This is a genomic window from Streptomyces sp. SS8, assembly GCF_054072955.1.
This window is the reverse complement of the sequence record NZ_JBSVCZ010000009.1, coordinates 1-115077: the sequence shown is the minus strand read 5'-3', so window position 1 is coordinate 115077 and position 115077 is coordinate 1. Positions and strand designations below refer to the sequence as shown.

General features: G+C 72.7%; 98 protein-coding genes and 3 pseudogenes (1 of these 101 only partly in view). 63 read left to right on the top strand and 38 right to left on the bottom strand.

The features are described from left to right. On the bottom strand, positions 1–87 hold the beginning of the coding sequence (locus ACW69E_RS11500) for an ATP-binding protein (RefSeq protein ID WP_457498076.1). 1497 nt of this gene lie to the left of the window's left edge; the window shows 87 of its 1584 coding nt (coding positions 1–87); it begins with the start codon at positions 85–87; its stop codon lies off the left edge, out of view. 563 nt (positions 88–650) lie between these two features. On the opposite strand from ACW69E_RS11500, the gene ACW69E_RS11495 reads away from it, so the two are divergent. Continuing rightward, on the top strand, positions 651–1202 hold the full coding sequence (locus tag ACW69E_RS11495; RefSeq protein ID WP_457498075.1) for a hypothetical protein: 552 nt from the start codon (positions 651–653) through the stop codon (positions 1200–1202). Between the two features lie 7 nt (positions 1203–1209). Here ACW69E_RS11495 and ACW69E_RS11490 read toward each other — a convergent pair whose 3' ends face one another. Further along, positions 1210–2118 (bottom strand): Gfo/Idh/MocA family protein, encoded by a 909-nt coding sequence (locus tag ACW69E_RS11490; RefSeq protein ID WP_457498074.1) that lies wholly within the window; start codon positions 2116–2118, stop codon positions 1210–1212. 233 nt (positions 2119–2351) lie between these two features. Here ACW69E_RS11490 and ACW69E_RS11485 point away from each other — a divergent pair, with 233 nt between their 5' ends. The 8 genes from ACW69E_RS11485 to ACW69E_RS11450 all read left to right on the top strand — a co-directional run bounded on the left by ACW69E_RS11485 (position 2352) and on the right by ACW69E_RS11450 (position 12696). After that, the gene (locus ACW69E_RS11485; RefSeq protein WP_457498073.1) at positions 2352–2819 is read left to right on the top strand and encodes an SRPBCC family protein; all 468 of its coding nucleotides are present in this window, start codon (positions 2352–2354) and stop codon (positions 2817–2819) included. Beyond that, on the top strand, positions 2816–3346 hold the full coding sequence (locus ACW69E_RS11480; protein ID WP_457498072.1) for a hypothetical protein: 531 nt from the start codon (positions 2816–2818) through the stop codon (positions 3344–3346). The genes ACW69E_RS11485 and ACW69E_RS11480 overlap by 4 nt, the downstream gene beginning before the upstream one ends. Before the next feature lie 65 nt (positions 3347–3411). Further along, positions 3412–5055 carry a phytoene desaturase family protein gene (locus tag ACW69E_RS11475; RefSeq protein WP_457498071.1) on the top strand — a complete coding sequence of 548 codons (1644 nt, stop codon included), beginning with the start codon at positions 3412–3414 and terminating at the stop codon, positions 5053–5055. 177 nt (positions 5056–5232) lie between these two features. Further along, the gene (locus ACW69E_RS11470) at positions 5233–6381 is read left to right on the top strand and encodes an alkaline phosphatase PhoX (protein ID WP_457498070.1); all 1149 of its coding nucleotides are present in this window, start codon (positions 5233–5235) and stop codon (positions 6379–6381) included. Between the two features lie 155 nt (positions 6382–6536). Further along, the gene (locus ACW69E_RS11465) at positions 6537–7580 is read left to right on the top strand and encodes a phosphatidylinositol-specific phospholipase C domain-containing protein (protein WP_457498069.1); all 1044 of its coding nucleotides are present in this window, start codon (positions 6537–6539) and stop codon (positions 7578–7580) included. A 227-nt stretch (positions 7581–7807) separates the two neighbouring features. Then, complete coding sequence (locus ACW69E_RS11460; protein WP_457498068.1) at positions 7808–10993, top strand: alpha-N-acetylglucosaminidase; 3186 nt, start codon at positions 7808–7810, stop codon at positions 10991–10993. Positions 10994–11126: 133 nt separating this feature from the next. After that, positions 11127–11822 (top strand): TetR/AcrR family transcriptional regulator, encoded by a 696-nt coding sequence (locus tag ACW69E_RS11455; RefSeq protein ID WP_457498067.1) that lies wholly within the window; start codon positions 11127–11129, stop codon positions 11820–11822. A 10-nt stretch (positions 11823–11832) separates the two neighbouring features. Continuing rightward, on the top strand, positions 11833–12696 hold the full coding sequence (locus tag ACW69E_RS11450; RefSeq protein ID WP_457498066.1) for a DUF4253 domain-containing protein: 864 nt from the start codon (positions 11833–11835) through the stop codon (positions 12694–12696). Between the two features lie 111 nt (positions 12697–12807). Here ACW69E_RS11450 and pulA read toward each other — a convergent pair whose 3' ends face one another. The 7 genes and pseudogenes from pulA to ACW69E_RS11415 all read right to left on the bottom strand — a co-directional run bounded on the left by pulA (position 12808) and on the right by ACW69E_RS11415 (position 26318). Next, positions 12808–18201 carry a pullulanase-type alpha-1,6-glucosidase gene (pulA, locus tag ACW69E_RS11445; protein WP_457498065.1) on the bottom strand — a complete coding sequence of 1798 codons (5394 nt, stop codon included), beginning with the start codon at positions 18199–18201 and terminating at the stop codon, positions 12808–12810. A gap of 207 nt (positions 18202–18408) precedes the next feature. Next, positions 18409–19782: pseudogene (locus tag ACW69E_RS11440) on the bottom strand (alpha-amylase); the annotation flags it as partial. A 448-nt stretch (positions 19783–20230) separates the two neighbouring features. Then, entirely contained in the window at positions 20231–21337 is a 1107-nt protein-coding gene (locus tag ACW69E_RS11435) for a LacI family DNA-binding transcriptional regulator (protein WP_457498064.1), read from the bottom strand. Continuing rightward, a complete protein-coding gene (locus tag ACW69E_RS11430; protein ID WP_457498063.1) occupies positions 21334–22989 on the bottom strand; it encodes a glycoside hydrolase family 13 protein in 1656 nt (551 codons plus the stop codon). Before ACW69E_RS11430 ends, ACW69E_RS11435 begins: the two co-directional genes overlap by 4 nt. 58 nt (positions 22990–23047) lie before the next feature. Continuing rightward, on the bottom strand, positions 23048–23974 hold the full coding sequence (locus tag ACW69E_RS11425; protein WP_457498062.1) for a sugar ABC transporter permease: 927 nt from the start codon (positions 23972–23974) through the stop codon (positions 23048–23050). Between the two features lie 5 nt (positions 23975–23979). Continuing rightward, positions 23980–24999 (bottom strand): carbohydrate ABC transporter permease, encoded by a 1020-nt coding sequence (locus ACW69E_RS11420; protein WP_457498061.1) that lies wholly within the window; start codon positions 24997–24999, stop codon positions 23980–23982. Between the two features lie 38 nt (positions 25000–25037). Further along, positions 25038–26318: an extracellular solute-binding protein gene (locus ACW69E_RS11415; protein WP_457498060.1), complete on the bottom strand. Its 1281-nt coding sequence runs from the start codon at positions 26316–26318 to the stop codon at positions 25038–25040. A 239-nt stretch (positions 26319–26557) separates the two neighbouring features. Between ACW69E_RS11415 and ACW69E_RS11410 the strand changes: the two genes are divergently transcribed. The 3 genes from ACW69E_RS11410 to ACW69E_RS11400 all read left to right on the top strand — a co-directional run bounded on the left by ACW69E_RS11410 (position 26558) and on the right by ACW69E_RS11400 (position 29953). Continuing rightward, positions 26558–27895: an extracellular solute-binding protein gene (locus ACW69E_RS11410; RefSeq protein ID WP_457498059.1), complete on the top strand. Its 1338-nt coding sequence runs from the start codon at positions 26558–26560 to the stop codon at positions 27893–27895. Between the two features lie 105 nt (positions 27896–28000). Then, positions 28001–29071 (top strand): LacI family DNA-binding transcriptional regulator, encoded by a 1071-nt coding sequence (locus tag ACW69E_RS11405; protein WP_457498058.1) that lies wholly within the window; start codon positions 28001–28003, stop codon positions 29069–29071. A gap of 36 nt (positions 29072–29107) precedes the next feature. Then, a complete protein-coding gene (locus ACW69E_RS11400; protein ID WP_457498057.1) occupies positions 29108–29953 on the top strand; it encodes a phosphatase PAP2 family protein in 846 nt (281 codons plus the stop codon). Positions 29954–30288: 335 nt separating this feature from the next. Here ACW69E_RS11400 and ACW69E_RS11395 read toward each other — a convergent pair whose 3' ends face one another. Further along, positions 30289–33390 (bottom strand): bifunctional [glutamine synthetase] adenylyltransferase/[glutamine synthetase]-adenylyl-L-tyrosine phosphorylase, encoded by a 3102-nt coding sequence (locus tag ACW69E_RS11395; RefSeq protein ID WP_457498056.1) that lies wholly within the window; start codon positions 33388–33390, stop codon positions 30289–30291. 53 nt (positions 33391–33443) lie between these two features. Then, positions 33444–33530 (bottom strand): annotated as a pseudogene (locus ACW69E_RS11390) (glutamine synthetase); the annotation flags it as partial. A gap of 657 nt (positions 33531–34187) precedes the next feature. Between ACW69E_RS11390 and ACW69E_RS11385 the strand changes: the two are divergent. The 17 genes from ACW69E_RS11385 (at position 34188) to ACW69E_RS11305 (ending at position 48034) form a co-directional block, all read left to right on the top strand. Beyond that, positions 34188–35129: a restriction endonuclease gene (locus ACW69E_RS11385; protein WP_457498055.1), complete on the top strand. Its 942-nt coding sequence runs from the start codon at positions 34188–34190 to the stop codon at positions 35127–35129. A gap of 284 nt (positions 35130–35413) precedes the next feature. Next, positions 35414–36733, top strand: a complete 1320-nt coding sequence (locus ACW69E_RS11380) for a DUF6602 domain-containing protein (protein ID WP_457498054.1) — start codon at positions 35414–35416, stop codon at positions 36731–36733. Between the two features lie 469 nt (positions 36734–37202). Beyond that, complete coding sequence (locus ACW69E_RS11375; RefSeq protein ID WP_457498053.1) at positions 37203–37940, top strand: GntR family transcriptional regulator; 738 nt, start codon at positions 37203–37205, stop codon at positions 37938–37940. 688 nt (positions 37941–38628) lie between these two features. Beyond that, positions 38629–38892: a DUF6284 family protein gene (locus tag ACW69E_RS11370; RefSeq protein WP_457498052.1), complete on the top strand. Its 264-nt coding sequence runs from the start codon at positions 38629–38631 to the stop codon at positions 38890–38892. Continuing rightward, positions 38889–39158: a hypothetical protein gene (locus ACW69E_RS11365; RefSeq protein WP_457498051.1), complete on the top strand. Its 270-nt coding sequence runs from the start codon at positions 38889–38891 to the stop codon at positions 39156–39158. Before ACW69E_RS11370 ends, ACW69E_RS11365 begins: the two co-directional genes overlap by 4 nt. Then, positions 39155–40174 carry a hypothetical protein gene (locus ACW69E_RS11360; RefSeq protein ID WP_457498050.1) on the top strand — a complete coding sequence of 340 codons (1020 nt, stop codon included), beginning with the start codon at positions 39155–39157 and terminating at the stop codon, positions 40172–40174. The genes ACW69E_RS11365 and ACW69E_RS11360 overlap by 4 nt, the downstream gene beginning before the upstream one ends. Then, complete coding sequence (locus tag ACW69E_RS11355; protein WP_457498049.1) at positions 40171–40494, top strand: hypothetical protein; 324 nt, start codon at positions 40171–40173, stop codon at positions 40492–40494. Before ACW69E_RS11360 ends, ACW69E_RS11355 begins: the two co-directional genes overlap by 4 nt. Before the next feature lie 81 nt (positions 40495–40575). Then, positions 40576–40785 (top strand): hypothetical protein, encoded by a 210-nt coding sequence (locus ACW69E_RS11350; protein WP_457498048.1) that lies wholly within the window; start codon positions 40576–40578, stop codon positions 40783–40785. Positions 40786–40825: 40 nt separating this feature from the next. Then, positions 40826–41029: a hypothetical protein gene (locus ACW69E_RS11345; protein ID WP_457498047.1), complete on the top strand. Its 204-nt coding sequence runs from the start codon at positions 40826–40828 to the stop codon at positions 41027–41029. A 17-nt stretch (positions 41030–41046) separates the two neighbouring features. Further along, the gene (locus ACW69E_RS11340; RefSeq protein WP_457498046.1) at positions 41047–41370 is read left to right on the top strand and encodes a hypothetical protein; all 324 of its coding nucleotides are present in this window, start codon (positions 41047–41049) and stop codon (positions 41368–41370) included. A gap of 85 nt (positions 41371–41455) precedes the next feature. After that, entirely contained in the window at positions 41456–43582 is a 2127-nt protein-coding gene (locus ACW69E_RS11335) for a cell division protein FtsK (protein WP_457498045.1), read from the top strand. A 133-nt stretch (positions 43583–43715) separates the two neighbouring features. Next, positions 43716–43865, top strand: a complete 150-nt coding sequence (locus ACW69E_RS11330) for a hypothetical protein (RefSeq protein WP_457498044.1) — start codon at positions 43716–43718, stop codon at positions 43863–43865. A gap of 93 nt (positions 43866–43958) precedes the next feature. Next, the gene (locus ACW69E_RS11325; protein ID WP_457498043.1) at positions 43959–44888 is read left to right on the top strand and encodes a bifunctional DNA primase/polymerase; all 930 of its coding nucleotides are present in this window, start codon (positions 43959–43961) and stop codon (positions 44886–44888) included. Beyond that, entirely contained in the window at positions 44885–45079 is a 195-nt protein-coding gene (locus ACW69E_RS11320; protein ID WP_457498042.1) for a hypothetical protein, read from the top strand. The genes ACW69E_RS11325 and ACW69E_RS11320 overlap by 4 nt, the downstream gene beginning before the upstream one ends. After that, complete coding sequence (locus ACW69E_RS11315; RefSeq protein WP_457498041.1) at positions 45076–46320, top strand: DUF3631 domain-containing protein; 1245 nt, start codon at positions 45076–45078, stop codon at positions 46318–46320. The genes ACW69E_RS11320 and ACW69E_RS11315 overlap by 4 nt, the downstream gene beginning before the upstream one ends. Positions 46321–46460: 140 nt before the next feature. Next, complete coding sequence (locus ACW69E_RS11310; protein ID WP_237878960.1) at positions 46461–46682, top strand: helix-turn-helix domain-containing protein; 222 nt, start codon at positions 46461–46463, stop codon at positions 46680–46682. Positions 46683–46768: 86 nt separating this feature from the next. Beyond that, positions 46769–48034, top strand: coding sequence for a tyrosine-type recombinase/integrase (locus ACW69E_RS11305; RefSeq protein ID WP_457498040.1), 1266 nt, complete (start codon positions 46769–46771; stop codon positions 48032–48034). A 75-nt stretch (positions 48035–48109) separates the two neighbouring features. Here the strand turns inward: ACW69E_RS11305 and glnA are convergent, their stop codons facing one another. After that, positions 48110–49471 (bottom strand): type I glutamate--ammonia ligase, encoded by a 1362-nt coding sequence (gene glnA, locus ACW69E_RS11300; RefSeq protein ID WP_457498038.1) that lies wholly within the window; start codon positions 49469–49471, stop codon positions 48110–48112. Positions 49472–49567: 96 nt separating this feature from the next. Next, on the bottom strand, positions 49568–50200 hold the full coding sequence (locus tag ACW69E_RS11295; RefSeq protein WP_457498037.1) for a GNAT family N-acetyltransferase: 633 nt from the start codon (positions 50198–50200) through the stop codon (positions 49568–49570). A 178-nt stretch (positions 50201–50378) separates the two neighbouring features. Here ACW69E_RS11295 and ACW69E_RS11290 point away from each other — a divergent pair, with 178 nt between their 5' ends. Then, positions 50379–52133 (top strand): NAD+ synthase, encoded by a 1755-nt coding sequence (locus ACW69E_RS11290; RefSeq protein WP_457498036.1) that lies wholly within the window; start codon positions 50379–50381, stop codon positions 52131–52133. Positions 52134–52525: 392 nt separating this feature from the next. On the opposite strand, the gene ACW69E_RS11285 is transcribed toward ACW69E_RS11290, so the two are convergent. The 3 genes from ACW69E_RS11285 to ACW69E_RS11275 all read right to left on the bottom strand — a co-directional run bounded on the left by ACW69E_RS11285 (position 52526) and on the right by ACW69E_RS11275 (position 57172). Next, on the bottom strand, positions 52526–53860 hold the full coding sequence (locus ACW69E_RS11285; RefSeq protein WP_457498035.1) for an MFS transporter: 1335 nt from the start codon (positions 53858–53860) through the stop codon (positions 52526–52528). Between the two features lie 282 nt (positions 53861–54142). Further along, a complete protein-coding gene (locus tag ACW69E_RS11280; protein ID WP_457498034.1) occupies positions 54143–55189 on the bottom strand; it encodes an endonuclease/exonuclease/phosphatase family protein in 1047 nt (348 codons plus the stop codon). A 312-nt stretch (positions 55190–55501) separates the two neighbouring features. After that, positions 55502–57172 (bottom strand): MFS transporter, encoded by a 1671-nt coding sequence (locus ACW69E_RS11275; protein WP_457498033.1) that lies wholly within the window; start codon positions 57170–57172, stop codon positions 55502–55504. A gap of 173 nt (positions 57173–57345) precedes the next feature. On the opposite strand from ACW69E_RS11275, the gene panB reads away from it, so the two are divergent. The 3 genes from panB (at position 57346) to ACW69E_RS11260 (ending at position 59654) form a co-directional block, all read left to right on the top strand. Continuing rightward, complete coding sequence (panB, locus tag ACW69E_RS11270; protein ID WP_457498032.1) at positions 57346–58203, top strand: 3-methyl-2-oxobutanoate hydroxymethyltransferase; 858 nt, start codon at positions 57346–57348, stop codon at positions 58201–58203. Positions 58204–58368: 165 nt separating this feature from the next. After that, entirely contained in the window at positions 58369–58815 is a 447-nt protein-coding gene (locus ACW69E_RS11265) for an Hsp20/alpha crystallin family protein (protein ID WP_457498145.1), read from the top strand. Positions 58816–58877: 62 nt separating this feature from the next. Further along, positions 58878–59654, top strand: a complete 777-nt coding sequence (locus ACW69E_RS11260) for a site-2 protease family protein (protein WP_457498031.1) — start codon at positions 58878–58880, stop codon at positions 59652–59654. Here ACW69E_RS11260 and ACW69E_RS11255 read toward each other — a convergent pair. Beyond that, entirely contained in the window at positions 59641–59862 is a 222-nt protein-coding gene (locus ACW69E_RS11255; protein ID WP_457498030.1) for a hypothetical protein, read from the bottom strand. The two genes, ACW69E_RS11260 and ACW69E_RS11255, sit on opposite strands and share 14 nt — an antisense overlap. A gap of 548 nt (positions 59863–60410) precedes the next feature. Between ACW69E_RS11255 and npdG the strand changes: the two genes are divergently transcribed. Beyond that, the gene (npdG, locus tag ACW69E_RS11250; RefSeq protein ID WP_457498029.1) at positions 60411–61127 is read left to right on the top strand and encodes an NADPH-dependent F420 reductase; all 717 of its coding nucleotides are present in this window, start codon (positions 60411–60413) and stop codon (positions 61125–61127) included. Between the two features lie 313 nt (positions 61128–61440). Here npdG and ACW69E_RS11245 read toward each other — a convergent pair whose 3' ends face one another. Next, entirely contained in the window at positions 61441–61668 is a 228-nt protein-coding gene (locus tag ACW69E_RS11245; RefSeq protein WP_457498028.1) for a hypothetical protein, read from the bottom strand. Between the two features lie 53 nt (positions 61669–61721). On the opposite strand from ACW69E_RS11245, the gene map reads away from it, so the two are divergent. The 4 genes from map (at position 61722) to ACW69E_RS11225 (ending at position 66341) form a co-directional block, all read left to right on the top strand. After that, positions 61722–62579, top strand: coding sequence for a type I methionyl aminopeptidase (map, locus tag ACW69E_RS11240; RefSeq protein WP_457498027.1), 858 nt, complete (start codon positions 61722–61724; stop codon positions 62577–62579). A gap of 123 nt (positions 62580–62702) precedes the next feature. Beyond that, positions 62703–63368: a biliverdin-producing heme oxygenase gene (locus ACW69E_RS11235; RefSeq protein ID WP_457498026.1), complete on the top strand. Its 666-nt coding sequence runs from the start codon at positions 62703–62705 to the stop codon at positions 63366–63368. Between the two features lie 146 nt (positions 63369–63514). Further along, a complete protein-coding gene (locus tag ACW69E_RS11230) occupies positions 63515–65176 on the top strand; it encodes a cellulase family glycosylhydrolase (protein WP_457498025.1) in 1662 nt (553 codons plus the stop codon). A gap of 178 nt (positions 65177–65354) precedes the next feature. After that, complete coding sequence (locus ACW69E_RS11225; protein WP_457498024.1) at positions 65355–66341, top strand: hypothetical protein; 987 nt, start codon at positions 65355–65357, stop codon at positions 66339–66341. An 81-nt stretch (positions 66342–66422) separates the two neighbouring features. On the opposite strand, the gene ACW69E_RS11220 is transcribed toward ACW69E_RS11225, so the two are convergent. Next, positions 66423–67160 (bottom strand): bifunctional DNA primase/polymerase, encoded by a 738-nt coding sequence (locus ACW69E_RS11220; RefSeq protein ID WP_457498023.1) that lies wholly within the window; start codon positions 67158–67160, stop codon positions 66423–66425. Positions 67161–67648: 488 nt separating this feature from the next. Here ACW69E_RS11220 and ddaH point away from each other — a divergent pair, with 488 nt between their 5' ends. After that, positions 67649–68458 carry a dimethylargininase gene (ddaH, locus tag ACW69E_RS11215; RefSeq protein ID WP_457498022.1) on the top strand — a complete coding sequence of 270 codons (810 nt, stop codon included), beginning with the start codon at positions 67649–67651 and terminating at the stop codon, positions 68456–68458. 57 nt (positions 68459–68515) lie between these two features. Here the strand turns inward: ddaH and ACW69E_RS11210 are convergent, their stop codons facing one another. Continuing rightward, positions 68516–69649, bottom strand: coding sequence for a small ribosomal subunit Rsm22 family protein (locus ACW69E_RS11210; RefSeq protein WP_457498021.1), 1134 nt, complete (start codon positions 69647–69649; stop codon positions 68516–68518). 316 nt (positions 69650–69965) lie between these two features. Between ACW69E_RS11210 and ACW69E_RS11205 the strand changes: the two genes are divergently transcribed. After that, the gene (locus ACW69E_RS11205) at positions 69966–70340 is read left to right on the top strand and encodes an ATP-binding protein (RefSeq protein ID WP_457498020.1); all 375 of its coding nucleotides are present in this window, start codon (positions 69966–69968) and stop codon (positions 70338–70340) included. A gap of 311 nt (positions 70341–70651) precedes the next feature. On the opposite strand, the gene ACW69E_RS11200 is transcribed toward ACW69E_RS11205, so the two are convergent. Then, positions 70652–71017 (bottom strand): type II toxin-antitoxin system VapC family toxin, encoded by a 366-nt coding sequence (locus ACW69E_RS11200; protein WP_457498144.1) that lies wholly within the window; start codon positions 71015–71017, stop codon positions 70652–70654. Positions 71018–71025: 8 nt separating this feature from the next. Further along, positions 71026–71268, bottom strand: coding sequence for a type II toxin-antitoxin system Phd/YefM family antitoxin (locus ACW69E_RS11195; protein WP_457498019.1), 243 nt, complete (start codon positions 71266–71268; stop codon positions 71026–71028). Between the two features lie 231 nt (positions 71269–71499). Between ACW69E_RS11195 and ACW69E_RS11190 the strand changes: the two genes are divergently transcribed. The 4 genes from ACW69E_RS11190 to pglX all read left to right on the top strand — a co-directional run bounded on the left by ACW69E_RS11190 (position 71500) and on the right by pglX (position 80611). After that, complete coding sequence (locus ACW69E_RS11190) at positions 71500–73545, top strand: NACHT domain-containing protein (protein WP_457498018.1); 2046 nt, start codon at positions 71500–71502, stop codon at positions 73543–73545. A 127-nt stretch (positions 73546–73672) separates the two neighbouring features. After that, complete coding sequence (locus tag ACW69E_RS11185; protein ID WP_457498017.1) at positions 73673–74197, top strand: hypothetical protein; 525 nt, start codon at positions 73673–73675, stop codon at positions 74195–74197. 158 nt (positions 74198–74355) lie between these two features. Beyond that, positions 74356–76653, top strand: a complete 2298-nt coding sequence (locus tag ACW69E_RS11180) for a tetratricopeptide repeat protein (protein WP_457498016.1) — start codon at positions 74356–74358, stop codon at positions 76651–76653. Positions 76654–76858: 205 nt separating this feature from the next. Next, a complete protein-coding gene (pglX, locus tag ACW69E_RS11175) occupies positions 76859–80611 on the top strand; it encodes a BREX-2 system adenine-specific DNA-methyltransferase PglX (RefSeq protein WP_457498015.1) in 3753 nt (1250 codons plus the stop codon). A 55-nt stretch (positions 80612–80666) separates the two neighbouring features. Here pglX and ACW69E_RS11170 read toward each other — a convergent pair whose 3' ends face one another. From ACW69E_RS11170 to ACW69E_RS11160, 3 genes are all read right to left on the bottom strand, one after another. Continuing rightward, positions 80667–81254, bottom strand: coding sequence for a DUF4276 family protein (locus ACW69E_RS11170; protein ID WP_457498014.1), 588 nt, complete (start codon positions 81252–81254; stop codon positions 80667–80669). Beyond that, the gene (locus tag ACW69E_RS11165) at positions 81244–82443 is read right to left on the bottom strand and encodes an AAA family ATPase (protein ID WP_457498013.1); all 1200 of its coding nucleotides are present in this window, start codon (positions 82441–82443) and stop codon (positions 81244–81246) included. The genes ACW69E_RS11170 and ACW69E_RS11165 overlap by 11 nt, the downstream gene beginning before the upstream one ends. A 125-nt stretch (positions 82444–82568) precedes the next feature. Then, complete coding sequence (locus ACW69E_RS11160; protein ID WP_457498012.1) at positions 82569–83309, bottom strand: ATP-binding protein; 741 nt, start codon at positions 83307–83309, stop codon at positions 82569–82571. A 187-nt stretch (positions 83310–83496) separates the two neighbouring features. Here ACW69E_RS11160 and ACW69E_RS11155 point away from each other — a divergent pair, with 187 nt between their 5' ends. Together ACW69E_RS11155 and ACW69E_RS11150 are read left to right on the top strand one after the other, a co-directional pair. Next, the gene (locus ACW69E_RS11155) at positions 83497–84369 is read left to right on the top strand and encodes a helix-turn-helix domain-containing protein (protein ID WP_237879896.1); all 873 of its coding nucleotides are present in this window, start codon (positions 83497–83499) and stop codon (positions 84367–84369) included. After that, the gene (locus tag ACW69E_RS11150) at positions 84366–84569 is read left to right on the top strand and encodes a DUF397 domain-containing protein (protein ID WP_457498011.1); all 204 of its coding nucleotides are present in this window, start codon (positions 84366–84368) and stop codon (positions 84567–84569) included. Before ACW69E_RS11155 ends, ACW69E_RS11150 begins: the two co-directional genes overlap by 4 nt. Positions 84570–84825: 256 nt before the next feature. On the opposite strand, the gene ACW69E_RS11145 is transcribed toward ACW69E_RS11150, so the two are convergent. Beyond that, positions 84826–85824: a pentapeptide repeat-containing protein gene (locus ACW69E_RS11145; protein WP_457498010.1), complete on the bottom strand. Its 999-nt coding sequence runs from the start codon at positions 85822–85824 to the stop codon at positions 84826–84828. 203 nt (positions 85825–86027) lie between these two features. Between ACW69E_RS11145 and ACW69E_RS11140 the strand changes: the two genes are divergently transcribed. After that, on the top strand, positions 86028–86465 hold the full coding sequence (locus ACW69E_RS11140; protein ID WP_457498143.1) for a DUF4259 domain-containing protein: 438 nt from the start codon (positions 86028–86030) through the stop codon (positions 86463–86465). Positions 86466–86669: 204 nt separating this feature from the next. On the opposite strand, the gene ACW69E_RS11135 is transcribed toward ACW69E_RS11140, so the two are convergent. The 4 genes from ACW69E_RS11135 to ACW69E_RS11120 all read right to left on the bottom strand — a co-directional run bounded on the left by ACW69E_RS11135 (position 86670) and on the right by ACW69E_RS11120 (position 91159). Continuing rightward, positions 86670–89330, bottom strand: a complete 2661-nt coding sequence (locus ACW69E_RS11135) for an ATP/GTP-binding protein (protein ID WP_457498009.1) — start codon at positions 89328–89330, stop codon at positions 86670–86672. A 119-nt stretch (positions 89331–89449) separates the two neighbouring features. Beyond that, positions 89450–89977: a beta-class carbonic anhydrase gene (locus ACW69E_RS11130; protein WP_457498008.1), complete on the bottom strand. Its 528-nt coding sequence runs from the start codon at positions 89975–89977 to the stop codon at positions 89450–89452. After that, positions 89974–90624, bottom strand: a complete 651-nt coding sequence (locus tag ACW69E_RS11125; protein WP_457498007.1) for a pyridoxamine 5'-phosphate oxidase family protein — start codon at positions 90622–90624, stop codon at positions 89974–89976. The genes ACW69E_RS11130 and ACW69E_RS11125 overlap by 4 nt, the downstream gene beginning before the upstream one ends. Positions 90625–90673: 49 nt before the next feature. After that, complete coding sequence (locus ACW69E_RS11120; protein WP_457498142.1) at positions 90674–91159, bottom strand: HPP family protein; 486 nt, start codon at positions 91157–91159, stop codon at positions 90674–90676. A 218-nt stretch (positions 91160–91377) separates the two neighbouring features. Between ACW69E_RS11120 and ACW69E_RS11115 the strand changes: the two genes are divergently transcribed. Then, entirely contained in the window at positions 91378–92007 is a 630-nt protein-coding gene (locus ACW69E_RS11115) for a CGNR zinc finger domain-containing protein (protein WP_457498006.1), read from the top strand. Between the two features lie 78 nt (positions 92008–92085). On the opposite strand, the gene ACW69E_RS11110 is transcribed toward ACW69E_RS11115, so the two are convergent. Then, the gene (locus ACW69E_RS11110; RefSeq protein ID WP_457498005.1) at positions 92086–93441 is read right to left on the bottom strand and encodes a vanadium-dependent haloperoxidase; all 1356 of its coding nucleotides are present in this window, start codon (positions 93439–93441) and stop codon (positions 92086–92088) included. A gap of 272 nt (positions 93442–93713) precedes the next feature. Then, positions 93714–94319 (bottom strand): CGNR zinc finger domain-containing protein, encoded by a 606-nt coding sequence (locus ACW69E_RS11105; protein WP_457498004.1) that lies wholly within the window; start codon positions 94317–94319, stop codon positions 93714–93716. A 26-nt stretch (positions 94320–94345) separates the two neighbouring features. Between ACW69E_RS11105 and ACW69E_RS11100 the strand changes: the two are divergent. The 8 genes and pseudogenes from ACW69E_RS11100 to ACW69E_RS11065 form a co-directional block, all read left to right on the top strand. Then, a pseudogene (locus ACW69E_RS11100) lies at positions 94346–94762 on the top strand (helix-turn-helix domain-containing protein); the annotation flags it as partial. 48 nt (positions 94763–94810) lie between these two features. Then, the gene (locus ACW69E_RS11095; RefSeq protein WP_457498141.1) at positions 94811–95515 is read left to right on the top strand and encodes a LysR substrate-binding domain-containing protein; all 705 of its coding nucleotides are present in this window, start codon (positions 94811–94813) and stop codon (positions 95513–95515) included. Between the two features lie 323 nt (positions 95516–95838). Continuing rightward, entirely contained in the window at positions 95839–96273 is a 435-nt protein-coding gene (locus ACW69E_RS11090) for a cupin domain-containing protein (RefSeq protein WP_457498003.1), read from the top strand. Positions 96274–96424: 151 nt separating this feature from the next. Then, complete coding sequence (locus tag ACW69E_RS11085; RefSeq protein ID WP_457498002.1) at positions 96425–96925, top strand: cobalamin B12-binding domain-containing protein; 501 nt, start codon at positions 96425–96427, stop codon at positions 96923–96925. Next, the gene (locus ACW69E_RS11080; RefSeq protein ID WP_457498001.1) at positions 96922–98253 is read left to right on the top strand and encodes a methylaspartate mutase; all 1332 of its coding nucleotides are present in this window, start codon (positions 96922–96924) and stop codon (positions 98251–98253) included. The genes ACW69E_RS11085 and ACW69E_RS11080 overlap by 4 nt, the downstream gene beginning before the upstream one ends. Further along, positions 98250–100277: an FAD/NAD(P)-binding protein gene (locus ACW69E_RS11075; RefSeq protein WP_457498000.1), complete on the top strand. Its 2028-nt coding sequence runs from the start codon at positions 98250–98252 to the stop codon at positions 100275–100277. Before ACW69E_RS11080 ends, ACW69E_RS11075 begins: the two co-directional genes overlap by 4 nt. Further along, positions 100274–101965, top strand: coding sequence for an AMP-binding protein (locus tag ACW69E_RS11070; RefSeq protein ID WP_457497999.1), 1692 nt, complete (start codon positions 100274–100276; stop codon positions 101963–101965). The genes ACW69E_RS11075 and ACW69E_RS11070 overlap by 4 nt, the downstream gene beginning before the upstream one ends. Positions 101966–102116: 151 nt before the next feature. Further along, positions 102117–102845, top strand: a complete 729-nt coding sequence (locus tag ACW69E_RS11065) for a maleylpyruvate isomerase family mycothiol-dependent enzyme (protein ID WP_457497998.1) — start codon at positions 102117–102119, stop codon at positions 102843–102845. A gap of 70 nt (positions 102846–102915) precedes the next feature. On the opposite strand, the gene ACW69E_RS11060 is transcribed toward ACW69E_RS11065, so the two are convergent. Beyond that, positions 102916–103506 (bottom strand): CGNR zinc finger domain-containing protein, encoded by a 591-nt coding sequence (locus ACW69E_RS11060; RefSeq protein WP_457497997.1) that lies wholly within the window; start codon positions 103504–103506, stop codon positions 102916–102918. A 145-nt stretch (positions 103507–103651) separates the two neighbouring features. Here ACW69E_RS11060 and ACW69E_RS11055 point away from each other — a divergent pair, with 145 nt between their 5' ends. The 4 genes from ACW69E_RS11055 to ACW69E_RS11040 all read left to right on the top strand — a co-directional run bounded on the left by ACW69E_RS11055 (position 103652) and on the right by ACW69E_RS11040 (position 106742). Next, the gene (locus ACW69E_RS11055) at positions 103652–104116 is read left to right on the top strand and encodes a VOC family protein (protein WP_457497996.1); all 465 of its coding nucleotides are present in this window, start codon (positions 103652–103654) and stop codon (positions 104114–104116) included. Between the two features lie 109 nt (positions 104117–104225). Then, entirely contained in the window at positions 104226–105185 is a 960-nt protein-coding gene (locus tag ACW69E_RS11050; RefSeq protein WP_457497995.1) for a pyridoxamine 5'-phosphate oxidase family protein, read from the top strand. 118 nt (positions 105186–105303) lie between these two features. Next, positions 105304–105513: a ferredoxin gene (locus ACW69E_RS11045; RefSeq protein ID WP_457497994.1), complete on the top strand. Its 210-nt coding sequence runs from the start codon at positions 105304–105306 to the stop codon at positions 105511–105513. After that, positions 105510–106742 carry an NAD(P)/FAD-dependent oxidoreductase gene (locus ACW69E_RS11040; RefSeq protein ID WP_457497993.1) on the top strand — a complete coding sequence of 411 codons (1233 nt, stop codon included), beginning with the start codon at positions 105510–105512 and terminating at the stop codon, positions 106740–106742. The genes ACW69E_RS11045 and ACW69E_RS11040 overlap by 4 nt, the downstream gene beginning before the upstream one ends. 104 nt (positions 106743–106846) lie before the next feature. On the opposite strand, the gene ACW69E_RS11035 is transcribed toward ACW69E_RS11040, so the two are convergent. Both ACW69E_RS11035 and ACW69E_RS11030 read right to left on the bottom strand, forming a co-directional pair. Next, positions 106847–108268: a multidrug effflux MFS transporter gene (locus ACW69E_RS11035; RefSeq protein WP_457497992.1), complete on the bottom strand. Its 1422-nt coding sequence runs from the start codon at positions 108266–108268 to the stop codon at positions 106847–106849. A gap of 126 nt (positions 108269–108394) precedes the next feature. Then, positions 108395–110032, bottom strand: a complete 1638-nt coding sequence (locus tag ACW69E_RS11030; RefSeq protein WP_457497991.1) for an alkaline phosphatase D family protein — start codon at positions 110030–110032, stop codon at positions 108395–108397. A 157-nt stretch (positions 110033–110189) separates the two neighbouring features. Here ACW69E_RS11030 and ACW69E_RS11025 point away from each other — a divergent pair, with 157 nt between their 5' ends. Both ACW69E_RS11025 and ACW69E_RS11020 read left to right on the top strand, forming a co-directional pair. Next, a complete protein-coding gene (locus tag ACW69E_RS11025) occupies positions 110190–111113 on the top strand; it encodes a PhzF family phenazine biosynthesis protein (RefSeq protein ID WP_457497990.1) in 924 nt (307 codons plus the stop codon). A gap of 32 nt (positions 111114–111145) precedes the next feature. Next, positions 111146–112378, top strand: coding sequence for a lactate 2-monooxygenase (locus tag ACW69E_RS11020; RefSeq protein ID WP_457497989.1), 1233 nt, complete (start codon positions 111146–111148; stop codon positions 112376–112378). A gap of 34 nt (positions 112379–112412) precedes the next feature. Here the strand turns inward: ACW69E_RS11020 and ACW69E_RS11015 are convergent, their stop codons facing one another. The 3 genes from ACW69E_RS11015 to ACW69E_RS11005 all read right to left on the bottom strand — a co-directional run bounded on the left by ACW69E_RS11015 (position 112413) and on the right by ACW69E_RS11005 (position 114450). Then, a complete protein-coding gene (locus ACW69E_RS11015; RefSeq protein WP_457497988.1) occupies positions 112413–113177 on the bottom strand; it encodes an HAD family hydrolase in 765 nt (254 codons plus the stop codon). A 103-nt stretch (positions 113178–113280) separates the two neighbouring features. Continuing rightward, complete coding sequence (locus ACW69E_RS11010) at positions 113281–113739, bottom strand: cupin domain-containing protein (RefSeq protein WP_237881184.1); 459 nt, start codon at positions 113737–113739, stop codon at positions 113281–113283. Positions 113740–113859: 120 nt separating this feature from the next. Beyond that, on the bottom strand, positions 113860–114450 hold the full coding sequence (locus ACW69E_RS11005) for a Uma2 family endonuclease (protein WP_240958568.1): 591 nt from the start codon (positions 114448–114450) through the stop codon (positions 113860–113862). Between the two features lie 239 nt (positions 114451–114689). On the opposite strand from ACW69E_RS11005, the gene ACW69E_RS11000 reads away from it, so the two are divergent. Next, positions 114690–115077: ALF repeat-containing protein (locus ACW69E_RS11000; protein ID WP_457497987.1), on the top strand; the 388-nt coding region annotated here is incomplete at its 3' end.

Below are 115077 nucleotides of genomic sequence, written 5' to 3'. Positions count from 1 at the left end.
GCAGGCGGCCACCAGTACGGGGGAGGCGAGCCACAGGCCCCCGGGAGAGGGGCGTCGGCCTCCCGTCAACGAGCCGGCGGGCTCCATGGGCATCCTCTGGGACGTTGGGGTGGGCGGTGGGACGGGCGGTGGGCGGTGCTTCGGGACGGGCGGTGCTGTGCGGCGGCGCGGAGGGCGTGCCCGGGGCACGTACCCGCGGCATACGCCACTCGCCGGGAGGGGGAGTTCCGGCCCCGCCGGCCCCCCGGCCGCCCCGCTTCGGGGCATGGCGGCGCCGGGGCACCGCACGCGGCGGCGACTCGCCGTGACGGAGGCACCCCGCTGCGTGACAGGGAGCATAGGGGCATCCGCCGAGCCGTCGCAGAGACTTGACAAACACCGTGTGAATATGCGGCGACACAGCGGGTGATCATGTGGGCGTTGCGGCCCGAGCCTGCGTGTTCGTTCCCCTTTGGGCGGGTGTACACCCCGCCACCCCTTGGCCGGGACCGGATATCCGTTCCATCACCCGCCGGAGTGACGGCCGCGCGGTCCGCGGCCTTCCGGGAGAGCTCGGGAAAACACGGGAAAGTACGGAAAGCGGCCCCGCCGGAGGTGTCGGATGGTGCAGTGTGCGGTCATCCTCTCCGTGGGACGACAGGGGGGCGAGGATGAGCAGTTTCGGTACGCACCGGGCCCGTGTGCACGACGCGGCGCGGCCCGCGCACCGCCGGCTGAGCGATCTGCGGACGTGTCTGCAGCACTTCGCTCCGTACGGCTTCCGGGCGACCTACCACCATCTGCGCGGGAGCGCGGGCATACCGGGCAGGCCCGAGCGGGATCCGGATTCGCTGGTGCGGGCCGTGGAGGAGCTCCACGCGGCCCGGCAGGTGTGGCTGGCCGCCGAGGCCGCGTACGCCGGGCGCCGGGTGCGCGAGAAGCGCGCGGGCAGGCGGCAGCCCGGCCGCGCCGAGGCCTGGCAGACGCAGCGGCGCCGGTGGCACGGCCTGGCCTACTGCCCCGATCCCCGGCGCCATCCCGCCGAGCCGCTGCCGGTGGTGGTGCGCCGTGTGCTGGGCGCGCGGCCGCCCGTCCACCCGGAGCCGGGGGGCACGCCGGTGTGCTGGGTGTGCGCGGAGCCGGCCGGCACCGAGCTGTGGCGCGACGGATACTGGACCTACACGCTGTGCGCGGGCTGCGGTGTGAGTCTGCGCCGGGACTGACGCGCCCTCAGACCGCCCGGGCCCCGTCGAGCCGGGCCTGCGCCGCCGCGAGGATCTCCGTCACCCGCGCCCCGAACCGTATGTCGCACGGGTGCGGCTCACCGGTGCGGGCCGAGGTGATCAGGGCGTCCACGGCGTGCCCGAGGGCGGCGACCGCGTCCGTCTCCCCGTCCGGCAGCTCCACCGCGCCCGCGGTGCCGCGCAGTTCCACCCGGGTCACGGACGCCGCGGGCGCGACGGCGAGGCCGAGCGCGCAGGTGCTGGAGGCCCCCGAGGTGTGGCTCAGGGCGAGCTGGACGGTCTGCCCGGCGCCGCGGACGGCGGCCACCGCCCCGTCGAGGCCGGCCACGTCGCCGAGCACCGGCAGCAGCATCGACAGGGCGTGCGGGCCGACGTCCCACAGCCCGCCCTTCTCCCGCCGCCAGGGCGAGTCGGCGAACGGGCTGGGCTCGGCGCCCTCGGCGAAGATGCCGCCGAGCCAGTCGGCGCGGCCCAGCTGCCAGCCGCCCGTCCGCCTCTGCTCCTCCAGCCATGCCGCCGTCTCGGGACGAAAGCGCAGGGTGAAGAAGACGACCGAGGCCACCTTGGCCGCCTCGGCCGCGCGGGCGATGTCGCGGGCGGCGGGGACGGTGGTGGCCACCGGCTTGTCCAGCAGCAGATGGCGGCCGGCCTCGGCGGCCCGTACGGCCAGGGGCGCCTGTATGTCCGGGGGGAGCGCCACGGCGACCGCGTCGCAGTCCTCCAGCAGCGCGTCCACGTCGTCGTAGGGCCGGCCGCCGAACCGTTCGGCGATCTGCGCCGCCGCCTCGGGCCTGCGGCCCCACACCCCCGCCAGCTCGGCGTCGGGGTGGGCGAGCAGTGCGGGGCCGTAGGCGAGACGGGCCCAGGGGCCGGTGCCGAGCAGGCCGAATCTCATGTCGCGGGGTCTCCTTGGCTGTGCGGGTGGCCGTACCGGCCGCTGTACCGGTAAAGGCGGGTGGGGGCGCCGCCAACCATGCCAGACGGCGGCCGGTGCCCGGCACCCCGCCCGGGCCGGGGGCGGCGGTGCGCGGGCGGGGGCGGCACCCGGGCGGGCGGCGGGCTCGTCCGTAAGGGGCCGGCCGCCCCGCCCCGGCGGTGCTTCGCGCGAAATCGGGTACCCGGCCCCGCATGGCAGTGCGACATGTGTGGGTGAACAGGAAACCCGAGAGGGTGTGGAGCGTCCTCGGCGACGCCGAGCAGTACCAGAGGTGGGTCGTGGGCACCCGGGAGACCCATGAGGCCGAGGGCCACTGGCCCGAGGTGGGCACGGCCCTGCGCTACACGATCGGCGTGGGGCCGCTGACCGAGCGCGGCCACACGATCGTGCGCGTCTGCGAGCCGCCCGGGCAGCTGGAGCTGGAGGCGTCGGCGGGACGGCTGGGCACGGCCCGCATCGCCATCTCGGTGAAGCCGTGGGGCGAGGGCTCGCTGATCACCATGGACGAGCACCCCCTGCGCGGCGCGGTGGCCCAGCTGCACACCGCGCCCCTGGACGCGGCGCTCCAGCTGCGGCACCGGCTGATGCTGTCCCGGCTGCGGAAAGTGGTGGAGTCCGGCCGGAACGAGACCGACCGGGAAGCGGGGAGGCACGCGTGACGGACGAACGCACCGGGGACCGCGCCACCGGCCGGCCCGGGGAGGAGCCCGACGACCGGCCCGACCGGGCGCACCGCCGCCCGCCGGGCGTGGACGACGCCACGGTCGAGGCCGTCGGCAAGGTCACCGAGGCGCTGGAGGCGACCGAGCGGGCACGCGGCCACCTGTACTCCTTCCACCAGATGACCGGCCGCTCCGACCTGCTGCTGGGCGAGGCGGTGGAGCTGCTGCGCGAGGCCGGGCACACCGGGGAGGCGGAGCTGCTGGAGACCGAGGTGCTGGGCCGCAACGTGATCCCGGGCCACTGGACGTTCCAGATCGTCGAGGGCTACGACTCGCACTACTACAAACCGTTCGCGCGCCTGGAGGAGTTGGTGCGCGACCGGCTGACGGGCGGCCTGAAGCACCTGTACGAGGCGGAGATGAAGGAGGCCCGGCGCACCCACGGCCACCCCGCCCACACCGCGCGCCCCGGCACCCGGCCCCCCGGTGCGGCGCGCCCCGGCACCGCCCCGCCCGGGGACTGACCGCCGCACCGGCCCGCTGCCGTGCTCCCGCAACCCCCGCCCTCGCAACAGGAGGCTGTCCGCAGATGTCCGAGGCGTACGACGCCGTCGTGGTGGGATCCGGCCCCAACGGACTGGTGGCCGCGAACCTGCTGGCCGACGCGGGCTGGCGGGTGCTGGTCCTGGAGTCCCAGTCCGAGCCCGGCGGCGCGGTGCGCAGCGACCGCGGCGTCCACCCCGACTACGTCAGCGACCTGTTCAGCTCCTTCCACCCGCTGGCCGCCGCCTCGCCCGTCATCCGCTCCCTGGAGCTGGAGCGCTGGGGCCTGAGGTGGAGCCACGCGCCGTCCGTCCTGGCCCATCCGCTGCCCGACGGGCGCTGCCCCGTGCTGCACCGGGACCGGGAGGAGACAGCCGCGAGCCTGGAGGCCTTCGCGCCCGGCGACGGGGAGGCGTATCTGCGGCTGACGCGCCTGTGGGACGGGCTCGGCCCGGATCTGCTGGACGCGCTCCTCAACCCCTTCCCGCCGGTGCGCCCCGCGCTGTCGCTGCTGGCCCGGCTGCGTGCGGCCGGGGGGCTGCGCCTGCTGCGCACCCTGCTGCTGCCGGTGCGGCGGCTGGGCGAGGAGGAGTTCGGCGGCCGGGGCGGGCCGATGCTGCTGGCGGGATGCGCACTGCACACCGACCTCTTCCCGGAGTCCACCGCCGGAGCGGTCTACGGCTGGCTGCTGGCGATGCTGGGCCAGCAGTACGGCTGGCCGGTGCCCGCCGGCGGCGCCGGCTCCCTGACCTCGGCCCTGGTGGGCCGGCTGGAGTCGCGGGGCGGGACGGTGCGCTGCGACGCCCGGGTGGTGCGGGTGGTGGTCCAAGGCGGACGCGCGCTCGGCGTGCGGACCGCCGGCGGCGACGCCGTACGGGCGCGGCGGGCGGTCCTGGCCGACGTCCCCGCCCCGGCCCTGTACGGCGGGCTGGTCGACTGGGAGCACCTGCCCCTGCGGCTCCAGGACGACATCCGCCGCTTCCAGTGGGACACCTCGACGTTCAAGGTGGACTGGGCGCTGTCGGGGCCCATCCCCTGGTCCTCCCCCGGCGCCGCGGGCGCGGGGACCGTCCACCTGGCCGACGACATGGACCACCTCACCCGCCACAGCGCCCAGCTGGCCACCGGCCTGGTGCCGGACCGGCCGTTCTGCCTGCTGGGCCAGATGACCACCGCCGACCCCACCCGCTCCCCCAGGGGCACCGAGTCGGCCTGGGCCTACACCCACCTGCCCCAGCGGGTGCGCGGCGACGCGGGCGGCGACGGCATCACGGGCCGCTGGGGGCCGGGCGAGCGGGAGGCCATGGCCGACCGGATGGAGGAGGAGGTGGAGCGCCGCGCCCCGGGCTTCCGCGAACTGGTCAAGGAACGCCGTGTCATGGCCCCGCCGGACCTCCAGGCGCGCGACGAGAGCCTGGTCGGCGGGGCGCTGAACGGCGGCACCGCGGCCGTCCACCAGCAGCTCCTCTTCCGGCCCGTGCCCGGCACCGGCCGTCCCGCCACCCCGGTGCGCGGCCTCTACCTGGCCTCCGCCTCCGCCCATCCGGGCGGCGGCGTCCACGGCGCCTGCGGCTCCAACGCGGCCCGCGCGGCCCTGGCCGCCGCCCGCCCCCTGGCCCACTACGTCACGGGCCCTGCCCAGGCGGCCGCCCAGCGCGCGGCCATGCGGACGCGGGGCCGCCTGGGCTGACACCGGGCCGCGCCCCGACCACGGCCCCCGGACGCCCGGCCGCGTCCGGGGGCCGGCGGCCGTGTGAACGGCTGTTCACCGGATCTTCTCCCCCGGCTCCCTTCGCCCGGCGCCGACGGCGCGCGATGGTGACGTGTACACGCTCCTGACACGTTCCCTCACACGCCTGGAGTCCGCATGCAGCGACGCACCTTCCTGAGGACCGCCTCCGCCGGCGCGGGGGCCGTAGCCTTCTCCGGCGCCCTGTGGCAGGGCGCCGCCACCGCGGCCGGCGCCTCCGCCGCGGCGTCCGGCCCGTACGGACCGCTGCGGGCGCCGGACGCCAACGGGGTGGCGCTGCCGGAGGGTTTCCGCAGCCGGATCGTGGCCCGCTCCAGCCTGCCGGTCGGCGGGATCCTGTGGCACCCGGCGCCCGACGGCGGCGCCTGCTACCCGGACGAAGGGGGAGGCTGGATCTACGTCTCCAACTCCGAGGTCCCCCTGGTGGGCGGCGCCTCGGCGATCCGCTTCCGCGCCGACGGCTCGGTCGACCGGGCCTACCGCGTCCTGGAGGGGACCAGCCTCAACTGCGCCGGTGGGGCGACCCCCTGGCGGACCTGGCTGTCGTGCGAGGAGACCTGGCGCGGCCGGGTCTTCGAGACCGACCCCTACGGGCGGCGCGAGGCGGTCGTGCACAAGGCGATGGGCCGCTTCAAGCACGAGGCGGCGGCCTGCGACCCGGACCGGCGGGTGGTCTACCTGACCGAGGACGAGCCGGACGGCTGCTTCTACCGCTACACCCCCGAGGTCTGGGGCGACCTGTCGCGCGGCCGGCTGGACGTGCTGTGCGAGTCGGCCGGCGGCGGTGTGGAGTGGCGCGAGGTACCCGATCCGTCGGCGCCGCTGTTCGGGAGGCAGACGCGCCACCAGGTGGGTTCCGCCCGCCACTTCGACGGCGGCGAGGGCTGTCACTACGCGGGCGGGACCTGCTGGTTCACCACCAAGGGCGACAACCGGGTGTGGGCCTACGACGCCGAGCGGGGCGAGCTGTCGGTGGTCTACGACGCGGACTCCCCGCTGAACGGGGTCGACAACATCACCGGCACCTCCGGCGGCGACCTGTACGTGGCGGAGGACGGCGGCAACATGGAGATCAACGTGATCACGCCCGAGGGCGCGGTGGCCCCGGTGATCCGGCTCGACGGCCACGGCGACTCCGAGATCACCGGTCCGGCCTTCTCCCCGGACGGCTCCCGCCTGTACTTCTCCTCCCAGCGCGGCGCCCTGGGCGATCCGGCCGGGCTGGGCGGCATGACGTTCGAGGTCTCCGGCCCCTTCCGGCGCTGACGGGCCCGTCCCGCGCCCCGCCGGACGGCGGGGCGTGCCGGTGCCGTACGCCCGCCGTTCGTCCGCGCGCCATCCGCGCCCCCTCCCCCGTTCGATGCAACTCCCCTACTGTGAGCGCGATTTGACCCTCCCCCCACACACGGAAGGCGGCGCAGATGGCTCAGCGGCGAAGAGGTCGGGCGGCGACAGCGGTGGCGGCGGCCGGGATCGTCACGGTGCTCGTGGCGGCCGCGCCGGCCGGGGCGGCGGAAGGCGGCACGCTGCCCTACTCCGGCACCACCTCCGTAGGGGTGCACAACGCCTACGAGAAGGACAAGTACACCTACTTCGCGGACGCGTTGGACTCCGGCGCCTCCCTGCTGGAGCTGGACGTGTGGGCCAAGTACTCGGGCGGCTGGCGCGTGGCCCACGACGGCCCGCTGGTCAACGACAACAACTGCGAGAACGCCTCCTCCCCCGCCGAGCTGCGCTCCAGGCCCCGCAACCAGAGCCTGGCCGGCTGCCTGGCCGACATGCGGGCCTGGCACGACGCCAACCCCGGGCACCGGCCGGTGCTGATCAAGATCGAGATGAAGGACGGTTTCGCCGGCGACCGCGGCCGCGGGCCCGCGCAGTTCGACGCCCTGGTCTCCCGGACGCTGGGCGACGCGCTCTACCGGCCCGGCGACCTCGCCGCCGGGCACGCCACCCTCGACGACGCCGTACGCGGCGGGGGCTGGCCCACCCGCGACGCGCTGGCGGGGAAGTTCCTGATCCACCTCATCCCCGGCACCGTCGAGGAGTCCAACCCCTTCGACACCCTGTGGACCGACCGCGAGTACGCCGCCCACCTGCGCGACCTCGCCGCCGCCGGGCGGCTGGGCGAGGCCACCGCCTTCCCCGCCGTGCACCGCGCCGCGTCCGGGGACCCGCGCACCCGCTACGCGGACGCCTCGCTGCGCCCCTGGTTCGTGGTCTTCGACGGCGACGCCTCGGCGTACGTCTCCGGCGGCATCGACACCGCCTGGTACGCCCGGCACAGCTATCTGCTGGTCATGACCGACGCCCACGCCGTGGCCCCCGCCATCAGCTCCACCGTTCCGACGGAGGGTCAGGCGCGCGACCGGGTGGCGCTGCTGGCGGCCGAAGGGGCGAGCGTGGTCACCTCCGACTGGACCCGGCTGCCGTCCGTGCTGTCCACCGTGCTGCCGCGCGGCTGACGGGGGTCGGCGGCCGCCCCGGGGGCGGCCCGGGGCGGCCATGGCGCGCCGCCCGGACGGCGGAAGGCGGCAGCCGTGCGTGTCGTCCTCGCCGGGAAGCCGTTTCCGCCGCGCGGCGGCCTGGTACGGCTGCCCCAGGCGTACGGCCCCGGCGGGCTCCCGGAGGGTCCCGGGGCTCCGGCGGGCCGCGGCGGCGAGGGCGGATTCCCTTCTCCGAAAGGTGTTCCATGGAACTGCTGGATCAGGGACGGCCGGAAGCGGCCGAGGCCGCGCAGGCGGTGGAGGGCACGGGCGGCGCGGGGCTCACCCGGCGCGCGGTGCTGGGCGCCGGGACGGCGGCTGCGTCCCTCGTCGCCGCGGTCGGCCCGGGTCTGACGGTGGGCGGTGGCGGCGCGGCGGCGGCCGCGCCGCCCTTCTCCACCGAGCCCGCCGCCGCGGCGCTGCGCCGGCTGCTGCCGGAGCACGCCGCGCAGTTCCGCCTGGCCGCGCTGGACGCGCCGGACGGCGCCGAGCGGTTCCGGGTCGCGGGCGCGGCCGGGCGGGTGGAGGTGTCCGGCACCAGCCCGGCCGTGCTGCTCACCGGGGTGCACTGGTACCTCAAGGAGGTCTGCTCGGCGCACATCTCCTGGGCCGGGCGCAACCTGGAGCTGCCCGCCACCCTGCCCGCGCCCGGGCGCCCCCTGGAGCGCTCCACCACGCTGCCCAACCGCTTCGCGCTCAACGACACCAACGACGGCTACACCCACCCCTACGCCGACTGGCCCTACTGGGAGCGGCTGATCGACGTGCTCGCCCTGCACGGCTGCAATCAGGTGATGGTCATCGCCGGGCAGGAGGCCGTCTACCACCGGCTGCTGAAGGACTTCGGCTACTCCGACGCCGAGGCCCGCCGCTGGCTGCCCGCCCCCTCCCACCAGCCCTGGTGGCACCTGCAGAACCTCAGCGGCTACGGCGGCCCGATGAGCCCGGAGCTGATCGGGCGGCGCGTGGAGCTGGGCCGGCGCATCACCGCCCGGCTGCGGGAGCTGGGCATGCACCCGGTGCTGCCCGGCTACTACGGCTCGGTGCCGAGGGACTTCGCCGGGCGCGTCCCCGGCGCCCGCACCGTCGCGCAGGGCACCTGGCACGGCTTCGCCCGGCCCGACTGGCTCGACCCGCGCACCTCCGTCTTCGCCGACGTGGCCGCCGCCTTCTACCGGCACCAGCGGGAGCTGTTCGGCAGCGCCTCGCACTTCAAGATGGACCTGCTGCACGAGGGCGGGAACGCGGGGGACGTGCCGGTGGCCGACGCCGCGCGCGGGGTGGAGAGAGCGCTGCGCAGGGCCCACCCGGAGGCGGTGTGGGTGATCCTGGGCTGGCAGAACAACCCGCGGCGCGAGCTGGTGGACGCCGTGGACAGGGGCCGGATGCTCATCGTCGACGGCATCTCCGAGCGCACCGAGACCGTCCACGACCGCGAGGCCGACTGGAACGGGACCCCCTACTGCTTCGGCGCGATCCCCAACTTCGGCGGACGCACCACGCTGGGGGCGAAGACCCATGTGTGGAACGAGCGCTTCCACGCCTGGCGCGGCAAGCCCGGCAGCGCCCTGGCCGGCACCGCGTACCTGCCGGAGGCCGCCGACCGCGACCCGGCCGCCTTCGACTTCTTCTCCGAACTGGCCTGGCGCGACGCCCCGGTGGACCTGCCCGGCTGGTTCGCCCGGTACGCCGGGTACCGCTACGGCGGAGCCGACCCGCAGGCGCGGGAGGCCTGGCGGGCGCTGCACGACACCGCCTACCGGCACCAAGCGAAGCTCTACGGCTTCGCCCACGACAGCCTCTTCGCCGCCCGCCCCGACCTCGCCGCCACCCGGGCCGGGCAGTACGGCCCCACCGAGCTGACCTACGACCCGGCGCGCTTCGACGCCGCCCTGGACGGGCTGCTGGAGGCCGCCCCCGCCCTGCGCGGCGGCGACGCCTACCGCCACGATCTGGTGGACGTCGCCCGGCAGGCCCTGGCCAACCGCAGCCGGGTGCTGCTGCCCCAGCTGCGCGCCGCCTACGAGGGCGGTGACCTGGGGACCTTCCGGGAGCTGTCGGCGCTGTGGCTGCGGCTGATGACGCTCACCGACGAACTGGCCGGAACCCACCGGATGTTCCTGCTGGGCCCGTGGACGGACGCCGCCCGCCGCATGGCGGCCTCTCCCGGGGAGGCGGCGGAGCTGGAGCGCACCGCCCGGGTCCTGCTGACGGTGTGGGGCGAGCGGGCCACCGCCGACGCCGGAAAGCTGCACGACTACGCCAACCGCGACTGGCAGGGGCTGACGGGCGACTTCCACCTGCCGCGCTGGCGGCTGCTGCTGGACGAGCTGGACGCCGCTCTGGCCTCGGGCCGCCCGCCCGCGCCGATCGACTGGTACGCGGTCGAGGAGCCCTGGACGCGGGAGCGCCGGGAGTATCCGCTGCGGCCCTCGGGCGATGCGTACGCCACCGCGCTGCGCGTGCGCGACGGCCTCGCCCGCGCGCCCTACCAGGGGCGGCTGGAGGCCGCGCTGGAGCCGGGGGCGCTGGAGCCGGGCGGGCGCGGGCTGCTGACCGCCTCCTTCACCAACACCAACGGGCTGCGGGCCGCGGGCCCGGTCGAGTTCGCCCTGTCCACCGGCTCCACCGGTCTGCGGGCGGTGCCGCTGGACCCCACCACCGCGGACCGTGTGCCGCCCGGCGGCCGGGCCCGGGTCCGCTGGCGGGTGACCGCACCCGACCGGCCGCTGACCGCGCCGCTGCGGGAGCTGTCGTACGGCCTGACGGCGCGGTACGGGCCCGAGGGCGGGCGCCGGGTGCGCACGGAGCTGGGCGGTTCGCTGTTCCTGGCCGGGCCGCTGCCGTCGGGGCTGCGCACGGTCTCCACCAACGGGGCGGTCTTCGGCCGGGTGGGCGAGCGGTACGCCGTGCACGGCGGGGGTGCGGACCTGTGGAAGGGCACCGCGGAGTTCGGCGCCGTGTACCGGCCGGGCGGGCTCGGCGAGCGGGGCTCGGTGACGGTGCGGGTCGACTCCCAGGCGGAGACCGGGCCGTGGGCGAGGGCTGGGATCATCGTCCGCAACGACCTGTCGCGGGCCGGCTCGCCGGGCTTCGTCAACCTGTCGGTGACCCCGGCCAACGGGGTGGTGCTGTCCTACGACTTTGACGGCGACGGCACGCTGGACTCCTACCGGCGGATCACCGGGGTGAAGGCCCCGGTGCTGCTGCGGCTGCGGCGCGCGGGCGCCGAGTACACCGGCGAGCTGTCCGGCGACGGCGGCGCGAGCTGGCGGACGGTGGCGACGGTGCGGGTGCCGGGCGCGGCCGGACGGCAGGACGCCGGGCCGGGCATGACCGCGGCGGGCGGCACGGCCGGCACGGTGGAGTTCTCCGGGTGGCGCACGGCCTGACGCCGGGCGGCGGCGGGCGGCCCGGTGCCGGGGCCCCCGCCGGCCCTCCCCCGGCCGCCTGACGGCTGTCTTCCCGCCGTCTCCGCACCCGGACGGGGCGGCCGGTGTCCGCGGCGCTCGCTAGGGTGTTCCCATGACCACCGGGGTACGCCGCAGGATGGGTGTCGAGGAGCGTCGGCAGCAACTGATCGACGTCGCATTGAGGTTATTCAGCGACCGTCCACCCGAGGACGTCTCCATCGACGACATCGCCACCGCGGCGGGGATATCGAGGCCGCTGGTCTACCACTACTTCCCGGGCAAGTACAGCCTCTACGAGGCGGCGGTGCGGCGGGCCGCCGACGAGCTGTCCGCCCGGTTCCACGTACCGCACGAGGGCCCGTTCAGCCTGCGGCTGCTGCTGGTGATGGGGCGTTACTTCGACTTCGCCGAGGAGCACGCGCCGGGCTTCTCGGCGCTGCTGCGCGGCGGTTCGGTGCGCAGCGAGGCCGTGGTCGAGGAGGTGCGGCAGGCCGCGTACGAGCAGCTCCTGGCCCATCTGGAACTCACCGACCCCGGCCCCCGCGTGTCCCTGGTGATCCGTACCTGGGTCGGTGTCGCCGAGACCACGGCGCTCAGCTGGCTGGCCGACCGCTCGATACCGCGCCGGGAGCTGGAGCGGCAGCTCGTCCACGACCTGCTGGCGCTGGCCGCGGTGACGGCCGCGTTCGACGAGGAGACGGCCGGAGTGCTCCGCCGTGTCGTGGAACGGGAGCCCGCCGACGGCCCGTTCGCGGAACTGGTGGCCAGAGTGCTGGCGCTCGTTCCCGGGAGGGCGGACGGCGGGTAGTTTCGACGTCGTGACTCATGTGACCCGTGGACCGAGCACCAAGGCACCGCATCTGCGCTCGCTCGCGGCGTCGGCGGCGCTGCCGCCGGGCACGCTGGTCGACCGGACGGTGCTCGGCAGGCTGCCCGAGCCGCTGCTGTGGCGCGCCGACGAGCCCGCCGGGCCGGACGGCTGGGAGCGGATGCGCCCGGTGCGGGACGCCACCGGGCTGTGGCCCGTGCTGCTGGGCACGCACGTCCGGGGCACCGCGGTGGAGGACGATCTGCTGCCCCCGCCGCAGGACGGGGGCGGGGACGGCGGGACGGGCGGCAGCGCCGCGACCGGCGCCGGGGCGGCAGCCGCCGGTGTGCTGGCCGCCTGGTGGAGGCGGCACGCCGCGTGGGAGCCGGGCGGCCGGAAGGTAGGCGAGATACCGGCGCTGCGGCCGTACGGCAGGCGCCCGCCCGAACTCGCGCGCCCCTCGCGCGCGGGCGGCGATCCGGACGCGGCGGCGGCCGGGGCGGCCCGCGCGCTGGTGACGCGCGGCACCCTGCGGCGCCCGCGGATGGCCCTGGTCCCGGCGGCGCGGAGCGCGGACATACCCGCCGTCATCGGCTGGTCGGGCACCCTGGCATCCGGCGAGGACTTCGAGGGGTACGGCACGGTGCTGCGCTCCTGGGAGGAGCGTTTCGGCACGCGGGTGGTGGCGCTGGAGCCGGACGTGCTGCACCTGTCGGTGCCGGACCCGCCCCGCACCGCGGCCCAGGCCCTGCCGGTGGCGGCCGAGCACTACGCGTTCTGCCCCTGGGTGGTGCGGCAGGGCGCCGGATCGATCTCGCGCTACGCGGACAGATGGCTGACCGGCCGGAGTCTGTGGTCCTTCTGGTGGGACTGAGCACCGGCCGGCACGCCCGGCGGGCGGGCCGCGGGCAGGACGCGCCCCGGGGCGGGGCCGGCTGTCACCGGCCCCGCCCCGGGGTGTCTTCCGTCCACCGTCCCGCGCGGGTCACCGCGCGGCGAACACCGCCACCGTGCGCGGCGGCACCGTGAAGGCGCCCTTGTCCCCGTCGAAGGCGGCGCCGCGGACCACCTCGTCGGAGCCCTTCGCCTGCACCGGGTGCAGTGCGTAGGAGGTGCCGGCGAGCGAGGAGACGGTCTGCGTCCGCCGCTCGGGGGTGGCGTTGAGGACGACCACCAGATCGCGGTCGCCGCCCTTCAGGCGCATGGTGATCACGCCCGGGGTCTCCTCCTGGCCCGACAGCGGGAAGGACAGCACCCGCTGGACCCCGGCCGCCGTGGACTGGCTGAAGACCTCTTCCGTGGAGCGGATCTCCAGCAGGTCGCGGTAGGCGGCGGAGGCGCCCTGGATCTCCCCGCAGGAGGGCGAGAGGTCGGCCAGGGTCAGCAGCGGCTTCGCGTACGGCCACTTGTCCTCGTTGTCCCAGGCCGGCGGCAGCCCGCGGCCGAAGCCGTTGCCCGCCTCGCAGTTCCAGTGGACGGCGTTGTACCAGTCGCCGGAGTCGTAGGAGTTGCGGTCCAGCGACTTCGAGCGCAGCAGATCGCTGCCCGCCTGGCTGAGGGCCGGCCCCTGGGAGAGGGCGGCGGTGGCCATGGCGATCACCTGCATACGGGCCCGGTCGGCGGCCGGGGTGTCCCGGGGCAGCTTGAACGCCAGGGCGTCGTAGAGGGTCTCGTTGTCGTGGGCGTCGGCGTAGGCGAGCGCCTCGCCGGGGGCGGCGGCGTATCCGGCCGGTGAGCCGTTGTAGTCGACCTGCGAGCCGGTGACCCGCCTGCCGGAGGTGTCGGTGAAGGTGTAGTCGGCGAGGTTGCCGGACAGCCCGACCTTGATCAGGTCCTGGTAGTGCAGCAGCCGCTGCCGCTGTTCGGCCCGGCTGCCGTTGGCGTCCGAGGAGTTGGGGTCGGTGTACAGGCCGCTGGCGAAGCCCTGGACTCCGGGGTCGGCGTCGAAGGGGCCTCCGCCGCGCACCGCGTCGCGGGCCCGGTCGGAGAAGGTGGCGATGCCGGTGCCGGCCATGTTCTTCTGCGTGGCCTGGACGAAGCGGGCGTCGTCGGCGACCTCGCCGAAGTTCCAGCCCTCGCCGTAGAGGATGATGTTCCTGCCGTCGACGCCGTCCTTCTCGGGCGTGAGTGCGTCCAGCGCCTCGCGGACGGCCAGGATGTTGGCCTTGGGGTGGTGGCCCATCAGGTCGAAGCGGAAGCCGTCCACCTTGTACTGCTTCGCCCAGGTGACGATGGAGTCGACCGTGAGCTTGCCCATCATGGTGTGCTCGGGCGCGGTGTTGGCGCAGCAGGTGGAGGTGGCCACCGTGCCGTCGGCCAGCAGGCGGTGGTAGTAGCCGGGCACGATGCGGTCCAGGACGGACTGCTCGTCCTGCCCGGCGGCCATGGTGTGGTTGTAGACCACGTCCAGCACGACCCGCAGTCCGGCCTCGTTCAGGCTCTTGACCATCCTCCGGTACTCGACGGTGCGGGTGGTGCCCTCGGCGTCGGTGGCGTACGAGCCCTCGGGCACGGTGTAGTGCAGCGGGTCGTAGCCCCAGTTGTAGGCGTCCTTGTCGCGGATCCTCCCGATGCACTCCTGCTGCTCGCCGGAGTCGGCGGGCAGGGCCGCCAGGTCGCAGGCGGGCTCGGCCCTCCCGGCGGCGCGCTCGGGGATGGAGGCGATGTCGTACGAGGGCAGCAGGTGGACGTGGGAGGTGCCCGCGTCCGCCAGCTTCCCGAGGTGCTTCATGCCGTCGGCCGAGCCCTCGGTGAAGGCCAGGTAGCCGCCGCGGTGTTCGTCGCTCACCGTGGGGTCGGCGACGGAGAAGTCGCGGATGTGCAGTTCCTGGATCTGCGCGTCGCGCAGCGGGGTGGGGGCCGGCTTGTCCAGGCCCTTCCAGCCCCTGGGGGCCAGTTCCGGGTCGGACAGGTCGACGACCAGGCTCTTCTCGGAGTCGGTGGTCAGGGCGGTGGAGTAGGGGTCGGTGACCTTGTTGGTGACCAGCTTGCCCACCGAGGGCGCCCAGACCTTCACGTGGTAGCGGTACGGCTTGCCCGTCCAGCTCCGGTTGCCGCGCGCGCTCCACACGCCGGTGGCGTCGTCGCGGCGCATCCGCACGGTGCGGCCGTCCAGTTCGAGGGAGACCTGCTGCGCGGTGGGCGCCCACACCGACAGGGTGGGGCTGCCCTTGCGGTCGAAGACCGGGCCGAGGTCGGCCCCGGCCGCCTTCTCGCCGTAGAGGTCGTCCAGCACGCCGGGGATCTGCACCCCGGTCGCCGCCAGCAGCGCGCCCTCGGCATTGCGCTGGGTGGCGACGAGCTGGCCGCGCAGGGCGGTGCGCACCCGGTCGCGGTCGCGGGGGTCGATGCGGAAGGCCGGGTAGTCCTTAAGGTGCGGGAACCTCTCCTTCTGCGCGTCGCTCAGCCCGCCGGGCACGGGGTTCAGCCGCAGCCAGCGGCCCTCGTGGTTCAGGGCGCCGTCCTGGACCGCGATGGTGCCGCGAGTGTCGTAGGCGAGCTGCTGGCTGGTGGCGTCGGTGGCCTTGACCTTCCAGGCGACGGTGTCCCGGTCGATCCACTGGGCCTCGGCCGCGCCCAGGTCCAGGTCGGGTGCGCTGCCGGTGGTGGGCAGCAGGTAGCCGGGGGTGGCGGACAGCTTCCAGACCTCGCGGCCGTGGGTGGCGAAGTCCAGTGACTGGTCGGCGTTCTCGTCCTTGGTGTCGCCCTTGTGGATGATGTAGCTCAGCGAGGTCGCGCCCTCGGCGAGCGGCACCTCGAAGGTGACGCCGAAGGCGTCCTCCCTCACCGGCGTCAGCGGCCTGGACCAGTCGGTGGGCTCGGCGGCGCCGGTCCAGGTGTGCAGGCCCCAGCCGTCGTAGTCGCCGTCCGGGCGGTGGTAGTGCAGGACGGCCTTCTTCCCGTCCTGCGGCGGGTAGACGCCCTCGGGGCGCTCGGACAGCGTCTCGTCGCTGCCCTGCTCGACCCACACCTCGCCGGTCCTGGCCAGGTCGACGGTGCGCTCGGGACCGTCGTCCACACCGTCCTTGGTGACGGTGAAGGACACCTCGCCCTCGCCGTCGGCCGGCCTGACCCAGGCGAAGGCGCCGTAGGCGTCGCGGCCGGTGAAGTCGGCGGTCCGGTCGCCGGCGACCAGTTTCCAGCCCTCGTAGTCGCCGTCCGGGCGCTGGTAGTGGACGACGGCCCAGTCCCGCTCGACGGCCGAGGGCTTCTCGGGCGGCGGGGCCTGGCCGGCGGCCGAGGAGGCGGTGTCGGAGGCGGTGCGGCCCCTGGAGTCGACCACGACGGCCTTGTAGCGCAGCGGCGTTCCGGCCCTCACGTCAGGGCCGATGTGCTGGGTGACCTTGTAGGGGGCGTGGTCGGCGGTGCCGAGGGTCTGCCACTTCCCGTTGCCCGTCCGGGCGGCGAAGACGACGCGGTCCAGCCCGTCGCCGTCTCCTCCCCCGACGTTCGCGGTGATCTCGACGGTTCCGGTGGCGCCCGCGGCGGGGGCCTCCAGCTCGACGGTGGGCGCGGCGGCGGGGGCGGGCAGCGGCTTCGCCGCCTTGAACACCGCGGTGGACAGGGCCGGGACGGTGACGGTGAGCTTCGCGTCCGACCCGGTGCGCACGGTGGCGTCGCCGCCGTGGATCTGGCGGAACGCGGTGCCCGGCGAGCCGGTGGGGATCTCGACGGTGCGGGCCTTCTCACCGTTGTTGGCGGCGACGAGGTACTCGGTGCGCCGCTCGGCGTCGGTGCGGGTGAAGGCGTACACGCCGGGGCCGTCGCCGCTGTGCGCGTACCGCTCGGTCTGGACGCCGTCGCGCAGGGCGGGGTGCTCGCGGGTCAGCTTCGACAGGGCGGCGATGGAGCGGTACAGGGGGTGGGAGGTGTCGTAGGCGTCCTCGGCGTGGGTGCGGTCGGTGCCGATCCGGTCGTTCCTCTCCTCGTCCAGGTAGGAGGGCACCTTGGAGGCGAAGAGGGTCTGGCGGGCGTCCTGGTCGCCGCCGGTGCCGGTGAAGCCCTGCTCGTCGCCGTAGTAGATCACCGGGTTGCCGCGGCTGAGGAACATCAGCTCGTTGGCGAGCCCGGCCCGCTTGAGCAGCTCGGCGTCATCGGCGCCGGGGTTGTCCTGGCGCAGGAAGGCGCCGATGCGGCCCATGTCGTGGTTGCCGGTGAAGGTGACCTGCTCGTACGCGTTGGAGCGGCCGGTGGTGTAGCGGTAGTCCTGGGCGAACAGGTCCGACAGCTTGGCCGCCGGCCCGCCCTGGGAGGCGTAGGAGCGGGCCGCCTCCTGGAAGCCGAAGTCGAGGGTGGCGTCCAGCTTGCCGCGGGTGACGTAGGGGGCCATCTGGGCGGGGTCGGAGGAGTAGACCTCGCCGAACATGAAGAAGTCCTCGCGGCCCTGCTTCGCGGCGTAGGCGTCCAGGGCGGTGGCCCACTGGGTCCAGAACTCCATGTTGACGTGCTTGACCGTGTCGATACGGAAGCCGTCGATCCGGAAGTCCTTCACCCACCGCTGGTAGATCTTCTTCATGCCCTCGACGACCTCGGGACGCTCGGTCCACAGGTCGTCCAGGCCGTGGAAGTCGCCGTGCAGGGCGCTCTCCCCGGCGAAGGTGGAGTCGCCCCGGTTGTGGTACATCTGCGGGTCGTTGAGCCAGCCGGGGACCTTCACGTCCTTCTCGGCGGCCGGAACGACCGGGGTGCGCGGGAAGGAGTCGCGGCCGGTCCGCGGGAACTTCCCCCCGGCGGCGTAGTCGGCGTCGTCGAAGGGCTCGCCGTCCTCGGTGAGGTAGGGGAAGGCGCCCTTGGACAGGTAGGAGTAGGACTTCTCCTCGTAGTCCACCACGTCGGCGGTGTGGTTGGTGATGACGTCGAAGAAGACCTTCATGCCCTTGTCGTGGGCGGCGTCGATCAGCTTCCGCAGGTCGTCGTTGGTGCCGAAGTGCGGGTCGACCTGGGTGAAGTCGGTGATCCAGTAGCCGTGGTAGCCGGCGGAGGTGTTCTCCCCTTCACCCTGGACCGGCTTGTTCTTGAAGATGGGCGCCATCCAGATGGCGGTGGTGCCCAGGCCCTTGATGTAGTCGAGCTTCTCCGTCAGGCCCTTGAGGTCGCCGCCCTGGTAGAAGCCCTTGTGGGTGGGGTCGTAGCCGGTGGTCAGGCGGTCGCCCTCCAGCCCGCCGCGGTCGTTGGAGCGGTCCCCGTTGGCGAAGCGGTCGGGCAGGACGAAGTAGAACTGCTCCCGTGTCAGGTCGTGCCGGGTGGGCTCGGCGGCCAGTTTCGCGTCGGACGGCGGCGGCGGTGCGGCCTTGGCGGGGGCCGCCGCGGTGATGAGCGTCGCCAGGAGTGCGGCCGCGATGCTCGCGGCCACTCCTCTGCGCGCCAGGGGACCTGTCACGGGTCGCTCTCCTCGGGTGCGGTGATCTGTGCGTGGTGCGTGGTGCGTGGTGCGCGGTGTCGCGCTGCGTGTGGGGGATGACCTGTGGAGGGAGCCCTGGAGAGGGCCGTGGGCCGCCCGGCCCGGCGGCGGGGAAGTGGGCCGGGGTCCGGGCGGCCGGTTCTCGGAGCGGTCACGTGCGGCGCCGGGGCGCCCGGGGTGCTAGCAGCGGGAGCCGCCGCGCAGGGCTATGGCGGTGCCGGGGTTGAGGGTGGCGGTGAACTGGCCGGAGCCGTTCACGGTGACCTTGCCGCCGTTCTGGAGATCGCAGTAGGTGCCGCCCGGCAGCGAGGTCTGGAAGGTGCGGGAGATCGAGTACGTCTCGTGGTTGATGGCGACGTAGCCCTTGTTCCCGCGGCCGAAGGCGATGGCGTCGTTGCCGTTGTCCCACCAGTTGACGACGGCCTGCCCGCGCGTCTCGTTGCGGAAGGCGACCATGGAGGAGATCTCGCGCCAGGCGTGCTGGCACTTCCAGCCGTCCTGCCAGCAGGCGTTCACGTGGCCGCCGTTGGGCGGGCCGGCGTCGTAGTTGCTCCACTCGTAGCCGGAGTGGACGTCCGGGGCGCCGTACGGCCAGGCCAGCATGAAGACGTTGGCCAGGGTGTAGGCGGAGCCGTTCTTGTAGTTGAGGGTGTCACCGCCGCGCTCGGTGTCGTGGTTGTCCACGAAGACACCGGACTTGCCGGAGCTCATGTAGCCCCAGCCCTCGCCGTAGTTCTTGAGGTAGGCGAGCCTCTCGTTGTTGAACACGCGCTTGAGGTCCCGGGCGTAGCGGAACTCCTGCACATCGCCGTTGTTGAGGTACTCGGTGGGCGAGACGGCCTCGCCGGCGCCGTGGATCGCCTCCTGCTTCCAGTAGACGTTCGGGTTGTTCAGCTGGGACTTGATGGCCGCCAGGTCGCCGGCGGGCATGTGCTTGGCCGCGTCGATCCGGAAGCCGTCCACGCCGAGCGAGAGCAGGTCGTTCATGTAGGCCGCGATCCGGCTGCGGACGTAGGGCTCGCCGGTGTCGAGGTCGGCCAGGCCCACCAGTTCGCAGTTCTGGACGTTGTACCGGTCCTGGTAGTTGCTGATCGTGGACCGGCAGTCGTCCATGTCGGCACCGCTGTAGACGCCGGGGTAGTTGTACTTGGTGTACGACGAGCCGCCGGTGCCGGTACCGCTGCCCGCCGACATGTGGTTGATCACCGTGTCGACGACGACCTTCACACCGGCCGTGTGGCAGGTGTTGACCATGTTCTGGAACTGCGAGCGGTTGCCGAGCCGACTGGCGATCTTGTAGCTGACCGGCTGGTAGGAGGTCCACCACTGGCTGCCCTGGATGTGCTCCTGGGGCGGGGAGACCTGGACGAAGCCGTAGCCGGCCGGGCCGAGCCTGCTGGTGCACTCACGGGCGATCGAGTCGAAGTTCCACTCGAAGAGAACGGCGGTGACGTCCTTGGTCCCGGGCGGGGCCGCCTGTGCCGACCCGGGAACGATGATGAGCGATCCTGCCATGCCCGCGACAAGCGCGAGTGTGGCGGCTGCGGATCTCCTGGCCACGTTTCCTCCTGTGGGGGAAGCAGATGCGAGTGCCTGCCTGGGGGCAACGCGCCGCGCCCGTAAGGCGGTGGAGCAGTGAATGCTCTTGCTGCAAGAAGACTGAAAAAACCTGAAAGCCTTCGCGCAGGAGACCGTAGACGGGCCCCGTAAGGGCGTCAAGGCTTTGGACATCTCCGGGAAACACAGCCGCCGTCTCCGCGCAATCTCTTTCGCAAGAGATTGCATGGTGCTACGTTCAACCACACTCCCGGTCCGGCCGGCCGGGGGACCAGGCACATGGCCCCCACGCGCCCGGCCGGCCGGGCCGGGTTGCCCGCGCACCCCTGCGGCACACGCCGTTCCGCCGGACACACCGGACACACGCCGGGCGCCGGCGGGTGCCCGGCGGCGGGCCGTCAGGTCACACACCGCCGGGCGCCCGCCGGCGCCCGGCGGCATGTGCCCGTTCCTACGACGGCTGCGGCGGCGGGGCCGTCGAGCCCCTCACCACCAGCTCGGGCTGGAAGACGAACTCCGAGTACTGGACGGGGTTCCCCCCGATCTCCTCCAGCAGGGCGTTCACCGCCGCGCTGGCCATGGCCTTGACCGGCTGGCGCACGGTCGTCAGCGGCGGGTCGGTGAAGGCGATCAGCTCGGAGTCGTCGAAGCCGACCACCGACAGCTCGCGCGGGACCTCCAGCCCGCGCTGCCGGGCCGCCCGCACCACGCCCAGCGCCATCAGGTCGCTGCCGCAGACCACCCCCGTGCAGCCGGCGCTGATCAGCGCACCCGCCGCGGCGTGGCCGCCCTCCAGGGTGAACAGCGTGTGCTGGACCTGCTCGCGCACCCGCGCCGCGGGCACGCCCTGCTCGATCAGCGCCGCCGTGAAACCCTCCGCCTTGCGCCGCACGGGTACGTACCGGACGGGGCCGACCGCCAGGCCGATCCGCAGCGGGTCGTGGCCCAGGTCCACCAGATGACGTACCGCCATCCGGGCCGCGGCCCGGTCGTCGGGCGACACGAAGGGGGCGCTGACGTGCTCGTTGAAGCCGTTGATGAGCACGAACGGCACGCCCCGCCCGGACAGCCGCACATAGCGGCCCGGGTCCGCGGTGGTGTCGGCGTGCAGCCCGGAGAGGAAGACGATGCCGTTGACGCCGCGCTCGACGAGCTGGTCGACCAGCTCGTCCTCGGTGGCGCCGCCGGGCATCTGGGTGCACAGCACCGGGGTGTAGCCGTGTCCGGCCAGGACCTGCTCGATGACCTGGGCGAACGCCGGGAAGATCGGGTTGGTCAGCTCCGGGATGACCAGCCCGATCAGCCCGGCGCTGCGCTGCCGCAGCCGCACCGGCCGCTCGTACCCCAGCACGTCCAGGGCCGCCAGCACCTTCTGCCGGGTGCCGGCCGCCACGCCCGCCTTGCCGTTGAGCACGCGGCTGACCGTGGCCTCGCTGACCGAGGCCTGGGCCGCGATGTCGGCCAGACGGGCGGTTCCGGGGACACTGCCGGGGACGGCGCCCGCGGCCGGCCCCCCCTGCTGGGGGACCGGCGCGGGCGCCGTACCGGCCTCGGTCATACCTCCCACCAGACGGTGGTGTCGGCCGGGATCGCACCGCCCTCGTACTCGCCGCTGGCCAGCAGCACCCGGCCGGGCGCCGCGGACAGCTCCACGGGCCGGTCGGTGGTGTTGGCCGTGCACACCAGGTCGCGGCCGGAGCCGTCGGCCGCGCGGCGGCGGAGGGCCAGCACACCGGCGGGGAAGTCCTCCAGCCACTCCACGCTCTCGCCCGCGCCCAGCGCCGGATGCTCGCGGCGCACCGCCAGCGCGCTGCGGTACAGCTCCAGCGTGGAGGTGGGGTCACCGGTCTGCTCCTCGACCGACAGCTCGGCCCACTGCTCGGGCTGGGGCAGCCAGCTTCCGCCGGAGCCGAAGCCGTAGCTGGAACCGGTCCGCGTCCACGGGATGGGCACGCGGCAGCCGTCGCGCAGCCCGTCCTGGCCGTTGTCCTTGAAGAAGGACGGGTCCTGGCGCACCTCGTCGGGCAGGTCGGCGACCTCGGGCAGACCCAGCTCCTCGCCCTGGTAGACGTAGGCCGAGCCGGGCAGCGCCAGCATCAGCAGCGAGGCCGCGCGGGCGCGGGCCAGGCCGCCGCCGAGCCGGGTGCGGTGGCGCACCACGTCGTGGTTGGACAGCACCCAGGTGGTGGGGGCGCCGACCGGGCGCATGGAGTCCAGCGACTGGTCGATGACCTCCCGCAGCGCCTCGGCGTTCCACGCGGTGTTCAGGTAGTGGAAGTTGAACGCCTGGTGCAGCTCGTCGGCGCGCAGGTAGAGCGCGGTGCGCTCGGGGCTGGGCGTCCAGGCCTCGGCGACGCCGATGCGCTCGCCGGGGTACTCGTCGAGGATGCGCCGCCAGGAGCGGTAGATCTCGTGGACACCGTCCTGGTCGAAGAAGGGAAGCACCTGGTTGCCCAGCAGCTTCAGCTGTCCGGCCCGGCCCATGTCGGGCAGCCCGGCGGCCTTGACCAGTCCGTGGGCGACGTCGATGCGGAAGCCGTCCACGCCCATGTCCAGCCAGAAGCGCAGCACCGAGCGGAACTCGTCCCGCACGGCCTCGTTCTCCCAGTTGAAGTCGGGCTGCTCGGGGGCGAACAGGTGCAGGTACCACTCCCCCGGGGTGCCGTCGGGGTTCTTCGTGCGGGTCCAGGCCGGGCCGCCGAAGATGGACTCCCAGTCGTTGGGGGGCTCCTCGCCCTTCGGGCCGCGGCCGGGGCGGAAGTGGTAGCGGTCGCGCAGCGGCGAGCCGGGGCCCTCGCGCAGGGCGCGCTGGAACCACTCGTGCTGGTCGGAGGAGTGGTTGGGCACCAGGTCCACGATGATCCGCAGCCCCAGCTCGTGGGCGTCGCGGATCAGCGCGTCGGCGTCGTGCAGATCGCCGAACATCGGGTCGATGGCGCGGTAGTCGGCGACGTCGTAGCCGGCGTCGGCCTGCGGGGAGGCGTAGAAGGGGCTGAGCCAGACGGCGTCGACGCCCAGGTCGGCCAGGTAGGGCAGCCGCGCGCGGACGCCCGCCAGATCCCCCATGCCGTCGCCGTTCCCGTCGGCGAAGGAGCGGGGGTAGACCTGGTAGATCACCGCGTCGCGCCACCAGCCGGCCGGCTCTCCCGTGGCGTCCGTGCGGATGGCAGGGGCCGTGCCGGTGGCGGGGGCTGATGAGTGCTGGGTCATGTCATCCCTGGTGTCGTGAGTGGGGGGACGCGAGGTGCCGGACGGGTGGGGCGGCGGGTCAGGACTTGACGGCGCCGGAGGTCAGGCCGGCGACGAGGTGCCGCTGGGCGATGCCGAAGACGATCGCGGCCGGGACGGCGATGATCACCGCGGCGGCGGTCATCGAACCCCAGTCGCCCACGTACTGGTTGACGAAGGTCTGCAGGCCGCCGGCGAGGGTGAGGTTCTCCTCGCCGGTCATGAAGGCCGACGCGTAGGCGACCTCGGCCCAGGCCGTCACGAAGCTGTAGAAGCCGGTGACGGCCAGCCCCGGCTTGGCCAGCGGCAGGATCAGCCGCCAGAAGGTGCCGAAGGGGTTGAGGCCGTCCACGCGCCCCGACTCGTCGATGGAGACGGGGATGGTGTCGAAGAAGCCCTTCATCATCCAGGCGCAGAACGGCACCGCGATGGTGAGGTAGGTGATGATCAGCCCGACGGGCTGGTTGAGCAGGCCGAGCTGCGCCATCAGGTTGTACAGCGGCACGATCAGGATCGCCATCGGGAACATCTGCGTGATCAGCAGGGTCCACATCAGCGGGCGCATCCCGGGGAAGCGGAAGCGGCTGACGGCGTAGCCGGTGGTGGCGGAGATGAAAACGCCGAGCAGCGTGGTCGCCACCACGACCACCACCGAGTTCCAGAACCAGGTCAGGAAGTAGGTGTCGCCCAGGACGTGGGTGTAGTTCTCCAGCGTGAAGTTCTGCACCAGCGAGGTGGTGAAGGTCTCCGTCTTGGGCTTGAAGGAGGTCACCAGCAGCCAGAACGGCGGGAAGACCGCGGCCACGGCCGCGAGCAGCAGGCCCGCGTGCAGGGCGGCGGAGGCCAGCGGCCCGCGCTCGCCGCGCCCGCGCGCCCGCCGGGGCCGCCCGCCGCCGGCCGGCGGTACGGGCGCGGTGGTGGCGGGGTCGGGGGTCGTGGTCGCGGTGGTGGTTCCCGTGGTGTTCATCGTCGTCACCACACCTCTCCCTGCTTGCGGAGCGAACGGCGGTAGAACACCGCGAAGAGCATCAGGAGCAGCAGGATCAGCACGCCCCAGGCCGCGGAGGTGGCGAAGTCGCGCGGGCTGTTGAGGAAGGACAGCCGGTAGGCGTAGGTCACCAGGATCTCGGTGGAGTCGCCCGGCCCGCCGCGGGTGAGCAGGTAGATCACCGGGAACATGTTGAACGTCCAGATGGTGCTCAGCAGGACCACGGTGCTGCTGACCGAGCGGATGCCCGGCAGGGTGACGTTGCGGAAGCGCTGCCAGGCGTTCGCGCCGTCCACCTCGGCGGCCTCCAGCAGTTCCGAGGGGATGGCCTGGAGGGCGCCCAGCAGGGCGACGAGCATGAACGGCACGCCCAGCCAGACGTTCACGGCGATGACGGAGATCTTCGCCCAGGTGGGGTCGCCCAGCCAGGGGACGCCCTCGATGCCGCCGCCTTCCAGGATCCTGTTGAGGATGCCGTTCTTCTCGTTGAACAGCATCTGCCAGGCGAAGACGGAGACGAAGGCGGGGATGCCCCAGGGGAGGATGATCGCGATGCGGTACACCGCCCGGCCGCGCAGCTTCCGGTTGAGCATGGTGGCCAGCACCAGGCCCAGCAGGAAGGTCACGGAGACGCAGCCGACCGTCCACAGCACCGTCCAGCCGAGCCGGTCCCAGAAGACGTTGTCGGTGAGGATGGCCCGGTAGTTCTCGAGACCGATGAACTCGTAGGTGGCCTCGATCTCGTTGACGCCGATGGTGCGGGCGACGTTGGCCTCGTCCGCGTCCGTCAGGGACAGCCAGATGCCCCGGAACAGCGGATAGCCGATGATCACCCCGATGACGATCACCACGGGGGCCACCATGGCCCACGCGTACCAGTGCGTCGCCAGCGCGCGGCGCAGCGGTCCGGGGACCTTGCTGGACTTCTCGCCAGTTCCGCGGCCGCGGCCGCGGGCGTCTCCGCCCGCGGCCGGTGCCACCGACTGGCCGGTCTCGACAGCCATGGTCGTCGGTCAGCCTCTCCCTGAGCTCTTCCGGACCCTTACTTCCAGTCCCCGTCCTTGAGGAGCTTGGCGTACTCCTCGCCGGCCTTCTGAGCGGCGGCCTCCGGCTTGGTCTTGCCGGTCAGCACGTCGGCCATCTGGACGCGCAGCGGCTCGAAGAGGGAGTTGCCCTCGGCGATCCAGGGGCGCTCGACGGCCTTGTCCACGGCGGGCTTGAAGAACTGGACCATCTGGTTGTCCTGGACGGTCTTCTCCTCGTACACCGAGGTGCGCGTCGGCAGCAGGCTCAGCTCCTCGGTGGTGCGCTTCTGGACCTCGGCGGAGCTCATGTACTTGACGAACTCGTAGGAGGCGTCGAGGTTGTCGGAGCCGGCGTAGACGGAGTAGTTGTGGCCGCCCTGCGGGGCGCCCTGGCCGGCGCTGCCGGCCGGGACCGCGGCGACACCGAGGTTGTCCTCGTCGTCCTTGAACTGCTTGCCCGCGAGGGTGTCCTCGATGGCCCAGGGGCCATTGATCATCATCGCGACCTTGCCGTCCTTGAAGGACTTCTGCATGTTCTCCCAGCCGTTGGTGGTGTCCGTGGTCGCGGCCTTGGAGTCCACCAGGTCCTTGATCGCCTCGAACGCCTTCACGCCGGGCTCGTCGTCGACGGTGATCTTCTTCGCCTCGGCGTCGAGCATGTCGCCGCCCTCGCCGTACAGGAAGGGCAGGAACCAGTACGGGTCGTCGCCGCGCAGGTAGAACGGGGTGACGTCGTTCTTCTCGAACGCCTTCGCGGAGTCCTTGATGTCCTCGATCGACTGCGGGACCTCGACGTCGGCCTTCTCGAGCAGACCCTTGTTGTAGAAGAGGGCCAGGGTGTCGATGACCTGCGGCACGGCGTAGGTCTTGCCGTCGTACTGGGTGCTGCCCCAGGCCTGCGGCAGGTAGTCGTCCTTGTCGTCGACCGCGGCGGTGTCGTCCAGCGGGGCGAGGTAGCCCAGGCTGGCGAAGTCGGCCACCCAGGCGACCTCGGTGCGCATCACGTCGGGGGCGCCGGAGCCGCCGCCCGCGGCGTTCTTGAACTTGTTGCTGGCCTCGCCGAAGGGGACGTTGACGTACTTGACGTCGACGCCGGGGTGCTTGTCCTCGAACTCCTCGGCGACCTTCTTGTAGAAGCCCTTCTCGGCGTCGCCCGACGTGTCCCAGAACTCGACGGTGCCCGACAGTTCGCCGTTGGCGTTCTTCTTCTCGCCGTCGCCGCCGTCCCCGCCGCCGCAGGCGGTGGCCGCGAGCGCGATGGCCGCGACCAGTGCGGTGGTCCCTATGCCACGCCGCATGTGAACTCCTCCATGATCCGGTGCCCGTCTCGCGGGGGCACTGGCGTACTCCGCGCGGGCCGCGCGGTCGCGGCGCCGGGCTGACCAGGAACGTAACAGCGGTGCAATCTTTTAGAAAGACCTTGCGGCAACTTTCTGCAAACGAGTCTGCAACGGCTTCCGCAAGAAGTTGCGCTCCTGCTACCTTCCTCCGCGTTCCACTGCGGATCCTCCGCTTGAGGACAGACGGGAAGAGCACGATGGAAAGTCACATACACCCCGACACGTCCGATTCGGCCGGACGGGCCGGCCGGCGCCGCGGGGCCACCACCCTGGCCGCCGCCCTCTCCCTGGCCCTGACGGCCACCGCCTGCACGGTGCTCGGCGGCTCCGCCGGGGACGACGCCTCCGCCGCCTCCGGCAGCGTCACCTGGTGGGATACCTCGGGTGAGGCCGAGGCCCCGCACTTCGCGAAGCTCGTCGCCGCGTTCGAGAAGAAGTACCCGGAGATCGACGTCGAGCACGTCCCGGTCCCCTTCGACCAGGCCCAGCAGAGGTTCCTGGACGCCGTGGAGTCCGGCCGGGGCGTGCCCGACGTGCTGCGCGCGGACGTCGGCTGGACGATCGGCTTCGCCGCCGAGGGCCATCTGGCCGACCTCACCGGCACCCCCGCCCTGGACGCCGACATGTCCGGCTTCCTGCCGACCACCACCGCGAGCGTGACGCTGGAGAACGGCGGCGTCTACGGCGTCCCCCAGGTGACCGACACCCTCGCCCTGCTCTACAACCGCCGGATCTTCGAGGAGGTCGGGGTCAACCGCCCTCCGTCCACCTGGAAGGACCTCAAGGACGTCGCGCTGAGGATCAAGGAGGAGACGGGGGCCGAGGGCATCGTCCTCAACCCCGACCCCTTCTTCTCCCTGCCGTTCCTGTACGGCGAGGGAAGCGATCTGGTCGACGTCGGCTCCCGCACGATCACCGTCGCCTCCCCCGACTCGGTCCGGGGCGTGGCCGCCGCCGCCGATCTGGTCGCCTCCGGCGCCGCGCCCAAGCCCCCGGAGAAGGACGCCTACGCCGCCATGCAGAACGCCTTCAAGAGCGGCGAGGCGGCCATGATGATCAACGGCCCCTGGGCTACCGCCGACATCTTCTCCTCCCCCGAGTTCGAGGACCGCGACAACCTGGGCATCGCCGCCGTCCCGGCCGGCGGTTCGGGCACCGCGGGTTCCCCCACCGGCGGCCACAACCTCGTGGTCTCCGCGGAGGCGGAGAACCCCGACGCCTCCTACCTCTTCGTCAAGTACATGACCGACGCGAAGCAGCAGGAGAGCACCGCCCTCGCCCTGGGGCTGCTGCCGACCCGTACGGCCGCCTACACCGGCAAGGTGCTCTCCGACCCGGTGCGCAACTCCTTCTACCTGGCGCTGACCAAGGCCGTGGCCCGGCCCTCCCTCCCCGAGGGCGGACAGCTCTTCGTCGCCCTCCAGCCCCACTACACGGCCATCCTGCGCGGCGAGGAGACCGCCCGCGAGGGACTGACCCGCACCGCCGAGGAGTGGAGCGAAGGACTGCTGCCCGGCTACGGCGTCGAACGGTGACACCCCGGTTCCGCCCCCCGGCCCCGGGGGGCGAAACCACACCTGTCCGGACGAACTCCCGGGTACGGTGGGCAGTCGGACACATGACCGGTACAGTCCGGTGCTGTGACCGCACGGCTAGCTGACATCGCAGCCCAGGCGGGGGTCAGCGAAGCGACGGTCAGCCGCGTCCTCAACGGCAAGCCCGGCGTTTCCCCGGCCACCCGCGAGTCCGTCCTCGCCGCACTGGACCTGCTGGGGTACGAACGGCCCATGCGCCTGCGCCGGCGCAGCGCGGGGCTGGTCGGACTGATCACCCCCGAGCTGGAGAACCCGATCTTCCCGGCGTTCGCCCAGGTCATCGGACAGGCGCTGACCCGTCAGGGCTACACCCCCGTCCTGGCCACCCAGACCCCCGGCGGCTCGACGGAGGACGAGCTGACCGAGATGCTCGTGGACCGGGGCGTGGCGGGCATCATCTTCGTCTCCGGACTGCACGCGGACACCACCGCCGACACACAGCGCTACGAGCAGCTGCGCGGCAAGGGCGTGCCGTTCGTGATGGTCAACGGCTTCTCCCCCAGGGTCCGCGCGCCCTTCGTCTCACCGGACGACCGGGCCGCGATGCGACTGGCCGTCACCCACCTCGTCTCGCTCGGCCACGAGCGCATCGGACTGGCCCTGGGACCGGCCCGGTTCGTGCCCGTCCAGCGCAAGACGGAGGGCTTCACCACCAGCCTCCAGGAGCAGCTCGGGCTCTCGTCCGACGAGGCGGAGTCGATGGTCCGGCACTCGCTCTACACCCTGGAGGGCGGCCAGGCGGCGGCCGGCTCCCTGATCGACCGCGGCTGCACCGCCGTGGTCTGCGCCAGCGACATGATGGCGCTCGGCGCCATCCGGGCCGCCCGGCAGCGCGGCCTGGCCGTTCCCGGCGACGTCTCGGTCATCGGCTTCGACGACTCCCCGCTGATCGCCTTCACCGACCCGCCCCTGACCACCATCCGCCAGCCGGTGACCGCGATGGGCCAGGCGGCGGTACGGGCCCTGCTGGAGGAGATCGGCGGCACCCCCGCCCCGCACAGCGAGTTCGTCTTCCTCCCCGAGCTGGTCGTCCGCGGCTCCACCGCCTCCGCGCCTCAGGGCCCGGGGTCCGTCTCAGGGAGGACCGGAGGCGGTCAGGACCGCACCGGGGGATGATCGGTCGGGGTCCGGATTCTGGCAGACTGGCGCACCATGGGGGCTCCGATCACGAGGACGACAGAAGAAGCCAGAGTGACCACTGTCGCTCCGGCAGATGAACGCACGGTCGCTCCGGCTCCGCGCCGCACCGTCTCCCAGCGCATCCGCGCGCCCCGCAGGCCCCGGATCTGGTTCGAGATCACGCTGATCGCGGTCAGCTACTGGACGTACTCCCTGATCCGCAACGCCGTGCCGGAGCAGGAGGCGCAGGCCCTGCGGAACGCCGACTGGCTGTGGGAGGCCGAGCGCGCCCTGGGCATCGCCGTCGAGCAGTCCCTCAACCACGCGGTCAACGGCGTCACCTGGCTGATCGTGACGATGAACTACTACTACGCCACGCTGCACTTCATCGTCACCATCGGCGTCCTGGTCTGGCTCTACCGCAGACACCCGGGCCGCTACGCCGCCACCCGCACGGTCCTGTTCGCCACCACGGCCGTCGCCCTGCTCGGCTACTACCTCTACCCCCTGGCCCCGCCGCGGCTGATGGAGAGCGTGCACTTCATCGACACCGTCAAGGTCCACGGCACCTGGGGCTCGATGGCCTCGGGCGACATGGCCAGCGTCTCCAACCAGTACGCGGCCATGCCGTCGATGCACATCGGATGGTCGGTGTGGTGCGGCATCACCCTCGCCCTGCTGGCGGCGCCGCTGTGGGTGAGGATCCTCGGATGGCTCTACCCGGCCCTGACCCTGGTGGTCATCGTCTGCACCGCCAACCACTTCTGGCTGGACGCGGTCGGCGGGCTGGTCTGCCTGGGCATAGGCTACGCGGTCTCCTGCGCCTGGTACGGCGCCCCGGCCCACCGCCTCCCCCGCCTGGTCCCCACCTCACCCTGACGCAGACCCCCTCAGCCGCCCTCCCCGCACAGGGTGCCGACCACGCGCCCGCACCCGGACAACGACGGAAGAGAACCGGACAGAGACCACCCACCCGCACCCGGGCGACGGCGGGAGGGGACGGGGAGGGGCGGACGTTCCGGACACTCTGGGGTCCCCCATGCCGGAGGCCAGGGGAGTTATTTGCGGCCAATCACTGGTCCGGGCAACGGTGCACGGCAACGGCCGTAAATCATGCCGTCCGGAATGTCCGCCCCGGACCGGCCCCGACCCCCGCACGCACCCGGCCCCACCGGCGAACCCGCGCCCCAAGGCGCACCCCCAACGGCACCCCCTCACTCCACCCCGTAGAACAACCGGTCCACCACCCCCCGGGCACGCCGCGTGATACGCCGGTAGTCCTCCAGCATCTCGCCCACGTGCCCCGGCTCGTACCCCAGGTAGCGGCCGACGGCGGCCAGTTCGCGCGGCTCCGAGGGGAAGGTGTCGCCGGGCCGCCCGCGCACCAGCATCACCGCGTTGCGCACCCGGGTGGCCAGCAGCCACGCCTCGTCCAGGGTCGCGGCGTCCTCCTCGCCGATCAGCCCGGCCTCCCGCGCGGCGGCCAGCGCGGCGCGGGTACGGGTGGTGCGCAGCCCCGGCACCTTCGCTCCGTGGCGCAACTGCACCAGCTGGACCGTCCACTCCACGTCCGACAGCCCGCCCCTGCCCAGCTTGGTGTGGGTGGTGGGATCGGCACCGCGCGGCAGCCGCTCGCTCTCCATCCGCGCCTTGAGGCGGCGGATCTCCCGTACCGCGTCCTCCTCCAGGCCGTCCTCCGGATAGCGCAGGGGGTCGATCAGCTCGACGAAGCGGCGGCCCAGGTCCGCGTCGCCCGCCACCGGTTCGGCGCGCAGCAGCGCGTGCCGCTCCCACACCTGCGACCAGCGGCGGTAGTAGGTGCCGTAGGAGGCCAGCGTGCGCACCAGCGGGCCGCTCCTGCCCTCCGGCCGCAGATCGGCGTCGATGAGCAGCGGCGGGTCGGAGCTGGGCAGCTGCAGGAGGCGGCGCATCTCGCCGGCGACGGCGAGGGCCGCCTCGCCGGCCTCCCGTTCGTCCACGCCCTCGCGCGGTTCGTGGACGAACAGCACGTCCGCGTCGGAGCCGTAGTTCAGCTCTCGGCCCCCGAAGCGCCCCATGCCGATGATCGCGAAGCGGGTGGGCAGGGTGTCGCCCCAGCGTGCGTCCACCGCCGCCCGCAGGGCGCCCGCGACGGTCGCGGCGTTCAGGTCGGACAGCGCCTCCCCCACCCGGTCCACGGCGGCCGCGACGCCCTCGGCACCACCCACCGCACCACCACCCGAACCACCCCCGGCACCACCACCCGAACCACCCTCGGAGCCGTCCTCCGCCCCACCACCCGAGGCGCCCTCCACACCCCCGCCCCCCGCCTTGTACGCGCCGATGACATCGGCGGCGGCGGTACGGAACAGCTCGCGCCGCCGCACCCCGCGCACGGCGGTGACGGCCTGCTCGGGCCCGTCGGCCCGGCCGACGGCCGCCAGCGCCTCCTGGGTCAGCGCCTCCCGGCCGCGCGGCCGCAGCCCGCCGGGGTCGCCGAGCAGGGCGACGGCCTCGGGGGCGCGCAGCAGCAGGTCGGGGGCGAGCCGCCCGGCCGACAGCACCCGGGCCAGGTTCTCCGCGGCGGCCCCCTCGTCCCGCAGCAGCCGCAGGTACCAGGGCGTCTGGCCGAGCGCGTCGGAGACCTTGCGGAACCCCAGCAGCCCGGCGTCGGGGTCGGCGGAGTCGGCGAACCAGCCCAGCAGCACCGGCAGCAGGGTGCGCTGGATGGCGGCCTTGCGGCTGACCCCGGAGGTCAGCGCCTCCAGGTGGCGCAGGGCGGCGGCCGGGTCCGCGTAGCCCAGTGCTTCCAGGCGCTGCCGGGCGGCGCCGGCCGACAGCCGCACCTCCCCGGGCGCGAGCTGGGCGACGGCGTCCAGCAGCGGCCGGTAGAAGATCTTCTCGTGCAGCCGCCGCACCACGGCCGCGTGCCGCTTCCAGGCGCGGGTCAGCTCGGCCACCGGGTCCTGGCGGAAGCCCAGGCAGCGTCCCAGGCGGCGCAGTTCGGCCTCGTCCCTGGGCATCAGATGGGTGCGGCGCAGCTTCTGGAGCTGGATGCGGTGCTCCAGGACGCGCAGGAACCGGTACGCGTCACCGAGGGCTGCGGCGTCCTGGCGGCCCACGTACCCGCCCGCCGCGAGGTCGTCGAGCGCGGCCAGCGTGGTGGGGCTGCGCAGGGCGGTGTCGCTGCGCCCGTGTACGAGCTGGAGGAGCTGGACGGCGAACTCCACGTCGCGCAGGCCCCCGGGGCCGAGCTTGAGCTCGCGGTCGAGCTGCGCGGCGGGGATGCCGGCGACCACGCGGCGGCGCATCTGCTGCACGTCGGTGACGAAGTTCTCCCGCTCGGCGGCCTGCCACACCATCGGGGCCAGGGCCTCGACGTACTCACGGCCCAGTGCCGGGTCGCCGGCCACCGGGCGGGCCTTGAGCAGGGCCTGGAACTCCCAGGTCTTGGCCCAGCGCCGGTAGTACGCCAGGTGGCTGGACAGGGTGCGCACCAGCGGGCCGTTGCGGCCCTCGGGCCGCAGGTTGGCGTCCACCGGCCAGATGGTGCCCTCGGCGGTGGTGTCGGAGCAGATCCGCATCATGCGCGCGGCGAGCCGGGTCGCGGCGCGCAGCGCCTCGCTCTCCCCGTCGCCGTCCCCCGCCGCTCCCCCGGCGGGCTCGGCGACGAAGACGACGTCCACGTCCGAGACGTAGTTGAGCTCGCGTCCGCCGCACTTGCCCATCCCGATCACGGCCAGCCGGCACGCCCGCGCGTCCCCCGGCTCCTCGCGCCCGGCCATCGCCAGGGCGGCGCGCAGGGTGGCGGTGGCCAGGTCGGCGAGCTCGGCGGCGGTCTCGTCGACCGTCGTGGTGCCGCGGACGTCGCGGGCGGCGATGGTGAGCAGGGCGCGGCGGTAGGCCACGCGCAGCTCGTCGGGGCCGTCCGCGCCGGCGAGGGCGGCCTCGAACTCCTCGACGCCCGGGTGGAGGTCGGCCGTCTCGTAGGAGTGGAGGGCCTGCCAGTCCTCCGGGTGGCCCGCGAGGTGGTCGCCGAGCGCCTCGGAGGCGCCCAGCACGCCCAGCAGCCGGTCGCGCAGCGGCTTGGCGGCCAGCACGGTGCCCAGCAGCGTCTGCCGCGCGGCGTCGTCCGGCTGGGCCTCCACCATCCGGACGAAGGACAGCAGCGCCTGGTCGGGGTCGGCGGTGGCGCCGAGCGCGTCGAGGAGCACCGCGTCGTCGCGAACCCGGGTCAGGGCGGGCGAGTCCAGCAGGCGGACGGCCGCCCCCGGATCGGTGAACCCGCGCCGTACGAACCGTCCGAACCGGCTGTCCCGCCGACCGCCCTGCACCACTGTGGCCTTGCCTCTCGCCGCTGCCGCCGTACCGCCCCGCGTCCCGTGCCCCGCTACAGCACCGGCAGGGACTTGCGCAGTTCGAAGGCGGTGACCTCGGAGCGGTACTCCTCCCACTCCTGCTTCTTGTTGCGCAGGAACTCGTGAGCCACCCTACGGTTCTGCGCGAGACCCCACACGAGCCGCTGTGACCAGCCATCGTACGGTCGTCGTCGGTCGTCGTCGGCTACCCCGGGCCGTCCCCTGACGGCCCACAGACGGCCCAACCAACACGCGCAGACCAACTGACTGCCGCCTTACAAGTTCGATCACCGGCCTGCATGGCCTGCTCGGCTCTCGCATCTCCAGCAGCTCTTGGTCTTCCTGCGACTCCCTCGGTCTGCTGCTGTCCGGGGACGTTGATGTCGACTGGTGATGTCACCGCGCTTCATCACCACTTTAGGAGAGAGGCGGGGTGATCTCGCGTTTGAGCTGCGGTTCCATCAGCCGAGGAAGTAGGCGGCTACTCGACCGCAGGGCGACGGCGTTGACCGTGGCTGACTCCTGCATCTGGCACGGTTGTGGCACGAACCTCAGCCGACGACAGCCAGCCAGCCACGACGGCGGGTGCGCCAACCAACCGGGCGCGCGTGTGCCTCGCTGCACCCCCACCAGTATCAGCCACGCTGTTCTACGCGGCCGAGGGGCAAGCCGCATGACGCATCATCCAAGGAGGTGAAGGCCGCATCAACGGCCGTTACCGCGCTACCGTGTTGAGATGGCGGTACGCCTGAATGGGGCTTGAGGAAGAGGGGGCTATGCCACAGAGCGCCAGCAGCAAAAAGATCAACCCGCGTGCTTACATCGCTCTGGCCGACGCGCTTACGGTGATTTTCTGGAACAAACCACCCTTTGAGCGGTATCTCCGGGGGATGCTGCAAGACCACAGCGAGCTTCTGGCGCGGCTCGATTTCAGCACCACCAAGCGTGAGACCTCTGGCCACCTGGTCGATCTCCTCCGGGCCAATGAAGCCCGGTACCGGGACCTGACCATCAAGCTCATGCTCGACATCGCGGAGATGAAGCGGTTTTCGAATCTAGAGCAGCAAGTAGATCGGGACGAGATGGTGGCCCGTGCCGAAGCCGCCGTGGCCGAGCTGCGCGAGTGGACCGAGCACCAGCGGTCCGTCATCCAGGAGTACGAAAACCACGCAGCCACCATTGTCGATAGTGCCAGGCAAGCCGAGCAGGCCCGGCTGTTCAACGCCGACCATGAAGCCCTGAAGCTACGCTTCTTCGAGATGCACACGTCCAGTAACCCGCACCGGCGCGGCACCGACTTCGAGGACTTCATCAACAAGCTGTTTGGGCTGTACGACCTCGAGCCCCGGGCGTCATATAGCCTTGATCATGAGCAGATCGACGGCGCGTTCACTTACGCCACTGACCACTACGTCCTTGAGGCCAAGTGGTGGAAGGAGGCCATTGGCCGCCGGGAGCTGGATGTTTTCAAGAACAACATCGAGCGCAAGGGTAAGAACACGCTGGGCCTGTACATCAGCATGAGCGGCTTCACCTCAGATGCCCTGGCCGTCTACAGCTACAGCACACCCTTCATCACGATGGACGGCAGTGACTTCATGGCGGTCCTAGAGCAGCGCATCCGCCTAGACGATCTGATCGCTCGCAAACGCCAGCACGCCAGCCAGACCGGCCACTGCTACCTGCCGGTGTCGGCCATCTTCTCGGGTACTGACTGACTGGCCGGTTTAGACCACCTTGATGGCCACGTCGAAGCCCTCGATCTCGCCAGCCACCCAAGATTGGGGCGCACAGATTCCCGAAGCCGGCTCCGCTGATACTAGGGCGGCTATATCATTCCGCCCTATGCACGGTGAAGGGCGGGTCGATTGATCCTGCGTTTGTTCTTGTGATTAGGGGGTTGGCAGAGCTATTTTACACCAAGAGGCTTCGGCGCTGGCGATCACAGTCTCTCAAGCCCACGCCACATCCCACCGGTATATTAGATTGTAAGTGAGATTCTATGATTCGCACGGTTGCCGACCTTCTTTCAGGAATTCTCCGAGACGAGTTGCCTAAACTCGACAGCTCCCCCGTAAAACATGCCCCTACCATTGGAGACATGTACGAGGGCTTGTCTTCCGAGCTGCTGAATCGCGCCCTTCCGGATGGCTTGGGACTACGGATAGTGTCCGGATTCGCTCGTGATGGCCGAGGATGCTTGTCCGGTCAACTTGACTGCATGATCGTGCGGGGCGAGGGGGAACAAGTGCCATACACTGACTCGCACGTGTGGCACGTCAAAGACATCATTGCCGTCATCGAAGTTAAAAAAAGGCTTTACTCGGCCGAGCTTAGTGATGCGTTCGCTCAGCTTAGATTGGTGAGCGAAATAGAGGACTCGTATTACCGAAGCGGTGACGAGGAGTTGGATGGCCCTGATTACAGCCTGGCCCCGTCGATTAGAACGTTTGCCGAGATGACGGGCCGGGTTGCCTGGGACGCTGAAGGGCCAGCCGCGCTTCCCTATGAAGAGGAGGCTCTACTTCACGCACTTGCCCTGGAGCAGGTGACCGCGATTCGTGTCATTCTAGGGATGCACGGATTCAAGAGTGAGCGATCATTCCGGTCGTCAATGGTCGACTACCTTGAGCAAAATATTGGCAATATTGGATTCGGTCCGACGAATTTCCCCCAATTAATTATTTCGGGGGGATACTCTCTAGTGAAGACTAATGGGCGACCCTTTATGGCGCCTCTGGTGGATGGGTGGTGGCCTTTTTATTTCTCCACGCCAGAAAATCCACTGAGGCTACTCTTGGAATTTATCTGGACACGACTAGATGAAATGTATGGATTCGGTCAGCAGCTTTGGGGAGAGGATCTTGAAACGGAAGTCGGCAGGAATCTATTGAGCTTCCGCGCCGCATGCGTCGACGGAAGGAAGGGCTGGCAAGTCCAGGCGCATCAGGTTGATGATGAAACCCTCAACGAGATTCCGGCAACGAAGCAATGGGGTCCGGAATTCATCGGATTTGAGGAGTACGCCATACTCCTGATGCTCTGCCAAGGAAAAGAAGTTCGTTGCGACGATCCTGCAATACTGTCCTGGCTAGAGTCTCGCGGCGTTGAGATTGATGACGTGCGCAACCGCCTGCTGGAGACTCGTCTTGTCGCCTCCTCCGGGGAGATGCTAAAACTCATTACGAAGGAATGTGGGCTAGCAATTCTCCCGGGGGGTGAGTATGTCGCCGCAGAAAATAGCACAGGCCGCTTGAATCGTTGGCTCTCTCGCCGAATCGAGGATTTGAGCGAAGATGCCTCTGGTGAAGAATTGGCGTGAATTCTCCTACTGTAGGTCGGTGGAGCGGCTTTGGGCTGGAGCTGCTTTGGGTCGAGCGATCATGGCCCCCGCAAGCTTTTGGCGAGTCGGGCAGTCTGTTGACCTGCCCGTTGCAGCACGACGTCGAGGCTAAAGCCGTGGAGCCGACCGCCCTAGCCATAGAGGGTGCCTCCCACTTCTTGCCCGCAGTTCGCCAGCGCGCCGCCGGGCGCGGCCAGCCGGGGCAGAGACAGGAGGCAGGCGCGCCGCAGAGGCGGCGCGCGCCCGCGCCGTGTGCGGGCCTTGATCCCGCAGAGAAGGTTGTTACTCACTTCGGCTGTGATGTCGAGCTGGATCCTGTGTCGTCGGGTCCCTACCTCATCACGGGCTTGTGCTCATGCAGCTCACCGGACGACGCCCCACGCGAAACGGTTCTGGAACTTCTGTGCCAAGGTGGAAGGGGAGCACCCTAGGGAAGTGAGGGCCGTTGATGGCAGAGAGCGCCAGGCAGATCGCCGATGAGCTGCGGGAGCGCATCCAGTCGGGTGAGCTGGCTCCCGGTGCCCGGCTTCCTGGTGAGCCGGCCCTAGTACGCGAATACGGCGTGGCCAAGGAGACCGCCCGCCGGGCACTGACACTGCTGGTCACCGAAGGGCTGGCCGTCCGCAGGCGGGGCAGTGGGACGTACGTGCGGGAGTTCCGGCCGATCCGGCGGGTCGCCAACCGCCGCCTCGCCCAAGAGGGCTGGGGATCCGGACGGTCCATCTGGGCTGCGGACCTGGGTGAGCGGCCCCTGTCGGTCACCGATCTGAAGGTCTACGAGACGACCGCACCCGACCATGTGGCGCGCGTACTGGACTTGGCCGACGACGCCCCGGTCGTGGTCCGCGACCGGGTGTTCGTGGTGGAGGGCGAGCCGGTCCAGGCCGCCACCTCCTACCTGCCGGCCGAGCTGGTGCGCGACACCGCGATCGCCCAGCCCGACACCGGGCCCGGCGGCACCTACGCACGCCTGGCAGAGCTGGGGTGGAAGCCCGTCCGCTTCGCCGAGGAGCTGCGGGCTCGCATGCCCAGCCAGGCCGAGGCCGAGCGGCTACACCTCGCGGAGGGGACGCCGGTAGTGGAGATCTGGCGCACCGCGTTCACCGAGGACGACCGTGCCATCGAGGTGAACAAGATGCTGCTGGACGCAGGCGTCTACGTCATGGAGTACCACCTGAGCAGCTAAGATCGTCCGCAACCACCCCAGGGAGCCCGCTTCAGGCGGGCTCCCTTTTCTACGTCCTGGCCCCGGATCGGTTGACCTCCCTAGGGATGTTGCCTATAAATGTCCCTAGGGAGGTCCACGCATCCCTGGCAGCCTTCTTTGGGCTGTTCAGAGCATGCGTGCGCCTTCTTTAGTGCCTCCGGACCACCCGGAGGTGAGGGACCCGGACCCCTTGGCAACCGGAGGGCTCAGACCGAAAGGTCGCGTCTCCATACGCCTGAAACGGGAGCACGCTCCCGAAGGAGACCTCTGCAATAACCGCAACCTCTTCCGCAGCGCCTCAGCGCGCTGCGGCCGGTTGCCTCCTCCGCCTGTCCGGTCCCGCGTACTGCGCGGTGCTGTACGGGCGGAGCGTGGGGAGCCGGAATCCGCCGACTCCGACAAAGACGCGCCGCCCGGAGCTGCAACTCCGGGCGGCGCCTTACAGGCACCTGATTGGGAGGTCCCTGTGGTGATGAGTCTGACAGACGCGGAGCGGGACGAGCTGTCCCGCAAGAACGCCGAGGCGAACAAGCGCAGCCAGGACGACGCCCGGGCGCGCGGCTGCCGCTGACCGGCCTGCTTTCCGTTGAACGGCCCGCGGCCCCGGTGCTGGAACACCGGGGCCGCCTTGCTGGGCCGTATCCGCTTGCGAGAGGAATCCCGACCCGTGAAGCACATCGCTGCACTCCAGGCGGTTGTTACCGCCGATCCGGCCGACCGGGAGCCGTCGGCCGCCGAGCTGGACGCGATCGAGCACGAGATGCCGCTCATCGCGGCCGAGGTGGAGCTGCTGGACGCGCACATCACCGTGCTGGACCGCGTCCCCTCGGAGCTGGACGCCCGCCGCCTGCGCCGGGCCCGCCGGAAGGTGCTGGCCGCCCGCCGGGCCTTGGCCAACCACGGCTTCGGCCGTCTGGAGGTGGGCGCGTGAACACCCCCGAGATCCCCGCCCCGGTCCGCGAGCTGCTGGCCGCCGTGCTGGAGGCCATCGACCTCCCCTACCCGGCCACCATCGGCGACTCCGAGCGGTACCGCGAGGTCCTCGAACGCCGCGTCATGCATGCCGCGATCGCGCTGCGGAACGCCCTGCACGACCGGCCGCTGATGGACATCACGTGGGACACCGAGTACCTGCGCGAGCGGCTGGCCGACCATCCGCCGACCAGCTACCGGCACGTGGGCGGTGAGGGCCGGTGAACGCCCTGTCCGGCGGCCAGAAGGCCGTCCTGGGGATTGCCGGGGCGCTGATGCTGGCCACGGCCGGGATCGGCGCCTGGGGCACCTACACCAACATCAAGGCCGAGTTCGGCAACGGCGCGACCGCCGCGGGCATGGTCGCCGCCGGGGAAGGCGCCACGCTGGTGCTCGCCCTGGTCATGGTCGGCGTCACCCTGCTGGGGCAGGCCGCGCCGGCGCCGGTCCGCATCGGCCTGTGGCTGACCCCGGTGGTCGCCTCGGCCGTGGGGCTGGCGTTGGCCGACGACGGCACCGAGGCCGTCATCTACGGGGTGTCGCCGATGGGCATGTGCGTGGCCGCCGAGGGGCTGGGGTTCCTGGCCCGGCGGATCGTGGTCTACCGCACCGGCACCGACGCCGAGGCGATGCGGCGCAACACCGAGGCCGTGCAGCAGCTCGCCTACCACCGGGCGGTGGCCGACGGGCACCCGGACGACAAGGTCCGCGGCAGGGCCGAGAAGGCCGCCTGGAAGCTGGCGCGGAAGGTCGGCGTCGGGGACCTCGAACTGGGCTCCCGGCTGGTGGCCGTGCAGCGCGAGCGGCTGACCGGCGGCGCCGACGCCGCCCTGGCGGGCATGTTCGGTGCCACCGTAGCCCGGCCCGAGATGACCGGCGAGGTGACCGCCGAGGTGCCGGAGGTGACCATCTCGCGGGCCGACACCGAGCGGCCCGAGCCGGTCATGCCGACCGTCGCCGAACTGCCCGCGCCGCCGCTGCTGTGGGAGCAGGTCGACCGGCCCGAGGCGACCGCCAAGGTGACCGCCGCCGTGCCCGCCGAGGCACCCCGAGAGGTGGTCACCGAGCGGGTCGTGCTCACCCCCACCGAGCTGCGCAAGCGGGCCCGGAAGCTGCACCGGGAGGCGGTCAGGTCGACGCGCCGCCCGGTGACCATCAAGGCCCTGCAGAACGCACTGTCGCTGTCCCGTCGGGAGGCGACCGAGCTGCGCCGCGAGGTGCTGGGAGAGGAGCGGTCATGAGCCACGAGATCGAGAAGGCCGCCGCCGACGCCGTCCAGGCTGCCCAGCAGTCCGAGCAGTACGCGCTGCTGCTGGCCACCGTCCAGGCCGCCCAGACCCAGCAGCAGGGCCGGTGCCAGTACCACCCGGCGCCGGCCCCGCGCCCGTCCAGCGCGGGGAAGTGGGTGGCCGCCGGATTCGGCGGGTCCGTCTTCCTCCTGGCCGTCGCCGTCTCCGCCGTCGCGGTCGCCGTCTCGGCCGTAGCCCTGACCGTGTGCCTGCTGGTGCTGCGGTCGGTGTGGCAGGACGTCCAGCGCGAGCGGGAGGAGCGCCACGGCTGACGGCTGCCTGCGGCCCCGGACACCGCGCCGGGGCCGTGGGGAGCCGGGACAGCCCCGGCCCACCGATCCGAGAGGAACCCCATGTCCCGCATGAAGAGGCAGGCCGAGCAGAACCGCACCGCCGCGAAGGAGCTGCGGGAGCGCAGCCGGGGCACGTCGCCGACCACCCGCGCCCATGCCGAGCGGCAGGCCGACGCGCTGGAGGCCCGCGCCGCCGAGCTGGAGTCCGGCCGCGTCACCGACGTCACCGACCAGGTGCTCAGCCTGTGGTCCTGGGCCCGAGGCCGCTGACCGCCCGCCCCATCGGCCAGCCCCCTGAAAGGAGCCCGTCATGGGCCTGTTCCGCCGCACGTCCTCGGCCCGCTCCGCCTACACCACCGAGCTCACCACCGACCCGGAGACCGGCCGACCCGCGATCGGGCTGCGCTCCGGCATGACCGGCGGCCACATCGTCTCCCTACACGCCACTTGCGAAGAGGCCGAGCAGGCCGCCGACCGGCTCGCCGCCCAGTGGGACCAGCTCAACCGCAACTGACCAGGAAGGAACCCGTGATGAGCACCCCGACCCGCATCTACACCCCGGCCGAGCGCCGGCGCCGCGCCGCCCTGGTGGCCCGCGGCACCCGCCAGGCGTTCGCCGACGCCGTCGACCCGCGCATCCAGCGGCAGCTGGACGCCATCGACGCCGCCGCCGAAGACCGGGCCGCCCGCGAACTGGCCGCGCTGCTGCGGCAGCTGGAGGACGCGAAGAACGAGCTGGCCACCGCCCGCGCCCGTGAGAGGGCCGCGTCCCGGGAGGAGCGGACGGCCGCCAAGGCTGCGCGGAAGGCGGCCGAGGACCGGCTGCGCCGCTGTGAGAGGGCGCTGCGCCGATGAACCCCCGGGGCGGCCGCCTGAGCCTGCCAGCACCGTCGGCCGCCCCGGGCCCCGTCCCCCGATCGGAAGACAGGAGACACCCAGCATGACCGACGCCACGGTCATCCCCATCACCAGCAAGACCCCACCGCCCCCGCCGCCGGAGCCTGGGCCGGTCGACGACGGCCAGGAGGCCGACGAGCGGCGGCCGGTGCCGGTCGACGACCCCGGCCTGCCCGACCCGGAGGCGAGCAGCGAGCGGCACCGCCCCATCGTGCCCGCGTGGCTGCGCACCCGGTCCGAGTTCCTGACCGCCGCCCGTCACGCCGGCGGCCGGGCCGGATACGCCGCGGCCTACCACGGCATCCGGCTGCCCTGGTACGGCGCGCAGCTCGCCGCCATGGCCCCGCGCGGTGCGGCGCGGTTCGTCGCCGCCACGGGCCGGTGGGTGTGGGACAAGGAGGCCGCGCCGCTGCGCGCGGCCGCGGTGCGCGGCGAGGACTTCGACGAGTACGCCCGCCTCGCCAAGCTGCGTAGCGACCGAGTGCGGCTGCGCGGCCTGGTCGTTGCCATCGCCACGGTGTTCGGCACCGCCTTCGCCTGCGCCCTGTACGTCCTCGCCCCCGGGTGGCTGTACGCGGCCGCCTCGGCCGCCGTCCTGGCGCTGGGCTGGGCCGGACAGCCCAAGGACGCCCCGGTGATCGGCCCGGCCGTGCTCCGCACCGAGGTGCAGAAACTCACCTCCGACATCGTGCTGCGCGGCCTGGACGCCATCGGCAACCCGAAAATCTCGGCCGCGATCAAGCGGGGCGGGGGCATGAACGGGCTGCGGTTCACCGCCCCCATCGTCCGCGACGGGCCCGGCTACCGCGCCGACCTCGACCTGCCCTACGGCGTCACCCCGGAGGACATCATGGAGGCCCGCAAGCCGCTCGCCTCGGGCTTGCGGCGCAAGGTCGGCTGCGTATGGCCCTCCCCCGACCCCGAGGAGCACGACGGGCGCCTGGTGCTGTGGGTCGGCGACAAGCCCATGAACGAGACCGCCAAACCCGCCTGGCCGCTGGCCAAGACCGGCACCGTCGACCTGTTCAAGCCGGTGGTGTTCGGCAACGACCAGCGGATGCGGGAGGTGACCGTCACCCTCATGTTCGCCTCGGTGGTGGTCGGCTCCATCCCCCGGATGGGCAAGACGTTCCTGATGCGGCTGCTGCTGCTCATCGCCGCCCTCGACCCCCGCGCCGAACTGCACGCCTTCGACTTCAAGGGCACCGGCGACTTCGGCGCCCTGGAACCGGTCTGCCACCGCTACCGCGCCGGCGAGGAGGACGAGGACCTGGAGTACGTGGTGGCCGCGCTGCGCGAGCTCAAGGCCGAGCTGCGCCGCCGCGCCAAGGTCATCAAGTCCCTGCCGCGCACCCTGTGCCCCGAATCCAAGGTCACCAGCACACTCGCCAGCGACCAACGGTATCGGCTGCATCCCATCGTGGTCGGCCTGGACGAGTGCCAGATCGCCTTCGAGCACCCCGAGTACGGGCCGGAGATCGAGGCCATCTGCACCGACCTGGTCAAGCGCGGCCCGGCGCTGGGCATCGTGGCCATGTTCGGCACCCAGCGCCCGGACGCCAAATCCCTGCCCACCGGCATCAGCGCGAACGCCGTGCTGCGGTTCTGCCTGAAGGTGATGGGCCAGCCCGCCAACGACATGGTGCTCGGCACCAGCATGTACAAGGCCGGATACCGGGCCACCATGTTCTCCCGATCCGACCGCGGCATCTGCTGGATGGCCGGCGAGGGCGACGAACCCCGCATCGTCGCCTCCGCGTTCGTCGACGCCCCCGCCGCCGAGCAGATCGTCGCCCGCGCCCGGAAGATGCGCGAGGAGCTGGGCAACATCACCGGCCACGCCATCGGCGAGGAACCCGACGACCGCGGCCCCGCCTTCGACGTCCTCGCCGACGTCCTGGCCGTCGTCCCGGCCGCCGAGGACAAGGCGTGGTGCGAGCGGATCGCCGCCCGCCTGGCCGAGCTGCGCCCCGACGTCTACGACGGCTGGACCGGCCCCCAGGTCACCGCCGCCCTCAAGCCGCACGGCATCACCACCGCCCAGGTGTGGGGCACCACCGACGACGGCGAGGGCAAGAACCGACGCGGCATCGAGCGGGCCGCCGTGGCCGCCGCCATCGCTGCCCGTGACGGCAAGAAGACCGCACAGCAGGCCGCGCACCGCCGCTAGACCTAGCACCCCGCGCCGCTAGGTCTAGCACCCCCGCTAGCGCCCCAAACCGCCGCTGACCTGCGCACTAGCCCCTAGCAGCCCACCGGCCCGAACCCACCGAACCTCGCCCAGACAAGGAGTCGAGACCCCGATGCTCGCCGCTAGCTCCGCCATCCTGCTCTGGCTCATCGCCTACGCAGCGTTGTGCGCCGCCCAGCCGTTCACCCCGGCCGGGAAGGCCCGGCTGGGCCGCCGCGCCTGGACCGCGCTGCGCCGCACCGCCCACAACGGCTGCCGCTGAGCCGCCAAGACTCCGGGGCGGTCGCCTCTCGCCAAAGACCGCGACCGCCCCGGTTCTCCCAGCTCCAACCAAGAGACTCAGGAGATCTCCAGCATGACCCATGACGCACGCTCCGCGCTGCTGTCCGCCGCCCTGGCCGCCGCCGAGCGCGGCTGGCACGTCTTCCCGCTGCGCCCCGGCACCAAGCGGCCCGCCCTGCACGGCCAGAACACCTGCCTGCACACCGGGCCCTGCGCTGGTGGGCACCGCAAGTGGGAGCAGCGCGCCACGGTCGACCCCGGCCGCATCCGGCAGGCGTGGGCCCGCGCCCCCTACAACGTCGGCATCGCCACCGGCCCCTCCGGCCTGGTCGTCGTCGACCTCGACGTTCCCAAATGCTCCGGTGGCATCTCACCGGCGGAAAAGGCGCTGCCCGACATCACCGATGGCGCAGAAGTCCTCTCAGTGCTTGCCGGGCAGCACGGGCAACCTTACCCCGGCGACACCTACACCGTCCGAACCGGCCGCGGCGGAACCCACCTGTACTTCACCGCCCCACCCGGGGTCCGGCTGCACAACACCGCGGGCACTCTTGCCCCGCTGGTCGACACCCGCGCTTGGGGCGGTTACGTCGTCGCCCCCGGCAGCGTCACCGACACGGGCACCTACGTGGTGGTGGACGACCGCCCGGTGGCGCCGCTGCCCGGATGGCTGCTGGACGCCCTGCGCCCCGCTCCAAGGCCCGCAGGGCCGGTCTCCGTGGCGGTAACGGCTCTGTCCGGCCGCTACGCCGAGGCAGCGCTGCGGAACGAGACCGCGACCGTCGCGACGGCCCAGGAGGGCGGGCGCGAGGCTGCTCTCTTCCGGGCCGCGCGCGCTCTGGGCCGGTTCGTCGCGTGGGGCGACATCCCCCGGCATGTGGTGGAGAACGCTCTTCAGCAGGCGGGGGAGTCGACCGGACTGCCGCCGGCCCAGTGCCGCTCCACCCTGCGCAGCGCGCTCAACTGGTCCATCGCTCACAACCAGCAGCGGAGGACGGCATGAACGCCCCCGCCCGCTCCCTGCTGAAGAGCACGTCCGCCACCGCCCCCGGCCCGCAGGCCGCCGAACCGGCCGCGCTCACGGCGGCCGGGGGCGCCCCGGGAAACGTCGGCCGCAGGCCGTCCTCTTCTGCTCTTCGCTCTGGCCCGCAGTTCGGCCGCCACCGCACCACCGAAAGGACCACCGCCGCATGACCGGCACCGCCACACCCGCTCCGGCCATTGACGGGGCCGAGCTGCTGGACGACGTCGAGCGCTTCCACCGGCGTTTCAACGCCTTCCCCACCGAAGCGGCCTATGCGGCCGTCACTCTGTGGGACGCTCACGCGCACCTGCTGGACGCCTTCGACTCCACCCCGCGCATCGCCTTCCTCTCCCCCGAACCGGGATCGGGCAAGTCGCGGGCGCTGGAGATCGTGGAAACCCTGGTGCCGCAGCCGATGGTGGCCGTCAACGCCTCCGCCGCCGCCCTGTTCCGGGCCGTGTCCGGCATGGACGGGCGACCCACCATCCTCTTCGACGAGATCGACACCGTCTTCGGCCCCAAGGCCGGGGACAACGAGGAGCTGCGCGGCTTCCTCAACGCCGGACACCGCCGCTCCGGAGTGACCTACCGGTGCGTGGGCGACGGCGCCAACCAGTCCGTGCAGGCCTTCCCGTCCTACTGCGCGGTGGCAGTCGCCGGCCTCGGCTCGCTGCCGGACACGATCCTGACCCGCTCGGTCATCATCCGCATGCGACGCCGCGCCCCCAACGAGCGCGTGGAGCCGTTCCGCCAGCGCATCCACGAGAAGGAAGGCCACACCCTGCGCGACCGACTCGCTGCCTGGGCCGAGCAGGTCCGCCCGGCTATGGAAGGCAAGTGGCCGGACATGCCCGAGGGCATCACCGACCGGCCCGCCGACGTCTGGGAGCCCCTGCTCACCGTCGCCGACGCCGCCGGCGGCACCTGGCCGCAGCGGGCCCGCGCGGCCTGCGTGGAGCTGGTCAACGCTGCCGCCGAGGACGACAAGGCTTCCCTCGGCATCCGGCTGCTGGCCGACCTGCGCGACCACGTCTTCCAAGGGGCCGACCGGATGCCCACCGCCGTCATCCTCGAATGCCTCAACGCCATCGAGGACGCCCCCTGGGGCGACCTGGGCGGCAAGCCCCTCACCTCTCGCGGCCTGTCGCGGATGCTCGGCGAGTACGTCACCGGGGACAACAAGCCCATCAAGCCGCGCCCCATCCGCACCGCGTCCGGAGTCCCCAGGGGCTACTACGCCGAGGACCTGGCCGATGCCTGGACCCGCTACTGCCCCCCGCCCCCTCCAAAGTCCGCTACATCCGCTACAGCCGCTACACCGCAGCTCACAGATGGTGCGGATGTAGCGGATGAGGCGACCGGCATCCGCTACATCACCCCGGCACCCGCTACCACCGCCCGCTCCGCGTAGCGGCACCTATCCGCTACATCCCGCGCATCCGCTACAGAAACAGGCCCCTGACCTGGGCTGTAGCGGCTGTAGCGGATGTAGCGGACCTACGGGGAGAGGGCTGCTCTCCCTTCCCGGCGCCACGAAGGAGAGACCACCGCATGGCATCCGCCACTACCGCACTGCGGGCCGGACTCCCGGACCGCTACCTGACTCCCGACGACATCGCCAGGTTGTTCGGCGTCCCCCTGGAGACCGTCTACGCCTGGCGCAAGAAGCGCACCGGCCCGCCCGGATTCCGGGTCGGCAAGCACCTGCGCTACGACCCCGCAGCCGTCCGCCACTGGGCCGCCGAGCGCATGGCCACCGACACGGCCGCCTGAGCACCCACAACCGAGCACACCGCCGCGGGGTGGGACCCTCGCCGGTCCCGCCCCGCGGCGCTCCCATGAAGGGACCACAACGCCGCATGGCAGGTCACATCCAAGACCGCTGGTACAAGACCGAGCCCGGCACCGACGGCAAGCCCCGACGGGTCAGAACGAACCGCTACGGCACTGGCATGCGCTACCGCGCCCGCTACGTCGGCCCCGACGGCACCGAGAAGAGCAAGAGCTTCCCCGACCGGCAGAAGCGTCTTGCCGAGCAGTGGCTTGCCCACATCGAGGCCGACATGTCCCGCGGGCAGTACATCGATCCGTCGGCCGGCCGGACCACCTTCCGGCAGTACGCCGAGAAGTGGCTCACCGCGCAGACCACCGACATGACGACGCGCACGGCCGTCGAAGTGCAGCTCCGTCGGCATGCCTTCCCCTACCTCGGGTCCCGGCCGCTGGGCTCTTTCCAGCCCTCCCACATCCGCGATTGGCTGAGCACTCTGGAGCGCGCGCTCCCGGTCTCCTCGTACCGGCGCGTCATCTTCAACAGCGTCTCAGCCGTCCTGAGCGCGGCCGTGGACGACGGCCACCTCACGAAGAACCCGTGCCGTGCCCGCACGGTACGGGCCCCTCGGCCGTCTCCTCCCCGCGTGCAGCCCTGGCCCGCTGAGCAGGTGTTCGCCGTCCGGGCCGCGCTGCCCGAGCGCTACCGCGCGATGGTCGACGTCGGGGCAGGCTGCGGTCTGCGGCAGGGGGAAATCTTCGGACTCCCGGTGGACGAAGTGGGGTTCGACACCGGATGGCTGCGCGTCGCCTGTCAGGTGAAGGTGGTCAACGGCCACCTCGTCTTCGGCCCACCGAAGCGCGGCAAGGAGCGTGACGTACCGCTGCCCGAGCACGTAGGGCACGCCCTGAAGCGGCACCAGGACGTGCACCCGCCGTCCGAGGTCACGCTTCCGTGGCTGCGGCCGGATGGCCCACCGGTGACGAAGCGGCTGTTCTTCTCCCTGTCTGGTGGCGGAGCGGTCCGCCGGACCGACTTCAACACCCGGGTGTGGAAGCCCGCCCTTGCGGCGGCCGGGATCCTCCCGGAGCCCGGGGAAGGCGGACGGTACGAAGCGGCACGCGAACACGGCATGCACGCGCTGCGGCACTTCTACGCATCGGTGCTGCTGGACGCCGGGGAGAACATCAAGGCGCTGAGCACATACCTCGGTCACTCCGACGCGGGTTTCACGCTGCGGGTGTACACGCACCTGATGCCGAGCAGCGAGGGACGTACGAGGAGGGCCGTGGACAGCGTGTACGAGGGCGCCGTTTCACCGCCGGACGGCCCACAGACGGCCCAGGACGGGTGAAGCGACTCAGGGCCGGCGGCGGTATGCCGCCGGCCCTGAGTGTTGCCGTAGCCGGAGATCCCTGCGGACCTGCGCTTACAGCACCGGCAGGGACTTGCGCAGCTCGAAGGCGGTGACCTCGGAGCGGTACTCCTCCCACTCCTGCTTCTTGTTGCGCAGGAAGAAGTCGAAGACGTGCTCGCCCAGGGTCTCGGCGACCAGTTCGCTGCGCTCCATCAGCGCGATCGCCTCGCCCAGGTTCTGCGGCAGCGGCTCGATGCCCAGCGCGCGGCGCTCGGCGTCCGACAGCGCCCACACGTCGTCCTCGGCCCCGGCCGGGAGTTCGTAGCCCTCCTCGATGCCCTTCAGTCCGGCCGCCAGCAGCACCGCGTAGGCCAGGTAGGGGTTGGCGCCGGAGTCCAGGGAGCGGACCTCGATGCGGGTGGAGCCCATCTTGCCCGGCTTGTACATCGGCACGCGGATCAGCGCGGAGCGGTTGTTGTGCCCCCAGCAGATGTAGGAGGGCGCCTCGCCGCCGGCGCCGGCGGTGCGCTGGGCCCCGCCCCAGATGCGCTTGTAGGAGTTGACCCACTGGTTGGTGACGGCGGAGATCTCCCCGGCGTGCCTGAGCAGCCCGGCGATGAAGGAGCGGCCGACCTTGGAGAGCTGGTACTCGGCGCCGGACTCGTGGAAGGCGTTGCGGTCGCCCTCGAACAGCGACAGGTGGGTGTGCATCCCGGAGCCGGGGAACTCCGAGAACGGCTTGGGCATGAAGGTCGCCTGCACCCCCTGCTCCAGCGCGACCTGCTTCATCACCAGCCGGAACGTCATGATGTTGTCGGCCGTCGACAGGGCGTCGGCGTACCGCAGGTCGATCTCCTGCTGGCCCGGAGCGCCCTCGTGGTGGGAGAACTCCACCGAGATGCCCATCGACTCCAGCATGGTGATCGCCTGGCGGCGGAAGTCCTGGCCGACGTGCTGCGGGGTGTGGTCGAAGTAGCCGGAGGAGTCGGCCGGGGTGGGCCGGGTGCCGTCCACCGGCCTGTCCTTGAGCAGGAAGAACTCGATCTCGGGGTGGGTGTAGAAGGTGAAGCCCAGGTCGGAGGTCTTGTTCAGGGCCCGCTTGAGGACGTAGCGGGGGTCGGCGTAGGAGGGGGAGCCGTCCGGCATCAGGATGTCGCAGAACATCCGCGCGGTGCCGGGTGCCTCGGCGCGCCAGGGCAGGATCTGGAACGTGCTCGGGTCGGGCTTGGCGATCATGTCGGACTCGTAGACGCGGGCGAAGCCCTCGATCGCGGACCCGTCGAACCCCATGCCCTCGTCGAAGGCCTGCTCCAGCTCCGCCGGCGCGACGGCGACGGACTTCAGAAAGCCGAGCACGTCGGTGAACCACAGCCGGACGAACCGGATGTCGCGCTCCTCGAGCGTCCTGAGCACGAATTCCTGCTGCTTGTCCATGGTCACCCATCCTCGCTGGTCAGACGGCCCTCCCCCGCACCGCCCGGGAAGGGAGCGGCCCGCACACCAGTATCACGGTGAGGGGTTACCGTCACATTACGCCGACGCGGTGTCCGTGGACCTTCCCAGATAGGTGAGCGGGCCGGGGTCGGGCACCGACAGCTCGTAAAAACCCAGGCGGTCGTAGAAGCGCCGCGCGCCGGTGTTCGCCGTCAGCATCCCCAGATGGACGCGTTTCGCCCCCTCCCGGCGCAGGGCGTCCAGCAGCGCGCGCATCAGCGCCCTCCCGTGCCCCGCGCGCTGGTACGCGGGGAGGATGTCGATGTGGAGGTGCGCCGGGTGGTCGGCGAGTTCGGGCAGCACCATCCGCTCGGGCGTGTACAGCAGCTCGGTCATCCGCTCGTCCGGCGTGACCGGCCGCCGCGCCCTCGGGTACCGGCCGGCCACACGCGGCAGCCACTGGTGGCGGAACGCCTCGGCGAACGCGGCGGTGTCGGCGGTTCCGATCGCGTACCCGACCGCGCGCCCGCCGTCGTCCAGCACGAAGGCCAGGGACGGTGCGAGCCACACGTACGGGCCGGCGAAGAGGTCGCCCATCAGATCCGGGTCCCGGTAGATCCCCCGCGCGTCGCCGCCCGCGTCGGCGGTGCGCACGCACACCTCGTACACCGCCTCCCGGTCCCGCGCCCGGTACGGCCGTACGAACGGCCCGCCCCTGCTCTCACCCACCGAGTCCTCCTTCCCTGGGAGCGCTCCCAGGATGACCGCACGAGCCCCCCACGACAACCCTCCGGAGCCTCCGCCCCGACCCCCACCGCACCCCTCACCCGAACGGGTGCGACACGCGGTAGCCCGGCCGATCCCCCGCCTCCCGGGATCGCGTCAGTACGACGATTAGACTGACCGTGTGCCTCAGCTACGACTCGCCCTGAACCAGATCGACTCCACCGTCGGCGACCTCGCCGGGAACGCGGACGCGGTCGTCCGCTGGACGCGGCACTCGGCCGAGCAGGGGGCGCACCTCGTGGCGTTCCCCGAGATGATGCTCACCGGCTACCCCGTCGAGGACCTGGCCCTGCGCCCGTCCTTCGTCCGGGCCAGCCGCTCCGCCCTCACCGCACTCGCCGCCCGCCTGGCCGACGAAGGACTCGGCGGACTCCCCGTGGTCGTCGGCTACCTCGACCGTGCGGAGGAGGCCCAGCCCCGCTACGGCCAGCCCGCCGGCGCCCCCCGGAACGCCGCGGCCGTCCTCCACGGGGGCGAGGTCGTACTGACCTACGCCAAGCACCACCTTCCCAACTACGGGGTCTTCGACGAGTTCCGCTACTTCGTCCCCGGCGAGACCCTGCCCATGGTCCGGGTGCACGGCGTCGACGTGGCCCTGGCGATCTGCGAGGACCTGTGGCAGGACGGCGGCCGGGTGCCCGCCGCCCGCGCCGCCGGAGCGGGCCTGCTGCTGTCCGTCAACGCCTCCCCCTACGAGCGGAACAAGGACGACACCCGCCTGGACCTGGTGCGCCGCCGGGCCCGCGAGGCCGGCTGCACCACCGCCTACCTGGCCATGGTCGGCGCCCAGGACGACCTGGTCTTCGACGGCGACTCGATCGTCGTCTCCGCCGACGGCGAGGTCATCGCACGGGCCCCGCAGTTCGAGGAGGGCTGCGTCGTCCTCGACCTCGACCTGCCCGCCGCCGCGCCCGAGCCTCCCTCCGGCGACGTCTCCGACGGCCTGCGCATCGAGCACCGCACCCTCTCCGCCTCCCCCCTTCCCGCGTACGAACCGCAGGTCACCGGCGCGGAGGCCCCCCGTATGGACGACGACGAGGAGGTCTACACGGCCCTCGTCACGGGTCTGCGCGCCTACGTCCTGAAGAACGGTTTCCGCTCGGTGCTCATCGGGCTCTCCGGCGGCATCGACTCCGCCCTCACCGCCGCCATCGCCTGCGACGCGATCGGCCCGGAGAACGTGTACGGCGTCTCCATGCCCTCGCGCTACTCCTCGGAGCACTCCAGGGACGACGCGGCGGAGATGGCCCGCCGCACCGGCCTCAACTTCCGCACCGTGCCGATCGCCCCGATGTTCGACGCCTACATGGACTCGCTCCACCTCACCGGTCTGGCGGAGGAGAACCTCCAGGCCCGGCTGCGCGGCACCCTGCTGATGGGCCTGTCCAACCAGGAGGGCCACATCGTGCTCGCGCCGGGCAACAAGTCCGAACTGGCCGTCGGCTACTCGACCCTCTACGGCGACTCGGTCGGCGCGTACGGCCCGATCAAGGACGTCTACAAGACGACCGTCTTCCGCCTCGCCCGCTGGCGCAACAAGGCCGCCGCAGAGCGCGGCGAGACCCCGCCGATCCCGGAGAACTCCATCTCCAAGCCGCCGAGCGCGGAACTGCGCCCGGATCAGGTGGACACCGACTCCCTCCCCGACTACGACGTCCTGGACCGGATCCTGGAGCTGTACGTGGACCTGGACCGGGGCCGGGAGGAGATCATCGCCGAGGGCTTCGACGAGGAGACCGTCACCCGCGTCCTGCGCATGACGGACACCGCCGAGTACAAGCGGCGGCAGTACCCGCCGGGCACCAAGATCTCCGCGAAGGGTTTCGGCAAGGACCGCCGCCTGCCGATCACCAACCGCTGGCGCGAAACCGGCTGACCCCGCCCCCACAACGGCGGGCGCCCCACCGGGGCGCCCGCCGCCGGAGAACAACAGGACTCCGGATCCCGCCCGTTCCGCCCCAGCGAGGACCCGGCCGCCGGACGGCCGACTGCGGAAGAGCACCGGCAGAGGCCGCCCACCCGCACCCGGACGACGGCGGGAGGGGACGGGGAGGGGCGGACGTTCCGGACACTCTGGGGTCCCCCATGCCGGAGGCCAGGGGAGTGATTTGCGGGCAATGGGAGTTCCAGAGAGCGGTGCACGTCCAGGCCCGTAAATCATGCCGTCCGGAACGTCCGCCCCGGACCGGCCCCGACCCCCGCACGCACACACCCGCACCCGCACACCCCACCGCCCACAGCGGACCCCGCCCTCAGCGGACCCCGCCCTCAGCGAACCCCGGCCCCACCCCGGCTACCCGCCTCCTCCCGCGAACCGGCCTCGCGCGCACCCGCCCCGCGCGAACCCGCCCCACGAGCCACCACCCGCGACCGCCGCCCGGACGCCCACCGCCCGGCCGGCGCCCCCCGGCCCGCCCGGTCCAGCACCCCCGCCACCACGGCGATCACCAGACCCACCACCGCCAGGCCCGCGCCCACCAGCGCCGGGGACGTCCACCCCCAGCCCGCCGCGATGGCCGTACCACCGGCCCACGCACCGCCCGCGTTGGCCAGGTTGAACGCGGAGTGGTTGGAGGCCGCGGCGAGCGTCGGCGCGTGGCGCGCCTTCTCCATCACGAGCATCTGCAGCGGCGTGGTGGTCATGAACCCCACCGCGCCGATCACCACCACGGTCACCATCGCCGCCCACGGCACGTGGACGGTGAACCGGAACGCCACCAGCACCAGCGCCAGCGCTCCCAGCGCCCCGTACAGCGTGGGCCGCAGCGCACGGTCGGTCAGCGGTCCCGCGGCCAGCGCACCCAGCGTCATGCCGACACCGAAGAGAGCCAGCACGACCGTCACCGACGACTCGGCCATCCCCGTGACCTCGGTGACCATCGAGGCGAGGTAGCTGTAGAGGGCGAAGACGCCCGCGAACCCGAAGACGGCCGTCAGCAGCCCGAGCAGCACCTGCCGGTCCCCCAGCGCCCGCACCTCGCGGCGCAGCTCACGCACCGCCCCACCACCGCCTGCACCAGCACCGGCGTCCCCCGCACCGCCGCCGCGCCGCTCCAGCGGCAGATACGGCACCAGCGCCGCCAGCGCCCCCATCGCGACCAGCCCGATCACGGTGACGACCAGGAACGTCGCACGCCACCCCAGTTGCTGTCCCAGCGCCGTGCCGCCGGGCACGCCGACGATGTTGGCCACGGTCAGCCCCAGGAACATCGTGGCCACGGCCCGCGCCTGCCGCCCCTCCCGCACCAGGCGGGCGGCGACGACCGCGCCGACGCCGAAGAACGCGCCGTGCGGCAGCCCGGCCAGCACCCGTCCGGCCAGCAGCGTGCCGTATCCGGGGGCGAGGGCGGAGGCGAGGTTGCCGAGGGTGAACAGGCCCATCAGGGCGATCAGCATCCGCCTGCGCGGGACGCGGACCCCGACGGCGGCCAGGAGCGGGGCGCCGATGACGACGCCGAGGGCGTATGCGGAGACGAGATGGCCGGCGGTGGGCACGGAGACGCCCAGGTCGTCCGCGACGTTGGGCAGCAGGCCCATCATCACGAACTCGGTGGTGCCGATCCCGAAGGCCGCGACCGCGAGAGCGAGCAGGGCCAGGGGCATGGGAGAGCCTTTCGACGCGAGGGGTGGATGCGCAGCAGGACGAGGAAACGGAGTCGGTGTGCTCCGAACACGAACAAGTCTCGCAGCCTTTTTGTTCCGGCACAAAACAAATAGGTGACAGCCGTGCTACAAGCAGCGGACGGCCCGCCCACACGGGCGGGCCGTCCACCGGAACCCAAGCACCCTCCACGGCCGGTCCCGGAAGCGGAACCGGACCCAACCCCCGCCCGGCCCGCCGCGCGCGGGCCCGCCGCGCCCCGGCCCTCGCCGCGCCCAGCGGCCCTACCAGCTCACCGACGCCGCCAACGGCAGATGATCACTCCCGGTCGGCGGCAGCGCCCACGACGACACCGGCTCGACCCCCTTCACCATGATCTGGTCGATCCGGGCCATCGGGAACGACGCGGGCCAGCTGAACCCGAACCCGTCGCCCGCCGCGCCCTGCGTGGAACGCATCTGGGAGGTGACGGACGCCAGCGCCCGGTCGTTCATCGTCCCGTTGAGGTCGCCCAGCAGCACCACCCTCCCGACGGGCTCCGCCACGATGGCCTCGCCCAGCAGGTCGGAGGCGACATCGCGCTGGCGGGCGGTGAACCCCGCCTCGAACTTCACCCGCACCGACGGCAGGTGCGCGCCGTACACGGCGACGTCCCCCCTCGGCGTGCCGACGGTGGCGCGCATCGCCCGCGTCCAGCCGATCCCGATGTCCACCGGCCGGGCGTCGTCGATCGGGTACTTGCTCCACAGCCCGACCGTGCCCAGCACCACGTGGTGGGGGTAGGCGTCCGCCAGCGCCTTCTCGTACTCCGCCACCGACCGGCCCGGCAGCTCCTGGAGGGACAGCACCTCGGCGCCGCTGCGCGCCAGCTGCCGCGCCGTACCGGCGGGGTCGGGGTTGTCGGCGTTGACGTTGTGGGTGACCACCGTCAGGTCTCCGCCGGTGGCGCGCTTGTCGGTGACCAGACCGCCGAACATGTGGGTCCAGACCACCGCGGGCAGCAGCAGCGCCACCAGCGCGGTGGCCGAACGGCGCAGCAGCGCGGCCAGGAGCAGCAGGGGGACCGCCAGACCGAGCCACGGCAGGAAGGTCTCCAGCAGACTGCCCAGGTTGCCGACCCGGTTGGGCACCCGGGAGTGCAGCGCCATCAGCAGGGCGACCACCACGGCCAGCAGCGCCAGTAGCAGGCCGCGGCGCCACCGGCCCTCGCCGCCCGCCCGGGAGATCGCGCGCCGGAGGCGGGCGGCGGCGGAGGGGGCGGGACCGGGGTGCCCGTCCGCCTCGCCCCGCGCCGTCTGCGACTCCGCCTCGGTCATGTACGCCCGTGCCATCCGCCGTCCTCACTTGCCGTCATCGCGAGGCCGCCGCCCCGGTCCGGCGTCCCGGGCGGCGGCCGGTCTTGCCCGCTGGGCGCACCGGCCGCGCGAAGCGACCCGTACGCCTCCACGTCTGCCAGGACGAACGCGGTCCCGCGGCGGGTTCCTGACCTTCCGGCGGCATCCGCCACTGTAACGAAACACGCACATTCCGGCACGGCGCGCAGACCCGCGTGCACGTATGCGCACACCCGCGCGTTCGCGTACCCCGCACCGCCGCGCATCCGCCGGGAACACCCCTCGGCACCCCTACCCCCGCCCCCACCCTCAGCCGCGCGTCCGGGCACCGTCCAGCGCCCCCTCCGGCACCCCGTCCACCGCCTGCTCGGCCGACCCCTCGGGCAACCGTCCCGGCTCCCGCTCGCCCTCCCCCTTTGACGCCTCCGGCCTGCCCGGCATGAACCACGCGACGACGACCGCACCGGCCAGGGCGACGGCGGCGGAGGCCGCGACCGTGACGTGCATGGCGTGGACGAACGCCTCGTCGGCCCGCTCTGCCAGCGTCCGTCCCGCCGGGCCCATCCGCTCGGCCAGCGCCCGGGTGGCCTCGATGGACTCGCCCGCCGCGCGCCGGGCGCCCTCCGACAGGCCCGGCACCCCGGCCAGTTCGCCGTCGACCCAGCCCCGGTAGGACGCCGACAGCAGCGAGCCGAGCACGGCGACGCCCAGCGCGCCGCCGACCTGCCGGAAGATGTTGTTGACCGCCGATCCGGAACCGGCCTTCTCACGCGGCAGCGCCTGCATGATCGCGACCGTGACGGGCGGCGTGACGTGCGCCATCCCGGCGCCCTGGACGACGAAGAGGACCTCCAGGACCCAGATCGGGGTGTCGGTGCCGAGCAGCACGAACGCCGCCATGGTCGCGGCGACCGCCAGCAGGCCGGCCGTGCAGGTGGCCCGGGCGCCGAAGCGCTTCACGGCCAGCTCGGCCCGGGAGGCGAAGAACAGCTGCGAGGCGGCGAGCGGAAGCAGCAACAGGCCGGTCTGGAAGGGGGTGTAGCCGCGCACGCTCTGGGTGTAGAAGACCATGAAGAACGTCACGCCCATCAGCGCGAAGAACACCAGCGCCACGGCGGTGACGGCGGCCGAGAAGGCCGGCTCGCGGAAGTACCGCACGTCCAGGGCCGGGTGCCGGCTGCGCCTCTCGTGGAGCACGAAGCCGACCAGGACGGCCAGACCGCCGCCCACCGTGAGCAGCACCTCCGGGTCGGTGAAGTCGGCGAGCTGCCCGCCCTTGATGATGCCGTACACCAGCAGCACCAGGCCGGCGACCGACAGCAGCACGCCGGGGACGTCGGGGCGGCCGGGGGCGGGGTCCCTGGAGTCGGGGACGAGCACGGCCATCGCGATCAGCGCGGCGATCACGATGGGCACGTTGACCATGAAGACCGAGCCCCACCAGAAGTGCTCCAGCAGCAGGCCGCCGGTGGCCGGCCCCACGGCGATGGCCACGCCGACGCCCCCGGTCCAGATCCCCATGGCCCTGGGCTGCTCCTCGCGTTCGAAGACGTTCATCAGGACGGCGAGCGTGGAGGGCATCACCAGGGCGCCGCCGACTCCCATCAGCGCGCGGTGGGCGATCAGTTCGCCGGGCGAAGCGGACAGTCCGGCCAGCACCGAACCGACGCCGAACAGCACCAGGCCCGCCAGCAGCACCCGTTTGCGCCCGTAGCGGTCCGCGAGCAGACCTGAGGTGAACAGCAGTCCCGCGAAGACGAGCGTGTAGGAGTTCACCGCCCATTCCAGCTGGCTGTGGGTGGCGCCGAGGCCGGTGGGGGGCGGGGTCGCGATGGTCTTCATCGCGACGTTGAGGATCGAGTTGTCCAGTACGACGATCAGCAGGCTGAGCATCAGGACGGCCAGGATCACCCAGCGCCTGCGATGCGCGGCCTCCGGGACCGTCGGACACGGCGGCGCTTCGGAACCGACTGCACTCATCGCCACAGATTAGGACATTCAAGGCGCCGACCCGCCTCGTGCCGCCACGCGCTCCCCCGTGTCGCACCACAGGCGGTCCCCCTTCCCTCCCACCCGGTGGCAGTGCCACCATGGACACGGATCCGGGGACGCCGTGAGGGCGCCTCGAGACGACGAACACAGGAGCCGGCGCAATGACGCATGCCCAGCAGGCGGCCGACAGCAGCAAGGCGCTGTACGGCGGAACGCAGCAGCGACGCATCACCGTGAGGGACCTGGCCGCCGCCAAGGGGCGCGGCGAGAAGTGGCCCATGCTCACCGCGTACGACGCGATGACCGCGTCCGTCTTCGACGAGGCGGGCATCCCCGTCCTGCTCGTCGGGGACTCGGCGGGCAACTGCCACCTCGGCTACGACTCCACGGTGCCCGTCACCATGGAGCAGATGGCCATGATGTCCGCCGCCGTCGTACGCGGCACCCGGCGGGCGATGGTCGTCGCCGACCTCCCCTTCGGCTCGTACCAGGAGGGCCCCGTCCAGGCCCTGCGCAACGCCACCCGCCTGGTGAAGGAGGCCGGCGCCGGGGCGGTGAAGCTGGAGGGCGGCGAGCGCTCGCTGGCCCAGACCGAACTGCTCGTGCGGTCCGGCATCCCCGTGATGTCCCACCTGGGCCTGACCCCGCAGTCGGTCAACGCGCTGGGTGGCTACTACGTCCAGGGCCGCGGCGACGAGGCCGCCCACCAGCTCCTGCGCGACGCCAAGGCCGCCCAGGACGCCGGCGCCTTCGCCCTCGTCATGGAGATGGTGCCGGCCGAGCTGGCCGCCGAGGTCACCCGCTCCCTGAGCATCCCGACCATCGGCATCGGCGCCGGCGCGGACTGCGACGCCCAGGTGCTGGTCTGGACGGACATGGCGGGCATGACGCCGGGCCGTATGCCGCGCTTCGTCAAGCAGTACGCGCGGCTGCGCGAGACGCTCGGCGACGCGGCGCGCGAGTTCGCCCAGGACGTGGTCGGCTCCGCCTTCCCCGCCGAGGAGCACACCTTCCACTGACCGGCGGCGGCCGGCCCTCCCCCACCGGCCGCCACCGGTCCTCCCGCGGCGGCCCGCCGACGGCCTTCCCCGGCCCGTCGGCGGGCCGCCCGTTACGTTCGCCCGCGCCCGGATACCCGCCACGGCGCACGGACAGGCCACGAGGAGGGAGGCACTCCCGTGAAGATGCCAGTACGGCGCGGAGAGGGCTCGCAGCAGCCGGGCTGGGGCCGGCTCGACCCGCGCGGCGAGTTCGAGAACCTGTGGTCCGAGGTCGGCCGGTTCTTCCAGCAGGGCACCACGCCCACCGGCGAGCGGCCCTGGGTGCCGCTGGTCGAGGAGGAGGAGACCGAGGACGCCTATCTGGTGCGGGCCGAGCTGCCCGGCATCCCGCGCGAGAACGTCTCGGTGGAGCTGGACGCCAACGAGCTGCACATCACCGGCGAGCTCGAGGAGGAGCACCACGGGAAGGTGCTCAGCCGCCGCACCGGCCGGTTCTCCTACCGCACCATGGTCCCCCACGACATCGACGAGGACGCGGTCTCGGCCGACCTGGCCGACGGGGTCCTCACCGTACGCATCCCGAAGTCGCCCCAGGGCAAGCGGCGCACGATCGACATCGGCGCCCGGTAGGCCGGCCGGGGCACGGGCCCCGGCTCGTGCCCCGGCGACCGCCCCGGGTACGGTCTGGCCCCATGAACAGACAGGTCAGCCCCGTGTTCCTGGGGCTCGTCACCGTCATGGGGGTGTCGGCCTGGGGCGTGTGGGCGGGCTACGCGGCGAGCACCGGTTTCGCGGTGTTCCTCTTCGTCGTCTCGGCCTGGATCGTCTCCCTGTGCCTGCACGAGTACGCGCACGCGCGCACCGCGCTGCACGGCGGCGACATATCCGTCGGGGCCAAGGGCTACCTCACCCTCAACCCCCTCAAGTACACCCACGCCCTGCTGAGCATCGTCCTGCCCGTGGTCTTCGTGATCATGGGCGGCATCGGCCTCCCCGGCGGCGCGGTGTTCATCGAGCGCCACCGCATCCGCGGCCGGCTCAGACACAGCCTGATCTCGGCGGCCGGCCCTCTGGTCAACGCCGTCCTCGCCCTCGTCCTGGTCACGCCCTTCCTGCTGGGCCTGCTGGACGACGCGCCGATCGCGTTCCGCTGCGCACTGGCCTTCCTGGCGATGCTCCAGGTCACGGCCGCGATCCTCAACTTCCTGCCCGTCCCCGGCCTGGACGGCTACGGCGTCATCGAACCGTGGCTCTCGCCCAGGGCCCGCCGCCAGGTGGAGCCCTTCGCGCCCTTCGGTCTCCTCGCGGTCTTCGCCTGCCTGTGGATCCCGGAGGTCAACGCCGTCTTCTGGAACGGCGTCGACGCCGTGATGGGGGCTCTGGGGGTCTCCTGGCAGGAGGTCGCCTACGGGCTGCGGTACTTCCGCTTCTGGGAGGGCGAGCCCCAGGACGTCTTCATCCCCCACTGACGCCGTTCGCCTCGGCCGAGGCCCGCTCCAGCCTGGCGCGGCGCACGTAGTACCAGGCCATGTTGGAGGACAGTCCGGCCAGCAGGACCCAGACGATCCCCACCGGCCAGGCCCCCCGCGCGAAGGACACCACCGCCGCGACGACGGCGAGGCCGCAGACGACCAGGGCGAACAGGGGGAGTCGTCGGGTCGGGGACGAGGGGGCCATGGGGTCGGGCTCCTGGGGGTTGCGGCGTTACGACGGTCCCCATTGTCCCCCATCCGCCCCCACACCCCCCGCTCCGGGGGCGCCCGCCCACCGGCGGAACCCACCACCGCGCCGACCCACCGACGTGACCGGGCACCACCCGCCGCACCGGCCACACGCCCGCAGCCGGGGCACGGGCCCCTACCCGCTCGCACCGCGGACAACGGGCCGGTACCGACCCAGCCCGCACCACCACGGACCCGCAGCCGGGCGACGGGCCGGTGCCGCCCCGCGCCCGGCCCGCAGCAGCCACGGACCCGTACCCGGGCGACGGCGGGAGGGGACGGGGAGGGGCGGACGTTCCGGACACTCTGGGGTCCCCCATGCCGGAGGCCAGGGGAGTTATTTGCGGCCAATGAGTGCTTCATATAACGGTGCACGGCAACGGCCGTAAATCATACCGTCCGGAATGTTCGCCCCGGACCGGCCCCGGCCCCCGCACGCACCCGGCCCCACCACACCCCGGCCCCCACCGCACCGCACCCCGCAAACCCTGGCAGGATCGGACCATGACCTCGAACGATGCTTCCGCAGACGCCCCGAAGAAGGCCCCCGCCAAGGACCCCTGGGAACTGCCGGACGTCTCCGGCCTGGTGGTCGGCGTGCTGGGCGGCACCGGCGACCAGGGCCGCGGCCTGGCGTACCGGCTGGCCCGGGCCGGCCAGAAGGTGATCCTCGGTTCGCGGACCGCCGAGCGCGCGCGGGCCGCGGCCGGGGAGCTGGGCCTGGGCGTGGAGGGCGCCGACAACGCCGAGTGCGCACGCCGCAGCGACGTGGTGATCGTCGCGGTGCCGTGGGAGGGGCACGCCGCCACCCTGGAGAGCCTGCGCGAGGAGCTGGCGGGCAAGCTCGTCGTGGACTGCGTCAACCCGCTCGGCTTCGACAAGAAGGGCGCCTACGCGCTGAAGCCGGAGGAGGGCAGCGCCGCGGAGCAGGCCGCCGCCCTGCTGCCGGACTCGCGGGTGACCGCGGCCTTCCACCACCTGTCGGCCGTCCTGCTCCGGGACCCGGAGATCGAGGAGATCGAGACCGACGTGATGGTGCTCGGGGAGGTGCGGGCCGACTGCGAGATCGTCCAGGCGCTGGCGGGGCGCATCCCGGGGATGCGCGGCGTGTTCGCCGGCCGGCTGCGCAACGCGCACCAGGTGGAGTCGCTGGTCGCCAACCTGATCTCGGTCAACCGGCGGTACAAGGCGCACGCGGGGGTGCGGCTCACCGACATCTGAGCGTGCACCGGGCCGGGTGCGGTGGGGGACGGGGCGCGGGGCGCGGTGGGGCCGGGTGCGTACGGGGGCCGGGGCCGGTCCGGGGCGAACATTCCGGACGGCATGATTTACGGTCGTTGCCGTGCACCGTCGGGTGGGGCGCCCATTGACCGCAAATCACGCTTGAGTGTCCGGAACGTCCGCCCCTCCCCGTCCCCTCCCGCCGTCGCCCGGGTGCGGGTCCGTGGTGGTGCGGGCCTCGGCTGCGGACGTGCGGCCGGTACGGCGCGTGGTGGCGGTCACGCCGGTGGCCGGGCGCGGCGCCGGGCGGCGCTCACTCGGTCTCGTCCCGCGGGGCGGGTTCGTTCCAGCGCGGATCGTTCTCCCACCGTTCGTTGCGCTCGCGGGCCGTGTCCATCGCCTGTTCGGCCTCGGCGCGCGACGGGTACGGGCCCAGGCGGTCCTTGGCCGGGCACTCGGGGCCCTCCTCGACCGTGTGGTGTGCGAGGCAGTAGAACCACTCGCCGGACTTGCCTGTCGCCTTGCGCTTGAAGAGTGCCATGTGGTTCATGCTGCCCTGCCGGGGCGCCGCCTATCACGGTTAGACTCGCGCACATGTCTGGCCAGTCGCTTCTCGTTCCCGGCACCGTCTCCCCGCACCGCGGCGTGCCCGCTTCGATCCCCCGCCCGGAGTACGTGGGCAAGGACGCCCCGACGCCGTACACCGGCCCCGAGGTGCAGGATTCCGAGACGGTCGAGAAGATGCGGATCGCGGGGCGGATCGCCGCCCGCGCCATGGCGGAGGCCGCCAAGCACATCGCTCCCGGCGTGACCACCGACAAGCTGGACGAGGTCGCGCACGAGTACCTGTGCGACCACGGGGCCTACCCCTCGACGCTGGGATACCGGAAGTTCCCCAAGTCGCTGTGCACCTCGGTCAACGAGGTCATCTGCCACGGGATTCCGGACTCCACCGTCCTGCGGGACGGGGACATCGTGAACCTGGACGTGACGGCGTACATCCACGGTGTGCACGGCGACAACAACGCCACCTATCTGTGCGGGGACGTGGACGAGGAGTCGCGGCTGCTGGTGGAGCGGACACGCGAGTCGCTGAACCGCGCGATCAAGGCGGTGCGGCCGGGCCGGCAGATCAACGTCATCGGCCGGGTCATCGAGTCGTACGCCAAGCGCTTCGGCTACGGGGTGGTGCGCGACTTCACCGGGCACGGCATCAACAGCTCGTTCCACTCCGGTCTGATCATCCCCCACTACGACGACCCGCGGGCGACGACGGTGATGAAGCCGGGCATGACGTTCACCATCGAGCCGATGCTGACGCTGGGCACCCACGAGTGGGAGATGTGGGAGGACGGCTGGACGGTGGTGACCAGGGACCGGAAGCGGACGGCGCAGTTCGAGCACACGCTCGTGGTCACCGGCTCGGGGGCGGAGATCCTGACACTGCCCTGACTGTTTTCCGACAAGCTGTCGGCAAGCCGTTGACTTGCGGGCCGGGTCGGCGAGAATCGGTCGGGTCCGGCGGTGCTCCCGTGGCGCCGCCCTCTCACGCCGTCTGGTCCCCGGAGGCCCGCCTTGGTCGCGTCCGCCACGACTCCGTTCTCCGTCCTCATCCGCGAGGCCTCTCGGCAGCAGCACACGGAGGCGGAGGGTTCCGCGTTCATGGGCGCCCTGCTGGGCGGCCGGCTGGGGGTGGAGGCGTACCGGCGCTACACCGAGCAGCTCTGGTTCGTCTACCGCGCCCTGGAGGACGGGGCCGAGGGGCTGGCCGGTGATCCGGTGGCAGGACCGTTCCTGCGGCCCGAGCTGGCCCGCACCGCCGCTCTGGAGCGTGATCTGACCCATCTGCACGACGGGGAGGGCTGGCGCGGGTCGCTGGCCCCGCTGCCGGCGACGGCCGCGTACGCCGGGCGGATCGCCGAGCTGGCCGGCCGGTGGCCGGGCGGTTACGTCGCGCACCACTACACCCGTTATCTGGGTGATCTGTCCGGTGGCCAGATCATCCGGGGGAAGGCCGAGAAGGCCTGGGGTTTCGCCCGCAAGGGCGACGGTGTGCGCTTCTACGTCTTCGAGGGCATCGACAACCCGGCCGCGTTCAAGCGCGAGTACCGGGCGGCGCTGGACGCGGTGCCCGCGGACGATCTGGAGAAGCAGCGGATCGCCGAGGAGTGCCGCCGCGCCTTCGCGCTGAACACCGCCGTCTTCCGCGAGCTGGGCGAGGAGTTCCCGCTGAGCGCCTGACGCCTCCGGAACCGATTCACGTCACACCTCTTGACGCGGCATCGGCGGCGGCGGTTGGTTGGGAGCGCTTCCACACCAGACCGCCGGGCGCTCGCCTCCCGCCGGTCTGACATCGTTGTCAGCCATACGGTTCACTGGAGTGACAGATGAGACCACGCACCACCCGCGGGGCCGCCGTCTCGGGTGCCCTGCTCGGATTACTGCTGCCGCTGGCCGGCCTGGGCCAGAGCGCGCAGGCCGCGTCCGGGACCACCGGGAGCACTGCCGCCGCCGGCCTCCACGTCAGCGGCGGGCGCCTGCTGGAGGGCAACGGGAACGACTTCGTGATGCGGGGCGTCAACCACGCCCACACCTGGTTCACCGGCGAACTCGACTCCCTGTCCCACATCAAGGCCAAGGGCGCCAACACCGTGCGCGTCGTGCTCAGCAGCGGCGACCGCTGGACGCGCAACGACGTCTCCGACGTGGCGAACGTCGTCTCCGAGTGCAGGGCCAACCGCCTCATCTGCGTGCTGGAGGTGCACGACACCACCGGCTACGGCGAGCAGAGCGGCGCGGCCTCCCTGGACCGGGCGGCGGACTACTGGATCAGCGTCAAGAGCGCGCTGGAGGGCCAGGAGGACTACATCGTCGTCAACATCGGCAACGAGCCGCACGGCAACAGCGGCTACCAGAGCTGGGCCGACGACACCAGGGGCGCCATCGGAAAGCTGCGCGACGCCGGCTTCGACCACGCGCTGATGGTCGACGCCCCCAACTGGGGCCAGGACTGGTCGTTCACCATGCGCGACAACGCCGAGTCGGTCTTCGCCGCCGACCCCGACCGCAACACGGTCTTCTCCATCCACATGTACGGCGTCTTCGACACCGCCGCCGAGGTGCGCGACTACCTGGGCCGCTTCACCGGCGCCGGACTGCCGATCGTGGTGGGCGAGTTCGGGCACGACCACAGTGACGGCAACCCGGACGAGGACGCGATCCTGGCCACCGCCGAGGAGTTCGGCCTGGGCTACCTGGGCTGGTCCTGGAGCGGCAACGGCGGCGGCGTGGAGTACCTGGACATGGTCGAGGGCTTCGACCCGGACGCCATGACGAGCTGGGGCGAGCGCCTGTTCAACGGTCCGGACGGCATCGCCGCGACCGCGAGGGAGGCCACCGTCTACGGCGGCTCCGGCGGCCCGGGCGACACCACCGCCCCCACCCGGCCCGGCGCCCCGGTGGCCTCCGCCGTGTCCTCCAGCGGCGTCACCCTGTCCTGGGGCGCCTCCACCGACGACACCGGGGTGACCGGTTACGACGTGGTGCGCGTCGACGGCGCCTTTGAGACGGCCGTGCGCAGCGTCGCCGGCACCTCGGCGCAGATCACCGGTCTGGCGGCCGGCACCTCCTACACCTTCGCCGTGTACGCGCGGGACGCGGCCGGCAACCGCTCCCAGCGCTCGGCGACGGTGCAGGTCACCACGCGTGAGGGCGGCGACCCCGTGCCGGTCTCCTGCTCGGTGGGCTACCGGATCGTCGGCCAGTGGCCGGGCGGCTTCCAGGGCGAGGTGACCGTCCGCAACACCAGCGCCTCCACGATCGACGGCTGGAGGCTGGGCTGGCGGTTCGCCGACGGCCAGACCATCACCAACATGTGGGGCGGCACCCCGACCCGGAGCGGGGCGGCCGTCACCGTCGAGCCCGCCTCGTACACCGCGAGCATCCGGGCGGGCGAGTCGGTGACCATCGGCTTCACCGGCACCTGGAACGGTTCCAACACCGCTCCGGAGGCGTTCACGCTCGACGGCTCCGACTGCGCGGTGTCCTGACCGGGCGGGTGTGACGGCCACCCGGCCCCGCCCTCTCCAACCGGCCCTGGGCGGGGCCGGGTTGGCCGCTTCCCGGGGCCGGGCCCGCCTCGGCCCGGCCCGGCGCCCGGCCCCCGCGTGGCACCGGTAGGGTTCGGGCCGGAGAAGCCTCGTGATGGTCCGGGAGGGGTCGAGGAGAGTGCGGACGAAGGCGCGTGGGCTCAGGCGTGCGGCGGTGTTCGCGGCGGCGCTGGCCGCTGTGGCGGTACTGCCGGGCTGCGTCACGGTGCACGGCGAGAGGGCCGTGGTCCCGGCGGTGACCGAGGCGGAGGCGGCGAAGGTCCTCGATCACTTCACCGAGACCAACAACGAGGCCAACCGCACCCACGACGCCTCCCTGAACGCCACCATCGAGACGGGCGCGCTGGGCGCCGTCGACCAGGCCGGGCTGCGGGCCCGCCGCGCCGTCCACCCGGACGGCAACCCCGACCACCGGGACCTGGAACTGACCGACGCCCGCTTCCTGATACCGCGGCAGGCGGGCTGGCCGAAGTTCTTCGTCGCCGACACCGCCTCCAGCCAGAGCCCCGGCAAGCGCTGGCTGCTGGTCTTCACCCGCGACGGCGTCGAGGAGAAGTGGAAGGCGTCGTACCTGTCGGTGCTGGACGCCTCCGCGGTGCCGGAGTTCGCCGAGGACGGCGAGGGCCACGTCGAGGCCGTCCCCGCCGGGGCGTCGGCCCGGCTGGCCGTCGCGCCGGAGGACCTGGGCCGGGCGTACACCGACTATCTGCGCGAGGGCGGCGACGCCTTCGCCGACGGGCCGGCCACCAGCGGCCTGCGCCAGGAGCGGAAGAAGACGGCGGCGAACCCGGGCGCCCGCACCCAGTGGGCCGACCTCCCGGCCCGGGACGCGCGGTTCGCGCCGGTGGGGCTGCGCACCGGGGACGGCGGGGCGCTGGTGTTCTTCACCACCCACCACCAGATGCGGCAGACCGTCCCCCAGGGCTACAAGCCGCAGGTCAAGGACCCCTACGTCAAGGCCCTGATGGAGGGCACGCCGCAGCAGTCGGTGACGTACGTCCGTCTCGGCCTCCAGGCGGCGGCCGTGCCTCCGGCCGACGCCGCCGATCCGGAGGTCACGCTGGTCTACCGCCTCCAGCGCCTGACGGGCGCCAAGGGCGAGTGACCCGGGCGGCGCGCCCGGTGGCCCGGCGGTGACCCGTGCCCCGGGCCCGGCGCGTCAGCGCACCGGCCAGGGGGCGGCGCGTCAGCGCACCGGCCAGGGGGCGGCGTGGTCCGGCTCCTCCTGCGCGTGCGTGGCGCACGCGTCCGTCAGCGCCTCCAGCATCGTCAGCGGGTCGGGCAGCGGACGCTCGGGGGCGCGCAGCCAGCCCACCGCCGGGTCGGAGTCGTCGTCGGGCAGCCGGGCGGGGGGTACGAGCACGTAGCTGCCGCGGCAGTGCCACCGCAGGCCCGGATGGTCCTCCAGGGTCTCGGGGTGGCAGTCCAGCTCGCACGGCCACCACTCGTCCTCGTCGTCCGGGGTGCCCCGGGTGGCGGTGAAGAACAGCATCCGTCCCGTCCGGGGGCCGGTGCCGCACACCGCCACCGGCCCGACCTCGATCCCCTCGGCCTCCAGCCGCTCCAGCGCGGCCCGCCCCGCGCCCACGGGCACGTCCAGCACGTCGTGGGTGCGGCCGGTGGCGGTGATGAAGTTGGCCGACGGCTGGCCGGCGGCCCAGCGGGCGATCTGCTCGGGGTCGGTGGTGGCCTGGGTCTGCCAGGCGAAGGAGACCGGGTGCCGGCCGGGGGTGGGGCAGCCGATGCGGTCGCAGGAGCAGCCGTAGCCCTCGGGGTGCGCGGCCGGCGCCAGGGGGAAGCCGGCGGCGGCGGCCGTCAGCAGCAGGTCCTCCCGGACGCGGACCGCTTCCCGCGCGGCGCTCGCGTGCGCACCGCCGCGGGAGCGTCGGCGCAGCCACCGGGAGAATCTGCTTTCGCGTTCCATCGGACTCCTAGCGCTGGGACCACCGGCCTCGGCCTGTGGGGGAATCGCTTCCCTGGTTTGCGGTGCTCGGCCGGTCCCGCGGGGCGTCGGGGCGGACCGGGCAGCGACCTCCGACTTGAAGAAACCTCTCCTCACGGGAGGGGAGCGGAGATCGCGTACCGCCCCACGCGCGACCTGAGCCGTGGGTTTCGAGGGTACGAAACCGAGCGCCTTCGGCCGGGCGGAATCCGCGGATCCCGCCCGGCCTTCTCCATCCTGCGCCTTCGGCGCCCTTGATGAGTAATCGAACGGTGGTCGTGATGGTCACAGCCGGCCCGGTCCACCCGGCCCACCCGGTCCGCCCGGCCCGCCCGGCCCGCCGCGAGACCGTCCTGCTCCGTACAGCGGAAATCCTCCTCCCGGACAGGACAGGGGGGCCCGGCCGGGTGGACGATGTGCTGACACAGCGCGACACCTCCGGCACACAGCGATCCTGTGAGGAGCTTTTCGTGTACACACCCCGCCGCTATCTGATGTGCCCACCGGCGTACTTCGCGGTCACCTACTCCATCAACCCGTGGATGGACCCCGCCAAGCCCGTGGACCTCCCGCTGGCCGTGGCCCAGTGGGAGTCCCTGCGCGACGCCTACCGCTCGCTCGGCCACACCGTCGAGGAGCTGGTGCCCGACCCGGAGCTGCCCGACATGGTGTACGCCGCCAACGGCGCGCTCGTCGTGGACGGCCGGGTGCTGGGCGCCCGCTTCGCCCATCCGGAGCGGGCGCGGGAGGCCGCGGTGCACCGGCGGTGGTACCGGGCGCACGGTTTCGCCGAGGTGCGCGAGCCGGAGCACGTCAACGAGGGCGAGGGGGACTTCGCCGTCACCGCCTCCTGGCTGCTGGCCGGGCGGGGCTTCCGCAGCAGTCCGCTGTCCCACCCGGAGGCGCAGGAGTTCTTCGGCCGTCCGGTGATCGGCCTGGATCTGGTGGACCCGCGCTTCTACCACCTGGACACGGCGCTGTGCGTGCTGGACGACACCCGCGACGACGCCGTCATGTACTACCCGCAGGCGTTCTCGCCCGGCAGCCGGGCGGTGCTGGCCCGGCTCTTCCCCGGCGCGATCACCGCCGGGGAGGCCGACGCCCGCGCCTTCGGCCTGAACGCGGTCAGCGACGGGCACCACGTACTGCTGCCCCAGGCGGCGGTGGGGCTGTTCGGGCCGCTGCGCGAGCGCGGTTACGAGCCGGTCGGCGTCGATCTGGGGGAGCTGCTCAAGGGCGGCGGCAGTGTGAAGTGCTGCACGGCGGAGCTGCGCGGCTGATCCGGCCCGCCGGCCGGTTCGGGGGCGGGGGCGGAGTCGGGGCCGGAGTCGGGGGCGTCAGTCCCCGGCCCCGCCCTGACCGCCGTCCCGCCCTCCGTCCTGCCTGTCCTCCCGTCCGTCGTCCTGCCCGTCGTCCCAGGTGTCGCCCCAGTGGGCGTCCCGGGCGGCGCGGTACGCCGGCCCGCGGCGCTTGGTGACGGTCTCGCGCCGCAGCCCGCCGCGTTCGGCGTCCGGCCCGGTGCACAGGTCGAGCAGGACCTGGCCCTTGCGGATCTGCGGCCTGCGTACGATCCGCGCCTCGGCGGGCGTCCCGCCCTGGCCGCCGCCCTGGCCGCCGCCCGGTTCTCCGCCGTCCGCGCCGGGGCGGACGGCGGCCACGTAGGAGAACTTCTCGTCCTCGTACGCCAGCGAGCCCCCCTTCACCCGCCGGTGGAGGGAGGAGCGGCTGACGCGGGCGGCGAAGTGGCACCAGTCCGAGCCGGGCTCTATCGGGCAGGCGCCGCTGTGCGGGCAGGGGGCCAGGACGCGCAGTCCGGCGCCGATCAGCCGGCCGCGCGCCTCGATGATCCGCCGGTAGCCGTCCGGGGTGCCGGGCTCGACGACCACCACCGCCCGCCGGGCCGCCGCGGCGGCGGCGTCCACCAGCGCGCCCCGGGCGTCCTCGGGCAGTTCGTTCAGTACGTAGGAGACGGTGACGAGATCGGCCGCGTCCAGCCCGGGTGCGGCGCCGATGCGCTCCTGCCGCCACCGGGTCTCGCGCAGGGCGGCCGAGCCGGAGCCGGCGGCCAGCTCGCGGCCGAGGGCGAGGGCGGGCTCGGAGCGGTCCAGCACGGTGGTGGCCCGGGCCTCCCCGGTCCGCTGCGCGCCGTCGCCCCAGACCGCGGCGGCGGCCCACACGGCCGCGCCCGTCCCCCCGCCCACGTCCAGGTGGGTGGCCGGGTCCAGCTCCGGGGCGCGCTCGGCCAGGGCGTCCAGGGCGGCGCGGACGGCCTCGAAGGTGGCGGGCATCCGGTAGGCGGCGTAGGCGGCGACGTCGCCGCGGTCGCGCAGGACGGGGGCGCCGGCGGCGCCGTCCCGGTAGCCGCTGATCAGCCGCTCGACGGCCGCGGCGGCCTGCCGGGGCGGCAGTCCGTCGAGGAGCCGGGCGAGCGCGTCGCGCAGCTCGTCGTCGGTGTGGAGGGGGGCGAACACCGGGCCAAGTGTAGGCGGGCGCCCGCCCGCGCCCCGCCGTGCGGTGGTGGATCCCCCTTCCGGCCTCCGGCGGGTTCCCCCGGATTCGTTCCCGTTCGCGCCTGTCGGTCACCGGCCGCCCGCTCTCGCCGCGCATATGCCACTGGTCGTTGCATACTTTCGTGGCATTCCGCTCCCCTTCCCGGAAGGAATCCGGATCACCGGATTCGATTGTGTTCGGCTGCGCATTCGGGGGGCAGACGATGCAGTGGAGTTGGGAAAGCAGCTCTGAAAGCGAGGAGGACCGATGCACGGGGAAGGCCGCCCACCGGAGCGATTGACGAACCGCTCACCGCAGACCGGGGACCGGGCGCGGGAGATAACACGCGGCTTCCTCCGGGAGACCGAGCCGAACGCGTCCAGTGCGGACGTGGACGCCGTGCTGCTGGGGGTCTCGGAGCTGGTGTCCAACGCGGTCCGCCACGCCGGCGGGGTGACGGACTTCCGCCTGAGCTCGCGGGAGGGCGGTGTGCTGGTGGAGGTCTCGGACTCCAGCGTCCGGCGGCCCAGGACGGTCCAGATAAACCCCTCGGTCCCCGGCGGCTTCGGCTGGCTGCTGGTGCGCGAGCTGGCCACCGACGTCACCGTCACCCTCCGCCCGGGCGAGGGCAAGACCATCCGGGCGTCCTTCCCGCTGCGGACCGCCGCCTGACGCACGGGCCCGGAGCCGGTACGCCCCCTCTTCCCGCACCCGGGAATCGCGGAACGGAAGCCGCGAAACGGAACACTCACCACGACACCGCGCAATTCCCGTGCGAAATCCCGACGGCAGCCGCATTCTCCCCTCAACTCGGCGGCCGGAAAGGGATGTTCGCGTTTCGCGGAGAACCCCGCACCGGAACCGGTGGCGAGCGGAGAGCACCGGCCCATGGTGACGCGGTGCGGCACCACGCGAGGCTCGCGCGTCGCGGGGGCGGGGAACGCCGGGGCGAGCGGCCCGCCCGTCCGCGTCCGCCTCACGTCTCAGACGGACATGACCCGCACGTCGTACTGCGGGATCCACTTGTCGCGGGTCATCAGGGTCATGCCCTCGATCTGCGCCTGGGCGACCAGCATCCGGTCGAAGGGGTCCCTGTGGTGCTCCGGGAGCCGGCCTGCCCGCACCCCGTGCCCGGCCGTGACCGGCAGGCCGGTGAACTGGCTGTCGCGTACACGCTCGGCCAGGTCCGCCGGGCCTTCGAGTTTGCCGATGGACTGCTTGATCGAGATCTCCCATGGTGTCACGGCGCTCACGTACACGGCGGGCTCCGTGTCGAGCAGGTCCTTGACCTCACCGGAGAGTTCGGGGGAGTCGTCCAGCCACCACAGGACCACATGGGTGTCGAGCAGGAGTCACTTCAGCGCGCCCCGAAGGCGTCGGCGATGTCGTCGGGCAGTTCGTCGAAGTCGTCCGGGATGTGGACGAGACCCTTGAGCGAACCGCGGCCGGTCCGCCTCACCCTGGACCGCAGGGGCACCACCTTGGCCACCGGCTCCCCCGCTTTGCTGATCACGACCTCCTCGCCTGCGGCGACCTGCTCGATGATCCGGGAGAGGTGTGTCTTGGCTTCGTGCACGTTGTACTGCCGAGCTGCTTCCACGGCTGCCCCACAATCCGGTCACCAGGTGGACTGAGCGATGGACCGAGTATCGCCCGGCCGCGCTGCGGACCGCCGCCTGACGCACGGGCCCGGAGCCGGGCCGGTGCCGCCTTCCCGTTCCACCGCGTACGCGTCCGCGCGGCGGGCGGAAATGACCGCCGCGGTACGGCTCCTCCCCGCCCCTTTGCCAACTCCCCCGCCACACAGCACACTTCCTCAATCGTGGGGAGAATGCAGCACGCCCGCCGCGGCATCGTGTGGATGGCACTGGCACTCCTGTTATGGGGGCTGGTCGCCGCCGTCGTCCTCCTGCGGGACGCCCCGCCGCTGCGCGGCGGCTCGCCGGTCGAGATCGGCGGTCTGGCGATCGCCGTCGCCGGTGCCGCCATGGCCGCGCACGGCCTGCGCCTGGCACGCCTGTCCCTGGCCGCCTCGCAGCCGGACCACAAGCGCCTGCTGTCCGACTTCCGGCACCGGGTCGGCCTGTCCCTCAGCAGCGTGCCCCAGAGCCACTTCGACGGCCCCGGCGACTTCGTCCCCATCGCCTACCGGGACGCCGCCGACCCGGGGACCGACAGGACGGAGCCGCTGACCGAGTACTTCGAGAACCTGCCCGCCGACCGCAACCGCCTGGTCATCCTAGGCGACCCCGGCTCCGGCAAGACCACGGCCGCCATCAGGCTGATGACGGACCTGCTCGACCGGTGGCAGGAGGGGCGGCCCGTCCCGGTGCGCGTGCCCCTGTCCGCGTGGAACACCGAGCGCGGCCTGACCGACTGGCTGGCGGACCACCTGGCCGAGCGCCGGCTCACCCCCTCGCGGGCCGTGGCGCACGAGCTGCTGCGGGCCCGGCTCGTCCTGCCGATCCTGGACGGGCTGGACGAGATGGACCCGCCCGGCACACGGCCGCGCGACTCCCGGGCGCTCGACGCGCTCAGGCGCCTGAACAGGGACTACGGCCTCCCCGGAGGCAGGGCACGGCTGGTGGTGGTCTGCCGGGCCGAGCAGTACGGCCGGCTCGGCCGGAGGGAGGGACTCGAGCACGCCGCGGTCGTCACGCTCCAGCCGCTCGACAGCCACCGGCAGCTCGAGTTCCTGAGCGCGAGCGGTCTGCGGGACGAGACGGGGCGGTGGCGGCGGGAGTGGCGCGATGTGGCCGGGGCGCTCACCTGGAGCGGCTCGGCGCGCGGCCTGGCCCGCGTACTGGACACCCCCTGGAAGATGGCGCTGCTCACCACCGTCTACAAGGAGCGCGACGAGGACCACCGCCTGGTCCGCTCCCCCGCCGGGCTGCTGTCGATGCCTCCCCACGAGGTGCCGGACCATCTGCTCGGTCTGTACGTGCGCGCGGCGGTCATGACCCGCAACGCGCGTCCCGGGCCGCGCCGCGATCCGGCGAAGGTCGAGCGGTGGCTCGCCCTGCTCGCCCGCCATCTGGACGACGGCGGCCGGGGAGAGGGGCGGGAGTCCCGCGCGGAGGGCGGGGCGGCCCCGAAGACGGACATCGTCCTGCACCGGCTGTGGCCACTGGGCAGGAGCACGGTCGCCGTCTTGGACCTGACGCTGTGGTCACTGCCCTTCGCCGTCTCCATCAATGTGGCCGAACGGCTCGGCTTCGTCATCCCCCCGGACAGTCTTCTCGCCGTCATCGTGCTGCTCTTCCTGTTCCTGGTGGGGCCGCAGGTGGTGATGCTGCGCAGCCTGCACCAGCCGGTGCCGCGCCGGCTGGACTGGCGGCGGGCGGCGGACTGGCGGTTGGCAGTCCTGGGGCTGTTCTACGCGGCCGGCCTGGGGCTGTACCTGCTGGACGGGCTGCGCGACCGGCCCGCCCTGTACACGGCGATAGCGGTCGGCTACCTGGCCCCGTTCCCGGTCTTCAACGCGGTGTGGCCGGTGGCCGACCATCCGCAGGCCGCGCTGACCGGGCCGCGCGACCCGCTGCGTGCGGAGCTGCGCTGCGCACTGGCGGCCGCGGTCGCCGTGTCGCTGTCCACAGGGGCGCTCTTCGCTCATCTGACGGAATCCTCCTCGGGCTTCCTGTACGGCGCCCTGTTCGCCTTCCTCCCGGTGCTGGGCCTCTCGGCGCGCGCCGGACGCCGCTATGCGGCGTTCAAGTGGGCCATGGCCGGCCGGCTGCCGGCGCGGCTCGGCGCGTTCCTCGACTGGTGCTGCGAGGCGGGGCTCATGCGAGTGGAGGGGCTGGCCTACCAGTTCCGCCACCGGGAGCTCCAGGACTGGCTGGCCCGCTCCGGGGCCGACTCCGGGGCGGCGCGCTGACCCTCCCCTCGGGCAGGACTCCCGGTGCCTCCCCGCCCCCGCCGACCCGCCTCGGCCCTGAGGCGCGGCGGGACCGGTGGCGCTACCGTGTGACGAGGGGGTCACGCTTCGAAAAGGGGGACGGGGAATGCTGGAGCAGGCTTTGGCGGCGCTGGCCGCCGCCGGGGGCACGGCGGTGGTGCAGGCCGCGGGCACGGAGGCGTGGACGGCGGTGCGGGACGCGGTGGCCCGCTGGTTCGGCCGGGGCGACGAGCGGCGCGAGCGCGCCGAGCTGGAGCGCCTGGACCGCACCGCCGCCGAGCTGGAGCCGGGCGGGCCGGAGCCGGGCGAGGGCCGGGACCAGGGCGGGGAGCCCGGCGCCGCCGGGGCCGGGGCGGTGCGCATCCGCCAGGAGGCGGCCTGGCAGGCCCGCTTCGAGAGCCTGCTGGAGAGCGTGGACGGCGACGAGCGCGCCCGCCTCGCCCGTGAGCTGCGCGCCCTGCTGGAGCGCCACTGCCCCACAGGCGTCCCGCCCGCCGGCCCCTCCGTCGGCCGGGACGGGATGGCCGTGGGCGGGGACGTCCACCTCCGCGCGGACGGCGGCGTCGCCGGCGGGGTGATCCACGGCGGTGCCCATGTCCACCCTCGGCCGCCCGGTCCGTCCCAGGGCTGAACGGACCGGGCGCGGACGGCACGCCTCTGTCCGCCGAGGCGTACGTCCAGGCCCCGGGCGGCATCGGCGCCGGGCACATCGACCGGGCCAGCCTCCACACCCACTACCACTCCGATCCCCGCCCCCGCCCCGGCGTCTCCTGGCCGCATCTGGTCGGGGTGCCGCCCAGGGAGGCGGACTGCTTCCAGGACCGCGCCGCCGTGCGCGAGCTGGAGCGCGCGCTGGACGGCGGCGGCACGGCGGTGCTGTGCCAGGTGCTGTCCGGCATGGGCGGGGTCGGCAAGACCCAGCTCGCCGCCCACCACGCCCGCCGGGTCCTGGCGGCGGGCGGCGTGGACCTGCTGGTGTGGGCCACCGCCGCGACGCGCGAGGCGGTCGTGGCCGCCTACGCCCAGGCCGCCGCCGGGATCCTGTACTCCGACCCGGATCTGCCCGAGACTGCGGCGCGGGAGTTCCTGGCCTGGCTGGAGCACCGGCCCGGCCCGGAGCAGCGCCGCTGGATGGTGGTGCTGGACGACGTGGCCGACCCGGCCGACCTGCGCGGCCTGTGGCCGCCGGCGAGCCCGCTGGGCCGCACCCTGGTCACCACCCGCCGCCGGGACGCGGCCCTGACCGGGCCGGGCCGCCGCCTGGTGCCGGTCGGACTGTTCAGACCGGTGGAGGCCAGGGCGTACCTGGCCGCGTCCCTGGCCGCCCGCGGGCGCCATGAGCCGGAGGACGAACTGGACTCCCTGGCAGGCGAGTTGGGGTACCTTCCGCTGGCCCTGTCCCAGGCCGCCGCCTATCTGATCGACTCCGGTCTGGACTGCGCCGCCTACCGCGCCCTGCTGGCCGACCGCGCCCGCGACCTGGCCGACGCCCTGCCCGACGCCGGGGCCCTGCCCGACGACCAGGCCGCCCCGCTGGACGCGGCCTGGTCGCTGTCGGCCGACCGCGCCGACCGGCTGCGCCCGTACGGCCTGGCCCGCCCCATGCTGCGCCTGGCCGCGATGCTCGACCCCAACGGCATCCCGGCCTCCGTCCTGACCTGCGGCCCCGCCCTGTCCCATCTCGCCGCCCACCTCGCCGACCGGGCCGCCGGCCACACCCCGGACCGGTTCGGCCCGCCCGGCCGGCCCGCCCCGCCCACCCGGACGGTCACCGCCGAGGAGGCCGTCGGCGCGCTGCGGGCCCTGCACCGCCTGAGCCTGATCGAGCACTCCCCCGGCACCCCCCACAGGGCGGTCCGCGTCCACCAGCTCATCCAGCGCATCGCCCGCGACTCCCTCGGCCCCGGGCGGCGCGACGCCCTGGCCCGCACCGCCGCCGACGCGCTGATGGCCGCCTGGCCGGAGGTGGAGCGCGACACCGCCCTCGCCCAGGCGCTGCGCGCCAACACCGACGCCCTGGCCCGGTACGCGGAAGAGGCCCTGTACCGGCCCGAGACCCATCCGCTGCTCTTCCGCTCCGGCCGCAGTCTGGGCAGTGCGGGCCAGGTCGCCGCCGCCCTGGCCCACTTCCAGCACCTGGCCGACTCCGTGGGCGCCCGGTTCGGCCCCGACCACCCCGACACCCTCAACGCCCGGCACCGGCTCGCCCACTGGCACGGCATGGCGGGAAAGATCGAGTACGCCCGGACCGCGCTCACCGGGGTCCTCGCCGACTATCTGAGGGTGCTGGGCCCGGACCATCCGGGCACCCTGGGCGTCCGGCACAACCTGGCCCGCTGGCGCGGCGCGGCCGGGGACACCACCGGCGCCAGGACGGCCTTCGCGGAACTGTTCACCGACCGCCTGCGCGTCATCGGCCCCGACCACCCCGACACCCTCGCCACCCGCCACGAGCTGGCCCACCTGCGGGGGAGGACGGGCGACCACGCCGGGGCCATCGCCACCTTCACCGATCTACTCGCCGACTGTCTGCGCCTCCTCGACCCGGACCACCCCCGCACCCTCGCCGCCCGGCACGAACTGGCCCGGTGGCGGGGCGCGTCGGGCGACATCGCGGGCGCCGGGGCGGCTTTCGCCGAGCTGCTCACCGACCGCCTGCGCATCATCGGCCCCGACCACCCCGACACCCTCGCCACCCGCCACGAGCTGGCCCACCTGCGGGGGAAGGCGGGCGACCGCGCCGGAGCCGTCGAGACCTTCACCGGGATCCTCACCGACTACCTGACGGTGCTGGGCCCGGACCACCCCGGCACCCTGGGCGTCCGGCACAACCTGGCCCGCTGGCGCGGCGCGGCCGGGGATCCGGCGGCGGCCGTGGCCGCGCTCACCGACCTCCTCGCCGACCGGCTCCAGATCCTCGGCCCCCAGCACCCCAGCATCGCCGCCACCCGCGCCGACCTCGCCTACTGGCGCGGCCGGGCGGAGACCGGCGGCCCCCACGTCCCCCGGCAGCCCCCCGCGCCCCGGACGGAGGCGCGCGACCAGGCCCCCCGGCGGCCGCCCGCCGAGCCCGGCGGAACGGGGTGATCCGCGCGACTCCCCCTCCCGGCAGGCGGCCGGGGACTACGATCTGCCAGGGATTTCGAAGCCGCATGTCCTCCTTTGGCCGGTTCCGCGGGGAACCGGCGCACGCGCCGTGCGCACGGACGGACGGCCGCGGCTTGCGGGACGGGCGCGACGGACGCGAGGGGCGCCCACGGGGGGCGACAGGCACGACGGGAGACGTGATCACGTGATCGACCGCAAGGCACTGCTGGCTGACCTGATCAAGCAGGTCAGGGCCGCCGAGGCGGATCTCGACCGGCAGGTGCGGGACGGCGAGGCCGTCCTTGGGCCGCTGCGCGCCGAGTACGGCAAGGAGAAGAAGGCCGACCCCGAGGGCACCCCCAAGTGGGCGGCCTGGGTGGAGGAGCGGGCGGCGGAGCTGCCCGGGGAGCGCGCGGAGCGGGTACGGGCGGCGCAGGCGGTCGCGGGCAGACTGCGGGACGAGTACGACCAGGCCTTCGGGATCGGCCGCACGGGCGCCACCTGGAGCCAGTGGCTGGGCGAGCGGGTCACGCAGGTCGCGGTGGCGTGGGTGCTGGGCACGGTGTTCGTGCGGTTCTGCGAGGACAACCGCCTCATCCCCGAGCCGTACGTCACGGGCCCGGACGCCGACCGGCGGGAGCTGGCCGAGGCCCGCTACGACCACTACGTGGAGACGGACACCGACCCCACCTACCGGGGCTGGCTGGAGAAGGCGTTCGCCGACATCGGCTCGGGCCAGGCCGGCCGCCTCCTGTTCGACAAGCGGCGCAACCCGCTCCACCAGATCCCGCTCTCCCACGACGGCGCCCGCGAACTGATCGAGTTCTGGCGCGAGCGCGACGAGACCGGCACCCTCGTCCACGACTTCACCGACCCGCTGAGCGAGGACGGCACGGAAGGGTGGGACACCCGCTTCCTGGGCGATCTCTACCAGGACCTCAGCGAGGCGGCGCGCAAGACGTACGCGCTGCTCCAGACGCCGGAGTTCGTGGAGGAGTTCATCCTCGACCGCACCATGAACCCGGTCGTGCGGGAGATGGGCGACCGCTTCGGCGAACTGAAGATGATCGACCCGACCTGCGGGTCCGGGCACTTCGTGCTCGGCGCGTTCCGCCGCATGGTCCGCCTGTGGGCCGAGCGGCGGCCGGGCACGGACGTCCACGAGCGGGTCCGGGCCGCGCTGGATTCCGTGCACGGCGTGGACATCAACCCCTTCGCGGTCGCCATCGCCCGCTTCCGCCTGCTGATCGCCGCCATGGCGGCGAGCGGTGTACGGACACTGGAGGAGGCGGCGAAGTACGAGTGGCCGATCCACCTGGCGGTGGGCGACTCCCTCATCAAGGAACGGCAGCTCGAACTCACGCTGATCGGCGAGAAGTCCGGCGACCCGCTTGCGGAGTTCTCCTACGCCACGGAGGACGTGCACGAACACCCGGGCATTCTGGAGCCGGGCCGCTACGACGTGGTGGTCGGCAACCCGCCCTACATCACGGTCAAGGACAAGAAGCTCAACGCGCTGTATCGGGAGCTGTACGCCTCCTGCGCAGGGAAGTACGCGCTGTCGGTGCCGTTCGCCGAGAGGTTCTTCCAGTTGGCCAAGACCGGGGATCCCGATGGGGGCGGCTACGGCATGGTCGGCCAGATCACCGCGAACTCCTTCATGAAGCGCGAGTTCGGCACCAAACTGATCGAGGAGTACTTCGCCCACAAGGTCGAACTGACCGAGGTCATCGACACCTCTGGCGCCTACATTCCCGGACACGGGACGCCAACCGTGATCCTGGTTGGTAAGCGCCGCGCAGGAAAGGGGCGTGTAGCGGCGATTCGCACGGTCCGAAGCGTGCAGGGAGAGCCTTCAGCACCGGAGAATGCTCAAAACGGGTTGGTCTGGCAGTCGATCGTCGAACAAATCGATAAGCCTGGATCAACGAGTCAGTGGGCATCAGTGGACGACCTGTCACGCGAGAAGTATTTCGGAAGGCAACCATGGGTGTTGGCTGACGGCGGCCAGGAGATGATCGACTCCCTGGATCGACATGCGGCGGGACATCTCAAGGAAATTTCTTCCGAAGCGGGCATCTCTTCAGTCACCGGCGAGGATGACCTGTACCTGCTCCCACCCAATGGAAGCGCAGCTCGCAATCGGGTTGAAAAAACTCGCCCCATGGTCACTGGTGATGTAATCCGGGACTTCCTTGCGGAGCCATCATTTGATGCGGCCTGGGTGTACTCAGAAGACTTCAAAGTTATCCCAATTTCGACCATCCCCGGAACGCAGCGCTATCTACAGCCTTACTGGTCAATCATCTCAAAGCGCCGCCGCTTCGGAACTCCGATGCTTCAGCGGGGATCTGCATGGCACGAGTGGCAAGAAGTTTATTCGAGTAAGCTACGGACACCTCTTACGATCACTTTTGCCTTCGTATCCACGCATAATCACTTCGTGCTGGATCGGGGCGGCAAAGTATTCAACCGAACCGCTCCGGTGATCAAGCTGCGAGAGGGTATGAGCGAGGAGGAACATCTGCGGCTGCTCGGGCTACTCAACAGCTCTACGGCTGGTTTTTGGCTCAAGCAGGTGAGTCATGACAAGGGAAGCCAAGGAGTAAACGAGGGCTTCAAGTCTCAGGATTGGGAGCGGTTCTTCGAGTTCACCGGGACTAAGCTTCAGGAGTTCCCGCTCCCCGCCGAATACCCCACCACCCTCGCCACCACCCTCGACGGCCTCGCCCAGCGGCTTGCCGCCACCAACCCCACGGCCGTGGCCGCCCAGGCGGTGCCCACCGCCGGTGTGCTGCGGGAAGCGCGGGCGCGGTGGGAGTCCGTCCGGGCGCGGATGATCGCATTGCAGGAGGAGCTGGACTGGCAGGTCTACACCCTCTACGGCCTGCACCCCGAGGACCTGCGGGTCTCCGAGGACCCCGACGACCCCAACATTCCCGAACTCGCGCTCGGTGAGCGAGCGTTCGAGATCGTGCTCGCCCGCAAGGTGGCCGCCGGAGAAGCATCGGGCGAGTGGTTCCGGCGGCACGGCTCCACCCCGATCACCGAGATTCCGGCTCACTGGCCGGCCGCCTACCGCGAGATCGTGCAGAAGCGGATCGACGTCATCGAGTCCAGCCGCGCGATCGGGATGATCGAGCGGCCGGAGTACAAGCGGCGGTGGGCCACCGAGGGCTGGGACGCCATGCAGGACAAGGCCCTGCGCTCGTGGCTGCTGGACCGGATGGAGGCCCGCGAGCTGTGGTTCGACGAGAGCGGCCAGCCCACCATCCTCACCCTGGCCCGCCTCACCGACGCCCTCTCCCAGGACGAGGACTTCACCGCCGTCGCCAAGCTCTACGCCCCCCGCAAGGAGCTGGCGACGGTGGTGGCGGAGCTGATCAGCGGCGAGCATGTGCCGTTCCTGGCCGCGCTGCGCTACAAGCCCTCCGGGCTGAAGAAGCGCGCCGACTGGGAGCACGTGTGGGACCTCCAGCGTCAGGAGGACGCCGCACCCGACGAGCCCGCCAAGCGCAAGATCCGCGACTCCATCCCCGTCCCGCCGAAGTACACCTCGGCCGACTTCCTGCGCCCCTCCTACTGGAAGGCGCGCGGCAAGCTGGACGTGCCCAAGGAGCGGTTCATCTCCTACGCCCAGACCAACGCCGCCACCCCCGAGCTGTACGGCTGGGCGGGCTGGGACCACCGCGAGCAGGCCCAGGCGCTGGCCACGTACTTCACCAACACCGCGCTGTCCACCGAGGAGATCACCCCGTTCCTCGCGGGCCTGCTGGAGCTCCAGCCGTGGCTGGAGCAGTGGCACGACGAGTTCGACATGCTCTACAGCGGCTCCCCGGCCGACTTCTTCGCCGGCTACCGCCAGCAGAAGCAGGGCGAGCACGGTCTGACCGACGACGACCTGCGCGCCTGGCGGCCCCCGGCCGCCACCCGAGGCCGCCGCGTCGCCAAGGCGTGACAGCAGCGCCGGTTCCTTCTTCCCCTCACGTGGTCAGGGGAAGGAGGAACCGGCGTCACAGGAGGCGCAGCCGCTCCATCGCCTTCCGGAGGTCACCGCACCAGCGCCGGTACGCGGGAACCTTCCACAGCCTCTCCAGCGCCACCGTCTGTCCCAGTCGGTCGAAGTCCCGCTCGGCATCGCGCCGCCCGCCAAGCGCCGTATTCAGCAGAACTTTCGGATCGGCGACCTTCTGCACGTCGTGCGGTACTTCCCATGCGGTGTCTCTCGCAGGCGAAGCCTCCCGGAGAGCGTCCGGGTCCGCCAGCATCCACGCCTCGGTCTCCCTCACAGGTACCAGGCCGACAATGCGTGAGGCATCATCGGGGAAGTGCTCGCGTACCGCCTCGACCTTGCCACGCTCATTGTGGTCATGGTGGACGATCACCAGATCGAAGTAGGTCAGTAGATCGGCGACTTCGCTTACGACTGCTTCCCTCGGTGCCACAGTGAAGCACTCGCCGGTGACCACTCCCGAGTAGTCGAAGCCGACCAGGGTCTCCTGCGCCAGTTCGGCGATCTGCCTGTCGATCAGCGGCACGAGGAACCACTGGTCGCTGGCCCCCTCCGTAATGAGGGAGAGGCTGAAATATCTACGCCCCACGCGCGAACCGTCCCACCGGGTCCAGGTACTTACGTACTTCCAGAGGTGTCACGAACGTCCCCCGCTCTCCGCTCTCGGCGACTTTCCTGGCCCGTGTCAGTTTCCGGGGCGGAAGTCCGTCACCGAATCGGGTCACCGTGTCCAGGAAGACGACCGACTCCCGGACTTCCTCCAGAGCGGCGGCGAGCGCGACGGGCGAGTGCGAGGTGACCAGGGTCTGGCGACCGTGTCCTGACGTGAGGGACGCGGGATCGCTGGTCCTCCCCCGCAACCTCGACAGCAACTGCGGGACCCTGCTGGGATGAAGACCGTTCTCCGGTTCCTCGAACATGAGGACGCCCTCATGAGCGGAGTCATGGGCGGCGGCGAGCAGTGCCAGCACTCGTAGGGTGCCTGCCGACGCCGTGATGGGAGTCATCCGGTGCTCATGCTTGTGCTGCAACCAGATGTCCCACTGCCCCCACTCGGCGTTGGCCTCCGCCGTGATGTCCGCGAGGTCGGGAAGCAGTGCCGCCGCATCGGCCTTGAAGTCGTACCAGTTCTCGGGATCCCGCGAGAGCCGTCCCAGGACGGCGCCCAGGTTCCTGCCGTCCTCGGCGAGAGGCGCGGTGTCGTATGTGGAGGAAGCGACGCGCATGGCCTTGGGAGACGGCTCGATGATCCGCCAGTTCCTGGTCGCCGCGGCAATCTCCTTGCCGTACCTGCTTTCCTGTACGGGGATTCCGGTGACGTGCGTCTCCCCGGTGCCAGGCCCCCACACTGCGGGAGGGAGCCCGAGAGAGCACACGTACTCGCGCATCTCGGCATCGGTGAGGTGATCGCGGACGTTGCCGACCTCGACCTCGACATGCAGCGGCTCGGGGGGATCCGCGTACAGGACCCGTGCGACGACTCTGAGGAAGCAGGGCCCCGATTGCCCGCCCACGATGACATCGGCTGCGATCCGCATGGTCCTGGCCGGATGGCCGTCCGGTCCTCGCCGGAAGAGTTCCTTGGGACCGCCTCGGCGGGCGTGGTCGACCAAGGTCTGCCCGGTGGGTTCTCGGATCAGCCGACCCAGCAGGTCCACTGCTTCGAGCAGGTTCGACTTCCCGGAGGCGTTGGCTCCCAGCAGCACCGCGAACGGTTGCAGGTCCAGGACGAAGCCTTCGAAGGACTTGTATCCATCGATCTCGATGCGAGTGATCACCCCGTCACCTCCTTCCAGGAGCTCTGCCTGTGCTCCACACCACACTATCCGGCCTGTCTCCACCAGTTGCCGGAGTCGGTGTACAGCCGGAGGGACCCAACGACCGGTGAACCCGCTGTCGCGCATCAGGCGTCAACCTGTTCGTCGGACCGGTCGTCGTTGCCGCTCCGGGGTTGGGCAGGGACTCCGGGCACGCCGTGGTCAGCCTGCCCGCTCCCGTCCGCCGGCTCCTCCGTGTCGGCCGTCGCGGCCTCCTCGCCGTCCTTGACGATCAGCGGTTCGGCGGCGTCCACGCGCATCGCCGGGCCGTCGTCCAGTTCCAGCACCATGGCGAGTCCGCCCAGCGGCGACCGCTCGCCCCTGACGCTGCGGATCGTCTTCCACAGCCCCCAGAGCTTGACCCGCTGCCCGGCTTGGACCGTCACCGCCGCGATCTCCCTCTCGACGGGCGCGGACACGAGATCCGGGGCCTTCAGTTCGGCCCACACCGTCTTCCCGATCCCGCACGCGCGCTTGCGCACCCCCCAGCGGTGGGCCAGCGACTCCACGAGCAGCAGGCCGCGTCCGCCGGTCTCGTCCTCGCCGGGGTCGCGCACCTTGGGCCACCCGTCCCCCGCGTCGCTCACCTCCAGCCGCAGCAGGCCGTCCGCCTGCGAGTGCGCGATCTTCACCCCCACCTGCCGGTCGTTCGGCACCCGTACGCGCACGGCATTGGTGACCAGCTCCGACAACACCAGCTCCGCCGTCTCCAGCACGTCCTGTCCGACCCGCCACTCCCCGAGCACCGCCCCCAGCAGTGCCCGCGCTCTGGGCACGCTGCTACGACGGCGAGACAGCCGGAAGGTGACGTGATGCGGTGCGGCCATGGCAGCTCCCAGAGAGCGATGACTGTCATTCAAGTCCCCGCAGTGAGCGGGACTTCGTGCTTGCGACAGCCAGAAGCGTGACGCGATCCGGATAATGGCGCAACGTTGAATGGATTATTGAGCTCTTGATTCACCCATTCGAGTAATCACCGGGCCAACACCCCCTGCGCTCTGGTAGGCAGTGCGTATGCCATCCGTCAAACCGTCCACCGTGCTGGGCCGCCAACTCGGCGACGATCTCCGCCGGTTCCGCGAGAACGCCGGGCTGTCCACCGCCGACGCGGCCGAAGTCCTCGACTGCACCAAGGGCAAGATCAGCCGCATCGAGAACGGGCACGTGCCCGTTCGCATGCCGGATCTGATCGCCCTGATGCAGGCGTACGGCGTGGAGGACCCGGAGGCGCAGGAGCGCCTCCAAGCTCTCGCCCGCAGGGCCAACCGCCGCCGCCGTGAAGGCTGGTGGCGGCAGTACGAATCCATGCTCGGTGACACGTACCGCGACCAGATCGAACTGGAAGCCATCTGCGAGAGCATCCGGACCTACCAGGTGCAGTTGGTTCCGGGTCTCCTCCAGACCGCCGAGTACAGCAGGGCCGTCACGGTCGCCTCACGCACCTGGCAGACGCCCGAGGAGATCGACAGGTTCGTGGAGGTTCGGCTCGCCAGACAGGAACGGCTCACTGGAGAGTCACCACTGGATTTCTGGGCCGTGCTCGCGGAAGGCGTCCTCCACCAGCAGGTTGGGGGACCTGCCGTGATGCGCGCGCAGTTGGAGCACCTGACCACCATGGCGAAGCGGCCCAACGTCACCCTCCAAGTGCTGCCGTTCTCGCGCGGTGCCCACTCGGGTATGTTCGGCCCGTACCTGCTGCTGAGCTTCCCCCAGGTGGCATCGCTCGACCTCGTACTGACGGAGACCCCGACCGGCAACATCTGGATGGAACGGGAGCCCGAAGTCGCCTCCTACCGTGCGCTGTTCGATGACGCACGTATGGCAGCGCTGCCTCCGACGGAATCGCTCGCACTGATCCAGCGCATCGCCAAGGAGTACACGCCATGAGCCATGAGGCCCGTACATCACTCGACGCGGTAGAAGCGATATGGCGCACGAGTAGCTACAGCGGCGGCCAGGGGGACTGCGTCGAAGTAGGCGACGACGTCCCCGGCATAGTCCCCGTCCGCGACAGCAAGCGCCCCACCGGCCCCGTCCTCGGCATCAGCCCGGCCGCCTGGGGCGCGTTCCTCGACCACCTGCGCTGAGCCGGCCGGTCCCGGCGGCCCCGCCCGGGAGGACCGGCGCGCTCGGCCCACCGTGAACGCTATGGCCTCCCTCGTCGTCCAGGGGTACAGACGTGTTCACACAGGTCAGGGCAGTGATTCGCCTGTCAGGCAAGTAAGGCAGGGCCGGGAAGCGTCACGCTCGTGACGCTTCCCGGCCCCCGTCCGAACTACCTGGATGACGGCCCCACCGGGGCCTTGGCTTGGACGTCGTCGTTACGTCCGAAGGGGCGGTGCACTACCGCTTCACGCCGTCCAGGTTCGCGCCGGTCAGGAACGCGCCGGTCAGGTCCGCGTCGTGCAGGTTCGCGTCGGTCAGGTTCGCGCCGATCAGGTTCGCGTCGCGCAGGTCCGCGCCGGTCAGGAACGCGTCGGTCAGGTTCGCGCCGATCAGGTTCGCGTCGCGCAGGTTCGCGCCGGTCAGGAACGCGCCGGTCAGGTCCGCGTCGTGCAGGTTCGCGTCGGTCAGGTTCGCGCCGATCAGGTTCGCGTCGCGCAGGTCCGCGCCGGTCAGGAACGCGTCGGCCAGGTCCGCGTCGGTCAGGTTCGCGCCGCGCAGGTCCGCGCCGCGCAGGTCCGCGCCGTCCAGGTTCGCGCCGATCAGGAACACGCCGAACAGGTTCGCATTGCGAAGGTCTATGCGGGCGGTGCCGTCGTGGTCCGGGTTCCGGCTGCCGAGTGCGGTGAGGGCTGCCTGGATGTCGCTGGGCAACTCTATGGGCCCGTCTGTGCCTTGTTTCGGTTTCTTGGCGTGGTTGCGGATGTAGGTGGACAGGACGTTGACGATGGAGGGCTGGTCGCGGGGGGAGTCCTCCATGATGCGTTGCAGGGCGTAGATGCCGCCCAGACGTACCTCCAGGGCGTCCTCGCCGATGTTGCCGACGGCGGCGTTGTAGCGGTCAGTGACCTGCCCTTCGCGGGTGAGGGCGTGCTCGTTGTCGACCTGCTGGATCGACAGCCAAGTGAAGACGATCACAGCGAGGGTGCCCAGGGCGGCCAGGGTGCCCGCGGCCTGCTGGACGCGCGTCCACCGGTCCGTCGGCGCGGCAACAACCGTTATGGCGGCGACCGGTTGCCGGGCAACAGGAGACACGGGCCCGGCGGTGCGGCGGCGTCTGCTCGGTGGGCGGGACCCGATCGGGGCGGGCGCGCGGCGGGGCGCGGTGCGGGTGCGGCGGCGGGCGACGCGCTGCAGACGGGCGGCGCGGCCGGAGCGGCGGGGCGGTGTGGCGGCCATGAATACATTGATACGGGCGGCAGGCAGCCGGTGCGCCCGGTATTGCGAAGCTGTAGCAGTGCGTGAGCGAACGGGGGTGGGGGTCGCCGCCCAGCCGTACCTGGCGGACCGCCCTCCCGCGAAAGCGCGTCCCGCTTTCCTCATGACGGCCGCTGTCAGAGGTCGCTGCGATGATCGCCGCACGCCAACGCGAGGAGATCACCGTGGGAACCTGGGACATCGGCCCCTTCGAGAACGACATGGCCGCGGACTTCGCCGGCACCCTGGACGGGGCGGCCCCGGACGAACGCGAGAGCCTCGTACGCGCGACGCTCGGCCGCGTCGCCCGGACCCGCGACTACCTCGACGGCTCGGAGGGTGAGGAGGCCGTCGCGGCCGCCGCGCTCGTCGCGGCGCAGTGCCCGGGCGGTGAGCCGGTCAGCACGGGCTACGGGCCCAAGGAGGCCCTTCCCGCTTTCTCCGGCGACCTTCGGCCGCTCGCCGTCGAAGCGCTCGACCGGGTGGTCGCCGCGGAGTCCGAGCTCGCCGAACTCTGGGACGAGACGAACAGTGGCCCGCAGTGGCGGGAGAGCATAGGCCGCCTCCGCGCCGTCCTCGCGCCCGAATCCGGTCCCCGGGAGGAAGCACCGCTGGACGCCTGACCGGTGCCCCGGTGCCAGGGATCGCGGAACGTGGGTCGGAACCACGCACGGCCCGGTCCCTTTCCCCGGCGGATGCGCCCCGCCCGCGCTCCGGACTGCGTTGCGCGGCTCGCCGGGGCTACGGGAGGAACGCCCGGCTCGCCGGAGTGCCACCCGCCCGGCGCCCGGCGGGTCCGGGCATCCGGCGCGTTTTCGCCACCCGTTCTACTCTCCTGTGGTCGTGCCGGTTTCCCGGCGGCGGTCCTCGACGATGGCCGTCCAGCGGGCCCGGACCCGCTCCCGGCCGTCCAGCCAGTGCGCCCGGGGCAGGCCGGGCGGGGGCTCCTCCCCCGTCATGAGGTGGGACAGCTCCGCCAGGTACGCGAACTCCTCGCCGCGTACGCACTCCCCCAGCCGGGCGCGCGCCTCGGCCAGCAGTTCGGGCGAGCCGAGGACCGCCGCGTGCAGGCATGCGGCGAACCGGGCGTAGGCGGCCGAGGACGTCAGTCCGGCCTCGCGTGCCTGCGCTGCGGTCTCCTCGGCCCGCTGCGGCAGGTCGGGGGCGACGCCCGCGTCCCGTACGAGTGCGGCGATGCGGGTCTGGATCTCCGCCCACCGGATCGACACCCCTTCCAGCATCTCCTCGGCGCGGGCGATCTGCTCGGCCGCGCGGGGGCGGTCCTGGAAGGCGGCGGCGAAGGCCAGGCACGCCTGGGAGAGCGCGGCCTCGCCCTGCTGGCCGAGCCGCAGCGCCTCGTCGCGTCCCGCCGCGTACGAGGAGCAGGCCAGGGCGGTGTTCCCCTGGGTCCACCACAGATCGCCCAGGACCCGGTCGCGGCGGCCCTCCGCTCCGAGGGTCTCGGCGGCCTCCCGCACCTGGGGGAAGCGGCCCACCCGGCGGGCCAGGTGTACCAGGCCGCGTGCGGCGGTGGGGGCGAGCCGCCCTCCGGAGTCGGCGACCTGCCTCATCCCCTCCAGGGAGCGGTCGAAGTTCCCCAGGTCCCGGTCGCACTCGGCGAGGAAGTACCTGGGCAGTTCGAGCAGCGGTCCGGGCAGCCGCCCGGAGTCCAGCACCGCGCGCAGCCGCTCGGCGGTCAGGCCCCGGTGCTGCCTCTGGCGCCGGGCGATGGCGGACAGTGCCATGGCCAGCGCCTCGGCCGCGCTCCCGATCGCATCCGGGTCCGCTGCTGCCTCCGGGGAGCCGGGGATCTCGACGGTTTCCCAGACGAAGTCGTCGACGTAGCGGAAGGCCGCGTCCGTCAGCCACCCCAGTTCCAGGCCGTGGTCGCGTGCCAGGCGCATGCCCTGCCGCAGCGCGGCCACCAGGCGTGTGCGGTCTCCCGTCGCCTCGCGGCCCAGGGCGTCGAAGGTGCGCTGTGCGGCCCGCCGCCAGTCGGCCGCGCTCCAGCGGTCCTCACTGGTGGAGTCGGCCTCCCGGACCGCTTCCCGGACCAGTTCGTGAATCCGGTGGGGCCAGGGCGCGCCCGGATCGTTGTCCACGAACGGGCGCTCGACCAGTTCCAGCGCGGGGGCGTCGTGGTCGAGTCCGGCGGCGGCCGAGGCCAGTTCCACGGAGAAGGAGTCCAGCAGGCTCACCGCGCGCAGTACGTGCCGCACGCCCGGGCTCAGGTCGCGGAAGGTCCGCGCGACCAGGGCTGGGAAGTCGAGGTTGAACTCGCTCGGCTGCGGCGGACGCCCGTACCGCCGGTACAGGTCCAAAAAGCGCATCACCGCGAGGTCTAAATACAGCGGCAGGCCGTGGGAGTTGGCGGTCACCAGACGCCGGGTCCGCTCGTCCATCAGCGGGCGGCCGTCGACGGTGAGCCGTTCGCACAGGTACGTCTCGCAGTCCTCCGCCGACAGGTACCCCACGGTGTGCTGGCGCGGCTCCCCGCTCGCTCCGCCCGCGAGCTGGGGCCAGAAGTGGGCTCCCGCCCAGTCGAGTTGGCCCTCGAGTTTCGGGTCGTCCCACTGGAGCCGGTTGCGGCCGGTGACGACGAACAGAGCGTTGGGCATCAGCCACACCACGCGCTGGACCAGTCGCTCCAGATCGCGATGGACGCGGTCGCCGACGTCCTCGAAGGTGTCCAGCAGGACCACCGGTGTCGCCCGGTGCTTGTCCGGCACCCTGCTCAGGTCCCACGCCAGCAGATGGGCGTAGTAGCTGAGCGCCTCCAGGTCCGCGTCGGCCTCCAGCAGGTCGGCCAGCCGCCTGCACTCGGCCAGCGACCGCACCTGATGCCGGCGTTCCCGCAGCGCCCGTACCAGTGAGCGCAGTCCCTGGCCGACCAGCGCGCCCGCCGTGCCGGGCAGCGCCACCGCCTGCGCCACGTCGGCCAGGGCCGACTGCATCTGCCCCGACATCGTCCGCGTGCCGGGGAAGCGGCTGAACCAGGTGCGGCGCCGCAGGTACTCCTCCAGCGGTTCGCCGGGGTGGTTGCGCTCCCAGTAACGCTGGAAGGCGATGTCGAACGTCGGCATGGGCTGTCCGAGTTCGGCGGCGGCCAGCCGGAGCGCCAGCATCAGCGACTCGAAGTCCCCGCCCGAGTCCCGGGACAGGTCCACCCGGACCGGCACCACCCGGCCCACCTCCGGATCGAGCGGAGACCAGTCGCCCCGGCCTCCCTCGCCGTCCGCCAGGTGCTCGGCGATGCCGCGCGACAGCGTGGACTTGCCGATGCCGCCCACCCCGTAGAAGACGAGGACGTTGCGGCGGGGGGACTCCAGGTCCTCCACGTCGAACCCGGGCTCCCGCACCCGCCGGGTGTGCCGTACCAGGCTCTCCGCCACCGTGTCCCACTCGTCCCGCCGGTCGGCGAAGAAGTCGACCGCTTTGACCTCATGGTCGTTGGACCGGAACAGCGCCCGCAGATCCGACCGAGACACTCGGACACCCCCGACTCGAATGGTTTCTGGTCACCCAAGCGCATCAGGGTGCTGACCGCCAGTCAAGCCGGGATCACTCTCCGGGCATGCCCGGCCGGGGACGCCGGTGGGGGCGGGGGTCAGCCCACCGGGGTCCTGGCGTGCACCTCTTCGAGGATTTCCGTCCTCAGGTCGAGCACGAAGCCGCGCACGGACTCCTTGTGGGGCACGAAGGGGCTGTCGTGCACCCGCGCCATGGAGGCCCGGACGCTGTCCGCGGCGTCGGTGAAGCTGCCGGGCTCCCAGTCGGGCCTGGCGCCGGTGTCCCGCTCCACCGCGCCGAGGAACTCCTCGTCGGTGAAGGTGGCCATGCCGCAGTCGGTGTGGTGGACCAGGAGGATCTCCCGGGTGCCCAGGAGGCGCTGGCTGACGGCCAGGGAGCGGATGACGTCCTGGGTGACGATGCCGCCGGCGTTGCGGAAGACGTGCGAGTCCCCCGGGCTCAGGCCGAGGAGCCCGTACACGTCCAGACGCGCGTCCATGCAGGTGACGACGGCCGTGCGGCGGGCGGGGGGCATCGGGAGCGGTTCCCGGGGGGACGCCGCGCGGGCGCGGTTGTGGGCGAGGTAGGCGTCGGTCGCGCTCTGCTGTGTGGTCAAGGTGGTCACCGTTTCGCGGGGTGGGGTGGCGGGGCGCTCGCCGAGGCGCCGGCGCGCAGCGCGGCGTTCTCGCTCTCGAGGTGCTCCAGGCGCCGCCGCAGCGGTTCCACGGCTCGCTCGACCTCCTCGGCGGTGTAGCGCGGGGTGATGTGCTGGGGGCAGTTCCAGTCGTACGCCTCCACCTCGACGGTGATCAGGCGTTCGGCCGGGCTGCGGACGCCCGCCGGGTACAGCCGGGCGAGGAGGTCGCCGGCCTCCGGCGGGTCCACGGCGCGGGCCCGGCCGTAGATCTTCAGCCGGGCCCGCGCCGGGTAGTCCACGAGGAACAGGGAGACCCGGTCGTCGTGGTCGAGGTTGCCGACGGTGATGTACTGGCGGTTTCCCCGGTAGTCGACGAAGGCGAGGGTGCCGGGGTCGAGGGCGTGGAGGAATCCCGGCGGGCCGCCCCGGTGCTGGACGTAGGGCCAGCCGGTCTCCCCGACGCTGGCCAGGTAGAAACTGTCGCGCTCGGCGATGAAGGCGATCTCGTCGGGGCCGAGCAGGTCCGCGTCCGCCGGGCCCTGCTCCATACGTGAGTAGGCCCTGCGGCTGCGGTGCGTCTCCTGGTGGCGGCGGACGTTCGGGGTGAAGGCGACCTGGGCGTAGCGGCTGGTCATCGCGGTCCTCGGTGCGGGGCGGCGGGAGGGGTGCGGCGGGTGCCGCCCCTCACCACCAGTAGGTGGGGTAGCGGGGGGCGGCGGGGCGCAGCCGGGAGGTGGCGACGCCGACGGCGACCAGGAGCGCGGACGCGGCGGCCAGCAGCGACAGGAAGACCAGCGGGTCCGGCGACTGGGCGACGACGATCACGGCGGTGGCGGCGGCGGGCGAGTGGGGCGTGCGGGCCAGCATCATCACGCCGAGCGCGAGACCGCCGGCGACCCCGGCCCCCCACGCGGAGCTTCCGGCCACCGCCAGGACGGCGAAACCGGTGAGCGCGGACAGCAGCTGCCCGCCGACGACGCTGCGCGGCTGGGCCAGGGGCAGGGCGGGGGCGCCGAAGACCAGGGCGGAGCTGGCCGCGAGCGGGGGGATCAGCCAGACCTGGTCCAGCCAGGCGCCGATGGCCACCAGCAGGACGAGGCCGACGACCGATCCGGCGGTGGCCACGGAGACGGTGAGCGCGGGCGGGCGGGCGGGTGCCCGGCTGGTCAGCCGGCCGGTGGCGGCGGCCGGGGCGGGGGCGGGAGCGGCAGGGGCCGGCGTCGGAGCCTGCGCCGGCGTCGGGGCCGGTGCGGTGCCGACGGACGGTTCTGCTGTCACGGAGACCTCCGGGTGATCTTCAGTTGGTAATGGTTGGACTCGCTGGTAACCCATTAGCTCGGGAGTATGGCATCATCGTCGGCCAGGCGACAACCCGGATCGGCGAGGGGGTGGCGAAGACGGAGAGCGGCGAGAAGCCCCGGCCCCCGCTGAGCGGGGAGCCCCTGGCGCTGGACCTGGTGAACACCACGTTCATCCAGGGCGGGCTGCGCGGCAGCCCGGTGGACGCGCTGACGGTCCCGGCCGAGCTGGACCTCTGGCTGGAGGAGCACGCGCGGGCGCTCCCCGCGGAGCCGGCCCGGCCCGCGGCGGGCCCGGCGACCGCCTCACATCTGGAGGAGTTCCGGCGGCTGCGCGAGGCGCTGCGGGAGCTGAGCCGCGCCTGTGTCGCGGAGGAGCCCTACGGCAGGCGGCCGGTCGCCGTGGTGAACCGGGCCGCGAGACTCGCCGTGAGCTGGCCCGAGATCGGGGACGGTGCGGCCGGCGGCGCGGCGGGCGGTACGGCGGACGGCCCGGTGGTGCGCTGGGCCGAGCCGGACCCCCTGATGGTCGTGCTGGGCACGGTGGCCGTCTCCGGCGTGGAGCTGCTGGCGGGCCCGGGACGGCACGACGTACGCGCCTGCGCGGCCCCGGGCTGCATCCTGTACTTCGTCAGGACCCACCGGCGCCGGGAGTGGTGCACCCCGGCCTGCGGCAACCGGGTGCGGGTGGCACGCCACCACAGGCAGCACCGGTCCTGAGCCCGGAACGGGCTCCGGCCGCGGCGCCGGAGGGGTTCCGGGGCCGCGGCCGGGCGGGCCACATCAGCAGGTCGCGGATTACTTCAGGGCGTTGGCGTAGACGTAGTCGGCCACCTGGTAGCCCTGCGCCAGCGCGGCGTCGTTGTCCATGCGGAAGTGGACGCCAGCGTACAGGCGGCTGTCGGCCTTCTCCTGCGCGGCCTGGCTCAGGCTGGTGAAGCTGCGGGTGACGCCGACGGCCTGCGGGTCGTCGGTGGTGCCGGTGAAGGAGACCTGATCGGTGCCGAAGTAGTCCTGGAGGATGCCCGCCCAGGCCGCCGCGATGCCCGAGTGGCCCGAGGAGTAGGTCGGGAAGGACGGCGAGAAGTGCGTGCCGGACGCGGTGGAGGACAGCGGCTTCCAGTTCGGGTCGGCGACGGTCAGGTCGTTGCCGTCGGTGTCGGCGAGCTTGATCGCCGTCTCCGGACGCCACAGGCCCGTGTGGTACTTCGACTCCCACACCGAGATCGCCGCGTCCGCCAGGCTCATCGACAGCAGGGCGAACAGCCGGGAGGTCTGGTACGAGGTGTCGTGGGGCCGCAGGGTCTGCTGGACGATGATGGCGTGCTCGTACTGCTGGCCCACCGGCTTGTAGGTGCCGTCGGCGTCGTTGGCCCAGAAGCGGGCGATCTCGGTCTGGTCGGCGGTGCGCTCGGTGGACTGGGCGCCGCCCAGCCTCCGCACCTCGTCGACCTGGGCCGCGTAGCCCTCGCTGGCCAGCAGCTCATCGCGGTCGTCGAAGCCCAGCGGCTCCTGCGGGCGGAACTGCGAACCGCTCTGGAGCACCCAGGGCTTGACCTTGCCCCAGTTGGCGCCGGCGGGGCCCGCCCCCGCGGTGGTGGGACGCCAGTAGCCGGGCTCGTTGATCACGTTGTACGGCGTGGCGTCGTCCGCGCCGTCGTCGGAGCGCTCGATGACGATGTTCGTGCCGACCCGGACGCCCAGCAGCTTGCCGAACGACTTGTCGTACCGGTTGCCGTCGTCGGGCAGGGCGAGGGCGGTGGCCAGCTCGTCCCTGAAGTCGAGCTGCGGGTAGGCGCCGCTGAGCGCGTGGTAGGCGGCGTAGTCGAGGGCGGTGTTGAGGGAGCCGTGTCTGCCCCGGGCCTGGGTCATGTCGGTCAGATAGGGCTTGCCCTGCCCGGATATGGAGTTGGCGGCGTCGTACATGGCGGTGTTGAGCATGGCACCGCCCCGGGTGAGCGGGCCGGGGTGGCCGCCGACCTCGCGGAAGGCGTCCAGCAGAACCCGGTTCCAGTAGATGACGCGGTCGGTCGGCTGCGCGGGGGTCTCGGCGACCGCCGTGGCGGGCGAGACGGAGACCAGGGCGCCGACCGCGAGGGCGGTGGCGGCGGCCTTGACCAGGACGCTGCGGCGCGTCGGAGCGATTCCGGACATGCGGATGGTCCTCTCGTGACTGGGTAAGGGCCCGCTCCGGCGGGCCGGCCCGGAGGTGCGGACACCTCGCGGGCCGGCCCCTGGCAGGGCCTCGCCGAGGACGCTAACGGCGCGGGGGGCGGTCTCCGGGGCACGTAGCCGATGCCTGCGATCGGCCACTCCGATGAGGGTCGCGAAGGTGTCCGCGACCTTCGGCCGATGTTGTGGGCTAATGAATTTTTACCTCTTCATTGCGGTGCTTCCGCCGCGCCCGAACCGGCATTCCGTCACCGTCAGTTACCGGAACAGCGCCTCGCCTGGTGCCGGGCGACCCGCGCGCGGTTGCCGCAACCGCTCGAACACCACGCACGGCGGGGGTGGTGGCGGTAGAAGAAGAGCACGCACCCCGGGGCCCGGCAGCTGCGCAGCAGAGCGCCCTGCTCCCCGGAGAGGAGGAGCACCGAACTCCGGGCGATCAGCGACAGCGCGTGGGTGACGGCGTCCGCGGTGCACAGGGAGTCCGCACCGGGCGTGTGGGCGCTGCGCCAGACCAGGACGGGCCATGACTGGCTCATGCCGGAAGCGCGGTTGACGTGCGCGATGTCCCACGGATCGGGCGCCTTCCGGTCCACCCGCGCCGCGATCAGGCGCCGGACGGCGTCGCGCAGGACGCGCGCGTGGGCGAGCTGCTGATCACTGGCCCGGAACGTCTCCTCGCGCGGGCGTTCGGAGTCGGGGAGCAGGCCCCGGTGGCGCCGCAGCCACGCCTCCAGGTCGGCGGGCGACCCGAGGCCCTCGACGAGGCATCCCCTGGCCGCGGAGAGCGTGTTGGCGAACTCGACGGGCAGTGGCTCGGCCTGCGCCCTCCGACTACTGTTCGTGACAAGCGCTTTTGCCACTGTCATCTCCTAATGGTCTAATCGCGATGCTAGCGTTTCACGTGCTGCGCAGGCACAGACCAACATCGATCACGGGTTCGCTTCACGGGGGTGGGGGGCATCGAGCCGGGGACAGGCACGGTCGGCACGGCGGCGGCGGGCGGCCGCCGGGGCACAGGGGCAGCCGGGACGGTCTGCCGCCGCGCCGACCGGGACCGGGGGCCCGGACCGGTGGTCCACCTGCGACCGCGCGGGCCGTCAGAGCACCGCCTGGGGGATTTCGCATGGATTTTTCCGTATACCAGCTAAGAACTTTCTGGGAAGTGGCCAGAACCGGCAGCCTCACGAAAAGCGCCAGGAATCTCGGTTATTCCCAGTCAAGTGTGACAGCCCATGTGAGGTCCCTGGAGAACAGGGTCGGGTCACCGCTCTTCCACCGTCTACCGCACGGTGTTCGCCTCACAGCAGCCGGCGAGACGTTCCGCGTATACGTCGGGCGCATATTAAGCGTCATGGACGAGATGTCCGTCGCGCTCAAGAACAAGGGGGAGCCGTCCGGACGGGTCGTGGTCGGGGCGACCGCCCCCCTCATGGAGTACGAACTGCAGGAGATCGTCAGGCAGAGCCGCTACCGCTACCCCCGGATCATCCTCTCCCTGAAGGTGATGAGCACCGGGGACATGGAGGCCGCCGTGGCCTCCGGGAGCGTGGACGTGGGGCTGACCCTCACCCGTGACACCGGGGAGCGGAAGGCGGGGGCGGCGGGCGGCATACTGCGCGAGGCGCTCTTCCCCGTCCCCTTCGTCCCCGTCGGTCCGGCCGAATCCCCCGCGAGCGGCCCCTACCCGATGGACCGGGTCCTGGTCGTGGACCCCGACTGCCCCTCCCAGCACATCCTTCCGCAGCACCTGGCGGCGGTGCTGGGAGAGGCCCCGACCCTCATGGAGACCGGTTCCACCCGCGGCGCCCTCGGCCTGGCGGGCGGCGGACTGGGGGTCGCCATGGTCCCGCAGGCGGCGATCGGCTGCGGTCCGGTACCGGGCGGGCCGGTGCCCGTCGACTCGCTGCCCAGCGCCGTGATGCGCGTACAGGCCCTGATGCCGGGCGGCGGCTGGCTCTCCCCCGCCGTCTCGGCCTTCCTCAGCCTGGCCCGCCGGACGGCCGGGGGGCTGTCGGCCTGCACGTCCGGCCCGGCCGCCGGGCCGGTACTGGTCTGATCCGCCCGGCCGGCCCCCGCCGGCCGCGGTACTCCCCGCCGCCCGGCCCCTAAGGGGCCGGGCGGCGCCGCGTTCCGCGCCACCGCTGGAGGCACGGGGGCGCGGGAGGCACGGGGGCGCGGGAAGCGCCCCTCCCGCGGCACACCCTCCGGAGAATGCGCGAAAAGGGGTATCGGAAACATCGATACCGGCGATCGGCAGCTCTCCCGATAGCGCCGCACAGCGAAGATAGCCTCGTGTTCGAAGGTTTTCTCCAGGCATAGACGCCCATCGCAGGAGATACCCGGGAAGTCTCACGACCCGCATACGAACAAGAGGAAAAGATGTCCGACGTCGAATTCATTCCCAATGTCTTCCGCAGCGGTTTCGATCTCACCGACCTCTCCTGGGTCCCCTGGAAGGAGCCCGGCCGGGTCGGGGTCGAGCACCATGTCCTGTGGGCTCCCGACGAGGAGAAGGGCGAGGACTCCGTCGGTCTGATCCTGCGTTTCCCGCCCGGTGCCCACGGCGACTTCCACGAGCACCTGGGGTACGAGCTGATGCTCGTCCTCGACGGCGTCCTCGACCACAGCGACGGCCCCTCGTACACCAAGGGCGACCTGATCGTCGAGGCCCCGGGCACCCGGCACCAGATGTCCAGCCGGGAGGGCTGCACCGTGCTGGCCATCCGCACGCGGCCCGCCGCGGCGCGCACCCCGGACCGGCCCATCCGGCCCGTCTCCGACCAGGCCGCCGACAAGGCCGCCGCACAGGCCTGACCCCCGCGGCCCCGGGGCCGGCCGCCCCCCGTCCGGGGCCCGGCCCCGGGCAGGGCCGCGCCCACCGCACCCCCGGCGCACCGCACACCCACCACTCCATGGCACGTCACGCCTTGTCACTTCACGTCTCGTCACGGGAGATACGCACATCATGTCCGCTGCCGCCCCCACGGTGATCACCCCGGAGCCGCTTCCGGGCACCGCCGGCCCCCGCCGGGTGCTGGTCTCCAGCGTCTCCTCCGACTCCCACACCTGGAATCTGGTCTTCCTCCAGCTCCTGATCGAGGAGTACGGCCACTCCGTCACCAACATCGGCGCCTGCGTCCCGGACGACCTCCTGATCGCCGAGTGCCGGCGCCACCGCCCCGACATGGTGGTCATCAGCAGCGTCAACGGGCACGGGCACCTCGACGGCCGCCGCCTCATCGCCCGGCTGCGCGCCGAACCCGACCTGGCCGACCTGCCCGTGGTCATCGGGGGCAAGCTCGGCACCCGCGGGGCCGAGGGCGGCAGCCACGTCGGGGCACTGGTCGAGGCGGGGTTCGACGCGGTCTTCGAGGACTCCGTGAGCATCGGCGAGTTCCGCCGCTACCTCGCCGCGCCCGGTGCCGACACCCTGCGCGGGTCCGCCCCCGCGGCCCTGGCACGGTGAGCGCGGCCGTCGGGCTCACCGGCCCCACCGGTTCGTTCGCCGCCGCCGTGGCCGCGGCTCACTCGGCCGGTGAGCTGGTGGTCCAGCCCCGCATGGGATTCCCCACCGTGGAGCAGATGGGCGCCGGCCTCAGAGCCGTCCGCGGCGCCCACGCCCGCACGGTGGGCACCATCACCCTGGACAGCTACACCCGGGTCGGCGACCACGCCTCCGCCGCGCGGGCCCTGGAGCGGGGCGAGGACCTCAACGGCTTCCCCATCGTCGCCCACGGGGGCCGGACGACCCGCGAGATGATCGCGGCGGCGGGCGCCGGGGACTTCGCGATCCAGGTGCGCCACGGCTCCCCGCTGCCCCTGGGCATCGTCCAGGCCCTGATCGACGCCGGCCTCGACGCCACGGAGGGCGGGCCGGTCTCCTACTGCCTGCCCTACAGCCGCACCCCGCTGGCCGAGGCCGTCGAGGCCTGGGCCCGCAGCTGCGAGGTCCTGGCCGAGCGGGTGCCCGGCGCACACCTGGAGAGCTTCGGCGGCTGCATGCTCGGGCAGCTGTGCCCGCCGAGCCTGCTGGTGGCCCTGTCCGTCCTGGAGGGGATCTTCTTCCGCCGGCACGGGCTGCGCAGCGTCTCGCTCAGCTACGCCCAGCAGACCAGCTTCCCCCAGGACGTGGCGGCGCTGGCCGCGCTGCGCCGGCTGGCCGGGGAGTACCTGGGGGACACCGACTGGCACGTGGTGCTCTACACCTACATGGGCGTCTTCCCCCGCACCGTCCCCGGGGCCCTGGCGCTGCTGCGCGAGAGCGCGCGCCTGGCCGCGCTCACCGGCACCGAGCGGCTGATCGTCAAGACGCCGGCCGAGGCGCACCGCATCCCCACCGTCGAGGACAACGTCCACGCCCTGGAGACGGCGGCCGAGGCGGCCCGCACCGCGGCCGCCACCCCGGCCGACCGGCCCGAGGAGGGCGAGGCGGAACAACTCCTGGGCGAGGCAAGGGACATGGTGGAGGCCGTCCTGGAGCTCCACTCCGACATCGACCGCGCGCTCCCGGCGGCGTTCGCCCGGGGGTACCTCGACGTCCCCTACTGCCTGCACGCCGACAACGCGCAGCTCACCCGCAGCCACATCGACCGGCGCGGGCGGCTGCGGTGGTCGTCGGCCGGCCGCATGCCCGTCCGGGACGTGCCCGGCGGCACGGCGGCGTCGGTCGGCGCCGAGGAACTGCTCGGAATGCTCTCGCACGTGCAGAACACCTTCGACCGCGCGGCGCTGGACCCCTCGGCGTCGCGCGGTCCCCTGCCGGCCGCGGGCCGGACCCGACAGGAAGCGAAGTGAGGACAGTGACCAGACTCTCCAACGACGATCCGCAACCGCTCACCGTCGCGGTGATCGGCACCGGCCCGCGCGGACTGTCCGTGCTGGAGCGGCTCGCCGTCCGGCTGCGGGAGGAGCCCGCACCGCGCCGCAGGCTGCGCGTCTACGCCGTCGACGCGGTCGAGGTCGGCGCCGGCCGCGTGTGGCGCACCGACCAGCAGGACTGGTTCACCATGAACACGGTCGTCGGCCAGGTGACCATGTACTCCGGGGAACCCGACGGCGGTCCCGCCCGGCCCGGCGCGGGCCCCAGCCTGGGCCAGTGGATAGCCGAGCGCGCCCGCACCCACGGCGAGGAGCCCCTCGGGCCGAACGACTACGCCTCCCGGCTGCGCTACGGGCAGTACCTGCGCTCGGTCTACGACACGATCGCCGGGCACCTGCCCGGGGAGGCCGAGCTGATCCCGGTGCACGACCGGGTCCTGAGGGTGCGTCCGCGCCCCGGAGGGGGATACGACCTGGAGCGCGAGAGCGACCCCGTGCCGCTCGGGGTCGACCGGCTCGTCCTGGCCACCGGCCACCCCCGCAACGAGCCCGACGACTTCGAGCGGGAGATGCTCGGCTTCGCCGCCGGCCGCCCCGGCGTCCACTACCTGTGCGGCGACTCCGCCGCCGACCTCGACCTGGACCCCGCCACCATCCCGCCCGGCACGACCGTCGGCGTCCTGGGCATGGGGCTGTCCTTCTACGACGTGATGGTCGCCCTCACCCTCGGCCGCGGCGGCACCTTCACCACCCTGCCCGACGGCTCCATGCGCTACGAGCCCAGCGGACGCGAGCCGCACATCGTCGCCGGCTCCCGCAGCGGACTGCCGATCCCGGCGCGCGGCAGGAACCAGAAGGAACCCCACTACAGCCACCGCGCCCTCTTCCTCACCCCCCACGCCGTCGAACAGGCCCGCAAGCGGCGCCTGGCGGAGACCGGCAGCCCCCGCCTGGACTTCGACGAGGACGTGCTGCCCCTGCTGCTGCGGGAACTCGACCACGTCTACTGGACGGCCCACGTCACCGCCCGCGACGGGAAGGAGGCGGGCGAGAGGTTCGCCGAGCGCCACGCCTCCGTGCTGCTGAACGGCGGCGACCCGGCCGGGCTGCTGCGCGAGGCGGGGCTCGGCGAGACCCCCGCCCTGGACCTGCGGAGACTGGCCCGCCCCTTCGGCGACCGGGACTTCCCCGACCCGCAGACCTTCCGCGCCGAACTCCTCGACGTCATGCGGTGGGACCTGTCCGAGGCCGACCTGGGCAACGGCGAGGGCCCGCTCAAGGCCGCCCTGGACGTCCTGCGCGACATCCGCAACGTGGTCCGGGAGGCGGTCGACTACGGCGGGCTGCGCCCCTCCTCCCACCAGGAGGCGTTCCTGCGCCGCTTCCTGCCGGTCAACGCCCTGCTGTCGGCCGGCCCTCCCCGCTACCGGGTCCGGCAGCTGGTGGCGCTCATCGAAGCCGGCGTCGTCGAGGTCGCCGGCCCGGCCACCACCTACACCGCCGACGAGGAGGCCGGAGGCTTCCGCGTCGCCTCCCCGCGGGTGCCCGGCTCCGCCCGGACCGCGCAGGTGCTGATCGACGCCCGCATCCCCGTTCCGCACCTGCGCCGCGACACCTCCCCGCTGATCCGGGGGCTGCTGGCCGACGGACTGGTCTCGGAGTACGTGGTCGAGGACTCCGTCCACGGGGAGCGGTTCGAGTCCGGCGGGCTCGCCGTCACCCGCGCCCCGTTCCACGTCGTGGACGCCGGCGGACGGGTGCGCACCGACCTGTACGCGCTGGGCATCCCCACCGAGCACACCCGCTGGTTCACCCAGGTCGGCAGCAGCCGCCCGGGGATGCGCACCCTGTTCTACCGGGACGCCGACGCCATCGCCGCGGACCTGCTCGCCGCCGGCCGGCCGCAGGAGGAGCCGGCGGACCGGCCGCAGGAGGGGTCCACCGGACGGGCGCTCGTCGGAGCCGCCCCGGGCACACCGGCCGAAGGGGTGCGGCCATGACGTTCGGCGCCCCGGGGCTGCTGTTCAAGCAGGCCCGCGACACCCTTCTGCGGCACCGGGAGGACCTGGAGGCCGCCCGCCGGGAGTTCACCTGGCCCCGGCCGGAGACCTTCAACTGGGCACTGGACTGGTTCGACCCGATGGCGCGGGGCAACGACCGCCCCGCCCTGCGGGTGATCGGCGAGGGGGAGGACGCCGAGCTGTCCTTCGCGCAGCTCTCCCGGCGCTCGGACCAGGTCGCCAACTGGCTGCGCGGGCAGGGCGTGCGCCGCGGCGATCCGGTGCTGGTGGTGCTGGACAACCGGCCCGCCCTGTGGGAGACGGTGCTGGCCTCGATCAAGCTCGGCGCGGTGGTGGTCCCCACCTACGTCACGGCCTCCCCGGCCGAACTCGCCGACCGTCTCACCCGCGCCGGGGTCCGGCACGTCGTGGCGGAGGCCGCTCTGGCCTCCCGGTTCGAGGGCCTGCCCGGGCGGTGGAGCAGGATCGCGGTGGGCGGCGAGCCCGCGGGCTGGACCGGCTACCGGCACTCCCGCTCCGCGGCGGAGGACTTCCGGCCGGACGCCGCCACCGCCGCCGGCGACCCGCTGTTCTGCTACTTCACCTCTGGCACGACATCACTGCCGAAGATGGTCCTCCACACCCACCTGAGCTATCCCGTGGGCCATCTGTCGGGCATGTACTGGAACGGCCTGCGGCCCGGCGACGTCCACCTCAACATCTCGGCACCGGGCTGGGCCAAGCACGCCTGGAGCTCCTTCTTCGTCCCCTGGAACGCCGAGGCCCAGGTCGTCGCCCTGGCGGCCGGGCACAGCGGTCCCGAGCGCGTCCTGGAGGTGCTGCGCGGCCGGGGGGTGACCTCGTTCTGCGCGCCGCCCAGCGTGTGGCGTGCGCTGGTGCGGCACGGCGTCGGGCAGCGCCCGCCCGCGCTGCGCGAGGCCACCAGCGCGGGGGAGCCGCTGGACCCGGAGGTCTTCCGCACGGTGCGGGACGCCTGGGGGATCGGCATCCGCGACGGCTACGGCCAGACCGAGACCACCGGGCAGCTGGGCACCCCGCCCGGGCGCACACCGGTGCCGGGCCGTATGGGCTGGCCGATGCCCGGCTACCGGGCCGTCGTCGTCCACCCCGAGACGGGCGACCGGCTGCCTCCGGGGGAGGCCGGCGAGCTCTGCGTGGACCTGGCGGACCGGCCCGTCGGCGTGATGGCGGGGTACGCGGGCGACGACCGGCGTACGGCGGCCGCCTTCGCCGGCGGCCTGTACCACACCGGCGATCTGGTGGTGGAGGCGCAGGACGGGAGCTTCGGCTACGTCGGGCGGGCCGACGACATGTTCAAGTCCTTCGACCACCGCATCTCCCCGCTGGAGCTGGAACGCGTGCTGCTGGCCCACCCCGCGGTCGCCGACGCGGCCGTCGTGCCCCATCCCCACCCGATCGGGCAGTGGGTGGCCAAGGCGTTCGTGGTCCCCGCGGTCCTCCGCGGCGGTGACCGGTCCGTGGCGGAGGCCGTCTTCGAGCACCTCGACAGGGAACTGCCCCCGCAGAAGCAGGTGCACCTGATCACCTTCACCGACCGGCTGCCGCGCACCGCCTCGGGGAAGGTCCGCCGGGCCGAACTGCGCGAGCGCACCGGGACCGCCGACTTCCGGCGGGAGCGTCCCGGCGCGGTGGCCGCGGCGGGGTGAGCCGGGACGCCGTCCGGGGCGCGCCGGGGCACGGCGTGTGCCGGACGGCGCCCGGCGCCCCCTGGCACTCCCCCGGTGCGGCGCCCCGGCACCTTTTCAGGACGCCCCGGCACAACGCCTTGTCACGATGCCTTGTCACGACGGAGAGAGCATGGACACTTCCACGCAGGCCGGCACCGCCGCCCTCATCGCACGCGTCGCCGCCGCACAGGAGGGGCTGCGGGCCACGGTGGCCTCCCTCGGCGACGCGGGCCTGGCCGCGGCCTCGGCACTGCCCGGCTGGACCCGCGGGCACGTCTGCGCCCATGTGGCCCGCAACGCCGACGGGCTGCGCAACCTCCTGACCTGGGCGCAGACCGGCGTACCCCGTCCGATGTACGCCGACGGCGCCCGTGAGGCCGACATCGAGCGGGACGCGCCCCGCCCGGCCGCCGTGCACCTGGCGGACCTGGCCCGCTCGGGGGACGGGTTCGTCGAGCACGCCCGGCGGCTGGACGGCGACGCGTGGGCGGCCGAGGTCGTCCTGCGCAACGGCGACCGGCTGCCGGCCCGCCTGCTGCCGGGCCACCGGCTGCGCGAGGTGCTGATCCACCATGTGGACCTGGCGGCCGGGTACTCCCCGGCCGACTGGCCGGAGGAGGACGCGCGGTTCCTGCTGGACTCCCTGGCCTCCGCCTGGTCCGGCCGCGGCGACTGCCCGCCCTTGGAGCTGCGTGCCCAGGACACCGGGCAGCGGCTCGCCGCGGGGGCCGGTTCCGGCTCGCCGGTACGGGTGACCGGTCCCGCCCACGCACTCGCGGCCTGGCTCGCGGGCCGCGGCCGCGGGGAGGGGCTGCGGTACTCGTGCGGCGAACCTCCCGCGCTGCCCGCCTGGATGTGACCGGCTTGGAAGCCGCCGCGGCCCGCACCGGGCGTTCCCGGTGCGGGCCGCGGCCTCGTGTCCGGGCCCGCTAACGGTCCTCGCGGCGGTGGGTGCGCGCGTAGTGGCGTGAGGCCTTGGCACGGTTGCCGCAGCCGGCCATGGAGCACCAGCGGCGGGTGCCGTTCCTGGAGACGTCGTAGAAGTGCAGGACGCACTCGTCGTTGGCGCACGCCCGGATGCGGTCGGGGGCGGTGCCCACCAGGCGCAGGTAGTCGTCGGCGGCCAGCCAGGCCGCCAGCCAGGCCGGATCGTCGGTCTCGGCCCGTTCGGCCGGGCCTTCGGGGCCGAGGCTGCGCAGGACGCGCCCGCGCGCCAGGACGGCGTTGAGCGCTTCCCGGGCCCGTGCGTCGCCGGGGTCGGTGACGACGGCCTGAAGCGCCTCGCGGGCGGCGAGGGTGGCGGCCAGGGCGGCCGGGGTGGCGCCGGTCCTCTCCAGCAGGCCGTGGCCGGCCAGCCACACGCCGAGTCCGCCGGGGTCCTCCAGCAGATCGTGCCGGGTCCCGTTGTCGACCCACCGGGTGTTGAGCAGATCCAGGCTGAGCGGTTCGCCCAGGAGTGGCCTGGGGTCGTCGCCGGCCGTCCCGGGCGCAGGGACCGTGTCTTCCGCGCCGACACCCATACGAACTCCTTCCGTCGGCTGTTCGCCATCCCAGCCTAACCGGCTATCGCCTCGTAGGGAGTTGCAGCCTCCAGACCTAACCACTAAAGTTCAGATCAACGGTTAGTCCGGGATGGCCCCGGACGCCGCGTTGGAGGTATCCGTCATGTCCGCAACCGCTGCCCCCGCCGCCCTGCAGACCGGGCACATCGGTCTGAACGTCACCGACCTGGACCGTTCGCTGGACTTCTACCGGAAGGTCTTCGGGTTCGAGGTCCAGGGAGAGGGCCGCGAGTCCGGCCGCGCCTTCGCCTTCCTCGGCCGCGAGGGCCGCCTGATGGTGACCCTGTGGCAGCAGAGCGAGGGCTCCTTCGCCCCCGGCGTGCCCGGCCTGCACCACCTGTCCTTCCAGGTGGAGACGGTCGAGGAGGTGCGCTCGGCCGAGGAGGTCCTGCGCAGCCTGGGCGCCGAGTTCAAGTACGACGGCGTCGTCCCCCACGGCGAGGGCGCCGCCTCCGGCGGAATCTTCTTCACCGACCCCGACGGCATCCGCCTGGAGATCTACGCCCCGACCGGCGCCGACTCCGCCGCCGCTCCCGTCGCCTCCGCCCCCACCTGCGGCTTCTTCTGAGCCGCCACCACACGGCCGGGTGGCCGCCGTCCCCTTCTTCTCCCCGGCCGGCGGCGGCCGCCCGGCCACCCCTCCCCTCCCCTCCCCGTCCCACCGCACGTCCCGAGGAGTGACCACAGTGACCGGCCCCTACCACCACGGCGAGCGCGAGGTCCAGCGGCGCGCCGGACTCCAGGAGGAGGCCGAGGTCTCCGGGCGCGCGATCCGCGGCGACATGCCGCCCGTCGCGGCCTCCTTCCTCACCGAGCAGCGCCTGCTGGTCGCCGGGGCCGCCGACGACGACGGGGACGTCTGGGCCACCGTGCTCACCGGCCCCGCGGGGTTCCTGCGCTCCCAGGACGGGCACAGCCTGTCCATCGCGGCCCGCCCGGCCCCGGCCGACCCCCTGGCGACCGTCCTGGAACGCCCGGTCCACCTGGGGATGCTCGCCATCGAGGCCGCCACCCGGCGGCGGATGCGGATGAACGGCACGGCGCGCCCGGAGGGCGACGGGCTCCTCGTCGACCTCGATCAGGTCGTCGCCAACTGCCCCAAGTACATTCAGAAGCGCACCCCGCCGGCGGCGGAGACCGCCCCGCCGCCGGCGTCCACGCCTCCGCCCCGGGTCCGCAGGAGCGACCGCCTGGACGACGGCCAGCGGCGCTTCCTCGCCGGCGCGGACACCTTCTTCATCGCCACCGCGGACGAGGACGGCCGCGCCGACGCCTCCCACCGGGGCGGCAACCCGGGCTTCCTGCGGGCTCCCTCGCCCACCCGCGTCCGCTGGCCCGACTACAGGGGCAACGCGATGTTCCTGACCCTGGGGAACCTCCTGGTCAACCCCAGGGCGGGCCTGGTGGTCCCGGACTACTCGACCGGCACCACCCTCCATCTGACCGGCACCGCGGAGATCGTCTGGGACGCGGAGGAGGCCGGGGGTTCCACGCCCGCGGACACCGGCCGCATGGTCGAGCTCACCGTGACCGGCGTCGCCGAACTCCCCGGCACCCTGCCCGCCGGGTGGAGCCCGCCCGCGCTCTCGCGCTTCAACCCTCCCGTACCCGCGGCCGTGGTGCCGGACGCCGCCTGACGCACCGCCCGGTCACGCCGTCCGGTCACGCCGTCCGCCCCGTCCGTACCTCCCCGCCACCGTCCGCCGAGTCCGCCGCCGCCACCGGCCCGGCCCGGCACCCACCAGGAGTACACCCATGCGCATCCACGTCGACATGAACCGCTGCGAGAGCCACGGCCAGTGCGTCTTCGCCGCCCCCGACCACTTCTCCTTCGACGAGGACGACAACCTCCTCGTCGTCGAGGAGGTCCCCGAGGACGAGGCGGTCCGCGCCGCCGTCCGGGATGCCGCGGCGGCCTGCCCGGTGCGGGCCATCACCCTGCACACCGGCGAGGCCGGAGCGTGAGCGCACACACGGATCCGCGCCACATCGTGGTGGTCGGCGCGTCCCTGGCTGGCACCGCCACCGCCCGCGCCCTGCGGGAGCAGGGCTTCGACGGCCGGGTGACCCTCGTCGGCGACGAGGACCACCCCCCTTACGACCGGCCCCCGCTGTCCAAGCAACTCCTGGCCGGAGAGAGGGAGATCGACGACATCGCCCTGCCGTCCACCGACGGCCCCGGCGTCGAACTGCGCACCGGCGCCGCCGCCACCGCCCTGCGCCCGGCCGAGAACACGCTCGTCCTCGCCGACGGCAGCCGCCTGGAGTGGGACGCCCTCGTGATCGCCACCGGTGCGGCGGCCCGGCCCTGGCCCGCGCCGGTGCCCGGCGGCGTCCACACCCTGCGCACCCTCGACGACGCCCGCGCGCTGCGCCGGGCGCTGGCCGCCGAGGGCGCCCGGCTGCTCGTCGTCGGCGCCGGCTTCCTCGGCTCCGAGGCCGCCGCCACCGCCGCGGAGCTGGGCGTGCCCGTGACCCTGGTCGAGGCCGAGGAGCTTCCCATGGCCCGCGGCATCGGGACGGTCGCCGGAGGCTTCGTCGCCCGTCTGCACCGCGAGGCGGGCGTGGACCTGCGCACCGGCACCACGGTCCGGTCCTTCACCGGCACCGGCCGCGTCACCGGCGCACAGCTGGACGACGGCACCCACGTGCCGGCCACCGTCGTCCTGCCGGCCCTCGGCGCCGTGCCCAACACGGCCTGGCTGCACGGCAGCGGCCTGCTCCTGGACGGTGCCGTGGTCTGCGACGAGTACGGGCGCGCCCTCTCCGAGGACGGCACGGTGGTGCCGGGCGTCCTCGCCGTCGGCGACGCCTCCCGCCGCCCGCACCCCCTGGTCCCCGACACGCTCCACCTCGGGCACTGGAGCGCCGCGGTGGAGCACGCCGCCGTCGCCGCCCGCGTCCTGCTGCACCCGGCCGGGGACGGCGGGCTGCCCGAACTCCCCGCCCCGGTGCCCTCGTTCTGGTCCGACCAGTACGGGGTCCGCTTCCGCTCGCTGGGCCTGCCGCACCTCGCCGACGAGACACGGACGGTGGAGTACGACGTGCCCGGCCGGCATCTGGAGGTCACCTACCACCGGGGCGGCGAGCTGGTCGGCGTCCTCACCGCCAACCGCACCCGGCGGCTCGCCGCCCACCGCCCCCGGCTGGCCGAGACCTTCGGGCGCCGCGCCGCCGCGGCGGCGGCGCTCTGAACGGCGCCGGGCCCCGCGAGCGGCGGCTCGCGGGGCCCGGCGCGCACGACGGGGCGCTCCACGGGGCGCACGACGGGGCGTGAGCCCTCGCCGTCCCCCGCTCGTCAGGCCCGTACGCGCCCCCGCCCTCGCCTCGGACGGCACAGCGCGGCGAAGCAGACGATCGCGACGAGCGCGCACACCAGCTGCACCACCGCCATCGGCACGGCCGTGTCCTCGCCCGCGACGCCCACCAGCGGGGAGGCGATCGCACCGACGAGGAACTGCGAGGTGCCCAGCAGGGCGGAGGCGGAGCCCGCCGCGTGCGGAGTGCGCATCAGGCCCTGGGAGTTGGCGTTGGGCAGCACCAGCGCCATGGCGGACATCAGCACGAACAGGCCGACGGAGACGGGCAGGAGCCCGGCCTTCCCCAGCAGGCCGGAGGTCATCACCAGCAGGGCGGCGGCCGAGAGCGCGATCACGCCCAGGCCGACGGCGATGACGCGGTCCAGGGAGACGCGGCCGACCAGCATCTTGCCGTTGACCTGGCCGAAGGCCACCAGGCCGATGGAGTTGACCATGAACAGCAGGCTGAAGGTCTGCGGCGAGGCGCCGTAGATCTCCTGGATGACGAACGGCGAGGCCGCCACGTACGCGAACAGGGCCGCGAAGCCGAAGCTGCCCACCAGCAGGTAGCCGGTGAAGGCCCGGTCGGCGAAGAGGCCGCGCATGGTGCGCAGGGCGTCGGCCACGCCGCCGCCGTGCCGCCGCGCCGGCGGCAGGGTCTCCGGCAGCCGCCAGGCGGTGACGAGGGTGAGGACGAGACCGAAGGCGGCGAGCACGAGGAAGACGCCGCGCCAGTCGGTGAACCGCAGCACCTGCCCGCCGAAGACCGGCGCCAGGACGGGGGCGGCGCCCGCGATCAGCATCAGGGTGGAGAAGAAGCGGGCCATGGCCAGCCCGTCGTACAGGTCGCGCACGACCGCCCGGGCGATCACGATGCCCGCCGCCCCCGCCAGGCCCTGCAGCAGGCGGAAGGCGGTCAGGGAGTGGATGCCCGGCGCCAGCGCGCAGGCGGCGCTGGCCAGGACGTAGCCGGCCATGCCCGCCAGCAGCGGGCGGCGGCGGCCGAAGCGGTCGCTCATCGGGCCGATGACGAGCTGGCCGACGGCCAGGCCCAGCAGGCAGGCGGTGAGGGTGAGCTGGACCTGGGCGGCCGGGCTGCCGTAGGCGGTGCCGACGTCGGGCAGCGCCGGGAGGTACATGTCCATCGACAGCGCGGGAAGGGCGGTGAGGCCGCCGAGGATGAGGGTGATCAGCAGCCCGGCGCGGGCGGGGCCGGTGGGCCGGGCCTGCCGCGGGGCGCGGTCCGCTCCCCGCCGGGATTTCAGGGTGCCGGGCCTCAGGGCACCGGACTTGCGGGAACCGGGCTCCGCGAGGCCGGACCTCAGCGGTCCGGATCCACGGGCGCCGGGGGCCGGGGGCGCGGGGAACTGCTGGGGTATCTCGGTTTCGGCGGCGGCCGGGGACTGGCCGGGGTCGGTCATTCACCTCTCCAGATTCGACGGAACCGTCCAATCATCCCAGGTTTCCCGACCCCGGCACACCCTCTTTGTTCAGTATCCGGACAAAACCGCCGGGCGGCCCGTGCGGGCCGCCCGGATCAGGCCGGATCAGGCCGGCAGCAGCCCCGGCTCCCCGGCGGGCGAGACGAAGGACGCCGCCGTGGTGACCGGCGCGCCCGGGGTGGTCACGGCGGAGACCGTGCGGTAGTCGGCGCGCAGCCGCTCGCGGTCCAGGCCGAGCATCACGTAGCCGCGCCGCCCGTTGTAGTAGCGCATGTGCGGGTTGGCCGTCATCAGCGTCTGCCAGTTGGCGGGCCGCTCCGCACCGTCCCGGCCGCTGGTGATGGAGGATGTGACGATCTCCACACCGGCGTTGCGCGAGTCCGGGTCCTCGAAGTCGCGCTTGACGTCCAGCCCGTAGTGGACGTGGACGTCGCCGGTGAGGACGACGAGGTTGTCCACGCCGGCCGCCTCCGCGTCCGCCAGGAAGCGCTCGCGGGCGCCGGGGTAGCCGTCCCAGGCGTCCATGGAGACCGGCCAGGGGCCCTCGATCCGGTTGCGGCGGCGGGAGAGGACGACCTGCTGCGGCACCACGTTCCACAGCGCCTTCGAGCGGCGCCAGCCGTCGGCCAGCCAGCGCTCCTGGGTGGCGCCGAGCATGGTGCGCGAGGGCTCCTGCGACTCGGGCGTGGGCACCTTCCAGCCGTCGCCGTTGGCCTGGTTGTCGCGGTACTGGCGGGTGTCGAGCACGTCGAGCTGCGCCAGGCGGCCGTAGTGCAGCCGCCGGTAGAGCCTCAGGTCGGGGCCCTGGGGGCGCTGGGGGCGGCGCAGCGGCATGTTCTCGTAGTACGCGCGGTAGGCGGCGGCGCGGCGGATGAGGAACTCCTCCGGCGGCACGTTGTTCTCCGGTATGCCGCCGGCGTAGTTGTTCTCCGTCTCGTGGTCGTCCCAGGTGACGATCCACGGGTGGGCGGCGTGGGCGGCCATGAGGTCGGGGTCGGTCTTGTAGAGGGCGTACCGCAGCCGGTAGTCCTCCAGCGTCACCGTCTCCCGGGCGAACACCTCCGGCAGCGTGCGGTCGGTGTACTTCCGGTCGCCGCCGGCGGAGTCGACGGCGTACTCGTAGAGGTAGTCGCCCAGGTGGAGGACGGCGTCGACGTCCTCCTCGCGGGCCATGTGCCCGAAGGCCGTGTAGTAGCCCTGGTGGTAGGCCTGGCAGGAGGCGAGGGCGAAGTTCAGCGAGGCGGGCACCGCGCCGGGCGCGGGGGCGGTGCGGGTGCGGCCGGCGGGGCTGATCCAGCGGCCGGCGCGGAAGCGGTAGTGGTAGTCGCGGCCGGGGGCGAGCCCTTCGGCCTCCACGTGCACGGTGTGGTGGAACTCGGGGTGGGCGAGCGCGGCTCCGCGCGCGACCACATGGCGGAAGCGCTCGTCGCGGGCGATCTCCCAGCCGACGGTGACGCGCTCGGCGGGCAGCCCGCCGTCCGGCTCGTACGGCCTGGGGGCCAGGCGGGTCCACAGCACCACGGAGTCGTGGCGCGGGTCTCCGGAGGCGACGCCCAGGGTGAAGGGGTCGCCCGTGATCCGGGCGGGGTCCAGGGCGGGGGCGGCGTGGGCGGTGGAGGGCAGGTTGGTGCTCAGGGCCAGGGCGGCGGCGGCCCCGGTGACGGTCAGGAAGCGGCGGCGGCCCAGGTGGCGTGCGGCGGCTCTGAGTTCTGCGTCGGCGCTCGGCGAGTGCGTCATGCGCATGATTGCAGCGTTCCGGGGCGGCGCCTCGGCGGCAACACGTTGGCGCGTACACGACGCTTTTATGGCGGGCGGGTGACGCGAACCGTGCGGCGGGGCGCGTTCCGCTCCGCGCGGCCGCTGCGGAATACGGTCCGGGCCGCGCGGAGTTGGGCCGGACATGACCACCACGGAGACGGGGCCCGGAGCCCCGGACGTACTGCGCTACACCGCCTTCTCATCCGACCCGGACGGCGGCAACCCGGCCGGAGTCGTCCTCGACGCGCGCGGCCTGGACGAGACGCGGATGCTCGCGATCGCCGCCGAGGTCGGCTACTCCGAGACGGCCTTCCTCACTCCCCTGCCGGACGGGGACGGGGTCCCGGGCGCGGCGCCGGGGCGCGGTTTCGCCGTGCGGTACTTCAGCCCGGTCGCCGAGGTGTCCTTCTGCGGGCACGCCACGGTGGCCGCCGCCGTCGCGCTCGCCGAGCGGATCGGACCGGGCGAGCTGGTCTTCGCCACCCCGGCCGGGACCGTGCCCGTCACGGTCACCGAGGAGGGCGGCGCCCTGCGCGCCACCCTGACCAGCGTCGAGCCGTACGTGGACGGCATCGGCGAGGACGACCTGGCCGAGGCGCTGGCCGCGCTCGGCTGGCAGCCCGGCGAGCTGGACCCCGCACTGCCCGCCCGTATCGCCTACGCCGGGGCCCGGCACCTGGTGCTCGCCGCCGCTACCCGCGAGCGGCTGGCCGCGCTGGACTACGACTTCGAGCGGCTGCGGGCGCTGATGCTTCGGCTGGACCTGACCACCCTCCAACTGGTGTGGCGCGAGGGGGAGCCGGACGGCGGGACGGGCACGGGAGCGGGTGCGGTCTTCCACGTCCGCGACCCGTTCCCGGTCGGGGGCGTGGTGGAGGATCCCGCCACGGGGGCGGCCGCGGCGGCCTTCGGCGGGTATCTTCGCGCCCTGGGCCTGGTCACCGCGCCGGCGGTGGTCACCCTCCACCAGGGGCACGACATGGGCCGGCCCGGACTGCTGGAGGTCGGGCTGCGCGAGGACGACCCGCGCGTGCGGGTGTCGGGAGCGGCGGCCCGCATCGGGTGAGGCGGGCAACCGAGGGAAGGGACGGACGGGGCATGAGTGAGCCGGGCGGACAGGGCGGGACACCGGGCACGGCGCAGGGCGCGCCGGGCGGACAGGGCGTGCAGGGCGCGAACTTCGGCGCGTACCAGAGCGAGATCTACCTGAACGGCCTGGGCGGGCAGCTCCCGCCGTTCACCACCGACCTCACCGCCCTGGAGGCCTCGGCCCGCGAGCGGCTGGAGGACGGGCCGTTCTGGTACGTGGCCGGGGCGGCCGGTTCCGGCGCGACGGACCGCGCCAACCGGGAGGCGTTCGACCGGTGGCGGATCGTCCCGCGCATGCTGCGCGACGCGACCGTGCGCGACCTGGGCACCACCGTGCTGGGCACCGAGATGCCCGCGCCCGTGCTGCTGGCGCCCATCGGCGTGCAGTCGATCGTCCACCCCGACGGCGAACTCGCCACCGCCCGGGCCGCCGCCGCCCTGGGCGTGCCCATGGTCCTGTCCACCGCCTCCTCCCACACCGTCGAGGAGGTGGCGCGGGCCGGCGGCGACGGGCCGCGCTGGTACCAGCTGTACTGGCCGAACGAGGACGAGGTCTGCGTCAGCATCCTTCGGCGGGCGAGGGCGGCGGGCTTCACCACGCTCGTGGTCACCCTCGACACCTGGACCCTGGCCTGGCGCCCGCACGACCTGGACCTGTCCTACCTGCCGTTCATCCGGGGCGTGGGCACGGCGATCCCCTTCTCCGACCCGGCCTTCCGCGCCGGGCTGGCCAAGTCCCCGGAGGAGGACCTGATCTCGGCGGTGCTGCGCTGGGTGCCGATGTTCACCGGCACCGACAAGTCCTGGGACCGGCTGCCGTTCCTGCGCGAACACTGGGACGGCCCCATCGTCCTCAAGGGGATCCAGCACCCGGACGACGCCCGGCGGGCGGCCGCCGCCGGCATGGACGGCATCGTGGTCTCCAACCACGGCGGCCGGCAGGTGGACGGCGCGGTGGCCTCCCTGGACATGCTGCCGGAGATCGCCGAGGCGGTCGGCGACCGGATCGAGGTGCTGTTCGACTCCGGGGTGCGCACCGGCGCGGACGTCCTCAAGGCGCTGGCGCTGGGCGCGCGGGCGGTGCTGGTCGGCCGCCCGTACGCCTACGGCCTGGCGCACGGCGGCGAGGCGGGCGTACGGCACGTGCTGCGCTCCCTGCTGGCCGACCTGGACCTGACACTGGGCCTGTCCGGCCACCGCACGCCGGCGGAGCTGTCGCCGGAAGTGCTGCGGCGCGCCTGAACGCGGGTGCGCGCCCGCCGCGCCCGCCCGCGCCTCAGCCGGCGGGCGCGGCGGGGGTGACGGGCGCGGCCAGGGCGGCGGGCAGTTCCCTCAGGGAGCGGATGACACGCACGCCCTCGGCGGGCGCGCCCTCCCGGCCACCGCCCCAGCCGGTGTCCCCGCGGTCCAGCCAGTACGCGTGCAGGCCGGCGTCCCGCGCACCCACCGCGTCGACCGCGTGGTCGTTGCCGACGTAGGCCACCTCGTGCGGATCGAGGCCCAGCAGGGCGCAGCCGGCCAGGAAGATGCCCGGCGCGGGCTTGGCCTCGCCGTGCTCCACCGAGCAGACCAGCGCCTGTCCGAAGTACCCCAGCAGGCCGATGGCCGCAAGCTTCTCGCGCTGGTGCGGCAGCGAGGAGTTGGACACCGCGCCGAGGCGGTAGCGGGGCGCGAACTCGGTCAGGACGGCCGAGGCGCCGTCCATGGCCCTGCGGGCCGCGTCCCGGCGGGCCGTGTACCCGGCGAACCAGGCTCCGGCCTCCCCGTCCGGCATGCTCGGCGCGTCCGGCCGCCCGAGGCGGGCCAGGAACCGGCGCACCCGGGCCCGCCGGTGCTCGGCGAAGGTGATCTCACCGGCGGTGTAGCGGGCGTACTCTGCCCGGGTGACCTCCCGCCAGAGCCGGACGGCCGCGGCCGGCTCGGGGAAGCGGTCCAGCAGGCCCTCGGCCCCAAGGTGGGCCAGCAGTCCGGCCTCGTCCGATCCCGAGTAGTCGAACAGCGTGTCGTCGATGTCGAACAGCACCCCGCGTAACGCCACCATGCCGCCCCTTCCGCCCTCCCGTCCGGGCGTCCCGGCGGCCGCCCGGCCCCGCTGTGCCGCGAGCATGGCACGCACCCCCGCACCGGCCAAGGGCGTTCTTCGGTCACTCTCCGGCGTACTCGCCGGGCCCCTCGGCCCGCTCCGCCTCCTCGGCGGCGTCCGAGTCGGCCTTAGTGCGGTGCACCGCGCCGTGCGGGTGCTCGGGCGGGGCGTAGAGGGAGTACAGCTTCAGCGGCTCCTCGCCGGTGTTGACCACGTTGTGCCAGGTCCCGGCCGGGACGAGGACCACCCAGTCGTCGACGACCTCGCGGTCGAAGGACATCCGGTCCCGCTCCGGCCCCATCAGCACCCGGCCCCGCCCGGCCTCCACCCGCAGGAACTGGTCGCGGTCGATGTGCATCTCCAGGCCGATCTCGCCGCCCGGCTCGATGCTCATCAGCGTCAGCTGGAGGGTGGTGCCGGTCCACAGGGTGGTGCGGAAGCGGTCGTTGGTCAGGGTCGCCTGCTCGATGTCCAGCGCGTGGGGGCGCGGCCCGTGGTCCCTGAACGCCTCGGAGCTCATGGGGGTAGTCCTTCCGTCGCGTACCGGCATTATCGGCGGTGACCGGCGCCCAGGCGGGGACCGCCGTTCCGGCGCGCACGGCGGCGGCGCGGACGCGTACCCGGAAACGTACCCGGGCCGTCAGGCCATCAGCTCCTTGAGCTCGCCGGTCTCCAGCACGATCCCCACCGGGTCCGGCAGCCGCAGCTCCTCGCCGAGGCCGGCCGTGGTGTGCACGTCCCGGTAGCGGCCCTTCTCCGGGTTGGAGTGCACGACCAGCTCATGGCGCTCGCGGTCCACCAGCAGGTACACCGGGATGCCCGCCGCCGCGTACCCGTCGGGCTTCTCGGTGCGGTCCCTGCCGGGCCGGGTGGAGGTGACCTCCACGGCCATCAGCACACCGGCCGGGTCCGACCACTCGCCGCGCCCGGCGAAGTACATCTCCGGGGCCAGCACCCCGTCCGGCCGGGCCCGGCCACTTCCGTACTCCTCCACGATGAGCCCCTGCTCCGGGTACAGATACAGCTCGGGCCGCTGCACCATGCACCGCTTGAGCAGCCACCTGATGATTTCTCCGTGATCCCCGTCCGGCACCGGCTTGACCCTCAGCTCTCCACGTACGAATTCCAGCTTCACCGTCTGCGGGGCGGCGGCTTCGAGCTGCTCGAACTCCTCGACGCTCATCTGCGCGGAGCCGTTCGTCTGTGCGGACCGATCGATGGCCATGGTCATCACGGTTCTCCTTTCGCCTCCACGGTAGCGGCGGCGCCCGCCCCGTGCGCACGGTAACGGCGGGCGCGCGGGGCGGACGGCGCAGAGGGCCGAGTGTCAGCCGAAGGAGTGAAAGGGAAGCCCAGCGCGAGGACGGCAGCGAAGACCGGCCAAGACTGCCCGAATCCGGTAGTGATCCCGGCGGCGTACGGCGAGGATGATCTTCCCGTCGACAACACGGACCACGGAGGCACACACCGATGAGACCCACCCGAGCCACCCTGCTCCTCGCGGCCGCCGCCCTGACACCGGCCCTGCTCCTCAGCACCCCGGCGTTAGCTGCGGACCCCGCGGCCGCACCGGCGACCGCGACGGCCACGACGGCCGCGTCCGACAAGCCGGTGGACGAGATGTCGGAGGAGGAGCTCCGCACGGCGATCCTGCGGATCCTGGCCGACGAGGACTCCGGCCGAGGAGTCGTCCGGGAGGCCAACGAGGCCCTCGACGGCACCGTGGAGGACATGCGGGAGTTCCTCAAGACCGGCTACCGCCTCGCACAGGCCGAGGACGACCGCGTCGCCGTCTTCCGCCTCCTGCACCGGGCACAGCAGAACGGCGACAAGGCCGTCATCCGCGAAATCAACGAAA

Coding starts and splice junctions, on each gene's coding strand:
- ACW69E_RS11495 (WP_457498075.1), top strand. CDS start 651: ATGAGCAGTTTCGGTACGCACCGGGCCCGTGTGCACGACGCGGCGCGG.
- ACW69E_RS11490 (WP_457498074.1), bottom strand. CDS start 2,118: ATGAGATTCGGCCTGCTCGGCACCGGCCCCTGGGCCCGTCTCGCCTAC.
- ACW69E_RS11485 (WP_457498073.1), top strand. CDS start 2,352: ATGGCAGTGCGACATGTGTGGGTGAACAGGAAACCCGAGAGGGTGTGG.
- ACW69E_RS11475 (WP_457498071.1), top strand. CDS start 3,412: ATGTCCGAGGCGTACGACGCCGTCGTGGTGGGATCCGGCCCCAACGGA.
- ACW69E_RS11470 (WP_457498070.1), top strand. CDS start 5,233: ATGCAGCGACGCACCTTCCTGAGGACCGCCTCCGCCGGCGCGGGGGCC.
- ACW69E_RS11465 (WP_457498069.1), top strand. CDS start 6,537: ATGGCTCAGCGGCGAAGAGGTCGGGCGGCGACAGCGGTGGCGGCGGCC.
- ACW69E_RS11460 (WP_457498068.1), top strand. CDS start 7,808: ATGGAACTGCTGGATCAGGGACGGCCGGAAGCGGCCGAGGCCGCGCAG.
- ACW69E_RS11455 (WP_457498067.1), top strand. CDS start 11,127: ATGACCACCGGGGTACGCCGCAGGATGGGTGTCGAGGAGCGTCGGCAG.
- ACW69E_RS11435 (WP_457498064.1), bottom strand. CDS start 21,337: ATGACCGAGGCCGGTACGGCGCCCGCGCCGGTCCCCCAGCAGGGGGGG.
- ACW69E_RS11430 (WP_457498063.1), bottom strand. CDS start 22,989: ATGACCCAGCACTCATCAGCCCCCGCCACCGGCACGGCCCCTGCCATC.
- ACW69E_RS11425 (WP_457498062.1), bottom strand. CDS start 23,974: ATGAACACCACGGGAACCACCACCGCGACCACGACCCCCGACCCCGCC.
- ACW69E_RS11420 (WP_457498061.1), bottom strand. CDS start 24,999: ATGGCTGTCGAGACCGGCCAGTCGGTGGCACCGGCCGCGGGCGGAGAC.
- ACW69E_RS11415 (WP_457498060.1), bottom strand. CDS start 26,318: ATGCGGCGTGGCATAGGGACCACCGCACTGGTCGCGGCCATCGCGCTC.
- ACW69E_RS11410 (WP_457498059.1), top strand. CDS start 26,558: ATGGAAAGTCACATACACCCCGACACGTCCGATTCGGCCGGACGGGCC.
- ACW69E_RS11400 (WP_457498057.1), top strand. CDS start 29,108: ATGGGGGCTCCGATCACGAGGACGACAGAAGAAGCCAGAGTGACCACT.
- ACW69E_RS11385 (WP_457498055.1), top strand. CDS start 34,188: ATGCCACAGAGCGCCAGCAGCAAAAAGATCAACCCGCGTGCTTACATC.
- ACW69E_RS11380 (WP_457498054.1), top strand. CDS start 35,414: ATGATTCGCACGGTTGCCGACCTTCTTTCAGGAATTCTCCGAGACGAG.
- ACW69E_RS11375 (WP_457498053.1), top strand. CDS start 37,203: ATGGCAGAGAGCGCCAGGCAGATCGCCGATGAGCTGCGGGAGCGCATC.
- ACW69E_RS11355 (WP_457498049.1), top strand. CDS start 40,171: ATGAGCCACGAGATCGAGAAGGCCGCCGCCGACGCCGTCCAGGCTGCC.
- ACW69E_RS11350 (WP_457498048.1), top strand. CDS start 40,576: ATGTCCCGCATGAAGAGGCAGGCCGAGCAGAACCGCACCGCCGCGAAG.
- ACW69E_RS11345 (WP_457498047.1), top strand. CDS start 40,826: ATGGGCCTGTTCCGCCGCACGTCCTCGGCCCGCTCCGCCTACACCACC.
- ACW69E_RS11340 (WP_457498046.1), top strand. CDS start 41,047: ATGAGCACCCCGACCCGCATCTACACCCCGGCCGAGCGCCGGCGCCGC.
- ACW69E_RS11335 (WP_457498045.1), top strand. CDS start 41,456: ATGACCGACGCCACGGTCATCCCCATCACCAGCAAGACCCCACCGCCC.
- ACW69E_RS11330 (WP_457498044.1), top strand. CDS start 43,716: ATGCTCGCCGCTAGCTCCGCCATCCTGCTCTGGCTCATCGCCTACGCA.
- ACW69E_RS11325 (WP_457498043.1), top strand. CDS start 43,959: ATGACCCATGACGCACGCTCCGCGCTGCTGTCCGCCGCCCTGGCCGCC.
- ACW69E_RS11320 (WP_457498042.1), top strand. CDS start 44,885: ATGAACGCCCCCGCCCGCTCCCTGCTGAAGAGCACGTCCGCCACCGCC.
- ACW69E_RS11315 (WP_457498041.1), top strand. CDS start 45,076: ATGACCGGCACCGCCACACCCGCTCCGGCCATTGACGGGGCCGAGCTG.
- ACW69E_RS11310 (WP_237878960.1), top strand. CDS start 46,461: ATGGCATCCGCCACTACCGCACTGCGGGCCGGACTCCCGGACCGCTAC.
- ACW69E_RS11305 (WP_457498040.1), top strand. CDS start 46,769: ATGGCAGGTCACATCCAAGACCGCTGGTACAAGACCGAGCCCGGCACC.
- glnA (WP_457498038.1), bottom strand. CDS start 49,471: ATGGACAAGCAGCAGGAATTCGTGCTCAGGACGCTCGAGGAGCGCGAC.
- ACW69E_RS11285 (WP_457498035.1), bottom strand. CDS start 53,860: ATGCCCCTGGCCCTGCTCGCTCTCGCGGTCGCGGCCTTCGGGATCGGC.
- ACW69E_RS11280 (WP_457498034.1), bottom strand. CDS start 55,189: ATGGCACGGGCGTACATGACCGAGGCGGAGTCGCAGACGGCGCGGGGC.
- ACW69E_RS11275 (WP_457498033.1), bottom strand. CDS start 57,172: ATGAGTGCAGTCGGTTCCGAAGCGCCGCCGTGTCCGACGGTCCCGGAG.
- panB (WP_457498032.1), top strand. CDS start 57,346: ATGACGCATGCCCAGCAGGCGGCCGACAGCAGCAAGGCGCTGTACGGC.
- ACW69E_RS11265 (WP_457498145.1), top strand. CDS start 58,369: ATGCCAGTACGGCGCGGAGAGGGCTCGCAGCAGCCGGGCTGGGGCCGG.
- ACW69E_RS11260 (WP_457498031.1), top strand. CDS start 58,878: ATGAACAGACAGGTCAGCCCCGTGTTCCTGGGGCTCGTCACCGTCATG.
- ACW69E_RS11255 (WP_457498030.1), bottom strand. CDS start 59,862: ATGGCCCCCTCGTCCCCGACCCGACGACTCCCCCTGTTCGCCCTGGTC.
- npdG (WP_457498029.1), top strand. CDS start 60,411: ATGACCTCGAACGATGCTTCCGCAGACGCCCCGAAGAAGGCCCCCGCC.
- ACW69E_RS11245 (WP_457498028.1), bottom strand. CDS start 61,668: ATGGCACTCTTCAAGCGCAAGGCGACAGGCAAGTCCGGCGAGTGGTTC.
- map (WP_457498027.1), top strand. CDS start 61,722: ATGTCTGGCCAGTCGCTTCTCGTTCCCGGCACCGTCTCCCCGCACCGC.
- ACW69E_RS11230 (WP_457498025.1), top strand. CDS start 63,515: ATGAGACCACGCACCACCCGCGGGGCCGCCGTCTCGGGTGCCCTGCTC.
- ACW69E_RS11220 (WP_457498023.1), bottom strand. CDS start 67,160: ATGGAACGCGAAAGCAGATTCTCCCGGTGGCTGCGCCGACGCTCCCGC.
- ACW69E_RS11190 (WP_457498018.1), top strand. CDS start 71,500: ATGCAGCACGCCCGCCGCGGCATCGTGTGGATGGCACTGGCACTCCTG.
- ACW69E_RS11185 (WP_457498017.1), top strand. CDS start 73,673: ATGCTGGAGCAGGCTTTGGCGGCGCTGGCCGCCGCCGGGGGCACGGCG.
- ACW69E_RS11160 (WP_457498012.1), bottom strand. CDS start 83,309: ATGGCCGCACCGCATCACGTCACCTTCCGGCTGTCTCGCCGTCGTAGC.
- ACW69E_RS11155 (WP_237879896.1), top strand. CDS start 83,497: ATGCCATCCGTCAAACCGTCCACCGTGCTGGGCCGCCAACTCGGCGAC.
- ACW69E_RS11150 (WP_457498011.1), top strand. CDS start 84,366: ATGAGCCATGAGGCCCGTACATCACTCGACGCGGTAGAAGCGATATGG.
- ACW69E_RS11145 (WP_457498010.1), bottom strand. CDS start 85,824: ATGGCCGCCACACCGCCCCGCCGCTCCGGCCGCGCCGCCCGTCTGCAG.
- ACW69E_RS11125 (WP_457498007.1), bottom strand. CDS start 90,624: ATGACCAGCCGCTACGCCCAGGTCGCCTTCACCCCGAACGTCCGCCGC.
- ACW69E_RS11110 (WP_457498005.1), bottom strand. CDS start 93,441: ATGTCCGGAATCGCTCCGACGCGCCGCAGCGTCCTGGTCAAGGCCGCC.
- ACW69E_RS11095 (WP_457498141.1), top strand. CDS start 94,811: ATGGACGAGATGTCCGTCGCGCTCAAGAACAAGGGGGAGCCGTCCGGA.
- ACW69E_RS11090 (WP_457498003.1), top strand. CDS start 95,839: ATGTCCGACGTCGAATTCATTCCCAATGTCTTCCGCAGCGGTTTCGAT.
- ACW69E_RS11085 (WP_457498002.1), top strand. CDS start 96,425: ATGTCCGCTGCCGCCCCCACGGTGATCACCCCGGAGCCGCTTCCGGGC.
- ACW69E_RS11070 (WP_457497999.1), top strand. CDS start 100,274: ATGACGTTCGGCGCCCCGGGGCTGCTGTTCAAGCAGGCCCGCGACACC.
- ACW69E_RS11065 (WP_457497998.1), top strand. CDS start 102,117: ATGGACACTTCCACGCAGGCCGGCACCGCCGCCCTCATCGCACGCGTC.
- ACW69E_RS11060 (WP_457497997.1), bottom strand. CDS start 103,506: ATGGGTGTCGGCGCGGAAGACACGGTCCCTGCGCCCGGGACGGCCGGC.
- ACW69E_RS11055 (WP_457497996.1), top strand. CDS start 103,652: ATGTCCGCAACCGCTGCCCCCGCCGCCCTGCAGACCGGGCACATCGGT.
- ACW69E_RS11045 (WP_457497994.1), top strand. CDS start 105,304: ATGCGCATCCACGTCGACATGAACCGCTGCGAGAGCCACGGCCAGTGC.
- ACW69E_RS11035 (WP_457497992.1), bottom strand. CDS start 108,268: ATGACCGACCCCGGCCAGTCCCCGGCCGCCGCCGAAACCGAGATACCC.
- ACW69E_RS11030 (WP_457497991.1), bottom strand. CDS start 110,032: ATGCGCATGACGCACTCGCCGAGCGCCGACGCAGAACTCAGAGCCGCC.
- ACW69E_RS11025 (WP_457497990.1), top strand. CDS start 110,190: ATGACCACCACGGAGACGGGGCCCGGAGCCCCGGACGTACTGCGCTAC.
- ACW69E_RS11020 (WP_457497989.1), top strand. CDS start 111,146: ATGAGTGAGCCGGGCGGACAGGGCGGGACACCGGGCACGGCGCAGGGC.
- ACW69E_RS11015 (WP_457497988.1), bottom strand. CDS start 113,177: ATGGTGGCGTTACGCGGGGTGCTGTTCGACATCGACGACACGCTGTTC.
- ACW69E_RS11010 (WP_237881184.1), bottom strand. CDS start 113,739: ATGAGCTCCGAGGCGTTCAGGGACCACGGGCCGCGCCCCCACGCGCTG.
- ACW69E_RS11005 (WP_240958568.1), bottom strand. CDS start 114,450: ATGACCATGGCCATCGATCGGTCCGCACAGACGAACGGCTCCGCGCAG.